The following is a 109,107-nucleotide window of genomic DNA, read 5'->3' on the forward strand; positions in this document are numbered from 1 at the left end:
GACTACTCGCTCCCTGCTCTTGCGTATCCTCAGCCATCACCACTCAGTGGCTGGCGCCGCCTACCTCGACAAGGCGGCCTGCACGCCACGGTTACTTCCCCACGACGGTTCTTGTCGTCGAAGACGAACTTCTCATTCGAATGGATGTCGTCGACCAATTGCAAACTGAGGGTTTTCAGACGCTCGAAGCAGGGACAGGTCGGGAAGCGCTTCATCAAATGGAGGGCGACAGACAGATCGATATAGTCTTCACGGATGTGGACATGCCCGGCAACGTCAACGGGATCGTTCTTGCCCATGAGGTGCGTGAAAAATGGCCATCGGTCGGCATTATCGTGACCTCGGGACAGGCCGTTATCAGTGTAGATACTCTTCCTGCAGGAGCTCACTTCTTCTCGAAGCCTTATGAGATGAAGGCCATTTTCGCGATTATTCAAGAGCTAATTGCATAAGACACCGTGCGCGGAACGCTTAAAATTAAGGGTGGTTTGGTCAGCCGCGGAGTCAATGCTGAGGCAGAATCTTGGGCGTGAGAAGTCGTTGCTGAGATAGCCTTTAAGAGGCCGAACCCTTCATCCGTTGGACATGTCGATCGAACGCGTAGCGGGCGGATTATGAGCACCGTAACCATTAAAACCTACGCAAGTCACCTCGCATCAAAAGAAGCCCCGTCCCTGCAGCGAGTTCGCCTGAGCGTCGTCCGCCTTCTTCAACCGGGCCTTTTCGCGAACAGCTTCGACCTTCCTGGCGTGGTCAGCTAGTTTCGAAAACATCGCCTCGGAGCGCAATGCTCGCAAACGAACGTTTTTCAACGTTGATTCCGCTGCCTCCGCCTTCGCTTCAGCCGCGCGGGCAGAATAGTATTTGTAACCTTGCTGCATTCAGACCTTCCCTTGAAAAATTGATAGCACGCGGCGTGGGGGACGAATTCCTTCACGGCGCGCGCCATCGTCATAGGATCAACTGGCGTTGCTCAGGTTGACGGCGCTGGCCTTGCCGTTGCGCCCGGTCTCGAGTTTGTAGTGGAGCCCCTGATCCTTTTCGAGCGTGGTCATGCCCACCGCCTGGACTGCGGAGATGTGGACGAAGCTGTCGGCAGAGCCGTCATCGGGCTGGATGAAGCCATAGCCCTTGTAGCTATTGAAAAATTTTACGGCACCGATCGTCATTTCGCCTCCTTCCAAGAAATGTTGGAGTCCGGCTCGCCGGGATTGCGAGCAGGGGTCATGCGTCAAGTCGTCAATTGAAAGGGGGTCGCCCCCTTGAAGGCACGAGAAATGGAATGATCTGATTCCCGCGCCTGTCGTTGATACCCCTCGAAATTCAACGAGAGCAGGGTTTGTATCGCAAGTTTCCATGCAATTAGATGGCCTTATCCAATCCTTTCATTGATCCCGAAGGAGCCATGAGGTGCGCATTGCTCCATGCGCAGGCCGCCGCAGCGCCTAGGCCGTGCTGAAAATCGCTTATTCGTCCCGCTATTCGGGAGGCTTTTGCGAGCTTCGCGAGCCGGTCATCGTCGTTGGCAGCCGCATCGGCGCCCATAAGTGCGCGCTGGTGTGCGGCATATTCAAGGTTCAAGTCCATGTCAGTTCTCCTGCGTGGGCGGGAATGCTGATGCATGGCCGCTGGTTGAATTGCGTGTCAGTCGACCATGGTCGCGACGAGGCGTCGCAATTCGAGGGTCGGGATTATTGCGACAATGGGCGGATAACCCTTTCTCGCCAGCGAGTGCGATGCGCCATAGCGCGGCGAAAGTATGGCACGCGACGTGGCGCGTGCAGTGCTGTCGTTCATTTGTCTTGTATCCGGCAGGTCCATCCTGCCGCTTTCATAAAAGTGTCAGCGCCTGTATCCGCGCTTGCGAACACCGCCGGGGCCTTGCCCGGGTGTTCGTTCGCGAAAGACGATCCGGCCTTTGGTCAGATCGTAAGGCGTCAGTTCGACATGTACGCGGTCTCCAACGACCGATCGGATGCGGTAGCGGCGCATCTTGCCTGCAGTGTAGCAGATCAGACGATGCTCATTATCGAGGGTGACGCCGAAGCGGCCATCGGGCAGGATCTCGTTGATCTCACCCTCCATCGTAATGAGCTCTTCCTTCGCCAATCCATCTTCCTAGCGTACGAAAAATCATCCGCGCGGACGGATTCCGCTGCGGAGCCAGGTTGTATGAAATGGATTGGCGCCGATCTCACGCTTAAGCGCTAAGTGCAGCAATCAAAATCCGCCGCAAACGACGCTGGGCAATTTCAATATAGCATGCTGTAAAAAAATTACAAGCCCTCACGCAATGATGGACAGTAATTGTTTAATGGGGGTTTCCGTGAAAGGCGCTTCCTGCGTTGCCATGTCCATCAACCCAACTGCCTCCGATGCTCGGCCATCGCATCTTCAAGGTTGGTGTAGCTGTATTTCCCAACCCGGTAGTGGGTCACGGTAACGGCTTGGATGCCCTCAGGCAGTTTTTCCTCACGGGAACTCAACGAACCGCCTTCGCTTTCCCATTGACGGGTTGCGGGTGTTTCCTTCGAGACGGGCCCAGCATCTTTAGCGTTCATGTTATCGGTCGCTTCCTTCATGACGATCATCTTGAGACCACTCGGTCACATGCCTGCCGGTTCTGCTCTGCGCCGCTCTGATCCGTTTCGCGTAATAGGCGACGAGATCGAAATGGGTTTGGCGCTCTTCCGCCGAGTTTGACCGCGCGGCATTTGTTTTCGCCAGCTCGTGATTGCGGATCAACTGTTCGAGAGTCATTGCTGGGCGGCTCCTCTGGCGCTTGAGGCGAGAAGGCCGGCGTTCATCGACGCCGACCTTCTCAGGTGCTAACCCTGCTGGGCGCGAGCCTGCTCCTGCTGCGGATCACCCTGCTGCTGCTGGAGATTCACCGCGCGCAGGTCCTGGCCGTCGACCTGATTAGTCTCGTAGCCATAGCGATCGCCGATCTTCGGCACCTGGGATTCCTGTTGCAAATCCGCCTTGCCGAACGGGAGCACGTTGCCGCCCTTTTCAGGACTGATCGTGCCGGCTCCCTTGCCACTGTCGTAGCTCTTGATCTTGCCGAAATGTGTCATAAGAAACTTCCTTCAATTTCGCGCAGGCCATCATCAGCGATCGCTTTTGCGCGCGCTAAGAGGCGAAAAAGAAAGAAGGGAGGGCCAAAACTTTCAGCCTTCAAGACCGTCGATCGCGACTGGTAGCTGCTAAAGAGATGGGGAGCTTGCATCGCGAAACAAGGTGTGAAGGACATTCGCTCGATAATACGATCCAAAATTGATAGTCTGCAGCTTCTGTAGGTCTATTCTCCAAAATCAGTCGGACCGAAATCGGCCCATTTCTGACCAATCGATGGCGCTCGGATCCAATCCAGATAGTCCGATTTTAACGCCGCGAGCGATTGAAAAAACACACGGTACCGTCAATGGCTACCCTGGCGTATCATGCCGACAAGCGCTTCGATTTGTCATTAACGTCGCCAAATATATTTCCTAGATCGGCGGCCGGGGTCGGCTTTCCAAAAAGGTATCCTTGGATGTAACGACATCCTTCTCGCCGTAAGACTTCGAGTTGATCCTCTTGCTCGACGCCCTCTGCCAGAGTTTCCATACCAAGTGCTTCGGCGAGAGTTGTTATCGCACGGATGACAGCATGCGCGTTCACTTCTTTTGATATGGCCTGGACGAAACTGCGGTCGATTTTCACCTTGTCGAAAGGAAAGGATCGAAGATAGCTCAGCGAGGAATAGCCAGTTCCGAAATCATCCAGTGCAATCCTCACGCCAAGCGCGCGCAGGCTGTGCAAAGTCGAGAGTGTCTTTTCGACATTTGCAATGAAGATGCTCTCGGTAATTTCAAGTTCGAGCCGCTTGGGCGAGAGTTCGCCATGCGCAAGCGCCTGCATGATTGTCTGGGACAGTCCCGGTGAGGCAAACTGTTTTGGCGAAATGTTGACCGCAACGGACAGTTCGCCCGGCCAGGTCGCAGCCTGCTGGCAGGCTTCTCGCAGCACCCATTCGCCAATCGGAATTATCAGGCCCGTTTCTTCGGCCAGTGGAATGAATTCAGCCGGACTGATGAAGCCAAGCTCAGGGTGGAACCACCGTATGAGTGCTTCGAAGCCCTTAAGCTCTTCCTCAACCGCGCCGTATAGCGGCTGGTAGTAGAGCTCAAACCCGCCGTCGCGCAGGGCCATGCGCATGTCGAGTTCCATTTGTCGCCGCTTGCGCGCTTCCTCGTCGAGCGAAGGCTCGAAAAAGTGATATGCGGCCTTGCCCTCGCTTTTCGCCCGGTAGAGCGCCAGATCGGCGTTCTTCATTAGGACCGTGCCGTCCCGACCGTCACCCGGAGCGACAGCGATACCAAGGCTGGCAGAGGACTCCGCAAGCTGCCCGTCGATCATGAGGGACCGCTGGAAGCAAACGAGAATCTCGGAGGCAATTGCCGCCAAACTGCGGTCACTGCCGAGATTGTCGATCAGCAGCGCGAACTCATCGCCGCCCAGTCGCGCGACAAGCGCGTCGGGCAGGTTTTCGCGAAGATGCGCTGCAACATCACACAGGAGCCTGTCGCCTGCAGGATGGCCAAGCGTGTCGTTGACCACCTTGAAGTCGTCGAGATCGGCGTAAACGACCATCAAGCGCCCGGAATCATCGAGCCGGCGGACAGCCTGGTCGAGCTGTTCCACGAAAAGCTTGCGATTGGGGAGCCCGGTCAAGCCATCGTGCAGTCCGACATGGATGATCTTGCGTTCACGATCCTCGATCGCCGAGGACATCTTGTTGAAGCTGTCTGCAAGCCGCCCGATCTCGTCGTCTGTCTCCGCCTTCAGTTCGAAAACGCGCCCTTCGCTGATGGCGCGTGTCGCCTCGTCCAGTTTCTGCAACGGGCCAGTAACTGTGCGCGCCACGCGCCAGCTAAGGGCGATCACGAACAGGACCGCGGCGATGGCCAGCGCAACAAGCCAGATTTGCAATCGCGTGTACTGCGCGAGTGATGCATCGAGCGAGTGCTGCAGCACCAGTCTTGGCTTTAGGTCATCCTGGAGCGCAGGGAGAGGCGAAACATGGAATAAAGTCGACTGCCCCTCAGCACGCTGGAATACTGAATCATTCGGAGCGGAGAGCATCCAGTCCGGCATGGCTGCCGGGAGCATGACCCGGGCTTCGACGTCGACCGCCGCGAGTTTTGCCAGTCGGTCCAATTCTGCCTTGTCGAGCGGTTGTGCAAGGACCAGCCAGCCGATCGTGTCAGGCACCTCGACCGGGGAAGCTGCGGCAAGCGCCAGTTCTCCACCGACGGCAATGATTCCGCGTTGCTGCCCTTCATCGAGCGGATACCACAATGCATCCGGATTCCCGATCCGGGCGTCGCCCGAGGCAAGCAGCTTTCCGTCCACACCGATGACGAAAGCGGCATTCGCGTCCGACCGGGACTTCAGGCTTTCAAGCGCACTGTCGATAGTGATTGCGTCGTTAGTCGCCACAGCTTCGCGAAAACCAAAATCGCGGGAAAGGACTTCGGATGAGCGGCGTAACTGGCGCGCGCGCAGCTCCAAGATTTCGTCGAACACCCGCGCATTCGATTCCAGATCGCGTGTCGCGCTTGCTTCGCCGAATCGGCTGAGGGCGTTTCCTGCCACGAGCACCACGACGGCAAGCACTAGCGCAAACAGCCCGGCATAAAGCGAAGCTATGCGCAGCTTTAGCGAGCCGAACCGCAATTTATCGAAAGTCCTGAAAGCGCGGGTCATCGCATTCGCAGCTTGTACCTGCGCGATTGGCTTCCACTCGAAATGGTTACGTCACTGGAAGTTTCATTGCCGGGACTGCGCAGCCGGGGATGCCATACGCCCACAGTCGCGCCTCCTGCCGGGACCGAGGTGAGTGTCACAAAACCATTGTGATCGGTCTTGCCCGCGAACGGCGTATCGGTGACACGGATATAGCCGCGCATCTCATCATGGATGTTGCAGCCGAGTGCCACGGTTCCGGCAATTAGAAAGCCCTGTGTGCGGGTTTGGTCCCGACCGTAGAGATCAATGCTGAATTTAGCTGCCTTGGAAAAGCTGTAGATCGAGTGCCGGACGTTATCGAGGTTCGGGAACGCTACAGTGCTGCCGCGCGCCACGATGAGCGTACCGGGGACGAATTCGCGATCCTTCTGCGCCATCGCCTTTCGCCACGGGAATGAAATGCGACCCGATGTCCCGCCAGCAGGCTTCAATTCGACGACTGCATCGCGCACCGGCAATCCGCGTTGGTCGACCAGTTGCACGGTGATCGACGACGAGGGCGCGGCATTTGCAGCAAAACCCGCCGCGCAAGCCAGCCCGCTTGTGATCAGCAAGGTTAGGAGTTTCGCCATCGGGATGGAGTTAGCGCCCTGATATTAATAATCCCTCGCGCCTTGCTTAAGTGGTCATTTACCAAGGCAGGTTAGCAGCGGCTGCATGACCGTAATTTGGAAGACAGCAGCCACATTGGGCGCTCTGACCTTTAGTGCGGCTGCGCAAGCGGAAGACTTCGCCTGGTTCGAAGGCGATAAGCTCGTCCTTACCAACGGCGTGTCGACAATCGAAGGTGCAAGCGGGGGCGGACTTGCCAGCTGGGCAACGATCGCGGGGCGCGAGCTTGAAAACGGTGTTGGCATCTCTGGCCATGCGACAATCGTCGAATTGTCCGACTACGGTTGGCAAAGCCACGGCGTATCGGTCGGCATCGCCAATCGCGTCGAGCTTTCCTACGCACGACAGAATTTCGACACACGCGATGTCGGCGCCGCGCTGCGTATCGGCAAAGGCTATAAGCTCAACCAAGATGTTTACAGCGCAAAGGTGCGCCTGTTCGGCGACCTCGTCTACGGCGACCCGCTGGTGCCGCAGGTAAGCGTAGGAGTGCAGCACAAGCGCAATCTCGACGGGCCTATCGCTGCATTAGTGGGAGCGGGCAGCGACGAGGGTACCGACTACACGCTCAGCGCCACGAAGCTATTCCTGTCTCACAGCGTTCTTGCAAGCGCAACCGTGCGGCTGACAAATGCCAACCAGAATGGTCTGCTCGGGTTCGGCAATGCGTCCGGCAAGGGCAAATCGGTGGAATTCGAAGGATCGCTTGCTTACCAGCTATCGCGCCGCTTTGTCCTTGGCGCCGAATACAGGACCAAACCGGATAACCTGGGGCTGGGCGAGGAAGACTGGTTCGACCTGTTCGCCGCCTATGCCGTAACGGACAACGTCACCGTCACAGGTGCCTATGTCGACCTTGGTTCCATCGCGACATTCGAGAACCAGCGCGGTACATTCCTTTCCGCGCAGATCGCATTCTGAAGGACGACACGATGGTCGTTTCCATAATTGCAGCGCTGCTAATGCAGCAAGTCCCGGAGGAGAATGTCGACTGGGACAAGGAGTTCGGCGTCGAAGAGCGCGTGCGAGACCCGGAAACCGGGGAATTTCCCGTCGATCCCTACACTCAAAGCAATGACAACGCCGGGGCAAAACCTTTCTCCTCCGACAGTCTTGCGCGAGAGTTCGGGGAGCAGGAAGGCATTCGCCGTATTGCGGATCGCCTCGTCGAAGTAAGCAAGGAAGATCCGCGCATTTCCGAGATCTTCGTGTCGCACGACATGGTACGACTGAAACGCACCCTGTTCGAACAGTTCTGCTACATCCTGAACGCCGGCTGCGACTACACCGGCCGCGACATGAAGACCGCGCACACGGACATGGGCCTGCGCAAGGCCGACCTGAACGCGCTCGTCGAAAATTTGCAGTTCGTCATGCGCGAACAAGGCATCGCCTTTGCCGCCCAGAACCGATTACTCTCGAAGCTCGCACCTATGTCTTACGACTTGATTGAGCGTTAAGGCGGCGTGGACAAATTCAGCGAAGCTTTTCGACGATGGCCACTTTGAGGTCGCCGACAAAAGGTTCGAAACCGTACAGGCAGAAGCCGGCCCAGGTTCTGCCAAAAGATGGTTTTACCAAATGAACCCAGAACGCTGCCGGGCGAATGCAACCCTGCTGTCGGGAGGGTGAGGGGCTAAAAAAGCCATCTGCAAATCCCGCGATACCTTCAGTTCGTGGCTGGCGGAGATGAACCGTTTTGCCCTCGCCTATTGCTTCAATTTCTCTGCAGCTCGAACAATTTGGCTGGGCGCCCGCCGGTCAGCTTCTCGCGGCCGGTCGCGCGCAGCCGGGAGCCATCGGGGAAAATGCGTGCAAGCATGCGCTTGCGAAACCGAACCTTGTCGACAGCTTCGCCGAGGATCACCTCGTGCACCTGCTGGAGTTCGAGCAGCGTGAACGCCGGTGGAAGAAACTCGAACGCAATGAGCGAGTTCTCGAGCATTTGTCGGAGGTAGGCGATGGCCTTCGCGATCATCGCCGCATGGTCGTAACCTGCCGCAACCGGGTGTCCCTCAAGGGACAGGTCGCAAATGTCATCATTCGCCTGAATTGCTGTCACGATCCGGAACCTTTTGTCCTGCTCGAGGCGAACTTCCAGATCATCGAGCTCGACTATCGCTGCATAAGTGGCACTGACTCCGCGAGCCTTCGGGTCCCGCCCCGGTTTGCTGCACACGCCGACCAGGCGCGGCTCGCAAGGGTACATTCCGAGCTGGGCCAGAATAACATGTGCCGTAGCGTCGAGATCCCTGTCACCGCGCAAATAGCCTCCCGGCAAGGCAAGCCAGCCTTTGAAGGGCTCCGCTTCGCGCTCCATCATGAGGACGACCAGGCTGCCATTCGCGATGGCGCAGATGGCGAGCTCGGCGCGTAGCGTAATGCCATCGACACGCTGATACTCGTCAAGATCGAAGTCCGAACTCATCTATCTCCTCGAAGTTCAGAATCCATGATCAGATACTGGACAACGCGCTTGCCGGGACGAGGGTCAAAAGCCAATGCCGGCAGACGGTTATCCCCCGGAGCATCCGAGCAGGTCCAAAGGAAACGCAGGAGATTTGCCTGGCGGGCAGGCTGCTGGAACAGTCCGGGACCAGTTCACTTTATCCGACGGGAGCGAACGCTTTCGCCTAAGGGTGGTTAGGCGTGACGTGACAAAGTTGCATTGGCCAGCATCTCATTCCAGCTGCGTGATGACGCAAGTATCGCCGGCTTCAGTCTGGCCAGAACAGCGCGCGTGGCGCCAATGAGCCCCGAGGCGTCAGCATGGCGTCTTGTCCCGACCTCCGGAAAAATCCCGGAAATCCGCGGCGTCTGAGGAGGTGCGTCAGCATTTTACTGACACCAGAGCGCGGGATGTCAGTATGCCCGTCAGCAACATGATTGTCCGGTATATTAGGGCATCCGCAGAACTGCGGCGTTTTTCGGCCTGGTCGGAACGCTCTTTACCATGAGCAATTGTCAGCTTTGTCAGGTCTCCGATACTGACACCTCGAAAAATGCTGACAGTCTCAAACTCGAAACTTTCGCAGAATTCCGGGGCGCACCGGTCAATCAGCGCTCCCAAAAGCTGACAGGAGGTCGAAAAATTCCGGCGATTCTGATGGCACATTTGTCCATGCCATAAGCCAGGCCATTACAGCGCCAGCCTGCTCGACGGAGATTTTAGAATGAGGCGGCCTTGCTCGGACATCGCCTTTCCAGGATCGGAAACGCGCCGGCGGGTGCGTCAATACAGTGCGAGCGATGCAAGTGCGTCCATACGCTTCAGACAACCACCTGGCGTGGTTTCCTGATGCGATTGCCAATGCGCAATGCTCAGGCCGCTATTAGGAAAGGGACGAAACTGAACCAAAAGTGCGCTATCTGGGGACAGACGCAGCGCATTTCACCGCCGCATGCTATCCCTGCCGGTATCTCGCGAGATCGATCATCGAGATATTTGGCAAAGAACCGTGCCGATAGGCGCCCGATCCAGAGAGATTTAGAAGGCGCAGATGGTCAATGGCGGAGCGGGAGGGATTCGAACCCTCGATACGGGGTTGCCGTATACACACTTTCCAGGCGTGCGCCTTCGACCACTCGGCCACCGCTCCGCATGCCCGGGCGGGCAAGGCAAGCCCCCTAGCCGCAGATCGGGCCTTTCGCAAGGCGACAGGTGCTGGCATTGACCGGGCATGAGACGCTTTCCCATCTCCCTCGCCGGCATGGCCGCGATCGCGGCCTGTGCCCCTGCCGTCCTCGCGCAGGATACCCCGCCCTCTCCGAACGAGATCGTCGCGCAGGCGCCTGCCGGCGACTGGCGTCCGATAGCGGCGGAGGACCTCCTGGTGATGCGCCTGGAGCCTGCGGAGGGCGGGGAGGAACGGCAGGTCGTGATACAGCTTATCTCCGGGCCGTTCGCGCAGGACTGGGTGACGAATATCCGGACGCTGGCGCGCGCAGGCTCCTGGGACGACGCGGCGGTCGTCCGGGTGCAGGACAACTACGTCGTGCAATGGGGCATTCCTCCGGCAGCCGAAGGCGAAGAGGCCGCCCCCCTGCCGGATGGTCTTTCCGGTACGGACGAATCCGGTTACGCGAGCAAAGTCGGGGATTCACTTGCGAGCGCGCTAGCGTCCCGGGCGGCCAACCGGACCGACCCCTACGCAAGCGTGACGACGCATTTCAGGGGATGGCCGGTAGCGTCAGACGGCGAGCGGGCATGGCCGGTCCATTGTTACGGCATGGTCGGCGTCGGCAGGGGCATGTCACCCGATGCCGGTTCGGGGGCGGAACTTTACACCGTGATCGGCCATGCCCCGCGCCATCTGGACCGCAACATCGCGGTGGTCGGTCGCGTGGTCGAGGGAATCGAGCACCTGTCCTCTTTGCCGCGCGGTACCGGACCACTGGGCTTCTACGAAAGCGCGGAGGAGCGCACGGCCATCGCCTCGGTCAGGCTGGCCAGCGACCTGACGGAGGAGCAGCGACCGGGCTTCGAATACCTTGCCACCGACAGCGAGGCGTTCGCCCGCTATGCCGATGCCCGTGCGAACAGGCGGGATCCGTTCTTCATCGTGCCCGCCGGCGGAGCCGACATCTGCAACGTTCCGGTTCCGGCACGCCGCCTCCCCTGAGCGGGCCTTCGACCGCAGGTCAGGCGCGTTCGGCCTCGGCGACAGCCTCGCTCGCGCGCAGGGCGGTGACGATGCGAGTGAGGTGAGCGACGTCGGTAACCTCGAGATCGATCTGGTATGTTCCGAACGGATCGTCGCGCTGCATCATCTCGAGGTTGACCACGTTCGCCCGGTTGTCGGCGAAGATCGACGTCACTTCGGCAAGGGTGCCGGGCCGGTTGTAGAGGATGATCCGCAGCCTGCCGACTGCGCCTGCCGAACGCTCCCCCCAAGAAAGGTCTAGCCAGTCGGCGTCGATGCCGCTTGCCAGGGTCATGCAATCGATCGCGTGGACCTCGACCTTGCGGCCCGATGAGCGCAGGCCGACGATCCTGTCGCCCGGCACCGGGTGGCAGCAGTCGGCAAGATGATAAGCCATGCCCGACGCCATGCCCTTGATCGAGATCGCCCGGTCCTGCTTGGGCCACTCGATGTCGTCGGGCAGTTCGGAGGTGCTGCCGGGAACGAGCGCTTCCATGACTTCCCTGTCCGAAAGCTTGGCCGAGCCGATATTGAACATCATTTCCTCGGCGTCCTTGTAACCTAGTCGCTTGATCGCAGCCTGGATCGCCTTCTTGCCGATGCGGGTCGGCAGGCGGGCGGCAATCTCGTCGAACAGTTTCGATCCGATCTCGGCGACTTCCTGCCGCTCGCGCGCGCGGACCGCACGCCGGATGGCGGCGCGCGCCTTGCCGGTCACGACGAACCCCAGCCAGGACAATTGGGGTTCCGAAAGATTTCCCTTGATGATCTCGACGACATCGCCGTTCGAAAGCGGCGTGCGCAGCGGCATGTGGCGGCCGTTTATCTTGCCGCCGACAATCGCGTTGCCGAGGTCGGTGTGGACGGCATACGCAAAGTCCACGGCCGTCGCTCCCTTGGGTAGCTGAAAAAGCGCCCCCTTCGGTGTGAAGGCGAAGATGCGGTCCTGATAGATCGCCAGCTTGGTGTGCTCCAGCAGTTCCTCGGCATCGTGGCTGGCATCGACGATCTCGATCAGGTCGCGCAGCCAGCCGACCTGCCCGTCGGGCCTTCCGCCCTGCTTGTAGGCCCAGTGAGCGGCAAGCCCGAACTCGTTGGTGCGGTGCATCTCGCGCGTGCGGATCTGCACTTCTACACGCATCGAATTTTCATAGATCAGCGCGGTATGGAGCGAGCGGTAGCCATTGTTCTTCGGAGTGGAGATGTAGTCCTTGAAGCGACCCGGGATGAATTGCCAGGTCCGGTGGAGCGTGCCGAGTGCGGCGTAGCAATCCTCCACGTCGTCGGTCAGCACGCGGAAGGCCATGATGTCGGTCACCTGCTCGAACGACACGTGGCGTTCGGCCATCTTTTTCCAGATCGAGTAGGGATGCTTCTCGCGCCCCCAGACCTCGACCGAAAGGCCCGCTTCGGCGAGCGCATGTTTCATGGCGAGCGCGATTGCATCGACCTGTCCGTCCTCGCGTCCGCGGATCTGGGCCAGCCGGCCGGTTATCGTCGCATAGGCCTCGGGCTCAAGCTGTTCGAACGCGAGAAGCTGCATCTCGCGCATGTACTCGTACATGCCCACGCGCTCGGCGAGCGGCGCGTAGATATCCATGGTCTCGCGCGCGATGCGGCGGCGCTTTTCCTCGCTGGAAATGTAGTGCAGCGTGCGCATGTTGTGCAGCCTGTCGGCCAGTTTGACGAGTAGAACGCGCAGGTCCTCGCTCATCGCCAGGAGGAACTTGCGCAGGTTTTCCGCCGCCCTCTCGTTCTCGGTCAGCGTCTCGATCTTGGAAAGCTTTGTGACGCCGTCGACGAGCCGCGCGACATCGCTGCCGAACGAATCCTCGATCTCGCCTATCGTCGCGAGCGTGTCCTCGACGGTATCGTGCAGCAGCGCGGTGACGATGGTTTCCTGGTCGAGCTTGAGCTCGGTCATCAGGCCGGCGACTTCGATGGGATGGCTGAAGTACGGGTCGCCGCTCGCGCGCTTCTGGCTGCCGTGCTTCTGGACGGTGTAGACGTAGGCACGGTTCAGGATCGCCTCGTCGGCGTCCGGATTATACGCTTTGACGCGTTCGACGAGTTCGTACTGGCGGAGCATTACCCGCTAGATGTGCGGATTATTCGGATGCGGGCAAGGGCAATAAGGCCCCTGCCGTCACCCGGCACGAAGTCCGCAGGCCTCTATCGCGGCAAGCGCACAGGCCTCATCGTTGTCGGAGGTGTCGCCGGTAACGCCGATAGCGCCGAGTACGCGGCCATCGGCGTCGGTCACGATCACGCCGCCCGCGGCAGGGACGATGCCGCCGTCGGCCAGCGCATGGAGCGAAGCGACGAAATGAGGCCGGTCGACCGCCATTTCCCCGATCTTGCGGCTCGAAACGCCCAGCGCCAGTGCGCCGCAGGCCTTCCCGCTGGCAAGCTTTTGCCGCAGGCTGGAAGCACCGTCCTGCCGCTGGCAGGCGATCATGTGCCCGCCCGGATCGTGCACGACGACGGTAATGGGCTTTAGGCTGAGACTGACTGCCTTATCGATCGTCTCGCCGATCAGCTTGTTAGCCTGTTCGAGTGTAAGCATGCTCATTCTTTCAGTTCCAGGTCGCTTCGGGCGGCAGGCTCATCAGGATGGCATCGACGTTGCCGCCCGTCTTGAGGCCGAAAAGCGTGCCCCGGTCGTAGACGAGATTGAATTCGGCATAGCGCCCCCGCCATTCCAATTGCCGCGCCTTGTCCGCGTCGTTGAAATCGCTTTTCATCCGGCGTCGAACCAGTTCGGGAAAGATGTCGAGGAACGCGCGCCCGACGTCCTGCGTGAACGCCAGGTTGCGATCGAAACCGGCGTCGTCCGCGCATTCGAGGTGATCGTAGAATATGCCGCCGACGCCGCGATGCACACCCCGGTGCGGAATGAAGAAGTACTCGTCGGCCCACTTGGAAAAGCGCTCGTAATAGGTCGGGTTATGGGCAGAGCAGGCCGCGCGCAGGCGGGCGTGGAAATCCTGCGTGTCCTCCTCGTACGGCAGCGGCGGGTTCAGGTCGGCGCCGCCGCCGAACCAGGCTTTTGTCGTCGTCAGAAAACGCGTGTTCATGTGCACGGCGGGCACGTGCGGATTGGCCATGTGGGCGACAAGGCTGATGCCGGTTGCCGAAAACTCCGGCTGTTCCGGCGAGGCGCCGTTGATCGAGCCGGCGAATTCCTTCGAGAACGCGCCGTGCACGGTCGATACGTTGACGCCGACCTTTTCGAAGACCTTGCCCTTCATCAGGCCCTGCGTTCCGCCGCCGGTGTCGGCCTCGCCATCCTGCCCTTCGCGCAGCCAGGGAGTGTACCGGAACTCGGCCTCGCTCCCGGCCTCCCGCTCGATAGCCTCGAATTCGGCGCAGATAAGGTCGCGCAGGTGTTCGAACCATTCGCGCGCGCGGGCTGTGTGGGGCGTCCAGTTTGTCATCGCGTATCGGCTTGCCAAATCGCCGGGGCTTCGGCAAGGGACGCACATGGTTCCCCTTTCGTTCGCAAACGAGGAAATGGCGCTCGCCGAGCACCGTGCGCTCTACTGGCCGCGCGAGAACGCGCTGCTGGTCGCCGACCTGCATCTCGAGAAAGCGAGCTTCTTTGCCCGATCGGGACAGCTCCTGCCACCCTATGACAGCCGCGAGACTCTCGAAAGGCTGGCGCTGGCCATCCGGCGCACCGGCGCGCGACGCGTTTTCGCACTCGGCGACAACTTCCACGATCGCGAAGGGACGGAAAGGCTGGAGCCTCACGCTGCCGGAATGCTCGCAGCGCTGACGCGGGCCGTCGACTGGGTCTGGATCACCGGCAACCACGATGCCGACGCCGCCGGTGCCTGCGGCGGTACGGTCTGCGAGGAAGCAGAAGTCGGGCCTGTGGTGCTGCGGCACCGGGCGGAGAAGGACGGGGACAGGCCGGAAATTTCGGGCCATTACCACCCGAAACTGGTGGTGTCCGCGCGCGGACGGCGGATCGCGCGCGCCTGTGCGGTCCGCTCGGAAAGCCGGATGATCCTGCCCGCTTTCGGCGCGCTGACCGGCGGAATGGACGCATCGGACCCGGCTATCCTTTCGGCAATGCAGCCGGCCCGCGCGATCGATGCGCTGGTCCCGTCGAGCCGGCGCGTGCTGGAGTATCCCCTCTGGCGCGCGGCGGCCTGATCGCCTATCCTGCAATGTGAAACCGCAACGGCGTTACGAACGTTTGCGGCATGGCGGGTTTTCCCGCTTTTACAGCGCGCGCGAATCGGCTTATGGACGCGCGCGCCCGAATATTTGGATGAACGATACAGGAGAACGCATATAGCACCCCCACCCCGGCGCTCGCTCACGCCACCCGTGAAGAGCGGGCCCCGCTACAACAATTTCATCAACGTCGACAAGGTGCGCGTCATCGACGACGACGGTGAGAACCTCGGCGTCATGTACACGCGCGAAGCAATCGAACGCGCGGCGGATGCCGGCCTCGATCTCGTGGAAGTCTCGCCGAACGCCGATCCGCCGGTCTGCAAGTTCCTCGATGTCGGCAAGTTCCGCTACGAGGCGCAGAAGAAGGCGAACCAGCAGCGCAAGACGCAGAAGACCCAGGACATCAAGGAGGTCAAGATGCGTCCCAACATCGACACGCACGATTACGACGTGAAGATGCGCAACGTGAACAAGTTCATCGAGAACGGCGACAAGGTGAAGGTCACCCTGCGCTTTCGCGGTCGCGAGATGTCGCACCAGGAGCTCGGCATGAACCTGCTGACGCGCGTGCGAGAAGACGTGGCCGAGATCGCCAAGGTCGAATCCTTCCCCCGCATGGAAGGTCGCCAGATGCTGATGGTGCTCGCTCCGAAGTAGGCTTTCCGTCGCCGGCCTGCGTTCATTCGAGCGTCGGCGGCTCCCAGAGTTCTATCGGGTTGCCTTCCGGATCGTGGATTCGGGCGAAGCGCCCGATGTCCGGGTGATCCCACTCGTCCCTGCGCTCGGCTCCGATGCCGGCTGCCGAGAGGCGGGCGACGAGTGCGTCGAGGCCGGACACCCTGAGGTTCAGCATGACCTGCCGGTCGGCCGGGAAATAATCGGTCTTGCGCTCGAACATAGAGAAGACCGTGTCGCCCGCGTCCTGCCGCCATGTCCAATTGCCTTCCGGATCGGGCTGGCCCGCCGCGGTCACCACGATGCCGAGGTTGTCGCGGTACCACGCGGCCATGCCCCCGGGATCGTCGGTGCGCAGGAAAATGCCGCCGATGCCGAGAACCCTGCCTTCGCCGTTTCCTTCGGCCATGATCGACTCCGCTACTTGCCCCGCCGCGCGGCAAGCCTAGACTCCGCGCCGCGAGGAGCAAAGCGGGGGATGCAATCGTCATGAGCGCAAGGCGCATCGGCTTCATCGCCGGAATCGTGCTGTTCGCGCTGACGCTGGTGCTGCCGGCGCCCGCCGGCATGCCCGCACCTGCATGGCCGGTGGCCGGGCTCGTCGCGCTGATGGCCGCCTGGTGGATGACCGAGGCGCTGCCGCTGACCGTCACCGCCCTGATGCCGTTCCTTGTGCTGCCGTTCGCCGGAGTGATGACCGCGACCGAGACGGCCGCTTCGTACTATTCGCCCACGCTGTTCCTGATCCTCGGCGGTGCGTTCATTGCGCTCGCGATCGAGCGGACCGGGCTGCACCGACGGCTAGCGCTCGCGATCCTGGACCATCTCGGCAAGGGGGGCGGCTCCGGCCGCGTGCTGCTCGCCTTCATGCTGACGGCGGCGGTACTTTCGATGGCGATATCGAATACGTCGTCCTCGCTGATCATGATGCCGATGGCGCTCGCGGTACTCGCTGGCGGCGGGATCGATACCGAGGATCGCGAGGGACTGGCCGGCGCCTTGCCGATGGGAATCGCCTTCGGAGCGACCATCGGGGGGCTCGCGACCATCGTCGGTTCGCCGACGAACGCCATTGCCGTCGCGCTGTTCGACCGGCTCATCGGCGTGCGGATCAGCTTCGCCGAATGGACCGCCTACGGCCTGCCTGTCGCGATCCTCGGCGTACCGCTTGCAGCATTCATCATCGCCAGGGTCCAGGGCCTCAAGAGCCGCTCGTTCGACCTGTCCGCCGCCCGCGAGGCAGTGCGCGTGCAGACCCGCTGGACGTTGCCGGAACGACGCCTCGTTCCCCTCGTGGCCGCGACGTTCGCTTTGTGGATGTTGCGCCCCCTCATTGCCCCGTGGTTGCCGGAGGGATCGCTTACCGACGGGACGATCGCCATCGCGGCAGGGGTGCTGCTTTTCGTGCTCCCCGACGGTACCGGGCGACCGCTTCTGGTCTGGGAAGAGGGCGACCGCGCTCCGTGGGGCGTCATCACCATGTTCGGCGGAGGCCTTGCCCTTGCCGCCGGAATGGGAGCATCGGGCCTCGCCGACTGGCTTGGGCAGTCGCTTTTGCCGCTGCGGTCGGTACCGCTTCCCCTCGTCGCCGTCGCTATCGTCGCGATGGTCGTGCTGGTCACGGAATTTGCCAGCAACGTCGCGACGGCCAGCGGTATCGTGCCGGTCGTCGCCAGCCTGACGGTCGCGCTCGGGGTCGATCCGCTGCTGCTGGCGATGCCCGCGGCGCTCGCCGCCAGCTGGGGTTTCATGCTGCCCGCGGGCACCGGCCCCAATGCCATCGCCTGGTCGACCGGTCACATCGCCCTGCCACGTATGGTGAAGGCCGGGATCATCCTCGATATCGCAGGCATCTTTTTGCTGGTCGCAGTCGTTTGGACGGTACGAGCGCTGCTCTGACGGCGCGCATCCATTGAACCGGAGAGAAATCGCCGATGTCCGATCCGATCGACACCCCCACCCCTCGCCGCAAACCGAAGCCCGAAGTCACTACTCTCGGCGGGCGCGAGTTGAAGCCCTCCACGCTGATGATGGGCTACGGCTTCGATCCTGTCCTGTCCGAAGGCGCGCTCAAGCCGCCGATCTTCCTGACCTCGACGTTCGCGTTCGAGAGCGCCGCTGCGGGCAAGCGCCACTTCGAGGGCCTGACCGGCAAGCGCGCAGGGGATGTCGAAGGCCTCGTTTATTCGCGCTTCAACGGTCCCAACCAGGAGATTCTCGAAGACAGGCTCGCCATCTGGGACGAGGCCGAGGACGCCTTGGTCTTCTCCAGCGGCATGTCGGCAATCGCGACGCTGCTGCTGGCATTCTGCAACTCGGGCGACGTGGTCGTTCATTCCGGACCGCTCTACGCCGCCACGGAGGGCTTCATCGCGAAGATCTTGTCGAAGTACGGCGTGACCTACGTCGATTTCCCGGCGAACGCGAGCGCGAACGAGCTCGAAGCCGCCGTGGCCAGGGGCAAGGAACTGGCCGAAAGCCAGGGCGGCAAGCTGGCGATGATCTACCTCGAAAGTCCGGCCAACCCTACCAACGCGCTGGTCGACATCGAGGCGGTCGGCAAGGCCCGTAAGAAGTCCTATGGCGAGGCGGACGACGCCCCGCCCATCGCCATCGACAACACCTTCCTCGGCCCGCTGTGGCAGCATCCGCTCGATCACGGAGCGGATATCGTCGTCTACTCGCTGACCAAGTACATCGGCGGGCACTCGGACCTCGTCGCGGGCGGCCTTTCGGGCGAGAAGCGCTGGATGGACCCGGTGCGGGCATTGCGCAACACGATGGGCACCATATGCGACCCGAACACCGCCTGGATGCTGCTGCGAAGCCTCGAGACCGTCGAACTGCGCATGGCGCGGGCGGGGGAGAATGCGGCCAGGGTTTGCGAATTCCTGCGCGCCCATCCGAAGGTCGATGGCCTCGGCTACCTCGGCTTCATTTCGGACCCGGCGCAGAAGGACATCTTCGAACGCCACTGCCTCGGCGCCGGCAGCACTTTCTCGCTTTTCGTCAAGGGCGGGGAGGCGGAGAGCTTCCGCTTTCTCGATTCGCTGAAGATCGCAAAGCTTGCGGTCAGCCTCGGCGGCACGGAAACGCTCGCCAGCCATCCGGCCTCGATGACGCACCTGTCGGTACCCGAAGAGCGCAAGGCAGCACTCGGAATCACCCAAAATCTCGTGCGAATCTCCATCGGAATCGAGGATGCCGATGATCTGATCGCCGATTTCGACCAGGCTCTCGCCTCGATCTGAAAGTCGCGCCAGACGCCGCTTTGCACGACTAAGCTTGACATACGTTGCCGGGCGGGGAAGCATATCGCCCGAGTTTCCAGTGCCTCAAAGGGGGAAATAAGATGAAGAAATCTCTTGCCGTTTTTGCCGCCGTTGCCCTTGCTCCGCTCGCTGCTTGCGGTGGCGGTGTAGAAGACGCCGAAGGCGAACTCGCCGAACAGCAGATGGAAGCGTCCGAGGACGTGATCGAAGAGCAGGCCGATCTCGCCGACGAGATGGGCATGGAGGCTTCGGAAGAAGCGCTCGACGATACCGCCGATGCGATGGGCGAAGCTGCCGACAACGCGGAAGAAATGGCCGACGACGAAGCCATGTGATCTTTCGGAGGCATCGGCGGGCTGCCCCTTGCACCCGCCGCGCTTCGAAAAAGGGCCTCGACCTGACCGGTCGGGGCCCTTCGCTTTCGGGTCGGCTTTTTTGGCGCCCCGTGTCGCTTAGCCGTGGCCGTGCCATTCCCGGCGTTCCTCGGCCTGCCGCAGCACCTCGTATGCCAGCTGATAGGCCTGGAAAGCCTTGGCAGCTTCCTCGTCGCCCGGTTTCACATCCGGGTGCACCTCCTTGGCCTTCGCGCGCCATGCCTTCCTGACCGCTTCGAAATCGGCATCGGCGTCGAGGCCCAGTACATCGAGTGCGCGCATCTCGTCCCTCGTACGCGAACCGTCGCCCGAACCGGCCCATCCGTAGTGCGCCGCTTCGCTGTAGCCTTTCGATTCGGCCTGTTCGGCCTGCTCGCGCTCGGCGGCTTCCTCGGTATCGAGGCCCGCGAAATAATCCCAGCCGCGATTGTATTCGGCAGCATGCTGCTGGCAGAAATACCAGCGCTCAGGGCTGTTGGGAGATTTCGGCGCAGGGCAGTCTCCCGGCTCGGAGCACCCGTGCCGGTCGCACAGGCGCACTTGGGCGGCCTCGCGCCCGCCTTCGTAGCCACGCCAACGCGGGAAGCCCCAGTCGAGCGAGCGCCGGGGCCTACTCACCTGTCCTCCGGGAGAACGGCGCGGTTGCCGATTGTCGTTCGTCGATGCTCGTCCGCACCTTCTCGAATGCTCCTAGCTTGGCTTGACCACGGCTGCAGGGAAGGAACCAACGGAACCTGCCGCATCGAGCGGCCGCAGAAAGGATCAGCATATCATGAGCGATCGTCTGGCCATAGCCGCGACCGCATCGATTCTGGCGATGTCGCTGTTCGTGCTGTCGGGCAGCGGAAGCGAGGCCGCCGCTGCCGGACACGGCTTCGACCATGCGTCGCCGCAAGCCGCGACGCATGGCTTGCCCGACCTGTCCCTGAACCTGGCGCTGCCCGTCATTCGCTGAAGCGCGACGAGCAGCGCCGGCAGATCAGTTGACGGTGACGGTCACCGCGCGGCGGTTCTGCGCCCAGGCCTGTTCGTCGGAGCCGAGCGCCACCGGACGTTCCTTGCCGTAGCTGATCGTGTTGACGCGCGACGGAGAGATGCCGAGGCTCACGAGATAATTCTTCGCGGCATTGGCGCGACGCTCGCCGAGAGCGAGGTTGTATTCACGCGTTCCGCGCTCGTCCGCATGCCCCTCGACCGTGACGCGCGTGTTCGGATAGCGGTTGAGCCATTGCGCCTGCTTCTGGAGCGAGGCAGCGTCCTCGCTGTCGATGTTGTAGCGGTCAGTATCGAAATAGATCGTGTCCGCGCCCTGCGTGAAGTTCACGAAGTCGGCCTGGCTGCCCTGCTGGAGTCCGAGCTCCGAACTGGACGGCTGCGACGAGGTCGACGTGCCGGTGCCGGACGGCTGCGGCGGCAACTCCTCGGGCGCATTGGTGGCGCAGGCAGACAGGGCAAGCGAGCCGGCAAGGATAAGGCCGGTTCCGATCTTCAGGTTGGCAGGCATTGGCAATCTCCTCGTCCTTCGAAATTCACGTTCCGTGCGATCGTGCACAGAGTCAATCGTTTCAGAAACGGATTCGTTGCGCGCGCCCTGCTCACTCGCGGATCGGCCCCCACGCGGGGTCCGACGCGCCCACCGGCGTCGGCAACTGCCGCTCGTTCCGCCCGGTGAGGTCGACCTGCCAGATCGAGGTCTTGCCCGAGTTGCGTTCGGTCCTGAAGAACTGGATGATTCGGCCGTTGGGGGACCATGTCGGCGCTTCGTCCTGCCAGCTGTCGGTCAGGTGGCGCATGTTGCGGCCATTGGGGTTCATGACCGCCACGCGCAGGTCGCCCGCGATATGCGTGAAGGCGATCTGGTCTCCGCGCGGACTCCACTCGGGCGTCGCGGCCCGTCCGCCGAAAAAGCTGATCCGGCGCTGGTTCGATCCGTCCGCGTCCATGAGGTAGACCTGCTGGGTGCCCGAACGGTCGCTTTCGAACACGATGCGCTGCCCGTCGGGAGAAAAGCTGCCGCCGACGTCGATGCCCGGGCTGTCGGTCAGCCGCTGCGGTTCACCGCCGCTGGCCGAAATGCGGTAGATGTCGGTGTTGCCGGCGATCGCCATCGAATAGAGGATCCAGCGCCCGTCGGGCGACCAGCGCGGGGCGATGGTCGGGTTGTCGCTGCGTGTCACGAGCCGCTGCGTATCGGTCTGCAGGTCGTAGACGTAGATGCTCGGCTGCCCGTTGAGATAGGACAGATAGAGGATCTTCGAATAGTCGGGCGAATAGCGCGGCGTCAGCGCCGTCGCCTGTCCGCTGGTCAGGTAGCGGTGGTTTGCGCCATCCGAATCCATCACCGCCAGGCGCTTCAACCGGCGGTCTTTCGGGCCTGTCTCGGCGATGTAGGCGATGCGGCTGTCGAAGAAGGGGCTTTCGCCCGAAAGCCGCGAGTAGACGAGGTCGGCGCACTTGTGCCCGGCTCGCCGCCAGTCGCCCGCAGATACGACCCAGCCCGCCTTGGCGAGTTCCATGCGCAGCGCAACGTCGTAGAGATAGCAGCCGACAACGAGGTTGCCGCCCGACTGCTGGCGAACGTAGCCCTGCACCAGCATGTCGGCGCTGCGCAGCTGCCAGACGGGATAGTCCGGCGCCTGGACTTCGCTGAATTGCGGCTGCGGAAGTCCCTGCGGACCGGCGGGCTTGAACAGCCCGTTGTTGCGCAGGTCGTTCGCGATGACTTCCGAGATCGCACGGCCCAGCGCCGCGGTCGATCCCGCGTTGGTCTGCGTCGGCACGTCGCGGTCCGTCGCGAAACTGGTGATCGCTATGCCGAGATCCTGCCACTCGCTCTCGTCGGAGACCGTAACCGTAAGACCGCCTTCCTCGGCGGCGGGTGCGGTTTCGGTGGCCACCGGCTCGGCAGCGATCGTCGGCGCTTCCTGTACCTCCTGTGCGGACGCGGGCAGCGCCACGAACATGGTGGTGGCAAGAGCGAGCAGTTTCAGGGCGGACTTCATTTCTACAACCTTCTGTCGAACTGTGACGTGACTGTCTTCCAGCCCTCGTAATATTCCTCGGGCAGGTTGAACGGAGCGGCCAGCCGCACTGCCCGGATCGCCTGCTCTGCGTGGCGTTCCTTCTGCGCTTCGTTCGCGGGCGTCACCCCGCTCTGCCGCACCACGCTCGGCGAGCCGGAAAGACTGCCGTCGCGGTTGAGGCTGAAACGCACGACCGTGACAAGAAGCTCCGCCTCGGCACCCTGCGGCGCCGTCCAGTGCGGCTTGAGCTGGCGCGTGATCGCACTGGCGAGCGAGGACTGCACGCGCGGCCCGATCGTGGCAGCGGGACCGTTGCGCGAAGAACCTTCGGACCCCGATGCGCCATCGAGGAAATTGCTGCCGACGCGGCTGCCTCCCGACTTCTCGGCTGGAGCGGACGTACGCCGGGGAGCGGGCGCGCTGGTCTGGCGCGGCGCAGGTGCCGCCGTCTGCCTCGGTGTGGGCCGCGATGTGGTTCGCGGCGCAGGGCGTGGTTCGGGCCGGGGTGCGGGCGCGGGCCGGGTCACGGTTTCGGGGATCGGCAGCGGCAAGGCATCGACGATCGCAGGCAGCGGCACCGAATCGGCAAGGCGCTCGCCCAGTTCGGGCGCGATGTCCGGCGCGGGATCGGCATAAGGCGTCGGCGAGGTCGAAGTGAGGCCGACATTGTCGCTCAGCGTCACCTGTATCCGCTCGGGCTTCGGAATCGTCTCGACGGCAGGCGGGCGCAGCAGCAGGACGCCCAGGACGGCCGCGTGCAGCACGACCGCGACGGCGAGGCCGACGCGTTCGTCTCCGTTGAGGGAAATCGCTGCCATCGTGCCGGGCTATTCGGACGCGCCTGAACCGTCGCTGACGCCGGGCACGCCGGCCGACGCGCTCGTCACCAGCGAGATCGAGTTGAAGCCCGCCCGGTTGAGTTCGCCCATCACGCCCATCACGCGACCGTAGTCGAGCGCCGTATCGGCCCGCAGCGTGACCAGCGGCGGACGCCCGTCGCCGCCGGTCGGTATGTCGGCCAGCCGCTCGGGCAGTTCGCCGGGTGCAAGCTGTTCGTCGTCGAGGTAGACGGCGCCGTCCCGGCTCATCGAAATGGTGATCTGCCGCGCTTCCTCGGCGAGCGCCTTGGCCCGGCTTTCGGGCAGTTCCACCGGCACCCCGGCGGTCAGCAGCGGGGCGGTCACCATGAAGATGATGAGCAGCACCAGCATGACGTCGACAAACGGGGTGACGTTGATTTCTGCCATCGGCGCCCGCCCGCCGCGTCCCTTGCGCCGCGTACCTCCGCGTCCGCCGGCAAGGCCCATCGCCATGCTACTTGGCCTCCAGCTGGCGGCTGAGCGTCGCAAGGAAGCGGTCGGCAAACCTTTGCAGTCGCGCCTCGAACCCGTTCACGCGGTGGGAAAAGCGATTGTAGGCGATAACCGCCGGGATCGCCGCGAAAAGGCCGAGCGCGGTCGCGAACAGCGCCTCGGAAATGCCGGGCGCGACGACCGCGAGCGAGGAATTCTGCTGCTGTCCGATCTGGAAGAAGCTGTTCATGATGCCCCATACCGTCCCGAAAAGCCCGACAAACGGTGCGACCGATCCCACGGTGGCGAGGAAGTTCAGGCGGTCCGAAAGCTTCTCGGCCTCGAGCGCGACGGCGGAGTCCATTGCAAGCTGCAGGCGCTGGCGGGCGCCTTCGCGATCGACCGACTTGCCGGCGATGGACCGGTCCCATTCGGCAAGTCCGGCATTGACCACATTGGACGGCGGAATCGCCGGCTTGCCGTGTTCGGACTGGAAGGACTCGATGTCGCGCGCCTTCCAGAACGCGCTTTCGTACCGTTCGCTGCGACGGCTGAGGCGCCCCACCCGCATCGAGAACGAGATGATGATCGCCCAGACCCACACAGACGCGAGGATCAGGCCGACCATCACTATCTGCACGACGATGTCGGCCTGCAGGAACAGTTCCAGCGGATCGAGCCGCTCGGGACTGCCGCCAAGCCCGGAGGCAATCTGCGAAAGCGAATTGGTCATTGGCATCCTTCGTTCTCGGGAAAGGCAGTTGCGAAAGCCTTTCGCCATTCATCGGGCTGGCGGCGCGGCTTTCCGTCCGGACTGACGAATCCCACACGCAAACGCGCTTCGCACAGCAATGTTTCTCCGCGCAGCGCCACTTGCGAAAGGCGGCAGCTGGCGGCGCGAATCTCTTCCGGCCGGGTCTCGATCAACACCGTCTCGCCCAGCCGGGCGGGCGCGCGATATCGCATTTCGACCTCGGCGATGGCGTAGTTGCCCTCGCCGCTGGCGAGCGCTTCGGCCTGGTCGATGCCGAGAAGGCGCAGCAGGTCTGTTCGCGCCCGCTCGAACCAGCGCAGGTAGTTGGCGTGATAGACGATCCCGCCCGCGTCGGTGTCCTCAAAGTAAACGCGCACCGCATAGCGATGGACACGGTCCTGCAGGATGCCGCTGGTCGGTTCGGGAAGGATCGTCATGGCGCGCGGCTGTTTAGCGCCGGGGCGACTCGCTGCACAAGCGCTGTTAGCCGGCTCATGCAATTCGTCGCACGGTTCGCGGTGGAAATCCGCCGGCTACAGGCCTCAGTCGGGCACCATCTGGAAGAACTGGCGACCGCCGAAGATGTGGACGTGCAGGTGCGGGACTTCCTGGTGGCCGTCCCCGCCCATGTTGACGAGCAGGCGATATCCCGGCCCGTCGAGTTCGAGCTGCCGCGTGACGTGGCCCACCGCGCGCATGAACCCGGCGATCTCGCCATCGCCCGCCCTGGCGGTGAAGTCGTCCCAGCTGACGTACTCGCCCCTGGGGATGACGAGGACGTGAATCGGCGCCTGCGGCCTGATGTCATGGAAGGCGAGCGCGAAATCGTCCTCGTAGACCTTCTTGCAGGGCAGTTCCCCGCGCAGGATCTTCGCGAAGACGTTGTCGGGATCGTAGGGCTGGCTGGGGTCGATCGGCATGGACAAGTTCCTCAGGATATGCGCGAAGCCTTTTCTTCGATGCCGGAGATGCCCTCCCGGCGGTCGAGCTCCTCGAGCACGCTGGCGAAGGGAACGCCGCGCGCGCCAAGCAAGACCAGCAGGTGGAACAGGAGGTCGGCGGCTTCGCCCACCAGCGCCTCGTTATCCTCCGAAAGGGCTGCAATCACGGTCTCCACCGCTTCCTCGCCCAGTTTCTGCGAGATCTTGCCGATGCCCTTCGCGTTCAACCGCGCAACGTAGCTGGCTTCGGGATCGGCACCGCGCCGCTGCACGATGATCGCTTCGAGGCGGTCGAGGGTTCCGGTGTCACTCATGCCCCGGCAATGCGCGGAGGCACCGCCGCGGTCAAGCGGGGGCGTGTCAGTCGCCCGAGCGCTTCGATGCCCAGCGGCGTCCGATGATGAGACCGGCCAGGCCCAGCGCAAGCAGGGTCATGCCATCGGGATCGGGCAAGGGTGTGCTGCCGGCCGCATAGGCGGGAGCGGCAAGCGCAAGGCTCAGCAGGCTGGCGAATCCGGTCCGGTACATCGTGGAGCCGTGATCGGTTAGATTTTCGCCTAACGACAGGGCCTTGATCGCCGTGTTCCAGCTTGGGACAGGTGTTAGCGGGTATCCTAACCCGTCAGCCCCGCGCGGGGAGTCCCGCGGCCCGCAGCGCGGCGTGCGCCTCTGCAATGGTGTGCGTGCCGAAGTGGAATATGGACGCGGCGAGGACCGCGCTGGCATGACCGTCGCGCACGCCTTCGACAAGGTGGTCGAGCGTCCCCACGCCGCCGCTGGCGATCACCGGGACCGGTACCGAATCGGCGATGGCGCGGGTAAGGGCAAGGTCGTAGCCCGCCCTGGTCCCGTCCCCGTCCATCGAGGTGACGAGCAGTTCGCCCGCGCCGAGTTCGGCCAGCTTCACGGCATGCCCGACAGCGTCGATGCCGGTACCGCGTCGTCCGCCGTGAGTGAAGATTTCCCAGTGGTCGCCCTGCCTGCGCGCATCGACCGACGCCACCACGCACTGGCTGCCGAAGCGGTCGGCGATGTCGGCGACGATCTCCGGTCGGGCGACCGCGGCGGAATTGACCGCGACCTTGTCCGCCCCGGCCAGCAGGAGCGCCCGCGCATCGTCGACCTTGCGCACGCCGCCGCCGACGGTGAACGGCATGAAGCACACTTCGGCGGTGCGTTGCACGATATCAAGCAGCGTGCCGCGTCCCTCGTGGCTGGCGGAAATGTCGAGGAAGCACAGCTCGTCGGCGCCTGCCTCGTCGTAGGCGCGCGCCTGCTCGACAGGATCGCCCGCGTCCTTGAGGTCGACGAAGTTCACACCCTTCACGACGCGCCCGTCGGCCACATCGAGGCAGGGTATGACGCGGACGCGGACGGTCATGCCCGTTCCGCGATCTGGATGGCGGCGGCAAGGTCCAGCCGCCCGTCGTAGAGCGCGCGTCCGGTGATCACGCCCTCGATACCGTCAGCGGCGTGGATCGCCAGCATGCGGATGTCGGACAGTCCCTTCACGCCGCCGCTCGCGATCACCGGCATCTCGGTCTGCCGGGCGAGGTCGACGGTCGCCTCGACGTTGCAGCCGGTCAGCAGGCCGTCGCGTCCGATGTCGGTGAACAGCAGGCTCGCGACGCCGGCATCCTCGAACCGGTGCGCCATGTCGGCTACGGGCACGTCGGAGACATCGGCCCAGCCGCCCGTCGCGATCATGCCGCCGCGCGCATCGACGGCAACGACGATGCCGTTCTCCCATTCGCGCGCCATGTCGCGCACGAACTGCGGGTCCTTCAAAGCCGCCGTACCGATGACGACGCGGCTGACGCCCAGTTCGAACCAGCCCTGCACCGCCTCGGGCGAGCGGATGCCGCCGCCAAGCTGCACATGGCCGGGAAACGCTTCGAGAATGGCTTCCACCGCCTCGCGGTTCTTCGATTCGCCCGCGAATGCGCCGTCGAGGTCGACGACGTGGAGGAACTCCGCGCCCGCCTCTGCAAAGATGCGCGCCTGCGCTGCCGGGTCGTCGCCGTAGACGGTGGCACGGTCCATGTCGCCTTCGGCAAGACGGACGACCTGCCCTTGCTTCAGGTCGATGGCGGGAAATACGATCACGGCTTCCACTCCAGGAACCGGGCGAGGAGCGCCAGCCCGTAGGCCTGGCTCTTCTCGGGATGGAACTGCACGCCGATCATGTTGTCGCGCGCGACCGCCGCGACGATGCCGCCGCCGTGATCGGTCATCGCCTCGACATCGTGCGGGTCCTCGGCAACGAACTGGTAGGAGTGGAGGAAATAGGCCTCGCCCGGCTCGATGACTTCGTGGCCGCGCGCATGCGGCGTGGGTGCGACGTCGTTCCAGCCCATGTGCGGCACCTTGATCGCCGGATCGGTACGCTCGATCGTGCGAACCTCGCCGCCGATCCAGTCGAGCCCCGGCGTGCTACCGTGCTCGAGCCCGCGCGTCGAGAGAAGCTGCATGCCGACGCAGATGCCGAGGAACGGCGCTCCGCCGACATGGACGCGCTCGGTCATCGATTCGACGAGATGCGGTATTGCCTTCAGGCCCTTCGCGCAGGCCCTGAACGAGCCGACGCCGGGCAACACGATGCGATCGGCGGCCCGAACGACGTCGGGATCGGACGTGACCTTCACACCTTGCGCGCCCGCCGCCTTCAGCGCGTTCGCGACCGAATGGAGGTTGCCCGCCCCGTAATCGATCAGCGCGAGGACCTCAGCCACGGCGGCGCTCAGCCACCGAGCTGGCCCTTGGTCGAGGGCACGGCGCCGGCCTTGCGCGGATCGAGCTCGACCGCGGTGCGCATCGCACGCGCGAAACCCTTGTAGATTGCCTCGCACACGTGGTGGTTGTTCTGTCCGTAGAGCAATTCGATGTGGAGCGTGATCCCGGCCGCCTGCGCGATCGAGTGGAACCAGTGCTCGAACAGTTCGGTATCCATCTCGCCGAGCCGTTCCTGCGTGAACTTCGCCTTCCAGACGAGGAACGGCCTTCCCGATATGTCGAGCGCGACACGGGCCAGCGTCTCGTCCATCGGCGAATAGGCGTGGCCGTATCGACCGATCCCGCCCTTGTCGCCCAGCGCCCGGTCGATCGCCTGGCCGATCGCGATGGCGCTGTCCTCGGTCGTGTGGTGCTGGTCGACATGGAGGTCGCCTTCGATACGGCAGGTCACGTCGATCAGCGAATGGCGCGAGAACTGCTCGATCATGTGGTCGAGAAAGCCGATGCCGGTCGCGACGTCGTACCTGCCCGTCCCGTCGAGATTGACCTCGACCTCGATATCGGTCTCGTGAGTCTTTCGGGCTATCCGGGCAGTGCGCATGCGCTGGCCTATAGCCCTGCACGGCCGGGAATCAATCGGCCTGCGCAAGTTTCGTCGTTGCGGCGACCCGCGAAAAACCGAGGAAAAAGAACCGGCGGGCACTCGCTTGTGACACAAACCGCCTTGACCGGTACCGAATCAGTCTACACTTGGGGAGCATGAGCGACACCCCGCCCGACAGCCTGATCCCCTACGACGAGATCGTGCAGGAAGCGCTGCGCGCGGTCGTCGGCCGCGTGCTCGGCCAGATCGAGGCCACGGGCGGCGAGCTTCCCGGCAGCCACCACTTCTACATCACGTTCAAGACCGGCGCGCCCGGCGTGGACATTCCGGCGCACCTGAAGGAACGCTTCCCCGACGAGATGACCATCGTCCTTCAGAACAAGTTCTGGGACCTGACCGTCACCGACATCGGCTTTTCGGTCGGGCTGAGCTTCAACCAGATGCCCGCCAAGCTCGACATTCCCTTCGCCGCGATCACGGCGTTCGTCGATCCGGCTGTCGACTTCGGCCTCCAGTTCCAGGCGATGTCGGGCGAATCGGAGCCTGAAGCGCACGAGGCGGCGGAAAACGACGGATCGGAACAGTCGGACGAGGCGCGCGTTGTCGAAAGCGAGGACGGGTCCAACGTCGTGACGGTGGATTTCGGCAAGAAGAAGTGACCGGGCCGGCACGGCCCCAGGACGGGTGACCGATGGCGAAGACAAAGCTCATAACCAAGGCCGACGACGCCAAGTACGCGGTGAAGCGTCGCGCCAGCAAGGCCAAGGCGAAAGCCAAGGGCGCGATCGAAGCGGTCCACGGCCCCAGCCCCAATCCAAAGACCAACCTAGTGCTTGCCGACATCGCCCTTCGCGGCGGCAGCCTCTTGTTGCGCCAGGGCGTCGAACGCGGCCTGCTCGGCGCGAAGTATTCGCCCGGCAAGGCGAAGGACATACTTAAGGGCCGCTCGATATTCGAGAACCTGACCGGCGTGGCTCTCGCCCGGCTCGCGACAAAGTCGGTGCCCGGCGCAATCCTTGTCGGCGGCGGGATCATCGCCAAGACGCTCTACGACCGGAGCAAGGCGCGAAAAGCCAAGGCGGAAGGCGAAGCCGAGCTCGACGAGATGGCCGCCGAAGGCCGCGATTCCTGACCTTGCGTACTGCCGCTCACCAGCGCACTTGATTCGCACGGCGCCGCCCGCCATCAGCGGGCATGGCCGATCACACCGACAACGCCGATGCGCCGCTTCAGCGACGCGGCCTGATGTTCATCCTGTCCTCGCCCTCGGGTGCGGGCAAGACGACGATCTCGCGCATGCTGCTGGCGCGCGACGAGCATATCCGCATGTCGGTCTCGGTGACCACGCGGCCGCAGCGCCGGGGTGAGATCGAAGGCAAGGACTACTTCTTCACCGACCGCTCCCGCTTCGACCGCATGGTCGAGGAGCGCGAGTTCCTGGAATGGGCCGAAGTTTTCGGACACTGCTACGGAACGCCGAAGTCGCACATCCGCGACGGCCTCGACGAAGGGCAGGACTTTCTCTTCGACATCGACTGGCAGGGTACCCAGCAGCTCTACCAGAAGATGGAGCGCGACGTCGTACGCGTATTCCTGCTTCCCCCGAGCCTGGCAGAACTGCACCGCCGCCTGACCGCGCGCGCCACCGACAGCGTCGACGTGATAGCCGGCAGGATGGCGCGCGCGCAGGCCGAGATCAGTCACTGGGACGGCTACGACTACGTCGTCATCAATGACGATATCGACCGCTGCTTCGACAAGGTCGTGCAGATCCTCGAAGCCGAACGCCAGCGCCGCGCACGGCAGACGGGCCTCATCGGCTTTGTCCGCGACCTGATGCGTCCGGTCTAGCCGCGCGTCCCGAACCGGATCGGCAATTCCTCGAGGTTCCTGCCGAAAAAGCTGGGCGTGTAGCGAAGCTCCTCTTCGGCGCATGCGAGCGAGAATTCGGCCAGCCTTCGCAGCAAAACGGAAAAGCTCACGACCAGTTCCTGCCGGGCCAGCGGCGCGCCGATGCAATGGTGGCGGCCGATACCGAAGGCGAGGTGCCTGCCCGGCGACTTGCGGTCGAGATCGATCCTGTCGGCGTGCGGAAACTCGTCGCCGTCCCGGTTGGCAGCGCCGAAGCGCAGGCTCAGCAGGTCGCCGGTCTTAAGTGCAACGCCGCCCAGCTCGGTCGGCCTCGTGACGCGGCGGAACATGCCCTGCGCCGGCGATTCGAGCCGCAGGACTTCCTCGGCGAAGTTGGCGATCCGGTCGGGCTCGGCAACCAGCGCCCGTGCCAGGTCCGCGTCCCGTGCAAGCATCTGCATGCCCGATGCGATGGCGGCGGTCGTCGTCTCGTTGCCCGATGCGAGCAGGTCGACCGCGATGATCGTCAGCGTGTCCTCGTCGGCGAGGTATTCGCCGTCCTCGCCACGCGCGGTCGCGATGGTTGTAAGCAAATCGTCCTTCGGCTGCGCGCGCCGGTCCTCGACCTTGTCCATGAAGAATTGCTGCATCTCGACCACCAGCCGCGCGCACTCGACCTCGCGCTCCTCCGAGATCATCATGCTGAACGGTTCGACGATCGCATCGGACCAGCGCTTGAAAGTCTCGATCATGCCGGTCGGCACACCGAGCTGCTGCGCGATGACCATCATCGGCAACGGATGCGCGAACGCGCCGACGAATTCGCATTCGCCGCGATCCGCAAAGCCGTCGATCAGGCGACCGGCTGTCTCTTCCATCCACGGCGTCATCTCGCGCACCTTGGCGACGGTGAACAGGCGGGCAAGCAGGGCGCGAACTTCGGTATGGCGCGGCGGATCGGACGTCGAGCACGACATCCGCGGCATCCAGCCTTCCTCGGCATAGACGCGCAGCACTTCGGCGGGCACGCCGCCCGGGCGCAGCTTCGCCGGGCTCACCTCGCTCGCGAACAGGTCGGGCTGGCGGATCACCTCCTCGCACAGCGCGTAGCTGGTCACGAGGTGAAAGCCGGTGGCGGGCATCCGGTAGACCGGCGCCTCGCGCCGCAGCCGGTCGTACAGGGCATAGGGACATGCCTGGACTTCGGGCTTCATCAGGTCGGGAACAGGCTCCACGACATCTCTCCGGGATTTGCCTTTACGGCCCGAGAAGTAGGTCGCGGCCCCTTGCCGGTCAACTGGTCCGGCGGGCGCCGATCAGGCCGCCTCTGCCTTCTCGATTTCGGCGCGGACGTTGGCGTCGAGCGCTTCCGAGGTCGTTTCCTGGATGATGAAACGCGGACGACGCTTCGTTTCGAGGTAAATCTTGCCCACGTATTCGCCGAGCACGCCGATCGACAGGAGCTGGACGCCGCCGAGGAACAGCATCGGCAGCACGGTCGATGCCCAGCCGGGCACGATGTCCGAGCTGTGAGCGAAGTAGACGTAAAGAAAGAACAGGCTCGCCAGGATGGTGCCGAGGAAGATCACCGCCCCCGTCGCTGCGATGATCCGCAACGGCATGACCGTGAACGAGGTGATCCCGTCGAGCGCCAGCCGCAGCATCTTCCGCAGCGTGTACTTGGTCTCCCCGGCGGTGCGCGGCTTGCGCGCATAGGGAACGAGCGTGACCGGAAAGCCGAGCGTGGGGATCAGCCCGCGCAGGAACAGGTTGACCTCGCGGTACTGGAGCAGTGCGGCGAGCGCGGTGCGCGACATCAGGCGGAAATCGGCATGGTTTTCGATGATCCTGATGCCCAGCGCCGACAGCAGCCGGTAATAGGCGTTGGCCGACCCGCTCTTGCCGCGCCCGTCAGAGCTGCGATCGTTGCGCACGCCGAGCGCGAGATGCGCGCCGTCCTCGTAGGCGGAGATCATGCCGCGCACGGCCTCTATATCGTCCTGCAAGTCGGCATCCATGGTCAGGATCACGTCGGCATCGGCGATGGTGAGGCCCGCCAGCATCGCCGACTGGTGGCCGAAATTGCGCGAGAGCATGACGCCCTCGACTTCCGGATTGGCGGCGCAAAGCCGCTCGATCAGCGACCACGTGCCGTCCGAGCTGCCATCGTTGACGAGGATGAGGCGGAACCCGGTCAGCCGGTTCGAACGATCGGCAACAAGCGTGCGAAAGAAATCGAGGATCACCGGCGCGGTTTCGGGCAGCGCCTCTTCCTCGTTGAAGCACGGTACGACCACGTCGGCGTAGTATGGTCCCTTGATCGTCGTCATGACCCTGCTGTCAGCCCCCGGTCCGGCAAACCCTTTCCCGCTTATTGCGCGAAACAGTTAATAGGCCATAACCGGGCGCCGCGCGAACTCGAAAAATCGGCGCAGTCGTGGAAAGCCGCGACGGATGGGCCGGCCGCGCTTGACCGCCCGAATCGCTTCGACCATGCACGGATGCGACAATGCGGGCGAAGTGCATCGCCCGCCGGACAGGGACCGACGCGGGCATGGCAGGCCACGTATACAACGACGATTTCTACGCCTACATCAGCCAGGGTTCGCGCGCGTCGGCGAACGTCGTGATCCCGCTGATGCTTTCCAACATCGATATCGACAGCGTGCTCGACGTGGGCGCGGGCAACGGATCGTGGCTGGCCGCATGGCTCGATGCCGGGGTCGCCGACGCGCTGGCGGTGGACGGCGACTACGTCGACCGCACCAAGCTCGCCATCCCGGCGGACCGTTTCCAGCCGCACGACCTGGCCCGCCCGCTCGATCTCGGCCGCAGGTTCGGCCTCGTCCAGTCGCTCGAAGTTGCGGAACACCTTGCCGAGGACCGCGCCGACAGCTTCGTCGAAACGCTCGCACGCCACGGCGACGTGGTGATGTTCTCGGCCGCAGTGCGCAACCAGGGCGGCGAGTATCACGTGAACGAGCAGCCGCCCGAATACTGGCGGCGCAAGTTCGCCGCGCGCGGCTACACCTGTTTCGACTGGCTTCGTCCGCAGCTTGTTAACCATGGCGAAGTGAAGCCGTGGTACCGCTTCAACACGCTGATCTACGCGAACGAAGCAGGACAGAAGCGCTTGAGCCAATCCATTCTCGAAGCCCGCGTGGCCGAAGGCAGCGAAGTGCCGATGTGCGGCAACCTTGCGTGGAACGCGCGCCGCGCCGCCGTCGCGCTCATCCCGCAGGGTCTCATCCACACCGTTGCCATGGCGAAGGCCGCAATCGAGGCCCGCACGCGCGGGCACCGGGCCTGAGCGCGGGTCGCGATGGCCGATGGTGCGATCACCGCCGCCGATGACCGACCGACGAGGCGCACCTTGCCGATAGCGACGTTCATGATGCTGATGGGCGGTGCCTTCTGCGCCGCGTGCGGCACGCTCCTGCTGAAAGCCGGCGCGACCGGGCGGACCGATATCCTGCAATTCGTCAATCCGTACATCTTCTTCGGTTTCGCGCTCTACGGGCTCGGCAGCGTGCTGTGGATCCTCAGCATGGCGAAGGAGCCGCTGAGCGTCGTCTACCCGTTCACCGCGCTCAGCTTCGTGCTGGTGCTGCTTGGCGCCGTCGTCTTCCAGGGCGAGCGGCCGACGCTGACCAACCTGATCGGCGTGGCGGTGGTCGTCGCCGGGATCGGCCTTGTCGTATGGGGACGCAGATGACCTCGATCATGGAAATCGCCAAGAAGCCGCTGGCCGCGCCCGCGGTCTTCGACCTCTACCAGCGTATGGTGGGCGCGCCGCGCATGCTCGAACGCTTCGTTGCCGAGTGGCTGCGGCCCGAATCCGGCGACCGCCTGCTCGACATCGGCTGCGGCACGGGCGCGATGGTGCCCTACCTGCCGGACGATGTCGAACTGCTCGGGATCGACATCAGCGAGCCCTACATCGCCGCCGCGAAGGCGCGTTACGGCGGCAAGGGTACGTTTCGCGTAGCAGATGCCTCGGATCAGTCGCTGGACCTTGGCGAACCGTACGACATCGCATTCGCCTCGGGCGTGCTCCATCACGTTCCGAGCGTGCCCGCGCGCAGCCTGATCGAGGGCGCGCTCGCCCGCCTCAAGCCCGGCGGTCGCTTCGTCGCGATCGATCCGACGCTGGTCGAGGGACAGGGCTGGTTCTCGCGCACGGTCGTCAAATCGGATCGCGGCGACTTCATCCGCTCACCCGCCGAGATGGCAAGCCTGATGGACGGCCTCGACCCGACGTTCGAAGTCGTCACCAACATGCTCAACATCCCCTACGCACAGGTCGTCACTACCATCCGCCGCTAGGGCCGGTTGCGGGTCGGGGCAGCAGGTCCGCTCCTACCACTCGTCGGGGCCGAGGCAGCAGAACTCGCCGTTCTGCTTTGCCCTGGCGCGCAGGTCCGCCGGCAGCATGTGGCAGCCGACGATTACGCCGTCCGAATTGCGCTCCTTGAGGTAGGCGACGGGATCTTCGAGAGCGCCGGTCCAGATCTGGAACAGGCCAAGCCGGTGCTGCGGCAGGTGGCTTTTCATGTAGGCGAAATAGGTGATCTCGTCGACGCCCACGGCGCGCGCCTTTTCCGGTTCGGGGATACGGCACATCCGCGCGGTCGCCATTATCTGTCCGCGCACCTCGTCGTATCCGAACAGCGGCGTCGAGAACGGCTGGCGGTCGATATAAGCGGTCTGCTGGCGCGCATGGTCGAGCGACGGCCACCAGATGCGCGCGATCAGCACCGGGCTGACAATCGCCGCCAGCGCGACGAGAACGGCGGCGACTTCCGCCAGCGTCCGCAGCCACCCCTTCTCCGGTATGCACGACATCGCGAGCACGATGGCGAGCGCCAGCAACGGCAGCACGAAGCCGGCTTCGTAAACGTTGCGGATGAGCTGGGTGGAACCCCAGCCGAGAACGGCGGCGAGCACAAACAGCGCCAGCACGATGCGAACGTCGACCCGTCGCCGCATCGCGGACCGTCCGGCCGACACCACGAGCGAGACCAGCGCAATCGCCATCGTCGCGCCCCATGCCAGCGTCAGGGCGAGGAACCACTTGTACGACGTGGCTCCGTCAATCTGGTCGTAGGCCAGCCAGCCCGATAGCGGCGCGGCTTCGGGAGTCGCCAGCCGGACGTAGCCGAAGACCGAAATGTTCGAGAAAAGCGCGCCGAGGCTTTCGAGCGCCTCCGAAACGGAACCTGCCTGCACGATGCTAGAACTGATGTTGTTGCCGGCATAGGCGGCGCGCAGCACCGGGTCGTCGGGACAGCGAAACCGCTCGATCCAGTAAAGCGCCGCGCTTGCAGCCATTGCCGCGACCGCCAAGCCCCCGGCGATGCGCGGGACGATCGATTTCCGCCCCCAGCTCGCCAGCAGGACGCACGCAAGGAACAGCGGGACGAGGAAGATCGACTTCAGGTGATAGCTGAGCGCTACGGCGGTCAGCGCGAGGACGATGCCGGTCCGCGCCCACGCGCTTGCCGCGTCCATGGCGGGCGGCAGGCGATCCCAGCCATTTTCGCGCCAGGGCAGGCATGCCACGATCACCGCGCCGATGGCGGTCAGGATCAGCGGCTGTTCGGGCCTGCTCATCACCATGATGAGCGGAAGGTTCGCAAATGCGATCAGTCCGAACCCGGTCATCGCCAGTGCCGAACGCTCGCGCGTCCCCGCTGCAAGCCTGCGGACGAGTAGGAACATCAGGACGCCGAAACCCAGCGCGTAAAGCACGCCCGAAAGCCTCAGATAGAACGGATCGGCGAAGGCGCCGTTGAAGAACGCCGAGTACCAGCGCGCGGGCATCATGAAGAACGGCGGCTGCGCCAGCGTGTTGGGACCGCACAACTCGCTGAACATCTTGTCGACGCCGTCGAACCCGGCGCGCTCGTGGAAGCGCCAGCCGCTCTCGTCGGTGTAAACGGGCAGGAAGATGCCGAACGCGATCGCCGCCGTGAAAGCGGCAATCACCAGCGCCCGCAAGCCGAGCAGCGCCCTCATTCCCATTCGCGACCCCCAAGTCCTGTCCGGCACGCCTCTGTGCTTTCACGCCGACGCGCCTGCCCCATGCACATGCCGGGAGCTTCGTGCCAGAGGATAGTTCGCGCCATCGCGCGCGTTCTCACCATTGATCCGGCCCGAGGCAGCAGAACCGCCCGTTGCGCAGGGCCTTGTCGCGCAAGCTTTCGGGCAGGATGTGGCAGCCCACGACGATACCGTCCGAGTCGCGGCTTTTCAGGTAGCCCACCGGGTCCTGCAGGTCGCCGTTCCAGTGCGAGAAGGCCCCAAGCCGGTGCTGCGGCAGTCGGCTTTCCATGTAGGCGAAGTAGGTCAGTTCGTCGACGAGCACGGCACGCGCGTTCTCCGGTTCGGGAATACCGCACATGCGCCCGGTCTCGAGAATCTTCGGCTCGATCTGGCGATATCCGCGGATCGAGACCGAAAGGGGCTGGTCCTCGATGTAGCCCGCTTGCCCGAATGCGCGCGCCATTCCCGGAGCCCAGACCGTGCCGAGAAGCGCCACGTTGACGAGCGCGAGCAGCCCGACGCCCACCGCCGACACCTCGAAGATCGACCTTGCCCGCCCCGCCTTCGGTGCCGTCGCCAGCGAAAGCAGCACGGCGAGGAGCAGCAGCGGAATCACGAAGGTCGTCTCGTAGATGTTGCTCCAGTTCTGGCTGGCGGTCCAGCCGACGAAGGACACGAGCGCTGCCACCGCGAAGACGAGCGGCGCGGGTATCGCTCGCGCCCGCCACGCCCGCACCGCCGCTGCCACGAAGGCGACCAGCCCGATGAGCAGCACGCCGCTCCAGACGATGACGAGCGAGAGGTACCAGCGCAGCGATTCCGCCTTGGTGACCTGTTCGGCGGGAAGCCATGAGGCAAGCGGATACTGGTCGGGATTGGTCAGCAGGATGTAGCGCAGCACGCCGACGTTGCCGAACACCGTTTCCGCGAGTGCGCGCAGGTCCCCGATGCCCGAAACCGACGAGATCGACGCGCCGATGCTGTGAGCCTCGTAAAGTTCGCGGAGGGCCGCGTTGCCGGGGCAGGACAGGCGATCGAGCCAGTATGAGGCAGAAACCGCCGCTATCCCCAGGATCAGGAGGGCGGCGGCGATGCGCGGCACATGTGCCTCCCGACCCTTCGCGCAGAAGAACAGCGCTGCAAGGAAGATCGGCAGGCCGGCAAGTCCCTTCAGGTGATAGCTCGCCGCCACGACGACGAGCGCGACGATCGCGGCGCAGCGTAGCCACGCGGTCGCGCGGCCCGTTTCGCGACCGGCCACCGCTCCTCCGAGGCCGAGGCAGACAGCGGAGAGCACCGTCAGCGCGATCGGCTGTTCGGGGCGGCTCCACACCAGCAGCAGCGGCGTCATTCCGAGGCACAGCATGCCGATACCGAGCGTGACCAGCACGTCCCGCTCGCGCGCATTGGCGGCAACGCGGCGCAGGATGGCGAAGAGCATCGCGGCAAGCAGCAGCGCGTATAGCACGCCCGAGGCACGTACCCAGAACGGGTCGGCGAAGGCGGTATTGAACAGCGCCGAGTACCAGCGCACCGGCATCATGAAGAACGGCGGCGCGGCAAGCGTGTTGGGGCCGCACAGTTCGGTGAACATCTTGTCCACCCCGTCGAGCGCGGCACGTTCCTGGAACCGCCAGCCGATCTCGTCGGAATAGACGGGCACGAACATGCCGAGACCGATTGCCGCGACGAATGCCGCGAGCACGACGGTACGCAGCCATCGCATTGCCGTTGATTCCATCGGCCCCCCTTGCCGGCAAAGCCCCGATGACCTGCCGCAACCTTGCCACCGCTCCTGCCACAGCATGGTTAACACGGCTTTACGCACCTCCGCACCATCGCAGGTTCGCGATGCCCGGCACTTGCCCAACCCCGCCGCGCGCGATAGGCGGCGCGGGCCGATAACCAGACGAAGGACAAGTGGATGTCAGACCTGCAAGCCGCCATCGACGAGGCCTGGAACGCGCGTGACAGCGTGACGCCGGCGAGCAGCGACGTCCGTACCGTGGTCGAACAGGCGCTCGCACTGCTCGATTCCGGCAAGGCGCGGGTGGCGGAACCCGATGGCAGCGGGGGCTGGCAGGTCAACGAATGGCTCAAGAAGGCGGTGCTCCTGTCCTTCCGCCTCAACGACAACGTCGTCGTACCCGGCGGCGCGGCGGGTGCGCCCGGCTTCGACAAGGTGCCCTCGAAATTCGCCGGGTGGGACGATGCGCGCTTCCGCGAGGCAGGGTTTCGCGTGGTGCCGGGCGCGGTCGCGCGCGCCGGCTCGCACATCGCGAAGGGCGTCGTCCTCATGCCCAGCTTCGTCAACATCGGGGCCTACGTCGACGAAGGGACCATGATCGACACCTGGGCCACGGTGGGAAGTTGCGCCCAGATCGGCCGGAACGTCCACATCTCGGGCGGTGCCGGCATCGGCGGCGTGCTCGAACCGCTGCAGGCCAACCCGGTCGTGATCGAGGACGACTGCTTCGTCGGCGCGCGTTCCGAGGTTGCCGAGGGCGTGATCGTCGGCAAGGGCTCGGTGCTGTCGATGGGCGTCTACATCGGCGCCTCGACCAAGATCGTCGACCGCTCGACCGGCGAGGTCCACATGGGGACGGTGCCGCCGTACTCGGTCGTGGTTCCGGGATCGCTTCCCGGAAAGCCGCTTCCCGACGGGACGCCGGGGCCGTCGCTTTACTGCGCCGTGATCGTCAAGACCGTCGATGCGCAGACCCGTTCCAAGACGGGAATCAACGAACTTCTGCGCGATTGATCGTCGCGCGCCGGTGGAACGGGTGGCACGGTCATGCGTTTTCTGCTGTGATAGACCCTCACGGGGAACGAACTTTTCGAAAGGGATCGGACAATGGAACGCAAGGGGGACGAAGTACACGTATCCGAGGACGAGGCACGCAGCGGTTCGACGCCGCATATCGTCCGGTACGTCCTTATCATCAGCCTGGTGCTCGCGATCCTCGCCCTGTCGGCGATCTGGATCACCGGCGCGCTGACTTCCGCCGACGAAACCGGCGGGTTCAACGATACCGAGCGGGCAGCCCAGGAAGCGGAAATGCAGGAGTGACGGTTTGAGCAACAAGTTCCAGAAGGGCCAGTGGGTCGAATGGAATTGGGGCAACGGCAGCGCCAAGGGCAAGATCTCGGACCGCTTCGAGGAAGAGGTCACCCGCAAGCTCGGCGGTAGCGAGATCACCCGCAAGGGCAGCGAGGACAACCCCGCCTACCTGATCGAACAGGAAGACGGGGACAAGGTGCTCAAACTGGGGTCCGAACTGAAGGACGCCTGAGAATGGCGCTTTCCCGCTTTCACGAAGCGCAGGAAGGCACTTACCAGACTGCGCTCGCCGAACTGCAGGCGGGCGCCAAGCGCACACACTGGATGTGGTTCGTTTTCCCCCAGATCGCGGGTCTGGGATCGAGTTCGACCGCGCGGTTCTATGCCATCGCCGACATGGCTGAGGCGCGAGCCTACCTTGCCGACCCGGTTCTCGGGCCGCGCCTCGATGCCTGTACCGACGCAATGCTTTGCTGGGCCGGGAAGAAGTCGAGCCGCGACATCCTGGGCCCGGTCGATGCGATGAAGTTCAGGAGTTCGATGACGCTGTTCGAGGCTTCAGGCGGGAACGATCGCTTCGCCCGCGCGCTGGAAGCTTTCGAGAACGATCAGAGGGACGAGGCTACGCTTAAGCGACTATGACCGGCGAAGACGTCATCGACGAACAAGTGATCACCGCGACGTTCAACAGCCAACTGGCGGTCGGCGCGCTGATGATCGGCATTTGCGTGCTGCTCCACGGTTTCGGCCTGTTCGGGCTGCAACGCGCGCTCTTCGCCGAAACGATGAAGGAGCGGATCGAGAACCTGCGGCCATTCTCCATCCGCGGTGCAGCCGCGACCACGCTGATCGTGTTCGCGCTGCTGTTCCTCCATTTCGTGGAGATCTGGCTGTTCGCCTTCCTCTACGACTTCCTGCAGGCGCTGCCCAATTTCCAGGAAGCACTCTATTTCTCGACGATCAGTTTCGCGACGATCGGCTATTCGGACGCCTCGATCGCCGACGAATGGCGTATGGTCGCCGCGCTCGAGGGTATCCTCGGCGTCATCCTGCTGGGCTGGTCGACGGCATTCTTCGTCCGCGTGCTCGGCAAGCTCGAGGGAGGCGGTTCGCGGAGCGACGCCTAGTCGTCGTCGAGGTGCCCGACCGGATACTCGACGGGCGCGGTCCCCTTTTCGGAAGCCGCGTGGCGTTCGGCCATGCGCATCACCCGCATCATGTTGCCGCTGCTGATCTTGCGCAGGTCTGCCTGCGAATAGCCGCGCCGCGCCAGCTCGGCAAACAGTGCGGGGTAGCCAGCGACGTCGTCGATCCCCTCGGTAGTCGATGACATGCCGTCGAAATCGGCGCCGAGGCCGACATGGCCGATGCCGGCGACCTCGACGATGTGGTCGATGTGGTCGGCGAGTTGCGCCAGCGTTGCACGGGGAACAGGATTGGCCGCTTCCCACGCTTCCAGCGCCGCCTTCGCGGCGGCTGCATTGCCCGTGTTGAGCGCCTTCAGCCGTGCTTCCTCGGCATCCTTGCGAGCCGACCAGTCGCGTACCTCGTCGCTGACGTAGGCCGGGAGCGTGACCGCCATGACGATGCCGCCGTTGGCGGGCAGCCGCGCGAGCACGCTGTCGGGCACGTTGCGCGGATGCGAGGCGACGGCGCGCGCGCCCGAGTGGCTGAAGATCACCGGCGCCCGCGCGACATCGAGCGCATCGAGCATCGATTCCTCGCTGACGTGGCTGAGATCGACGAGCATGCCGATCCGCTGCATCTCGCGAACGACATCGCGCCCAAAATCGGTAAGGCCGCCGTGGACCGGCTCGTCGGTCGCGGAATCGGCCCAGGCGGTGTTTTTCGAGTGTGTAAGCGTCATGTAGCGCGCGCCAAGATCGTGCATCTGGCGCAGCACCGCGAGCGAGTTGGCGATCGAATGCCCGCCTTCCATGCCGATCAGCGAGGCGACCTTGCCCGCGCGCATCGCTTTCGCGACATCGTCCGACGACGTAGCCAGCTCGAGCTGCGGGTAGCGCGCGACGAGGCGCTTGGTGATGTCGATCTGTTCGAGCACCGCCGTCACCGCTTCGGCCTCCGGAAGGTCGGTAGAGACCCACACCGACCAGAACTGCGCGCCGACCTTGCCCGTCCTCAGCCGTGCGAGGTCGGTGTGCATTGCCCCCCGGTCGTTCTCGGGATCGGCGGTCCCTGTGGTGTCGGCGAAGTCAAAGTCGGCAAGCACGTTCCTGGCGCGCGCCCTGATCTGGATCGGCACGTCGTTGTGACCGTCCCAGACAGGCGCGGCGCGCAGCGCGGCTTCGGCGCTCTGCTCCGCCGTCTGGGCAATGGCAGGAGAGGACGCAAGCGAGAAGGCGAAGACGGTTGCGGCGGCAAGCCGCAGGGTTTTGCTGAGCGCTGTCATGGCCGCATCACAACGGCTTTGCGCGCCGGAACGCAAGACATTTCAGGCCGGCACGTGCTCTCGTTCGAACATCGCCAGCGCCATCGCCCGCTCTTCGGGATAGCGCCCGCGCACGACGTTCTCCAGCGTCCGGCGCACAGCGCCGGCGCTGCGCCCGGCGATCCTCGCGACATAGGCGCAGCGTTCGTCGAAGATCGCATCGACAAGCGCACGGTCGTAGGCGTCGGAGGCGCGCCAGTGCAGGCTATCGGCGCGCGCCACCGCCGCGCGCAGGATACGCCTCGCGCCCCCGTGCTGGACCGCGACCGACCACGTGGCGTCGCGCACCGCGTCGTGCCTGCCGTCGAGGTCGAGCCCGGTATCGGCCAGCACACCCGCCACCGCCGGGTCGTAATGCGTGCGCGCGATGAAGGCGTGCTGCGCATCGTCGAAAGCGTCGCCCTCGGCCGCCGCGATCGCGCGCCAGGCGGTCGTGAAGCGTTCCGTTCCCGGCTTCGCATCCCCGAAGATTTCCGCCCATCGCCTGCCTTCGTTCGCGACGAACGCCTGCACGGTCCCTGCCTTCGACGAGAGCTGGTAGGTGCCGTAGGACACGCCGCCGGGATCGCCCGCGCCGCTCGAGACAGCACCCGGCCCCCTGCCGCCGCTCTCGAACTTCGCCGACAGGCTGCCGAGCCGGTGGGCGCTTGCTTCCTCCGGTGCGGGATCGTCGCGAGTGGCCGCGTCGATCGCACGGTCGAGCATCGCGACTTCGGCCTGCGCGAAGCCGCGGCCCAGGATGACGCGGACGGTATCGAAGATCGGCTTGCGGTCCATCTTGCGGATATCTCCCTCTTTTGCTTTGAGAATCGCCAATGCCATCAATCGGATGCTGTAGGACAGCACGGTCTGCGAACGAGGCACTTCCCGGCGGTGGCGACAAGGGCTATCGCGGACGGGGATGGAGGAATTCGATTTCATCGTGGCCGGCGGCGGCAGCGCCGGATGCGTGCTCGCCAACCGGCTGAGCGCTGACCCGCAACATCGCGTCCTCCTGCTCGAGGCAGGCGGACGCGACAACTACCTGTGGATTCGCGTGCCAGTGGGCTACCTCTACTGCATCGGCAATCCGCGCACCGACTGGTGCATGAACACGGCGAGCGAACCGCGGCTCAACGGCCGCTCGCTCAAGTATCCCCGCGGCCGCGTACTGGGCGGCTGCTCGGCAATTAACGGCATGATCTACATGCGCGGCCAGGCGGCGGACTACGACGGGTGGGCGCAGGCGGGCAACGCTGGCTGGAGCTGGGACGAGGTGCTGCCCTACTTCACCCGCGCGGAAGACCATTATGCGGGGCCGAGCCGCTTCCACGGCGCGGGCGGGGAAATCCGGATCGAGAAGCAGCGGCTGCGCTGGGACATCCTCGACGCGTTCCGCGGCGCTGCCGAGCAATACGGCGTCCCCGCCATTGCGGACTTCAACACCGGCGACAACGAAGGTTCGTCCTTCTTCGACGTCACCCAGCGCCGGGGCTGGCGGTGGAGCGCGGCCGACGCGTTCCTCAAGCCGGTGCGCAGCCGCGCCAACCTCCGCGTGGTGACGGGCGCGCTGGTCGACCGGGTCCTGTTTCGCGAAGGCCGCGCCTGCGGGCTCGCATACCGGACGGGAGAGGACCAGCACATTGCGCATGCCCGGTGCGAAGTCGTGCTGGCGGCGGGCGCTATCGGCTCGCCGGCGATCCTCGAGAGGTCGGGCATCGGCGACGCGCGCAGGCTCTCGCAGCTCGGCATCGAGGCGGTGCGCGACCTGCCGGACGTCGGCGGCAACCTGCAGGATCATCTCCAGCTGCGCTGCGCCTACCGGGTCGAGGGCGTCGACACACTCAACGAGCGCGCGCGGGGCATCGTCGGGCGCGGACTGATCGGGCTGGAGTACGCGTTCAGGCGATCCGGGCCGATGTCGATGGCACCCAGCCAGCTCGGCATGTTCGTGAAAAGCGATCCGCGCTTCGCGACCGCCAACCTGCAATACCACGTGCAGCCGCTCAGCCTCGAGGCGTTCGGGGGCGGGCTCGATCCCTTCCCGGCGTTCACGGCGAGCGTGTGTAATCTCCGCCCCGAAAGCCGGGGCGCCACGCATGTCGAAAGCGCGGACCCGGCGATGCCGCCAACTATACGGCCCAACTACCTCGATACCGAGGAAGACCGGCGCGTCGCGGCAAGAGCCATCCGGGTCACTCGCGACATCGTCTCGCAGCCCGCTCTCTCAGGCTTTGTACCCGAGGAGGTGCGGCCCGGCCCGGCATTCGAAAGCGACGAAGATCTGGTCCGCGCCGCCGGTGACATCGGCACGACCATTTTCCACCCGGTCGGCACCGCGGCAATGGGGCGGGTGGTCGATTCCTCGCTGCGCGTGGCAGGGGTCGACGGTCTGCGCGTGATCGATGCCTCGGTGATGCCCACGATCACGTCGGGCAACACCAACGCACCGACCATGATGATCGCGGAGAAAGGCGCCGAGATGGTAATCGCGCAGTCACGCCAGCCCGCGCGGGCAGCGCTCGCGAGGGCATGACCGGCGTCGCCTTCACCGGCTTTCGCCACTTCCCCGGCGTGCCAGACAATCCGTCGCAGCGCCTGATCGAAGCCCTTCGCAACGAGCGGCTGCCGGCTCTCGCGCAGGCGAGTTTCCATTTGCTCGACACGGCCTACGAGACAGCTCCGCAGGACGTGGCCGCGATCCTTTCTCGACGGCCGACCGCCCTCGTCATGACGGGGTACAGCGCGATCGCGAACGGCCTGAAGATCGAAACTGCGGCCACCAACATGCGCTCGCGCAGGTTCGCCGACGCCAGCGGGTTCCGGCCAGCCGACGCGGAGCACGCACCAGTGCGGATCGACGCCGCGAAGATCGACTTTACGGCCCTCGAAAAAGCGCTGCAACGGAATGCCATCGCGCACCACCTTTCGAACGACGCGGGCGAATACGTTTGCAATCACGCGTATTTCTGCGCCCTGTCACACCCGAACCCGCCGGGCGCCGGGATACCGACCGTATTCGTGCATCTGCCGGCGATTGCCGGAAGCGAGCTTGCAAGGTCGAGCGCAAGCGAGATGGCGCTTCCCGAGATGGTTAGGGCGATGGCCGTACTCGCCGAAACGATCTCGCAACCGGGAGGATCGAGGGGATGACCGACGCACGCCGCATCATCGAAGCGCTTCGGCTTGCACCCCATCCCGAGGGCGGTTGGTATCGCGAGACCTGGCGAGCAGAAGCAGCCGGCGGCGACCGCGCGAGTGCGACGGCGATCCACTTCCTGCTGGAGGAGCACGACCGTTCGCACTGGCATCGCGTCGATGCGGCGGAAGTCTGGCTTTGGCACGCAGGCGCCACGTTGACCCTGTCCATGGCCGCGAGCGATGACTCCCCGTCTGTAGACGTCACGCTCGGCGCTGACGTGCTTTCCGGCCAGTCACCGCAAGCCGTCGTGCCTGCCGGCCACTGGCAGGCGGCAGCGCCAGACGGCGGGTGGACACTCGTCAGTTGTATCGTTTCTCCGGGCTTCGAGTTCGACGGCTTCGAACTCGCTCCCGAAGGCTGGTCGCCTGGCGCGGCCTGAGGCCGCGGCGACGGCGCCTAGTCAGGAAGCTTGCGGATCATGCGGACCGCGCATCTTTGCGGCCCGATCGCGCCCGGCACGATCAGGTCGACATCGATGCCGTTGCAGATCTGCCCTGGGCCATTCTGGTCGAACGCCAGCGATTCGGCGAAAGCCAGATCCGGGCAGGGACCGAAGGTTTCGAAGAGGTAGTCTTCGCCGGGGCCGGTCGAAACGCGTACCTGGTCATTGCCGACGTAGTTGTAGCCGTTGACCTGCGACAAGAAGAAGCACTGCCGCTCACCGCTCGCGGCGTAAGCCGCTTCGGGCTCGTTCTCATAGGCAGCGCATCCGCCCAGCAGCATGGCGGCGACGGCGGCGGGAAGGAATTTCACAGGGTTCATGGCGTCTCTCCGGTGGGGTGTCGCGGGTCCCTCTTTCCGGATCAACGCGGCACCACGCCGCGATGTTCCCCTATTTTCGGGTCAGGCGACGACGGTTCGAGCGTACGCGCGGCGCGTAGAACTGCATCAAACCCGAGAAGATAGACAGCGGTGCGAGGCCGAACGCGCCGCTTGCCAGCCGCCATTGCGCCTCGGCAGCGGCCGAGACTTTCTCACCGACCATGCGCCGCGCCTCGCGCTCGGCAACCGCGCCACCGGCTCCGATCCGGACCGAACGCAGCCAGACCACCGTCAGGGCATCGAAGCCAAGCAGCCAGGCGCGAAACATGAGTTCGGGCAATTGTACCTGTCGTCCGGCCACCGTCGGTCTCCATGTCGATCGAGATCGCATTGGGAAACCCCGGAAACGCCTCCGCGTTCCCGAACCGCGAGTTTCAGGGACTTTCCGGGCCGGTGTAGGGACTTGCTTCGGACCAGGCGCAACCTTGCCGGTTGCCGCCTGCCACTTCCAGCGTGACGGTGAAGGGATAGGTCCTGTCCGACATGCCGTCGCTGCATTCGGCCTGCGTCACCATCATGTCGAAAGGTTCGCCGCCAAGCATGCCGCTGAACGAAAGGCCGCCGCGCCCGGCGAACCGTTCGACCGTTATCGTCTCGCCCTCCATGTCCTCGGGCGTGGTATAGGTCAGCGCGGTGCCCTTGACTTCACCGCCCCAGAAGGGCTCGGTCCCGGTGAACTTCACGATCTCGTTGCGCCCGATGGCGCCGAAGGGCTGCTTGTCGGCGCTGTCGCCCGGCACCCCCGGCTCGCCGCCGCCGGACTGGCAGGCGGCGAGGGCGAGGGCAGCCGCGATCGCGACTTCTGCTCGATGTCTCGGTTGCAAGGGGCGCGTTGGGCTTCAGGCCGCCTGCTTTTCATGCGTGGGAAGACGGCATGCCACGTCGACGCCGAGCACGTGGGTCACCCGGCCGAGCGCCATCCAGGCCGCAACGCTGTAGGTCAGGTCGACGATTTCCTCGTCGGTGAACTGGCTCTTGAACTCGGTCCAGAAATCCTCGTCGGCGGCCAGTGCCTCCGGCTCGGTGCCCATCCGCTGGGAGTAGCGCACCGCAAGCTGCTCGCGCTCGGTCAGCGTGGAGAGATCGCCCGCCAGCACCGCCTCGTACATCGCCTCGTCCGGCGCTTCGCCCAGACGGCTGACGTCGCAGCCGAGGTAGCTGCAGTCCCGTTCGGCGCGCCAGTTCTTGCACACGATGCAGCCGTTGATCACCGCCGTCGCGATGCGGCAGGCCTCGAACATGCGCAGCGGCAGTTTCGAATGCCTGTAGGGCGCAAGGCCGAATGCGCCGCCGGCCCGCGCAAGCTCGGGCATGTACTTTTCGGACAGGTCCGGCATCGGCTGCCCCGGCTTCATCTCCAGATCTACGCGCATGTCTCTCTCCTTCGTGGTCTGTCTTGGCGCGCAGCCTATCGCGAAACCGCGCGCGCGCAAAGCGAACGGAACCGGATGCCGGCCAAGTCGTTGATTTGGCAAGACGGACGAACCTGCCGCGAAGAGGCGAAACGAGATGATACCGAACCGAATCCTGTTCACCGCCGTCGCCGGGGGTGTCGCCCTGGGGCTGCTTACCGCATCGGCCACGCCGACCACGATGAAGATGGGCGAGCGCGAATGGTGGCGCGACCGGATCGAGCCGGCGCAGATCGAAACCGCGACGACCTACGAATTCGTCGATCGCGGCCCCATCGACCTTTCGCCCCCGCCGCTTCCCGAGCGGCACTTCGCGGATCGCATGCCCGAGCCGCAGTACGAGCGCCTCGGCCTCGCCGACCTGCGCGTGGAACCGCCCGCCCCGCTGCCCGAACCTGCCGCCGCTCCCGTAGAGCCCGCAATCGCGCTCGACGAAGCGGCGATCCTCGCCGACGCCGAAGCCGCGCTGGAAGCGGCCGAACCGGTCGAGCTTCCCAGGCCCCGCCTCGCCGCGATCCGCTAGGCGAACGCCAGCAGCAGCGTCGACAGGCCGAGGCCGAACGACAGGGGCACGCGCAGCGCCATCCACCAGTACGGCGCGGACGGCGCGATGCGGCGGTCGACTGCTAGGCTCGCCATGATGGCAAGGCCGAGCACCACCAGCGACGGGCCGGGCCATTCCTCGCCGAAGACCCATGGTATGTAGCTGGCCAGCGCGACCACGCTGGGCACGACCGAGGCGATCCACAGCCACCCCGGCACCCGTTCGCCCTCGTGCATGCGCGATGCGGCGATGCCCCACCACAGTCCGCCGAGGAACGAGAAGATCAGCGCGGCATATCCCCACCCGATCGCCAGTGCCGACCAGCGCCACTCGGGCGGGCCGAACCATGCGGCCAGGAGGCAGGCGAGCTGCGGCAGGAGCCCGGCGAAACCGAGTGCGCGGGGGTACGGTGGGATCGGCGTCATGCCCGCACCCTTAGCGGCCCCGCGCCGCCGGTGCATCCCTTGTCGGACCGGGCGGTCCGGGCAGCGTCAGTTCGCCGCCTGCGCCTCGTCCTCGCGCCGCGCGATGCGTTCGCGCTCGTACTTTTCGCGCTCCTTGGCGACGTAGCGGGCCTGGTCGGCCAGTTCCTGCCACGATTTGGCCGAGCGCAGCGCACGGTCGCGCACGTTGGCGAGCGTGGCGGCTTCGGCTTCGGCGCGCGCTTCGGCGGCGCGCTGGTCGTAGAATTCTATGGTCTGGGCCATGTCGGGCCTCCGGTGTTGCAGGGAAGGAACCCCCCGCGCCGCACCCTGGCGACGCGGAGGGCCTTTGCGAGTCTTCCCGTCAGTCGGCGGCGCTGAGGTTGACGGCGCTTTCCTTGCCGTTGCGGCCCTGCTCGATCTCGTAGTTGAGGCGCTGGTCCTTATCGAGCGTGTGCATGCCGGCGGCCTGCACGGCGGTGATGTGGACGAAGCTGTCGTTCGAGCCGTCGTCGGGCTGGATGAAGCCGTAGCCCTTGTCTGCGTTGAAGAATTTCACGGTGCCGGTCTTGGCCATGTACTGTTCCTTTCGAGAACGGAGAGTTTCCCGCGGGCGACATGCCTGCGAGTCGTGCGTCAAATCGTCATCGAAAGGGAAGTCGTCGTCCGGTTAACGCCGGGGCCCGAGGGCAAACGGCGGAGCGCAAATTTCGAAGTCCGTCGCAAATCCCGACGTCAGCGCGCGGAGCATAGCACAGCACCCGGCGATTGCCTAATCGGGAGGATTTGTTCGATCGACTGACGTCGATGCGGCACCGGAATCATTTCCTTGTCAGGCCAGCTTCGCTGGCGCGGCACCGGCCCTCTCCCCCACCCGGCCACCCATAGAATACTGCCGTTGGGTGGCCGGGTGGGGGAGAGGGCCGGTGCCGTCATCGACGTCAGTCGATCAAAAACCTCTAAAGTTGACAAAGGCGACACCGTGTCACCCTGCCCTGAACCCGCGCAAAGCCCCTGAACGCGCGGGTTTCGGGGGGCCGGGGCGAAGTTGACAGGTCTGCGCTTCGCATCACTCCTCGCAGTCGAGCGAATCCCAGCCCTCCGCCTCGTCCTTCGCGAATTCGTCCTCCCAGGTCGCCGTGCCCTTTTCGACGCGTTCGAGCAGGCCGCGAAAGTCCTCCGGTTCGTAGGCGGCGGATTCGCAGCGGGCAGGGCCGGGCGCGCGCAGGAAGCTTTCGCGCAGGCGGAAGAGCGCGATGGTCAGCCGCTCGTCGTAGCGGCGCGAGGTGCCGACAAGCTCGCCCTTGTGGAAATGCGGAACCTCGACACCGTTGAGCGCGCGGTCCATCGCCGCCTCGGCCAGCCGGTCGAACGCGGACTGGAACGCGGCGTCCCAGGCAAGGTCGAACGGCTGGCCCTTCAGCCGCGCGCGCAGCTTGTAGGCCGACTGCCGGCTCTTGCCCGCCGCCCGTGCGGCGGCGGAGACGCTGTGCGTGCTCGCCAGCGCCCGCAGGAACGCCCCCTGCCGCGCCCGCGTCCACCCGTCCCGCCGCAGGACCTCGCCCGCGACCGTCTCGACTTCCACCAGCGCACCCTCGCGCGCGGGGTCCTTCTCGTCCGTGCTCATCGGCAAGGATAAGTCAGATTTCGGCGGAGTAGGAAAGGGTTTTGGGCACGCCGTCCCCCTGGGCTAGTACCCCGGCATGAGCAAACCCGTCACCATCCTAGTCGATGCCGATGCCTGCCCGGTGAAGGAAGAAGTCTACCGGGTGGCCGACCGGCACGAGGCCCACGTCCGCGTGGTCAGTAACAGTCCCTTCCGCGTGCCGGTGAGCGAGCGGGTCAGGCGCGTGGTGGTGGATGGCTATGCCGAACACATCTCGGGCGACGACCAGTCGCCCGCAAGCGCGACCGCGCCCCGGCCGGTCAGGCCGCAGCCAAGCGGGCCGGGAAGCGAAGCTGAACCGGCAGAGCCGGGACACTCCCAGCGCCCGGCGTCTGAGGGCCCGAAATACGACGCGGCGGACGACTGGATCGCGGAGCACGCCGACGAGCGCAGCGTCGTGGTGACGGGCGACATATTGCTGGCCGAACGCTGCCTGAAAGCAGGCGCGCGCGTGCTGAAACACGACGGGCGCGAATTCGACGCGGCGAGCATCGGCAGCGCGATTGCGACGCGCGCCATCATGGAAGACCTGCGCGCCGGGATGGACGGGGTCGGAGGCGGCCCGCCGCCGTTCGGCAAGGCGGACCGGTCGCGGTTCTTGCAGGCGCTGGACCGGGTGCTGGTGGGGATGGGGAAATAGGTAGCGTGTCGCCTAAACCCCTTAGTGTGAAATGCGGAAATAACGCCTATTCACGTTCCTGTTGGACAACAACTGAGGCAGTCGTGCTCAAATGAAACGTGACCCGAAGGCTTACACCGCCGTCATCTACTTTCACGGGATTGGAAACCCCCGACGTCATGTCTCACTCGCCCAGTTTCTGGACTACTTCGATAGGTTCGGAGAACGCCAAGGTAAGGACCAGATTGGGAAGCCACGCGACTTTACATATGGTAGTGATTTGCTTGGTGATCAGGAACCCACTCATTATGTGAGCTTTAAGAGGGTGATCGAAGTAGCCGGTAAACCTCGGGTTGCCAAAAACATAAGAATCTATGAGGCTTACTGGGCCCCGGAATCAGGCGGGCGAGCCAACGCTCTGTTCCTAGCGTTTTGGCTGATCAAGCGCCTTCTTAACCCTCTCGTTGTGCTTTTCTCACGATGGAGAGCTTTCCCCGGTCTACGACTATCGCATCTTCATAGATTAATTGGACAGGGTATCACTCAGGCTCAAGCTCAAAGGATCGAACGGGCATATCGAGACTTCGAAAACTGGGAAAATAGATCGACTTATCGTAAGGGTTCTTTTACTGAATTTAGGGAATTTTGCTCGAAAAGAATCTCGGGCGACCTCCAAGCGATCGATAGGTGGAAATATAAATTTAGGTCTTATAACTACTCTTTAAGTTTTTACGCGTCCATAGTTACGGCTTGCAGCGTTTTTATAATTTTAATAATAGCTCGCTCATTTTCAAATTTTCTTGCTAATTTTTATGATTTTGGCTTCAGACTAAACCATCTGTACTCATTTGACGCGACTGCCTCTGCCATTGGGCTGATCTTGGGTGGATACCTTTATGCCAAAGGTGACAGCTATGTATTAGATGTCGTTGCATGGACAGCTGACACCGAGCGTGGCGAACGCTTTCAGGCCAAAGACAGGGTCGTGAAATACGGACAGAGTTTGCTCAGAAGGGTTACCTCTGACCCGAGGTGCCAGGAATGTGTAGTGATTGGGCATAGCCTCGGGACATCTATTGCGTCCGAGGCCTTGTTGCGGGAGGGCCGCCTTGCGTTGATAACCGACGATGCTGAGGCGAAAGCTCGTATATCAGCCCTCGCCAAGGTGAAATATGTCTTCACCGTAGGCTCGCCTGTCGACCGCATTTTTTATCTTTTCCAAACGGACAGCTCGTTCTCGCACCGCTATAGTCGCTTAATTGAGGAACAGCGGCTGGCTGTAGATCTCCCTCCATTTGCAATACCACAATCAAAAGCGGAAGCTCGCATTGTGAATTTTTGGTCTCGCTTTGATCCAATTAGTTCGGAAATCTCCAGTCTCCGTAAAAATTCATCCGACCGTCGAGATGCGATAATCAATATCGAGGCACTGCCGCCAGCTGCGCCTTTACCAATTGGATCCCATACCAGTTTCTTTGCAGATGCGGCTGTAATGAAACCAATATATTGGGCGACAATGACCGGTCGCCTTCCTCGAGATTTTCAGTTACGTGATAAAGTCAGGAAATTGCCGCTCTTTTTTGGTCGAGGCAGTGTCGTGGCACTGCTCCTGATATTTACTGGAGCATTCTGGTCGCTCGCCACATGGACCGCCCCCGCCGTCACCGGGATCACTGCAGTGATTGGAATTGCTGTCATCGCATACCAACGCCGAGCAGCGCTCAAAAAACATTCCGATGAATTTGGAGACTTTATCCAGCGGTAATCTTGAAATGCGTGAAGCCAGTGCCTAATGTGATCGGTAGAGCAGGATGCAGGCTCTGCCAAATATGCATCCGTTACAGGGGCCACTCCTTCGTGGGTGGTCCCGACCGATAGGAAGGGAGCCGCCGTCAGGTGGCTCCCTTTTCGATTTGAGGGCAATTACATTTTATCGCCCTTCTCCCGATGCGCCTTACCGATTTGTGATTTGCGCGTCGCCGCGCTCCGGGGGAGCGCTCCAAACTCCCCCAACCCCGAGCGCGCCTTAGTCCACCTCTTCTTCGGGCAGATATAGCCGTTCGCCTTTCTCTTTGTAGCGGCGCGACATCTCTTCCATGCCTTCCTCGGCATTCCCGCGCGCTTCGGGCGGGGTCTCGCGCCTGACGCCCACGCCCGCCAGATAGCTGTCCGAGTTCTGCTCCGCTGCATAATCCCGCACCCCCTGCGTGATCATCATCCTACAGGACTTGGCCTCGGTCCAACCCCCAGCACTGCGTCCGCCAGTTTGCCGTCCATGTACTCGCGCACCTCGACGATCTGGCCGTCCCTCAGGCGGAAGACGAAGCAGTAGTCGTTGGCATAGGTGTCGCCCTCGGTGGTGACGGCGTGCCCCCTTGCCAGCACGACGACGCGGTCGCCGTCGGCCAGCACCAGTTCGGGGATGTTGCAGTAGGGGCCGGAAAACCGCGCGAAGAGCGGGGCGACGAGGTCGCGCTCCACCGCTTCCAGCCCGTGCGCCTCCTTCGACCAGGCGCTGGTGCCCATCACCTTCCACGACACGTCCCCGGCGAACAGCGGCAGGAAGCGCGAGGGGTCTCCGGTGCGCAGCCCCTCGAACGCGTCGGTGAGGAGGCGGCGGTTGCGTTCGGTGTTTCCGCCAGGGTCCCTCGCGGTCTCTCCGGTCATCGCGCGCGCCTCCTCCCGTCCGGTCAGTCGGCCTTGTCGGCGGGGACGTAGAGGTCGCCGCCCTCGCGGTAGCGGCGGCTCATTTCCTCCATGCCCTCGGCCGCGTTCCCGCGCGCTTCGGGCGGAGTCTCGCGCCGGATGTTCTCGCTCGCGAGGTAGCTGTCCGCGTTCTGCTTCGCCGCGAAGTCGCGCACTTCCTGCGTGATCTTCATCGAGCAGAACTTCGGCCCGCACATCGAGCAGAAGTGCGCGGTCTTCGCGCCCTCCGCCGGCAGCGTCTGGTCATGGTACTGCTCGGCGGTGTCGGGATCGAGGCTGAGGTTGAACTGGTCGCGCCAGCGGAACTCGAACCGCGCCTTCGACAGCGCATCGTCGCGCACCTTGGCCGCCGGGTGCCCCTTGGCAAGGTCGGCCGCGTGGGCGGCGAGCTTGTAGGTGACGACGCCGACCTTCACGTCGTCGCGGTCGGGCAGGCCGAGGTGTTCCTTGGGCGTGACGTAGCAGAGCATCGCGGTGCCGTACCACCCGATCTGCGCCGCGCCGATGCCGCTGGTGATGTGGTCGTACCCGGGCGCGATATCGGTGACGAGCGGGCCGAGCGTGTAGAACGGAGCCTCGCCGCACGCCTCCAGCTGCTTGTCCATGTTCTCCTTGATCTTGTGCATCGGCACGTGGCCGGGGCCTTCGATCATGACCTGTACGTCCTGCTCCCAGGCGCGCTTGGTCAGCTCGCCCAGCGTGTAGAGCTCGGCGAACTGCGCCTCGTCGTTGGCGTCGGCGATGGAGCCGGGGCGCAGGCCGTCGCCCAGCGAGTAGGCGATGTCGTAGGCCTTCATGATCTCGGTAATCTCGTCGAAGCGTTCGTAGAGGAAGCTCTCCTTGTGGTGGGCGAGGCACCACTTGGCCATGATCGAGCCGCCGCGGCTGACGATGCCGGTGACGCGCTTTGCCGTCATCGGCACGTAGGGCAGGCGCACGCCGGCGTGGATCGTGAAGTAGTCGACGCCCTGCTCGGCCTGCTCGACGAGGGTGTCGCGGAAGATCTCCCACGTCAGGTCCTCGGCGATGCCGCCGACCTTCTCCAGCGCCTGGTAGATCGGCACGGTGCCGATGGGCACGGGGCTGTTGCGGATGATCCATTCGCGCGTGTCGTGGATGTTGCGGCCGGTCGAAAGGTCCATGACCGTGTCCGCGCCCCAGCGGATCGACCATACCATCTTCTCGACCTCCTGCGCCACGTCGCTGGCGACGGCGGAGTTGCCGATGTTGGCGTTGATCTTGACGAGGAAGTTGCGCCCGATCGCCATCGGCTCGCACTCCGGGTGGTTGACGTTGGACGGGATGATCGCCCGGCCCCGCGCCACCTCGTCGCGCACGAATTCGGGCGTGACGAAGTCGGGGATCGCCGCGCCCCACGAATTGCCGCCGTCGCGGTCGACGTCCTTGAGCGCCGCGCGGCCGAGGTTCTCGCGCTCGGCGACGTATTCCATCTCGGGCGTGACGATGCCCTTCCGCGCGTAGTGCATCTGGGTGATGTTCGCGCCTGCCTTCGCGCGCAGGGGGCGGCGCACGACGTTGGGGAAGGCAGGGACGCCTGCCGAGCGGTCGGGGCCGAGCTGGCCGTTGTCCTCGGGCCGCACCTCGCGCGCGTCGTAGGCCTCGACATCGCCGCGCGCCATCTGCCATTCGCGGCGCAGGCCGGGCAGGCCCGCCTGGATGTCGATCGCCGCCTCGGGATCGGTATAGGGACCGGACGTGTCGTAGACGCGCACCGGCGGCTCGCCCGAGGACGGCTCGAGCGAGATCTCGCGCATGGCGACGCGCCGCTCTCCGACGTAGATCTTCCGCGATCCCCGGATGGGGCCGGTGGTAACGCCGATTTCGAGCTTGGAATTGATGTCGGCCATGGCTTCGCGCTCCTTGCGAGGGTCCGGGGCCGGGTTTCGGGGAGCGGTGGCTTTGGAGAAAGGCCGCCCACTCCCTCCGCCCGTCCTAACGGGTTCAGGTTCGACGGGTCGTGCGGAGCATACCCGCACCTCTCAGCCAGTTTGCTGGCTCCCCGGGGTTCGAATACGCAAGATAGGGCCTGCACGCCCGTCCGTCCAGTGAGTTCGCCGAAGCGCAGCCCCGGTCCGGCGCGGTCAGAAGCGCGGGACGGATACCGCGATCAGCGCGACGCCGATGGCGATGGCAAGGATTACCCAGACCTTCGAAAGCGGCCCGAACCGGCGCAGCCAGAAGGCGGTGTAGACGTCCGAGAAGGCGAGGATAACCAGCGCCTCGATTATCATCAGCCCGCCGACGACGCTCATTGCGCTCGACAGCCAGTCGGGCGAGGCCCACGGATTGGCAAGGTAGATCGCCGCGCCGATGAACAGTTCGAGCAGCCCGGTGATCATCTGCAGCGCAGGCGACCGGCCGATCTCGTCGAGCATCTTCTGCCAGTGGCCCGCCACCCGCAACTCGCCCACCGCCGATGCGACGGCGAAGAGCCCCAGGAACATCGCCGTCCACGCCGGCGCGAGCGAAAATTCAGGCATCCTGCATCGTCCTCCTACCCATCCTCCGGCAGAGAATGGCAAGCCGTCGCGCGCAGGTCCAGAGGGTGCTTCGCAAGGAGGCGGGGTCGCGCGCCCGCTCAGGCCCTGTCGCGGGGGATCACCGCCACGGTCAGGCGGGAGATGCAGACGAGGCGGCCCTGCCCGTCCTCGATGCGGATCGACCAGACCTGCGCCGTGCGGCCGCGCGATTCGGGGCGCGCGGTGGCGTAGACCCAGCCGTCGCGCACGCCGCGCACGTGGTTGGCGTTGATCTCCATGCCGACGGCGGCGAAGTTTTCGGGATCGACGGTGTGCGCGGCCCCGACCGAGCCCACCGTTTCGGCCAGCGCGACCGAGGCGCCGCCGTGCAGCCGCCCGTACGGCTGGTGGGTGCGGGCATCGACCGGCATGCGCGCGCGCACCCAGTCGTCACCCGCCTCGACGAACTCGATGCCGAGGTGGGCGGTCATGGTCCCTTCGCCCAGCGCGTCGAGCGCTTCCGGCGAAGGAGCCCTGCCACCCCACCAGACCGGATCGCTCATGCCTGCTTCGACGCGATCCAGTCGTCGATCTTCTGTTCGAGAACCGGCAGCGGCAGTGCCCCGGTGCCGAGCACCTGCTCGTGGAATTCGCGGATGTCGAAATCGTCGCCGAGCGCTTCCTGCGCCTTGCCGCGCAGTTCCTGGATCTTGAGCGCGCCGACCTTGTAGGCGAGCGCCTGGCTCGGGATCGCGATGTAGCGTTCGACTTCGGCAGTGGCGTCGGTCTCGCCCATGCTCGAATTGTCGAGCATGTACTTGATCGCCTGTTCGCGGGTCCAGCCCTTGGAATGCAGGCCGGTATCGACCACGAGCCGCATGGCGCGCAGCATCTCGTCGTCGAGCGTGCCGAAGCGGCTGTAGGGATCGTCGAACAGGCCCATCGGGTAGCCGAGCGTTTCGGAATAGAGCGCCCAGCCCTCGACGAATGCGGTGTTGCCGCCGAAGCGCATGAACGCCGGCAGCGCCTCGTTTTCCTGCGCCAGGCTGATCTGGAAGTGGTGGCCCGGTGCGCCTTCGTGCAGGTAGAGCGTCACTTCGCCCGGCGTGGTGCGGCTCGGCAGGTCGTAGGCGTTGAAGTAGAACACGCCCGGCCTTTCGCCGTCGGGCGAGCCCCCCTGGTACGATCCACCGGCCTGGTGCTTCTCGCGGAACGGTTCGTAGGGACGGATCTCGAGCGCCGACTTGGGCACGGTCGAGAAGTATTGCGGGATCAGCGCATCCACTTCGCGACCGATTTCGTAATAGCGTTCGGTCAGCGCCTCGCGGCTCTCCGGCTTGAACTGCGGATCGGTGCGGATGTGGTCGAAGAATTCCTGCAGCGTGCCGTCGAAGCCGACTTCGTCCTTCACCTTCTCCATTTCGGCGGTGATGCGCTCGACTTCGGAGAGGCCGAGGTTGTGCAGGTAGTCGGGGCTGAGCGGCAGCGTCGTGGTCTGCTCGATCATCTGGCGGTAGAGCGCCTCGCCGCCCTTCATCTGCGACAGGCCCACGCTGTCGCGCGCCTTCGCGTAGTATTCGTCCTTGAGGAAGGTAAGCAGGCGCTGGTTCACCGCATAGACGTCCGCGATGCTGTCACGGTATTCGGCGGTCAGTCGCGTCTTGTCGGCCTCGGAGAAGTCCTCCGGAAACTCTTTCACCGGACCCCAGTAGGGCGATTCCTCGAGGTCCTGCGCAGCCTGGGTCTCGAGCTGCTCGATGACGTTGCCGATCGTCAGCTTGGTTTCGAGAACGCCGCTGTCCATGCCCTCGCGGAACTTGGCGATCGAACGGTCGATCAGCTTCACGTAGTCTTCGTGGCGGCTGAGATTGTTCTCGTAATCCTCGACCGTCTTGAAGGGCGCCGCGCCCGAACCGCTGGCGAAGCTGGGGTAGTAGGTGTGGAAGCCGAAGAAGTGGTTGATCGGCCGCACTTCGGTGAGGGCGAGTATATCCGGCGTGTAGTTCGAGAGTTCCTCGCGCATGTTATAGGCGAAGACGTCGTAGGCCAGCTTGTCGGTGTAGCTGAGCTTCGCCTTGTCGATCTCCTGCAGCGCGTCGAGGTTTGCCTGCGCCTGCGCGCGGCTGGCGTCGTTGTACTCGTCGGTCAGGTAGTCGCCGAGCCGGTCGGCGTAGCGCATGTCGCCGCGAAAGATGCCCGAGATCGGATTGAGCCTGAGCTGCGCCTCGTCGGCGGCTTCGAAGATCGCGAAAAGCTTGTCGTGCTCGGACTGCTCGGCGGCGGTCGCGGAATGGCCCGCCATGTGGTGGTCGGCATGGGCGACGCCCGGCACAAGCGGGAGCGCTGCCGCGCAAAGGAGCAGGCTGCGAAGACGGGTCATGCGGGAATTTCCTTCTCGTCCGAAATGCGGTGTGAGACGAGATAGGCGCGGTTTACCATAATCGCAAGAAATGCACGGACCGACGACTATCCGTTTGTTGCGCAAATGCAACGCCGCCTCCATCTGTTCGGGATGATCGCGGACCTCCTCGAAGAAATTCGCGCCTGCCGGGCATGCGAGGCGCACCTGCCGCACGGGGTGCGCCCGATAATCCAGGCCGGGCGCGATGCGCGCGTCCTCATCGTCGGGCAGGCTCCCGGAAGCCGCGTCCACGCCAGCGGCATCTCGTGGGACGACGACAGCGGAGACCGCCTGCGCGACTGGACGGGCCTGTCGCGCAGGGATTTCTACGATCCCGAACAGGTCGCGCTGATGCCGATGGGGCTGTGCTACCCGGGCAAGGGCACGGGCGGGGACCTGCCGCCGCGTCGCGAATGCGCGCCGCTGTGGCACGATCGCCTGCTCGCCGCGATGCCCACGGTGCGGCTGACCCTGCTGGTCGGCCAATACGCGCAGAAGGCCTGGCTGCCGCCTGCCCTGCGCCCGTCGATGACTGCAACGGTGCGGCGCTGGCGCGAGATGCCGGAGGGGCTCTTCCCGCTACCGCACCCGGCGTGGCGCAGCCGCCTGTGGATGGCGAAACACCCGTGGTTCGAAGCCGGGGTTCTGCCGGTGCTGCGCGAACGCGTATCGGCCGCGCTGCGGCGCGACTAGAAGGTGTAGCCCAGCCCCGCGCCCGCGACCCACTGGTTCGCGCTGCCCCGGACCGAGGTGTACGGCGTCTCCTTCGCATCGCCGAGCATGCGGCTGTAGCTGCCCAGCACGAAGATCGCGAAGCCGCCGTCGAGGATGTTGCCGTTGAGGTCGTATCCGCCGAACACGTTGACGCCCACGCTCTCGAACCCGCCGTCGGCCCGGTAGAGCGGCAGGCCGCTTGCCGCCGACTGTTCGGGAGAGACGCTGAAATAGTAGTCCGCGTAGTCGTCGTCGACGTACTTCGTGCTCACCCCGATGGTGACGAGCGTCGCGCGGTTGAGCGGCGTGACATATGTGACGCCCGGCGAGACGACCATGCCGCCGTGCGCGCCGTTGACATCCCACTTGGTGTCCACCGCGAAACTCAGGCTGTCGTACTGGTGGAAGAGCCGGTCGATGGTCACGCCCGCGCTGACGCCGAGTTCGATGGCCGCCTTGAGCTTGCCTGCCGAGCGGACCACCGGGTCCTCGATCTGGTTCTTGCGGTTCGCCGAGTAGGACGCCACCGGGCCGAGCGAGAAAGTCACCTTCGCATCGTCGGGATCGGGCACGAAGTCGAGCGCGATGCCGCCCGCGCGCGGGGTGATCTCTATACCCGCCAGCTTGCCCTGGATGAGCGGGATCGGGGTGACCACGTAATCGTCCGACCCGTCGTAGCTCGGGTTGTAGAGCACGCCCGCGCCGATGGTGATGTGATCGCCGTCGAAGATGTTTTCCTCGACCGCGCCGTCGATGGTGCCGCGCGTCTGTGCCTGCGCGGGTGCGGCAGTGACGAGCGCGGAAAACGCGGCGACGGCGGCCGCGGTGGCGAAGGAATGGGCGAAACGCATGGAAATCCCCTGTCTTTCGTATTCCAACGCCGCCGCACGCCGCCGGTTGCAACGATAACGGCCCGGAGCGCCATACCCGCTTGCAAGCGCCTTGCCGAGGTGCGGCGTTGCGGGCCGCGCCGCGAACGCCTAATGCCGGAAACGATGCAGGGGCGCGACATCGATATCGCCATTCTGGGCGGAGGCCTCGCAGGCGGGCTGATCGCGCTCGCGCTGACCGAGCGCCGGCCCGAGCTTTCGGTCGCGCTGATCGAGCGCGACGACCACCTTGGCGGCAACCACGTCTGGTCGTTCTTCCGCTCCGACGTCGGCCCTGAGGACCGCTGGCTGACCGATCCGCTGGTGGCGACGCAGTGGCCCGGCTACCTCGTCCACTTCCCCGCGCATACGCGAATCCTTTCGACGCCCTACCTCAGTATTAACGACGAATCCTTCGACGCCGCGCTGCGCGAACGGCTGCCCGAAGGCACGATCATGTGCGGCGAGACGGTCAGGGAAGCCTGGCGCGACCGCGTGATCCTCGAAGGCGGGAGATCGATCGACGCTGGCGGCGTCATCGACGCGCGCGGCGTCACCGCGATGCCCGGCATGCGCGGCGGCTGGCAGAAGTTCGTCGGCCAGATGCTGCGCCTGTCGCGCCCGCACGGCCTGTCGCGTCCGATCCTGATGGATGCGCGCATCACCCAGCACGGCTGCTTCCGCTTCGTCTACGTGCTGCCCTATTCGGAGCGCGACATCTTCATCGAGGATACCTACTACGCCGACACGCCCGACATCGACATGCCGGTGATCCGCGACCGGATCGATCATTACGCCAAGAGCCGGGGGTGGAGCGTCTACGAGGTGATCCGCGAGGAAAGCGGGGCGCTGCCGGTCATCGCCGACGGCAACTTCGACACCTTCTGGCCCCACGGCGGCGACGCGCCCGCCCGCGCCGGGACCCGCGCCGCGCTGGTCCATCCGCTGACCAGCTACTCGCTTCCCGACGCGGTGCGCTTCGCGCTCAAGGTCGCGGGGATGAAGGACCTGTCGGGCGCGGCGCTTGCCGAAATGAGCTACAGGTGGTCAAAGGCGCACTGGCGGAGGGGAAGGTTCAACCGCATGCTGTCAAGGATGCTCTACGGGGCCGCCGAACCCGAGGAACGATATCGCATGCTGGAAAGGTTCTACACCCTGCCCGAGCCGCTGATCGAGCGGTTCTACGCCGGGCGCTCGACGCGGATGGACCACGCGCGCATCCTGACGGGGCGTCCCCCGGTCTCGGTCTTCTCGGCACTGCTCAGCATCATGGGCGGCGGACGCCCGCTCGCCCGGCTGGACGGTCGGCCATGAAGCGCGCCTGCGTCGTCGGGGCTGGGTTCGGCGGGCTGGCGCTTGCCATCCGCCTGCAATCGTCCGGCATAGAGACGGTCGTCGTCGAGGCGCGCGACAAGCCGGGCGGCCGCGCCTACTTCTGGGAAAAGGACGGCTTCACCTTCGATGCCGGGCCGACCGTCATCACCGATCCCGATTGCCTGCGCGAGCTGTGGCAGCTTTCGGGCCGCGACATGGCCGACGACGTCACGCTGATGCCGGTCAACCCGTTCTACCGGCTCAACTGGCCCGACGGAACGAACTTCGACTATTCGAACGACGAGCCGGCGCTGCGCCGGGAGATCGGCCGCCTCGCGCCCGAGGATCTTGCCGGTTACGACGAGTTCCTGCGCTATTCGGCAGCGGTCTACCAGGAAGGCTACGTGAAGCTGGGGCACGAGCCGTTCCTCAACTTCACCGACATGATCAAGGCCGCGCCCGCGCTCGCCAAGAACCAGGCGTGGCGTTCGGTCTACTCGATGGTCTCGTCCTACGTGAAGAACGAGAAGCTGCGGCAGGCGCTGTCTTTCCACACGCTGCTTGTCGGCGGCAACCCGATGACGACGAGCGCGATCTACGCGCTGATCCACAAGCTTGAAAAGGACGGCGGCGTGTGGTGGGCCAGGGGCGGCACCAACCGCCTGATCGCCGGGATGTGCACCCAGTTCGAGCGGATCGGCGGCACGATCCGGCTGGACGACGCGGTCAGGCAGGTCCACACCGTGGGCGACACGGTCAGCGAGGTCGAGACCGAGAGCGGCTGGCGCGAACGCTTCGACGCGGTCGCCAGCAACGCCGACATCGTCCATTCGTACCGCGACCTGCTGGGCGACAGCGCGCGCGGGCGCGATTACGGCAAGTCGCTGACCGGCAAGCGGTTCTCGCCCAGCCTGTTCGTCGTCCATTTCGGCGTCGAGGGAAGCTGGCCGGGCATCCAGCACCACATGATCCTGTTCGGCCCCCGCTACAAGGAACTGCTCGCCGACATCTACGATCACGGGGTGCTGCCGCAGGACTTCTCGATCTACCTGCACCACCCGACCGTGACCGACCCGTCGATGGCGCCGCCGGGCAAGAGCACGTTCTATGCGCTGATCCCGGTCGCGCACATGGGCAAGCTGCCGATCGACTGGGAGCAGGCCGGACCGATGATCGAGCAGCGCGTGCTCGACGAAGTCGGTCGCCGCCTCATTCCCGACATCCACGACCGCATCGTCACCAAGTTCCACTACGCCCCGAAGGACTTCGCCGCCGACCTAAACGCCTACAAGGGCAGCGCCTTCAGCCTAGAACCGATCCTGACGCAGAGCGCATGGTTCCGCGGGCACAACCGCGACGCGAAACTGCGCAACTTCTACCTCGTCGGCGCGGGCACGCATCCGGGCGCGGGCATTCCGGGCGTCGTCGGCAGCGCCAAGGCCACCGCCAAGCTGATGCTGGAGGATCTTCGGTGAAGCGCCTTGCCGTTTACTGCGGGTCGGCCACGCCCGCGGACCCGCGCTACATCGACCTTGCCGAAGACGTCGGTCGCACGCTTGCCGGCGAGGGCATCGGCATCGTCTACGGCGGCGGCCGGCTCGGGCTGATGGGCGCGGTGGCGCGCGCAGCGCTGGCAGAGGGCGGCGAGGTCATCGGCGTCATCCCCGAGGCGCTCGTCTCCGGCGAGGTCGCCAACACCGATTGCACCGACTTGCAGGTCGTCGCGAACATGCACGAGCGCAAGCGCCGCTTCACCGACCTTTCGGACGGCTTCCTGACGATCCCCGGCGGCGTCGGCACCATGGACGAGTTGTGGGAAGCGGTAAGCTGGGCGCAGCTCGGCTATCACATGAAGCCGGTCGGCGTGCTCAACGCGTTCGGGTATTTCGACCACCTCCTCGCCTTCAACCGGCACATGGCGCAAGTCGGCTTCGTGCGGCCGGTGCACCAGGGCATCATCCTTGCCGAGACCGAGCTTTCGATGCTGCTCGGCCGGATGCGCGCGTTCGAGCCTTCGAAGCCGATCTTCGACATGAAGGCGGAGGACCTGTGACGCCTTTCCCGGAATGACCGGCGCTTTCCCAGACCGCCAGTCGCTCGTCGCCCATGCGTCGCGCTCGATCGCGAGGGGCTCGAAAAGCTTCGCCGCCGCCAGCCGCCTGTTCGACCGCACGACGCGCGAACGGGTCTGGCTGCTCTATGCCTGGTGCCGGGTATGCGACGACCTTGCCGATGCGCAGGACCACGGCCACGCGCTCGGCCCGCAGGTCGATGCCGGCAAGCGGCTGGCCACGATCCGCTCGCTGACCGACCGCGCGCTGTCGGGCCAGCCGACCGGCCGCCCCGCCTTCGACGCGCTCGGCGTCCTGGCGCAGGAGACGGGCATCACCCGGCAGATGGCCGAGGACGTGATCAACGGATTCGCGCTCGATGCCGACGAATGGCGGCCGCGCAGCGAGGCCGACATGCTGCGCTATTGCTACCACGTGGCAGGAGCCGTCGGCGTGATGATGGCGGTGGTGATGGGCGTGCCGCCCGGCGACGAGGATACGCTCGACCGTGCGTGCGACCTGGGTATCGCCTTCCAGCTCGCCAACATTGCGCGCGACGTGTGGGAGGACGACGCGGCGGGCCGCTGCTACCTCCCCGTCGAGTGGCTGGTCGAGGCCGACATTCCGCCGGGCCAGCTCATGAAACCGCCTTTCCGCAAGGTACTGGTCGGGATGGTCGGGCGGCTGTGCGACCTCGAGGCGGTTTACGAGGCATCGGCGCGGGTGGGCGCGGCGCGCCTGACCTTCCGCCAGCGCTGGGCGATCCTGTCGGCCGCCAACATCTACGGCGCGATCGCCCGCGAGGTCGAAGAGCGCGGCGAGCACGCCTGGGACCACCGCGTCTACACCACGAAGGCGCAGAAGCTGCGCTTTGTCGCCAGCGGCTTCGCCGACGCGCTCCGCCGCCCCGGCAGCGCGCCGATTCCCCCGGTGACCCGGCGCGAGCTGATCGAAATGGCGCGGAACTAGCGCGCCGGGTTCTGCACGATCCACCGCGCCAGCCCGTCGCGCTCCGCCTCGCTCATGTGGAGGCCGAGCTTGGTTCGACGCCACAGGATGTCCTCTGCCTCCCGCGCCCATTCCTCGCGGCGCAGGTACTCGACTTCGGCCTCGCTCAATCCCGCGCCGAAATGCTCGCCAAGGTCGCTCCACGCTTGCGCCTCGCCAAGCCAGCCGCGCGCAAGCGAGCCGTAGGCATGCGCGATCCGGTGCGCATCGCGCGGCGAAAGGAAGCGATGGCGCGCGGCAAGCTCGTGCCCGAGCGCATCGGCATCACCCGCCAAATCGCCGCCCGGCAACGGCTGCGAGGCGGTCCAGCCCGGTCCCCCGAGCACGGGCAGCCGCGCCGCGAGCATGCCCACCGCGTCCTCGGCGAGGTGGCGATAGGTCGTGATCTTGCCGCCATAGACCGACAGCAGCGGCGCGCCCTCTGCCGCGTCCGACATCTCCAGCCTGTAACCGCGCGTCGCTGCCTCGGGCTTTCCCGATCCGTCGTCGATCAGCGGACGCACGCCCGAGTAGGTCCACACCACGTCGGCGGGCGAGATGGCTTTCGCGAAGTAGCGATTCGCCCCGTCGCACAGGTAGGCGATTTCCGCGTCGCTCGCGCGGATGTGGTCGAGCGGGCCTTCGTGGTCGGCATCGGTCGTGCCGATCAGGGTGAAGTCGTACTCGTAGGGGATCGCGAAGAAGATGCGCCCGTCGGGAAGCTGGAAGAAGTAGGCGTAGTCGTGGTCGAACAGCTTGCGCACGACGATGTGCGATCCGCGCACCAGCCGCATGCCGTGGCGCGGCGTGCCGCCAGCTTCGCCGACGACTTCGCGCACCGCAGGTCCGGCGGCGTTGACGAGCGCCGAGGCATGGAAGGTGCCGCCCGTCGTCTCGATCCGCCAGCCGCCCCCTTCGCGTCGCGCCGCCGTCATCGCGGTGCGCGTTCTCACTTCGGCCCCGTGGCGGCGCGCGTCGATCGCGTTCAGCACCACGAGCCGCGCATCGTCTACCCAGCCGTCCGAATACTCGAAGCCAATGCGGAAGCCGGGCTTCAGCGGCGCGCCCGCCGGGTGGCGATCGAGCCGCACGGTGTCGGCGGCGGCAAGCCGCTTGCGCCCGCCGATGTGGTCGTAGAGGAACAGGCCGAGGCGCAGCAGCCAGGCGGGCCGCAGTCCCTTGCGATGCGGCAGCACGAAACGCATCGGCCACATGATGTGCGGCGCGATCGCCAGCAGCCGCTCTCGCTCGCCCAGCGCCTCGCGCACCAGCGCGAACTCGTAGTGCTCGAGGTAGCGCAGCCCGCCGTGGATCAGCTTGGTCGAGGCGGACGAGGTTCCGCTCGCCAGGTCGCGCGCTTCGAGCAGCAGCACCTTCGCGCCGCGCCCGGCCGCGTCGCGCGCGATCCCCGCACCGTTGACCCCGCCGCCGATCACCGCAAGGTCGAACATCGCGCTCACCGGTTGTGCCAGTCCGACGGCTGGCGCGGCGGCCGGACCTGGTAGAGCCGCCGGAACAGCTTGCCGCGCTCGGAATAGAGGACGAGCGCGAGCGACCCCACACCCGCCGCGATCAGGGCGAGGGCCAGCGGCTGCGCCGTCCCGTCATACGCCTGCCCGATCAGCGTGCCGAGAACCGCGCCAAGCGTCATGCGCAGGCACGCCTGGATCGAGGATGCCGCCCCGGCGATGTGGCCGAACGGCTGCAGCGCGATCGCCTGGAAGTTGGCGTTGGTGAAGCCCATCAGCACCATCGCGACGGTCATCAGCGGCACGAAGGACCAAAGCGTCGCCAGTCCGGTCTCGACCAGCGCCAGCATCACCGCTCCGTTGGCGATGTAGAACAGCACGGCGGTCTGCGAAACACGGCGCGCGCCGAACCGCTCGACGATGCGGGCATTGGTGAAGTTCGCACCCGCCATCATCAGCGCCATGCCCCCGAAAATAATCGGGAAGAGCGTACCTGCCGCGAAGTGCTCGGCGATGAGCTGCTGCGAACTGTTGATATAGCCGAACAGCGCCCCCTGGATGAGCGAGGCGGCGACGAAATAGCCCGAGGCCTCGCGCCGGGTGACCGCTGCGAACATGTTGACCGCGACGATGCCGGGCCGGATCTTCTGCCGGTGTTCGGGACGCAGCGTCTCGGGCAGGCGGTACCAGGCCCACAGCGCCATCGGCAGCGCGATCAGCGCCATCGAGACGAAGATCATCCGCCAGCCCGCGACGAGATAGACCGCCTGCCCCGCCGTCGGCGCCAGCATCGGCACGACCATGAAGACCATGCCGACGAGCGACTGCGCGCTCGCCATGCGGTCGCCCTCGAACCGGTCGCGGATAATCGCCATCGGCAGCACGAACAGGCCCGAAGTGATGAACCCCATGGCGAAGCGCACCGCCAGCAGCATCTCGAAACTCGTCACCGCCGCGCTTGCCAGCGACAGCACGATGTAGGCGCCGAGCGAGCCGAGCAGCACCGGTCGCCGCCCGAACCTGTCCGCCAGCACGCCGGGAAAGAGCGATCCCGCCCCGGCGGCGACGAGGTACAGCCCGACGACCAGCTGGCGCTCGTTGGGATCGGAGACGCCGAGATCGGACGAGATCGCCGCGAGCGCGGGAAGCATCATGTCGATGGCAAGCGCCAGCAGCGCGATCGTGAAGGCCATGAGGATCACGAATTCGCGTTCGCCCATCGGAAAGGGCTCGTCTGCGGGGACGTCTGTTCTCGTCATCGAAAGGGCTCTTGGAGGAAAGGCGGCGCGGGGGCCAGCAGGGAAATTCCGCAAGTGCGTAACCTGCCCTATAAAGGCGACATGACCGCCCCGGTTCCTGACGACGACGACGATGATGGCGAAGCGCAGGGACTGCGCAAGATCATTCATGTCGACATGGACGCCTTCTTCGCCAGCGTCGAGCAGCGCGACGATCCATCGCTGCGGGGCAAGCCGGTGGCGGTGGGCGGCTCTTCGGGGCGCGGCGTGGTGGCGGCGGCAAGCTACGAGGCGCGCGCGTTCGGCGTGAAGTCGGCGATGCCGTCCTCGCGCGCGGCGCGGCTGTGCCCCGACCTTGTCTTCCGCAAGTCCCGCTTCGACGTCTACCGCGAGGTTTCGCAGCAGATCCGAGCGATATTCCGGGAGTTCACGCCGCTGGTCGAGCCGCTCTCGCTCGACGAGGCGTACCTCGACGTCACCGAGGACGTGAAGGGCATCGGGTCGGCAACGCGCATCGCGCAGCTGATCCGCGCGCAGATCGCCAGGGAAACGCGGCTGACCGCGAGCGCCGGCGTTTCCTACAACAAGTTCCTCGCCAAGCTTGCCAGCGACCAGAACAAGCCCGACGGCCTGTGCGTGATCCGCCCCGGCGAGGGCGCGACTTTCGTCGCGGCGCTGCCGGTGCGGCGCTTTCACGGCGTCGGCCCGCGCGGCGCCGAGAAGATGGCGGCGCTCGGTATCGAGACGGGCGCGGACCTGGCCGCGAAGGACCTGCCGTTCCTGCGCGCCCATTTCGGCAGCTTCGCCGACTACCTTTACAGGGCCGCGCGCGGCATCGACCTGCGGCAGGTGCGTCCCGACCGCCAGCGCAAGTCTGTGGGCGGCGAACGCACGTTCTCGCAGGACATATCGACGGGAGCAGACCTGCGCGAGGCTCTCGACAACATCGTCGACATCGTCTGGGAACGCATCGAGCGGGCAGAGGCGCGCGGGCGCACGGTGACGCTCAAGCTGAAGCTCAACGACTTCACCATCCGCACCCGCGCCAGATCGCTGCCGCGCGCGATATCGGGCAAGGCCGAGTTCGCGAGAACGGGGCATGCGCTGCTCGACGAAGTGCTGCCGCTGCCGCGCCCGATCCGCCTCCTCGGCCTGACCCTGTCGGCGCTCGAACGCGGCGAAAGCGAGCCGCCGCGCGAGGCGAAGGACGGCCAGCTGCGGCTGCTTTGACGCGGTCCTACGCGCCGGCCCGGGCGATCCATGCGGCAAGGTTGTCGCGCATGATCGCGGGCATGGGGCCGGGAAGATCGCCGGTCGCGAAGTAGCGCGCCTCGGTCACTTCTCGGCCGTCGGGCGTCGGCAGGCCCGCGGCGGTTCCGGTCACGATGTGTACCGTGTTGCGCGCGCCGTGGAGGCGGACCTCGTAGGTGTCGACATGGCGTCCGCAAGACAGGGCCACCCCTGTTTCCTCGACCAGTTCGCGCGTTGCGGCGGCGACGATGTCCTCCCCGCGCCCGAGGCCGCCGCCCGGCAGCATCCACGCCGCCGATCCATACGAATGACGGACGAGGAGCACGCGCCCGGCTTCGTCGAGCGCGACCACGCGCGTGCCCTCGATCCGGGGCCGGGCGAGCCGCCACCAGACCTTGCGCAGCTCGTGCGCGGTGCCGAAAAGAAGGCGATATGCCGGAGCGGGAACCGCTTCGCGGATCAGGCGAAGCATGTGACCGGCTGGCGCGCGGCGGCCAGCAGCCGCGCCACCGGCAGGTCGTTCCCGCCCGCAGCGGCCTGTTCGAACAGCGCGCGCTTGTCCTCTCCGCGAATGACGAAGAGCAGCTCGTCGCTGGCGAGCAGGGCCGGAATCGTCATGGTCACACGGTCGAAAGGCGCTTCGGGCGGAAGCGGATCGGGCGTGATGCGCCGGATGCGTTCGGGATCGTCGGCGCGCGGATCGGTGTTCGGGAACAGCGATGCGATGTGCCCGTCGCCCCCCATGCCGAGCCAGGCGAGCGCGAAGTGCGGCACCCGCACCACGTGTTCGAGCGAAACGATCCGCGCACCCGCCGGCGAAAGCACCTGCCGGATGCGTCCGACGTTGCTGGCATCGTGGTCCTCGGGGACGAGCCGGTCGTCGCCGGGCCAGACCGCGATCTTCGGCCAGTCGAGCGGCGCGTCGGCCAGTTTCTCCAGGATGGGAAACGGCGTCGATCCGCCCGGAACGGTAATCGCGATCCCTTCGGGGCTCTTCAGCAGGGCCGTGCCCAGCCTGCCCTCGATCCAGGTCGCGATGGCGGCGGTATCGGCGTCGCGGACGATGACGGGCGTGCTCATTGTCTTCACATAGCATCGGCCGGTCCCGCTGGGGAACCGGCCGATTTTCGCGTGGGCGTTTGGGGGAGGATCAGCGGGTGATCTGGCTGAGGAACCAGACGCGCTCCTCGGCCTCGTCGGTCCAGTCGTCGATCAGGCCGTCGGTGGCGTTGTCGCCCGCTTCGCCGGCGGCGTCCTTGACGCGCTTGAGCGAGGCGACGAGCGCGGCGTTGTCGTCACGCAGTTCCCGGACCATGTCCATCGCGTTGAGCGAGGTGTCGTTCTGGTCCTTGATCGTGCTCTTGCCGCCGATCGCGCCGATCGAGGTGAGCGTGTCTCCGCCAAGCTTGCGCACGCGCTCGGCAATCGTGTCGGTCAGCGCGAACATCTCCTGCGCCTGTTCGTCGAACAGCAGGTGAAGGTCGCGGAACTGCGGCCCGGCGACGTGCCAGTGAAAGCTCTTGGTCTTCATGTAGAGCGCGAAATAATCGGCAAGAAGGCCGTTGAGGCTGTCGACGAGAGCGGCGGTGGCGTTGTCCTTCGGATTGGACATGGGGTAGGTCCCTCCTTGATCCATGATAGTGTCATGAGAGATAACGCCGATAATTAGGGAAAGTTCAATCGGTTTTGCCGATTACAGAAATCCCAGCACGTTCAAGGCGATACCGCTCGCGATCAGCAGGAGAACGACGCCGACGATGCGGCGGAAGACCGTCCGGCTGCCATGCATGGGAACTCCCGGCTCGAACCATGCGATGGCAAGCAGCGCGACGCCGCCCACGGCCCCGGCGATGCCTGCCGGGACCGGCGCGTTGGTCGCGACCGCCACCGCGAAGACCAGGAAGCGCGCGGCATCGGTAAGCTGGTGGGCGAGCACGACGATGGCGAAGGCGCCCAGCGAGCGTGTCGGCTCGCGCGGCGTCTTTCGCGCCGAAACGAGGAAGACGAGCTCCACGCCCGACAGCGCCAGCGCGATCGCCGCCAGCATGCGCCGCGCATCGGGCGGCAGGACCGGCGCCACCAGCGTTGCCGCGAAAGCCGCTGCCGCCGCCGTCGCCACCGCCAGCACGCAGGCAATGGCCAGCGCGGCGGGCCGCCTGCCGCCGGCCGCGGTCATGCCAGCAAGCGCCAGCTGGTCGCGTGCGCCCCACCCCGTCAGCACAACCGCCAGCAGGGTGAGGTAGAACGCGCTCACGCCGCGCCCGTCCCCGTTTCGCCGGTCTCCGCACCGCCCGCGCCCTCGCGCGCGGCGAAGTCGCGCATCGCAAGTGTCAGGTCGTGCCCGCTCGGGTGCTGGAAGATGCGCAGTCCGAACTCGGGCGCAATGGCGATAAGGTGGTCGAAGATGTCCGACTGGATGCGTTCGTACTCGGGCCAGGCGGTGGTGCCGGTGAAGCAGTAGATTTCCAGCGGCAGCCCCTTCTCCCCCGGATCGAGCTGGCGCACGAGCTTGGTGCCCTTCGGGTTGACGTCCGGATGCGCCGACAAATAGGCCAGGATATAGGCGCGGAAGGTTCCGATGTTCGTCGGCCTTCGCTTGTTGACGTTGCAGCCGCCCTGCTCGGCGACCTTGGCGTTCCAGTCGGCAAGCTCGGCTTCCTTGCGCTCCCAGTAGGGGCGCAGGAGGAAGAAGCGGCGCATCTCTTCCCAGTCATCGCCCGAGACGAAGCCGATGGTCGTCTGGTCGATGTAGAGCGCACGCTTGATCCGCCGCCCGCCCCATTCGCGCATCGAGCGCCAGTTGCGGTAGGAATCGGAGATGAGGCGATGCGTCGGGATCGACGTGATCGTCTTGTCGAAGTTCTGCACCTTCACCGTATGCAGCGCGATGTCGACCACGTCGCCGTCGGCGTTGAGCTGCGGCATCTCGATCCAGTCGCCGACGCGCAGCATGTCGTTCGAGCGAAGCTGGACAGACGCGACGAGCGACAGGATCGTGTCGCGGAACACCAGCATCAGCACCGCCGCCAGCGCGCCGAGGCCCGACAGCAGCAGCAGCGGCGACTGCCCGATCAGCGCCGCGATCATCATGATCGTCGCGCCCGCGTAGACAAGGATCTTGCCGACCTGGACATAGCCCTTGATCGGGCGGCTCGCGGCGTCGGGACGCTGCTCGTAGGTGTCGTTGACGAGATCGAGGACGTCGGAAACGGCACGCGCTATCGTGAAAATGATGAACGCGGCCATCACGTTCTGGACGATCGTCACGGCCTTGTCCGGTATCTCCGGAATCACCTCGACGCCCTGCTGGATGATCAGCGCGGGCACCGCGTTCGAAAGGTGGGTGACCATCGCGCCGATATGCAGCGATTCGTCGCGCAGCTTCGACGCGGAAACCGCCTTCTTGATGAGCCTGACGACAATCTTCTTCACCAGCCAGTTCGCAACGAATGCCGCAAGCAGCAGCACCGTGACGGCAGCGACGGGCTGCATGGCCGGATAGTCGGCGAAGAACCGTTCGACCGGTCCGATAAGGGCTTCCATGTCGAGGATGGGCATCTCCCTGGCAATCCCCCGGGCGTGTGGGACGCGCCTGCCTGGCGCGTATACCGGCGCCCCCGTTCTGCGAGCGCACACGTTTCGCGAGCGCACACATGGCGCGCCGGTCCCGAGGTTGCAAGCGGGGCAAGGGCGATTGCACGCGCAGCAACCGAAGGATTTCCGGTTGGCGTGCGGGGCCGCGCTGCTATTACTCTGGACCCGATGACCACCGACACCAACGATTGTCGCCCGGCGGGCCGGAACGCGCTTCCCGCCCCGCCGCCGCTCGATTGCTCGGCCAATTGCGCGCTGTTCCTCGATTTCGACGGCACGCTCGTCGACATCGCGCCGCAGCCCGATGCCATCGCGGTGGACCCGGCGCTGCCCGGCCTGCTCGATGCGCTCTCGACCCGGCTCGACGGACGCCTCGCGATCGTCAGCGGGCGCGCGGTAGCCGATCTCGACCGGCACCTCGGCAAGCTCGACGTCGCCTATGCAGGCTCGCACGGCGGCGAGTTCCGCCCGTCGGGCAGCGACGCGGTCGAACTGCTCGCCCCGCCGCTCCCGCGCGAAGCCGAGGACGAGGTCCGCGATTTCGTCTCGCACAGCGAGGGACTGCTGGCCGAGGCGAAGCCGCTCGGCATCGCGATGCATTACCGCGCGGCTCCCGCCCGCGAGGATGCGGTCCTCGAACTCGCCAGCGAGCTCTCCGCGCGCCTCGGCCTCGAGATGAAGCGTGGCAAGATGGTGGTCGAACTGCTCACGCCCGGATCGGACAAGGGCAGCGCGGTCGCCAGGTTCATGGACATGGAGCAATTCCGCGATGCCACACCCCTTTTCCTGGGAGACGACGTGACCGACGAAGACGCATTCGAGATCGTGCGCGAGCACGGCGGCACCGCCATCCTTGTCGGCGAGGAGCGCGAAAGCGCGGCGGGCTGGCGGCTTTCGGGCGTCGGCGAGGTCCACCGCTGGCTGAAGGCGGCGCTGGCATGAACAACCTCGAACTCTGGCCCGTCGGCAATTGCCAGGTAAGCGGCCTCATCGACACGAAGGGCAGCCTCGTCTGGGGCTGTGTCCCGCGCGTCGACGGCGATCCGGTGTTCTGCTCGCTGCTGCGCAACGGCGGCGACGAGATGCTGGGCGGTTCGTGGGATGTCGAGCTCGAGGATCAGGTCTCGGTCGACCAGCGCTACATGCGCAACACGCCGATCCTGCTGACCCGCCTTGTCGACAAGTCGGGCGGCGAGGTTCTCGTCATCGACTTCTGCCCGCGCTTCGAGCGCACGGGCAGGATGTTCCGCCCGGTGTCCTATATCCGGATCATCCGCCCGGTCTGCGGCTCCCCGCGCCTCAAGATGCGGCTGATGCCGATGAACGGCTACGGTTCCTCGCTCGCGGCGATGACCTACGGGACCAATCACATCCGCTACCTGGTCGACAAGCATCCGCTGCGGCTGACCACCAATGCGTCCGTCGGCTACCTGATCGAGGAGCGGTACTTTCGGATCGAGCGCGACCTGCACTTCTTCCTCGGTCCGGACGAGCCCTTCGTCGGCAACGTCGCGCACGAGGTCAACGGCATGCTCGAGGCTACCGAGGCCTACTGGCGGCTGTGGGTGCGCGGCCTTGCGACCCCGCTGGAATGGCAGGACGCGGTGATCCGCGCCGCGATCACGCTGAAGCTCTGCCAGCACGAGGGCACGGGCGCGATCGTCGCGGCGCTGACCACGTCGATCCCGGAAGCGCCGCATTCGCAGCGCAACTGGGACTATCGCTACTGCTGGATCCGCGATGCGTACTACACCGTGCAGGCTCTGAACCGGCTGGGCGCGCTCGACGTGCTCGAGAAATACCTCGCCTACCTGCGCAACCTCGTCGACGATTCGGAAAGCGGGATGATCCAGCCGCTCTATTCGGTCACCGGCCAGCGCGAGCTGGTCGAATGGGAGGCCGACGGGCTGGAAGGCTATCGCGGCATGGGGCCGGTACGCGTCGGCAATGCGGCCTACCACCAGGTGCAGAACGACTGCTACGGACAGATCATCCTGCCGAACATCCAGGCCTTCTACGACCGGCGACTGCTTCGCATGGCGAACGAGGAGGACTTCGCCAGCCTGGAGAAAGTGGGCGAGATGGCGTGGAAGATGCACGACCAGCCCGACGCCGGCCTGTGGGAACTTCGCACCCGCACCGCGGTTCACACTTACAGCACGGTGATGAGCTGGGCGGCGTGCGACAGGCTCGCCAATGCCGCCGAGGTGCTGGGACTCGCGGACCGCCAGAAATTCTGGACCGACCGCGCGAACGCGATCAGAGGGGCGATCGAGGCAAATGCCTGGAACGAGAAAGCCGGCCACTACGCCGCCAGCTTCGGCGGCGAGGAGCTCGATGCGAGCCTCCTGCAGCTCGTCGAGCTGCGCTTCGTCGATTCGCGCGACGACCGCTTCCAGGCGACACTGGCCGCGGTCGAGAAGGCGCTGCGCCGCGGCGAGCACATGCTCCGCTACGATTCGGAAGACGATTTCGGCAGGCCGGAAACCGCGTTCAACATCTGCACGTTCTGGCTCATCGAGGCGCTGCACCTGGCAGGGCGCGACGCCGAGGCCCGCCAGCTTTTCGAGACGATGCTCAGCCACCGTACCCAGAGCGGCCTCCTGTCGGAGGACATGGACTTCGAGACGGGCGAACTGTGGGGCAACTTCCCGCAGACCTATTCGCTGGTCGGGATAATCAATTGCGCCGGGCTGCTGTCCCGGCTGTGGAGAGACGTCAGATGAGCAGGCTCATCGTCATTTCGAACCGGGTTTCGGCCCCCAAGGCACAAAGCGCGGCGGGCGCGCAGGGCGGCCTCGCGGTCGCCCTCTCGGCCGCGCTGCGCGAGCATCGCGGTATCTGGTTCGGCTGGTCGGGCAAGGAGACCGAGGAGTTCACCGGCCACCTCGACATGCAGCGCAACGAGGGCGTGACCACCGCGACCATCGACCTCGAGCAGCAGGACATTGACGAATACTACAACGGTTACGCCAATCGGACGCTCTGGCCGCTGTTCCACTACCGCATCGACCTGACCGAGTACGAGCGGCACTTCGGCAGCGGGTACGAACGCGTGAACGAGCGGTTCGCGCAGTCGGTCATGCCGCTTGTCGAGCCCGACGACCTCGTCTGGGTTCACGACTACCATCTGCTGCCGCTTGGTGCGATGCTGCGCGAAAAGGGCGTCAAGAACCGCATTGGCCTGTTCCTGCACATTCCCTGGCCGCCGACGCGGCTGTTCGTGTCGCTCCCCTTCCACGAGCGTCTTGTCACGTCGATGCTGCAGTATGACCTGATCGGCTTCCAGACGCAGGAATGGCTCGAATCGTTCCTTCACTACGTGGAAAAGGAACTGGGCGGGAAAACGCACCCCGACGGCACAGTCGAGTACAAGGGCCGGACGGTGCAGGCGAAGGCATTCCCGATCGGCATCGATTTCGACGAATTCACCGAGGGAGCGCGCTCGAAGATGGCGCAGGACGCCTGCGACCGCCTCGTGAAGAGCGCGCGGGACCGCAAGATCATCATCGGCGTCGACCGCCTCGACTATTCGAAGGGTCTGGCGGAACGGTTCGACAGCTACGAACGCTTCCTGTCCGACAATCCCGAGATGGCGGGCGGCGTCATCCTTCTGCAGATCGCCCCGCCCTCGCGCGAACTCGTCGCTTCGTACCAGAACATTCGCGAGAACCTCGAGACCAAGACCGGCCACATCAACGGCGCGCACGCCGATGTCGACTGGGTGCCCATCCGCTACGTCAACCGAGGCTATCCGCGCGCCGAACTGGCGGGATACTACCGCGCGGCGGATATAGGTCTCGTCACTCCGCTGCGCGACGGGATGAACCTCGTCGCCAAGGAATATGTCGCGGCGCAGGACCCGGAGGACCCCGGCGTGCTGATCCTCAGCCGCTTTGCGGGCTCGGCCTCGCAGATGCCCGACGCGCTGATGATCAACCCGCACAGCGCCGAGGAAGTGAGCGAGGCCATCAGCCGAGCCCTCGCCATGCCCAGGACCGAGCGCAAGAAGCGCTACGAAGCGCTGATGAAGTCGGTGCGCGAAGAGGACGTGGTGAAGTGGCGCGAGGATTTCGTCGCCGAGTTGTTCCAGAAGCAGCGGGCGAACTGATCGCCCGTCAGAACGGCCCCAGCTCGGTCCCGACCGCCAGCGTCCCTTCGCCGTAGAGATAGTCCCGCCGGAAGCCGGCGAATTCCTCCAGCGCGGTCCTGTCAGGGATCGTGACCCGTCCCCGGTTGATCTCGACCAGCCCGCGCTCGCGCAGCGACCGGATGACGCGGTTGATATGGACCGCGGTGGTCCCGCAGGCGTCGGCCAGATGCGACTGGAACAGCGGCATGTTGAAGCCGTGGGGATCGGCCAGCCCGACGAATTCCAGCCTGTGCCACAATTCGACGATGATGTGCGCCAGCCTCTGGTCGGCGCGCAGTTCCTGAAGCTTCAGGATCCACTCGCGGTGGATCGCCGCGTCGAGCAGCGTCGAGAACCACAGCAGGCGGGCAAGGTGCGGCTGCTCGCGCATTACGCCCGTCAGCCTCTCGTGGCTGGCGTAGACGACGCTTACCGTCCCGATCGCCGTCACATCGTGATCGAGGCGCTTGAGCGCGAAGGCGTGGAGGTCGACGAAATCGCCCGGTACCTGGAGGCCGACGATATGCCCGTCCGACTTGTCGGTGATCGAGCGCGCGATGAAGCCGTCGATCAGCAAGGTGCTGCGATCGGCGACTTCGCCCCGGCTGACGATGCGGGCGCCGTCGTTCAGGCGAACCGGCTCTCCGAACAGTCCTTCGAGAACCGACTTGTCCTCTTCGGTCATCGCGTGACGCAACCGTCCCCTCAGGAACAGGCCGGAGAGGGGGTAATCGCTATCGGTCAAACAGGATCTTCTTCGAGGCGTGCGCCGCAGGAAAAGCGGTATTGATCTTTGTTAACGGTAGATGGCGGGCGTCGTCACGGCAAGTGCGACGCCTTATCCCCATAAGCTTATCGCCTGATATTCACATATGTTCCCGACAGACGCGGCCGCCGCAAGCGCGCGATCCGCCCGCCGCATCTGGCGAGCGACTGGCCGATAAACGCCTCCAGCATGAAACTCTCCGGCAACAGTCGTCGTTCAACGGCAGGAGCGTCGTCGAGGGCGGATCGGCCCTGGCGCGACGCGCATCAATGGCGAGCGGAGCCGGACAATGGCTATTCACGGCGATTGCGTCAGCGCGACCCAGGCTGCGGGCGTGCTGGTATCGCACCTGGCAGCGGACAGGTGCGACCTCGTGAGCGAGACGGGCACGATGCTGGCTGAAGGCGAAGCCTCGCTATGGATCGGCGCGATCGGCCCGCTAGCCGTCGTGGCCGAGGAACGGCGCGGCAAGCACGTGATCGTCCGCTTTCGCGAGCCGCTCGACCCGCGGATCGTGGATCACTTCAAGGGCGCCTGAGCCCCCGCGTTCGGGAACCTGCACCCCTTTCGGGAGCTTTGTTCCCGGAAAGGGGTCTATCGCGATGGCAGCACGTGCGTATTGGCAAGGCCAGATCCGGCTGGCGCTGGTATCGATTCCCGTCGAGATCTATCCTGCGACCAAGTCGGGCGCGTCGATCAGCTTCCGCCAGATCCACGAGCCGAGCGGCAAGCCGGTGAAGTACGAAAAGGTCGTGCCGGGCGTCGGTCCGGTCAGCACCGACGAGATCATCAAGGGCTACGAGATTTCGAAGGGCAACTACGTCCTGCTCGAGAACGAGGAGATCGAGGCGGTCAGGATCGAAAGCCGCAAGACACTCGAACTCGTGCAGTTCGTCGAGGCGCACGAGATCGACGTGCTCTATTTCGAGAAGCCCTATTACGTGGTTCCCGCCGACGATCTGGCGGAGGAAGCCTATATCGTCTTGCGCGAGGCGCTGCGCGCTTCGAAGAAGGTGGCTCTCGGCCAGCTTTCGGTGCGCGGCCGCGAACAGCTCGTCTCGCTCAAGCCCTGCGGCAAGGGCATCGTTCTCGAAATGCTGCGCTATGCCGACGAGGTGCGCGAGGCGAAAACCTATTTCCGCGACATCCCCGACGACGATCCCGAGGAAGAGCTGCTCGACCTTGCGGCGACGCTGATCGACAAGAAGACCGCGCCGTTCGAACCCGGGGAGTTCGAGAACCGCTACGTCGCCGCGCTGAAGGACCTGATCGACAAGAAGGCGAAGGCAAAGGGCGACGCCGTCATCGAGGACGTCGAGGAAGGACCGGCGTCGTCCGGCGGCAACGTCATCGACCTGATGGCCGCGCTCAGGCAGTCGGTCGAGGGCGACGGCAAGTCGGCATCGAAGGGTTCGGGTTCGTCGAAATCGAAATCCCCGTCCCGCTCGAAATCTCCGGCCCGCTCGAAATCCTCGTCCGGGCGCAGCCGCAAGCGGGCCTGATCCCCGTGGAACTGAACCCCCACGTCCCCCTTGAATTCCTCGACTGGAACGTGCTGCTCCGGCTCGGCGTCGCAGCGATCCTGGGGCTGCTCCTCGGCCTCGACCGCGAGATCAGGGGGCACGCCGCCGGCATGCGCACGCACGGCATCGTGTGCTTCTCCGCCGCCGCGCTGACCGTCTCGATCCTCAATCTCAATTTCCAGCTCGACAGCCAGCGGGTCGATGCGCTGCGCCTGTACGAAGCGACGGGCGCGTTCATCGGCATCGTCGGGGCGGGGCTCGTCGTGTTCAGCCGGGGGCGCCTGCACAACCTGACCACCGCCGCGCACCTGTGGTTGGCGAGCGTGATCGGCATCGCCTGCGGCGCCGGGCAATGGCCGCTGGTCCTGATCGCTTCGCTTATCAGCCTGGTCATGATGACCTTGCTGCGCACCATCGAATCAAAGGTTTTCAGCGAGGATCGCAGGCTCGACGAGAAGGACGCCGAGAATGACGAAGAGGAGGTCGGCAATTGAGCAAGGCCGACCCGCTTGCCGACTACAACGCAAAGCGCGACTTCGCGAAGACCGCCGAACCCGCGGGCGAGGCGAAGGGAAGCGACGACGGCAATCTCTTTATCGTCCAGAAGCACGATGCGACGCGGCTGCACTGGGACTTGCGGCTGGAAACCGATGGCGTGCTCACGAGCTGGGCGGTCACGAAGGGCCCCAGCCCCGACCCCGACGACAAGCGCCTTGCCGTGCGCACCGAGGACCACCCCCTCGCCTACGCCGAATTCGAAGGGACGATCCCCAGGGCCGAGTACGGCGGCGGCTCGGTCATGCTCTGGGACAAGGGCACGTGGGAGCCGATCGCGGGCAAGAGCGCGAAGGACCTCGCGGAAGGCCACCTCCACTTCGTGCTCCACGGCGAGCGGATGAAGGGCGAGTGGCTGCTCGTCCGGATGAAACCGCGCAAGGGCGAGAAGCGCGAAAACTGGCTGCTGCGCAAGATACGCGACGAATACGCCGAAGAGGGCGACCGCCTCGTCGAGCATTGCCTGACGAGCGTGCTGACCGGCCGCTCGATGGCGGAAATCGCCGCGGACAAGGAAGGCCGCTTCGCGCTGGAGGGCAAGGACGGGAAGGACTTCAAGGCGCAGATGAAGGCCGCTGCCGAGCACAACGCTGACGCCGGCAAGCCGGCGCGCAAGCGCCAGAAGACCCCGGACAAGCCTCCGATATTCCGCGCCTTGCAACTGGCGACGCTGGTCGACGAGGTTCCGGCGGGCAATGGCTGGATGCACGAGATAAAGTTCGACGGGTACCGCGCGCTTGTCTCTGCGGCAGGCGAGGTGGTTCGCGTCTACACGCGCAACGGCCATGATTGGACCGACAAGTTCGGCCCGCTCGCACAGCACGTCGCCGCGCTCGGCCTGCCGCCCTGCCTGATCGACGGCGAGATCGTCGCGCGCGGTAACGACGGCAATCCGGACTTCTCGACGCTGCAGGCGGTGCTCAAGCGCGGCCACGGTTCGCAGTCGCAGGCCGACGCACTCGATTTCCATGCCTTCGACCTCCTCGAACTCGACGGTCGGGACCTGACCGGACTTGCGAACATCGAGCGCAAGGAACGCCTCGAAGCGCTGCTGCGCGATGCACGCCCGCCGATCCACGTCGCCGACCATGTCATCGGCGCGGGCGAAAAGCTCCTTAGGGCGATGTGCGACGCGCGGCAGGAGGGAATCATCTCGAAGCGGATCGACGCGCCCTATCGCGGGCGGCGCTCGAAAAGCTGGGTCAAGGTGAAGTGCACCAACCGGCAGGAATTCGTGATTGTGGGCTGGTCGCAAAGCACTTCGAAGGCGCGGCCCTTCGCCTCGCTTCTCCTCGCCCAGCACAAGGGCGGCGAGCTTGCCTACAAGGGCAAGGTCGGAACCGGCTTCGACGCCGATACGCTCGACGACCTGTCCTCGAAACTGGCACGCATCGCACGCAAGACGCCGCCGCTCGACGTGCCGAAATCCGACGCGCGCGGGGCACATTGGGTGACGCCCAGGCTCGTTGCCGAGATCGCCTTTGCCGAATTTACCGCCGAGGGCCGCGTCCGGCACGCCAGCTTCCTCGGCCTGCGAACCGACAAGGATGCCGACGAGGTGACGCCCGAACAGGCGCAGGCAGGGGCAAAGGCCGCGCCCGAGACGAAGGTCGCGATCTCCAGCCGCGACCGCGTCGTGTTTCCCGACAGCGGCCAGACAAAGGGCCAGCTTGCCGACTATTACTACAGCATCGCGCCGCTGATGCTCGCTTTCGCCGCCGACAGGCCGATCAGCCTGGTGCGATGTCCGCAGGGGCGCGCGAAGAAGTGCTTTTTCCAGAAGCACGACAGCGGCGGCTTCGGCGATCACGTGCGAAAGGTTCCGATCACCGAGAAGGACGGGTCGGCGGAAGACTACCTCTACATCGACGATGCCGTGGGCATCCTGCAGTGCGTACAGATGGGCACGATCGAATTCCACGGCTGGGGTTCGCGGGCAAGCGCGGTCGAGAAGCCCGACCGCCTCATCTTCGACCTCGACCCCGACGAGGGGCTGGACTTCCGCGACGTGAAGCAGGCGGCAACCGACATCCGCGACCGGCTGCGCGACATCGGGCTTACCAGTTTCGCCATGCTGTCGGGCGGCAAGGGCGTCCATGTCGTCGCGCCGGTCCTGCCCGGCCACGGCTGGGACGTGCACAAGGATTTCGCCCGCCGCTTTTCGGAAGCTCTCGCGCTGGCCGAGCCCGACCGCTTCACCGCGACGATGAGCAAGGCCAAGCGCAAGGGCAAGATCTTCATCGACTGGCTGCGCAACCAGCGCGGCGCGACGGCGGTCGTGCCCTACTCGGCGCGGGCGCGCAGCGGTGCTCCGGTCGCCGCGCCGATCGCGTGGAACGAGCTTTCGGGCTTCGACGGCGCCGATGCGTTCTCCATCGACGATGCCGACAAGCTGCTGAAACGCGCGCGATCGAAGTCGCTCGCGGGCTGGGGCTTTGCCGACCAGAAGCTGCCCGACGTGTGATGCAACGGCGCCGTCGCTCCCCCACCCGGCAACACAACGGCAGTATTCCATGGGTGGCCCGGTGGGGGAGCGGGCCGGTGCCGCCTCAGACCAACAAGGCCGGCATCGCCTGGTAGACGACCGCGATGGCCGATACGGCGGCGGTGATCCGCGTCACGCCGATCCAGAATTCGCGCACCTTTCCCGCGACCGGGGCGAAGCGCGGAGCCTTCCAGCCAAGCCAGCCGATGACGGCGAGGAAAAGCAGCGTCCCGCCCGCGATGACGAGGCGCGAAAGCAGCGTGGCGCGCTCGGTGAACACCATCTCGAGGCTCGCGCTCGCATAGACGAAGCCGAAATGCACGAACCACAGCGTCGGCGGCCCGAGCATCGCGACCCACGGCGTAAGCTTGTCGTCCTGCGCCCTCATGCCAGCACCTTGAAGCCGCCGACGATCACGAAACCGATGAGCGCCTGCGCGACGAGAAACAGCCACAGGATCTGCAGGCATTCCTGCCCGACACGCCGTTCGCGATCCATCCGGCCCTTCCAGAACGCGGCGATGTTGAACGCGGCGTAGATCGCCAGCATCGCGATCACCTCGCCGTTCAGGAAGCTGTAGAGGTAGACCATCGCGCCGTAGGCGTTGGCGGACGGCGAGATATGCCAGCGGCTTATCAGTTCGACTGCGAACGCAGCGGCCAGCAGCACGAGCGCTCCGCCCTGCCACAGTGCGTATCGCACCGCGCTCTCGCCCTTCGCAGGGAGCGAGGCGGTCGCGCGCCAGACCGCGAAGCCGCTGGCGAGGTAAAGAGCGCCCGATGCCAGCAGGCCGTCGGTGGTGGGCGGCAGCAGGCCGGCGGGCGGCCAGAAGCCGGGCTGGCGTCCCCACAGGAAGAACCATGCGAAGATCGAGCACGCGAAGATCATCCCGAGCACGGTGACGAGCACCCATGCGGCCCACACCCCGTGGTTCATTGGCCCCGAGACGTAGCGCGGGATCTTCATGCCGCCGCCGATTGCGATGTCCGGCCCCGGCTCTCCCTCCAGCTCCCACATCCAGCGCCATACCGAATAGACCGCCAGGATCGCGAAAACGGCCGCCAGCGACAGCAGCTTGACCGTCAGCGCGAGGAAGAAGCCCGCCGTGCCGATCGCGGCGAACAGGTGCCACTCGCTCGGGCCGGGGATCGTCACCATGTATTGCGGCACGGCATAGACAGGGCTGGTCACGATCGTCTCGCGCCGCCCGGTAGGCGAGTCGGGGAGGAACCACTGGCCCTTGTCGGACTCCTCGGCGAGTTCGGGGTGGTCCCAGAGCGGCTCGAGGCTGTCGACGACCGGCATCGAGCGTGCAGCGTAGTCCCCCTGAGGCAGCCATTCGAGCGTGCCGCCGCCGTATACGTTGCCCGCAGGTGGCTCTCCGAAGCGGAACTTCTGGATAAGGTCGAGCATCACGATGGCGATACCGGCGGCGAATACGAACGCGCCCACCGTCGCGATAAGATTCACCGTCCCGAGGCCCTGTTCGGGCAGGTAGGTATAAACCCGGCGCGGCATGCCCATCATGCCCGTCCAGTGCATGATCATGAAAGTCAGGTTCATCCCTGCGAACATCAGCCAGAACGCCCACTTGCCGCGCTTTTCGGACAGCGCGTTAACGCTGACCATCGGCGTCCAGTAGTAGATCGCGGCAAACAGCGGGAATACCATCCCGCCGATCAGCACGTAGTGCAGGTGCGCGACGACGAAGTAGCTGTCGTGCGCCTGCCAGTCGAACGGCACCATCGCCACCATCACGCCGGTCAGACCGCCGATCACGAAGATCACGATGGCCCCGATCGAAAACAGCGCGGGCACGTTGAACTCGATCTTCTTCGCCGCCATGAGCGTGCCGATCCACGCAAAGACCTGCACGCCCGCCGGGATCGAGACCGCCATCGACGCTGCCGAGAAGAAGCTGACCGAAATGTCGGGAATGCCGGTCGCGAACATGTGGTGCGCCCAAACGCCGAACGCGATGAACCCGGTCGCGATCAGCGCGAAGACGACGAGCCGGTACCCGACGAGGGAAGTGCGCGCGACGACCGGGATGATCATCGACATCAGGCCGGCGGCGGGCAGGAAGATGATATAGACTTCGGGGTGGCCGAAGAACCAGAACAGGTGCTGCCACAACAGCGGGTCGCCGCCCTGCCCGGCGATGAAGAACGGCCAGTGAAACGCGCGTTCCAGTTCGAGCAGGATCGTCGAGAGGATGACGGCGGGAAACCCGACTATGATCATCGCGGCGAAGACCAGCATCGCCCAGCCGAACACCGGCAGCTTGTCGAGCGTCATGCCCGGAGAACGCGTCTTCAGCGTGCCGACGACGATTTCGATGGCGCCCGCGATCGCGGAAATCTCGATGAAGCCGATGCCCAGCAGCCACCAGTCCTGGTTGCTGTCGGGCGAGAATACGTAGCTGGTGTGCGGCGGGTACATGAACCAGCCGCCGTCGGGCGCGACTCCCCAGAACAACGAGGTGAAGAACACGAGACCGCCGATCAGGTAGGCCCAGAAGGCGAAGGCCGAGAGGCGCGGAAAGGGCAGGTCGCGGGCGGCGAACATCTGCGGCAACAGCAGCACGCCCGCTGCCTCCACCGCTGGCACGGCGAACAGGAACATCATGATCGTGCCGTGCATGGTGAAGACCTGGTTGTAGGTCTCCTGCCCCATGAATTCGTTGAGCGGCATGGCGAGTTGCAGGCGGATCAGCAGGGCAAGGATGCCCGCCAGCACGAAGAAAAGCAGCGCTGCGCCGACGTACCACGAACCGACGTAGTCGTTGTTGACTACCGTCAGGACGCGCCAGCCGCGGGGCTTAGCCCATACCTTCTCGAGCAGTTCCAGCTCGCCTTCGGGCCGGGGCGCGCGGTCGGGAAGGTTCGCCTTCGCCTTCTCGAATGCCTCGAAGCGTTCCTCCGCGGTCATTCGAGCTCCATCAGGTAGGCCGAGATCGCGTCGATCTCGCGCACCGGCGCATAGGGATATTCGGGCATGAGGTTGTTGGGCTTGATGTCCTGCGCGCGCCGGGTCCAGCGCGTCAGTTCGTCGCGCCCCATCGGCATGATCCCCGAAGCGAGCGTGCTGCGCGAGGCAATGTGCGTGAGGTCGGGCCCCTCGTGGCCGTTGGCCGGCGTGCCGCGCACCGTGTGGCACTTGCCGCAGCCGATGGTCAGGAAAAGCTCGGCGCCTTCGCGTGCTTCCGGCCCGCCCGGAACCGCCGCCCGCCGCCGCTGCCCCGCTTCCCAGCGCGCGTAGTCGGCAGGCGCCAGCGCGTGGACGCGCATCTGCATCAGCGCGTGCGGGCCGCCGCAGTATTCAGCGCAGATGCCGAAGTAGGTGCCGGGCCGGTCCGCCTGGATGTTCAGCCGGTTGTCGTGCCCGGGGATCATGTCGCGCTTGCCTGAAAGCTGCGGCACCCAGAAGCTGTGGATGACGTTGTCGGAGACGAGCTGGAGCTGCACCGGCCGGCCCGTCGGAATGACGATTTCGTTCGCGGTCTCGAAGCCTGGGTAGCTCACCCGCCACCACCACTGCTCCCCCTCGATACGGATCGGTAGCGCGCCCGGCTTCGCCTCGCTCGAAGACAGCGAGGCGGTCATGGCAAGGCCGATAACGAGCAGGCCGGTCAGCACCACAACCGGAAATGCAAGGCCAAGGCCAAGGATCGGCCTTTCGCCCGAAAACCGCTCGCGCCAGCGCTGCGGCCCGAACAGGGCGATGCCTAGCCAGACGAGGACGACGAGAAGGACTAGCCCGCCGCCGACGAACAGCGCGACCGACAGGACGGAAACCGGCGCCGCTTCCGGCCCGGCGGCTTCGAGGACGAGGGCCGCGCCCCTTTTCAACTCGCCGCTTTCGAAGTGGTATGCCCCGCCATCGTTTCCCGCCTTCCCGTCGCGCGCAAACCGACGGGCCGCACTTTCGGTTCCGGGTTCGAACCAGCGTCCGTCGCGAAAGGAACACATGCGGACGCGATGGGTTTCCAGTGCCGATGGCGCAGCTTTTCACCGCGAAGGAAGTCAGGCGGCTCCGGCGACTGGCGTGGCTGCCGCTGCTGCTCATCGGGGCCGTCGTCGTGATCCTCATCGTGCGGTCGGCAACGGGCGCGGCGCACGGCGTCGGCAGCAAGGCCGAGCAGCCGATCCCATTCAGCCACAAGCAGCATATCGAGGAAGTCGGCCTGACCTGCGAGCGATGCCACGCGGGTGCGGAAACGAAGGCAAGCGCGGGCATTCCCGCCAACGCGGTCTGCCTCGAATGCCATGAAGGGCTGTTTCGCGGCACGCCGGACCTGCGCCCGCTGCACGAAGCGCAGGCGGGCGACCGGCAGGTCGCATGGAAGGCGGTGAGCTTCCTGCCGGACCATGCCCGCTTCCACCACGGCGCTCACGCCAGGGCTGGCGTCACCTGCGCCACCTGCCACGGCAAGGTCGAGGAGATGGAGCAAGTAGAGAAGGCGAAGAGCCTGACCATGGATTTCTGCGTCGATTGCCACCGCGCGGCCCAGTCCGCTGACGGCAAGTTCGTCGAGGGCAGGCGCATAGCGATCCATTCCGACTGGCGCCGCGACCTCACCGACTGCTCGGTGTGCCACTACTGATGGCGGAGCCGGGCGACATGGACGGTGGGGCCTTGTGGCGCGAGATCGGCGGCGAGGCCCATGCGATCGACCAAGCCCGCCTGCATTTCCCACACCTTGCCGAAGCGGCGCTGGTCGACCGGCGCATGGCGATGCGGCTGATGGGCGCGTCGGCCGCGCTGGCGCTTGCTTCGGGTTGCGAGGGCGGCAACCCGGCACGGAAGGCAAGCCCCGGTTCGCGCGACTGGGACACGACCGACCGGCGCACGACACTTGCGATGAATGGCCTCGGCTTCGGAGTGATCGTCAAGACCGCGAACGGGATGCCGGTGAAAATCGAGGGCGATCCCGACCATCCGGCGAGTTTGGGGCGAAGCAACATCTTCGCGCAGGCCGCGATCCTTTCGTATTACGACCCCGCCCGCCCGGACCGCGCGCTGCTTCGCGGCGGTGCAGGAGCAGCGGAAAAGCTTCACGCCGCAATCGATGCGCTGGCTCGGTCGGCCCGGCAAGGCGGCGGCGCGGGCCTGCACATCCTGATCGAGCCCGTGGCATCGCCTACGCTCGAGCGCATGGTAGAGGAGGCGCGCGCGGCCTTGCCGCAGGCGCGCTTTTATGCGCATCGCCCAATCGCACTCGCCGCGAACGCCGTAGCCGGCCTCGACACGGCGCACGCAATCGTCAGCCTCGGCGCCGACTTCCTCGGCCCCGGACCGATGCAGGTGCGCCACGCCGCCGACTTCATGGCGGGGCGCAGGGCGGCGCTGGACGCGGGCGAGGCACACACGATGCTCGTCGCCGAAAGCGTGCCGAGCCTGACCGGCGCGCGCGCGGACAGGCGGATCGTCGCCGGTCCCGCCCGGATCGAGCGGATCGCCCGCGCGCTCGCCGAGGACCCCGTCGCCGATCCCGAGGCCGGCCGGATCGCGGCTGCGCTCGATGCCGCCGGGGACCGCGGCGTCCTTGCGGTTGGCGAGCAGGTGCCGCGGGACCTGCGCGCCGCGCTCGCCGCGCGCTATGGCGGGCCCATACCGGAACGATGGCAGAGCACGCTCGAGGGCCTGCCGGGCATAGCCGACGTTACAGCCGCGCTCGAGGCGGGCGAGGTGGAGCGGCTGCTCATCCTCTCGGGCAATCCCGCGTACAACGCCCCCGCCCAGGTTCCCTTTTTGCAGGCGATGGCGGGGGCCAAGGCGAGCCTTTATCTCGGCGAGGAGGACAACGAAACCGCGCGGCTTTGCGGAACGCACCTCGCGGCGCGTCCGCACCTTGCAAGCTGGGGCGACCTGCGCGCGTTCGACGGTTCGGTATCGCCGGTTCGACCGGTCGCTCCCGGCGCGGGGATCAGCGCGATCGAGTTCCTCGCCCGGCTCGCAGGAGTGACGGGCAGCGAGCGCGAACTCGTCGCGCAGACTCACGGTGCTTCGCCGCAGGACCTGGGCCAGGAAAGCTGGAGTCCCGTCCCTGCGCCGCTTCCCGCCGCGCCGGCGACGGCGATCGAGGCCCTGCCTCCGTCGCTCGCCGCGCCGCAGGGCCTTGCACTCGCCTTCCTGCCCGATGCGACCGTCTGGGACGGGGCGCTGGCCGCCAACGGCTGGGCGCAGGAGCTGCCCGACCCGTTGACCGGTCTTGCCTGGGGCAACGCCGTCACCATCGCGCCCGCCCTGGCCGACCGCTACGACCTGAAGGACGGCGACGAGATCGAGCTGCGCCACGGCGCGCGGCGGCTGACCGCTCCCGCCAGGATCCTGCCCGGACAGGCGGAAGAGGTGCTCGGCATCTCGCTCGGCTACGGGCGACAGTTCGCAGGCGTCGGATCGGGCATCGGAGCGAACGCCTATGCCCTGCGCGGCGACGGGCCGCTGCTGTACGGCGTCACCCTGCGTGCGACGGGCCGGCATGTCGCGCTCGTCCGGGCAAGCCCCTACCAGACCCCCGACGATATCGATGCCGTTCGCTGGACCCGGCCAGGCGCACCGGCGATCCGCGACGAGCCGTTCGGCCCCTCGTTCGTCGATCCGCAGCGGCGTGCCGACAGGCAATGGGGCATGGCGATCGACCTCGACGCCTGCATCGGCTGCAACGCCTGCACCATCGCCTGTCAGGCGGAGAACAACATCCCGGTCGTCGGGCCGGAGGAAACCCGGATGGGCCGCGCGATGCACTGGCTGCGCATCGACAAGTACCATCGCGGGCGGCGCGACAATCCCGAAACCGCGTTTCAGCCGGTGCCGTGCATGCATTGCGAGACCGCGCCGTGCGAGCCGGTGTGCCCAGTCGGCGCCACCACGCATTCGAGCGAGGGGCTGAACCAGATGACTTACAACCGCTGCATCGGCACGCGGTCCTGCTCGAACAACTGCCCGTACAAGGTGCGCAAGTACAACTGGTACGACTATCGCGAGGATCCCGCGAACCGGCCCGACGAGGGCACCAACCCCCGCGTCACCGTGCGCGACCGCGGGGTCATGGAAAAGTGCACCTACTGCGTGCAGCGGATAGAGGCGGCGCGCGTCGAAGAGGGCGGCGGCGTGCCGATGACCGCCTGCCAGCAGGCCTGCCCGACGCAGGCAATCACGTTCGGCGACATCTCCGACCCGGCCAGCGAAGTTTCGCAGGCGCGGCGCAGCCCGCGCAACTACGAATTGCTCGACGGGCTCAACCTGAGGCCGCGCACGACCTATCTCGCGCGGCTGAACGCGGACGGCGGCGGCGATGGCTGAGCGCGAAGCCAGTCTCGAGGCGATCGCCGGCAAGCCGCTGTCGCACGATTTCGGGCGGCGCTGGTGGATCGCGCTCGGCATCGCGGCGCTGTTCGTCGCGCTTCTGGTGGCGGGCCTTGCAATCACCGCGATTGCCGGAATCGGGCGCTGGGGCAACGACATGCCTTTCGTCTGGGGCTTCGACCTCGCGAACTACTCCTGGTGGATCGGCATCGCAGACGGCACCGCGCTGCTCACCTGCCTGCTCGTGCTGTGGCGCGCGCCGCTCCGGCTTGCCGTCAACCGCTGCGCCGAGGCGCTTGCGCTGGCTGCGGCGATCTGCGCGGGCGTGTTCCCGGTCATCCACCTCGGCCGGCCCGCGCTGGCATGGTGGACCGCGCCGATCCCGCAATCGACCGGGCTGTTTCCCAACCCGCTGAGCGCGCTCACCTGGGACTTCTGGGCAATCATCGCGCACCTCATCACCGTCGCCACGCTCGTCTTCATCGGCGCGCTGCCCGACATGGCGCTGATGCGTGACCGCGCGAAGCCGGGGCGGCGCAAGAAAATCTACGGCCTGCTCGCGCTTGGGTGGACAGGTTCGAGCGCGCAATGGGCCTACCATGCCCGCGCACACCGCCTCGTCGCGCTGGCGATGATACCCTTCATCTTCGCGATGCAGAGTGTCGTCGCGCTCGAGCTTGCCTCGACCATCGTGCCCGACTGGCATGACAGCGGACTGCCCATCCGCCTCGTCTTCAGCCACCTGGCGTCGGGCCTCGCCGTCGCATTCGGCTTCATCGCGATCCTCAAGATGACGTTCGGACTCCACGATCCGGGCGACCGGGACATCCTGGACAGGCTGGGGCACATCGTGCTCGCCGCCGTCCTCATATCGACGTTTCTCGTAGGAGTGACGGGCCTCGTCGAATTCCTCGGCCCGCCGTCCAGGTTCGACGCGTTCGGTGCCTGGACGACGAGCGAAGTCGCCTGGATCAGCTGGCTGAGCGTTCTCCTGAGCAAGGCGATCCCGCAGCTGCTGTGGTTCCGGCGCATCCGCATGAGCCCGCCGTGGGCGCTGTTCATCGCGCTGTGCATCGCGGTCGGCACTTGGGCTGATTCGCTCGCCGTCCTCGTCATCGGCATCGTCCACGACCGGCTGGTGCGACCGATCGGTTCATACGTCCCGACGATCACCGAATGGATGATCCTGCTCGGCAGCCTGGGCCTCTTCGCGCTGATCGCGATCCTGTTCGTGCGGTTCGTCCCGGTCGTCTCGATCTACGAAACCCGCGCCGACGATGCGGAGCTGGTGGCATGAGCGTGCTGATCGTCGCCTGCCTCGCCGACGAGGACGCGGCGTGCGATCTCTACGCGGACCTGCGCGAGGGCCATCGCGCCGAAATCCATTCGCAAGTGCCGCTGCGAAATGCGAAGCCGCCGGCCGAGACGCGGCCCGTCCGGCTTGGGCACATCGCGGCAGTCGTCGCCGTGATCGCGGTCGCGGCGGGACTGGCGATCCAGTACTACACCGGGCGACTGGCCTACCCGCAGGACATCGGCGGCCGCCCGGTCAACTGGTTCACGTACCTGTTCGTCTCGATCGCGCTGGCGATGATGTGGACGGCGATCGCGTCGACGGTCGCATTCCTGCGCTATTCCGGCCTGCCCGACCTGCGCGCCCGGCTGTTCTCCTCGGAAATGTCGGACGTGCTGGGCAACAGCGGCATCCTCGTGACGGTCGAGACGGAGGTGGACGAGGCAGACCGGCTGCAGCGCGAACTTGCCGCTCGCGACGGCGTCCTGCGGGTGGAGGTCCTGCGCGGTGAGGATTGAGCCGCTCTCTGCACGCCCCTGGCTGGTGCTGGCCGCGATCACCCTCGCCGTCGTCGCGGCTGGCCTTGCCGGGCTGGTCGATGCGGACGGCTGGCGGATGGGCGTCACTGCGATCACCGGCCTTGCGCTTGCCAGCCTGATGCTCGCGATGATCGGCAGCCTCCTGCGCCGCGAGTGGCTCGACCTCGTCGAGGACGAGCTGCTGCCGGCGGGTGCGACGTTGCCCGTGTGCCTGGTGCTGGCGCTGCCGCTCGTCGGACAGACCGAGATGGCAAGCGCGCTCGTCACCCGCGGCATCGAGGAGACGGCCCGGCGCGAGGCGTGGTTCGCGGACTGGTTCGTGCTGCTGCGGCTCGCCGGGAGTTTCGCGCTGGCGCTGGGTTTCGTCGCCGCGATGATCCGCCTGCGCCCGCTGCGCCGCGAGGTCGCCATGATCGGACTGCCCTTGGTCGCCACTGCCTTCGCCGTGCTGCTGATCGACTGGGACCTCGTGCGCGCGCCGCGCTGGTGGACGCCGATCGTCCCGTTCATCGCGATCACGGGGCACCTTGCCGGCGCGCTGGCGATCACCTTCATCTACCACCTCGCCCAGCGCGAAAAGGGCGACCGCATCGAGTTCCGGAGCCTGGCGGCGACGCTGCTGTCGCTGGCGCTGCTGTCGATCTGGGCCAGCGTCGTCCAGTACCTCATCGCCTGGTACGGCAACCTGCCCGACGCGGCGGGCTGGTACCTCGCCCGCTTCGAAGGCGCGCCCGGTCTCCTGCCCTTATCCGCCCTAGTCGCGGGCGCGGCGGTCTTCCTCCTGCTGTGGTCGCGGCGGCAGAAGGTAATGCTGATCGCCTCGATCCTGATGCTTGCCGCCTACCTCATGCATACCGTCTGGTGGTTCGCGGGCGCCGACCTGCCGGACCTTGCCAGCTTCGCCGCCGTCTTCGCTGTCTGGGCGGCGTGGCTCTGGCTGCTGGGTGCCTGGTACGATGCGCGCATCGGGCCGGCGCAAGGTGCCTAGGCGATCAGCAGGGCGCGCTGCGCAGCAACGGTCAGCGCCTGCTCGGTCTCCTCGGCCGGGACACCGAGTTCCATGGCGGCAATTTCCGGAATCGTGCGGGAGCCGTCCGCGGCTGCCAGGAACGCCCGGAGCGGAGGTTGCGCGATCCGGATCTTGTCCTGCGCCAGGTTGAAGACTTCCTCGTCCCCCGCCCCGAACTTGGCGCGCACCATCGGGCTCAGTTTCGGGTGCTCACCGGGCTTGCGGACCCACGGTTCCGGGCCCGGATGGAGCGTCAGGAAACGATGCGCGAACATGGCGAGCAGCGGGCGCAGCTGGTCCGGCCCGCGCGCGATGTCGGAGACCTTCACGCGCAGCGGATAGACCGACCCGGCCTGCTCCAGCGCGTCGGACAAGTCTCCGTCGGGTATCTCGAAATTGTCCTTGCCGACGTGGAAGCGCCCGTCCTCGCCGCGCGACATCGGCGTTGCGAGCCACATGTCCGAGAGGCGCTCGAAATCGATCGTCCTGTCGATCCGGCGTTCGGGCCGGACGAACAGCGACTGGCGGAAAAAGCGGATATCCCGGAAGTCGCCGCGCATCTGCCTGCGCAGGATAAGCTCGTCCGCCTTCGCGGAATTGAAGGGCGCATCTTCCCCGATCTCGAAAAAGCCCTGCAGCTTCAGGTGCCGGCCCGAATCGGTCAGGTAGCGCAAGTTGTGCCGGGCGCCGGCGCGGACGACATCGACGAGCTTCTGCGGATAGTAGACTTCTCCCAGTTCGTCGTGGAACAGCGCGCCCCAGGGCCGGTCCAGCATCGAATCGACATGCTCCTTGAGGCAGGCGATCATCGGGTGGTCTTCGGTCCGGTCGCGGTATTCGTGCAGGACGCGCATCGTGATCTGCTTGACCTCGTCGGGATCGTCCACGCCTTCGAGCTCGAACTTGATCGTGTCGCGCAGCATCTTGCGGAAATGCCCGCCGGGGATCGCATTGTAGCTGACGAAAGCCACGCCGTTGTCCGACAACACGTGGTCGAGCAGCTCGAGGATGCCTTCGCGCACCTGCGGCGGCACCCAGGCATAAAGGCCGTGGACGACGACGTAGTCAAAGCTGCGCGCCGGATAGCGCTTGTGTGCCTCCATCACGTCGTCGACCGCAAGCGTGACGTTGTCGAACCGCCCCGCCTTCACGAGGTCCTGCCCGCGCCCGATCGCTGCCTCGGACAGGTCGAAGCCGTGTGCATCGCACTTCGGCCAGGCGGCGGCGAGGCTCAACAGGTTGACGCAGTCGCCACCGCCGACTTCGAGCAGGCGCGCCGTCGAGGGATCGGGCATGTCGAGCCCGGCAAGCCGACCGAGAGCCCAGTGGACATCGGGATGCGCCGTTTCCAGCAGCATCGACGGGTATTCGACGATGTCGTAAGTCGTCTTCACGCAAGCACTCCCGGTCGCTTCGCCATGTTCCGCATTCGCCTCAGGCGAATTCGTAGGCGAAGTCGTCGTCCTTAACCTTGACCTCGATCCGGTTGATCACCTCGCCGCCCATCTGGCGGTTGAGCAGCTCGACCGAGACTTCGGGCAGCATCGTGTTGGTCAGGATCGCGTCGATCATGCGCCCGCCGCTGGCCATTTCGGTGCAGCGCGACACGATCATGTCCATGACCTCGTCGCCGTAGACGAACTCGATGTCGTGGTTCTCGCCGATGCGGCGGACGATGCGCTCGAGCTGGATCTTGACGATGCCCTTCAGCATCTCGGGCGAAAGCGGGTAGTAGGGCAGCACGATCAGGCGGCCGAGCAGCGCGGGCGGAAAGACCTTGAGCAGGTCGGGACGCAGTGCCTGCGCCAGCCCTTCGGGATCGGGCTTCATCTCGTCGTCCTCGCTCATCGAGGTGATGAGTTCGGTGCCGACATTGCTGGTGAGCAGGATCAGCGTGTTCTTGAAATCGATGTGCCGTCCCTCGGCATCGTCCATGTAGCCCTTGTCGAAGACCTGGAAGAACATCTCGTGGACGTCGGGGTGCGCCTTCTCGACCTCGTCGAGCAGCACGACCGAGTAGGGCCGCCTCCGCACCGCCTCGGTCAGGACACCGCCCTGCCCGTATCCGACGTAACCCGCCGGCGCGCCCTTCAGCGTCGAGACGGTGTGCGCTTCCTGGAATTCGCTCATGTTGATGACGATGCAGCTGTCCTCGCCCGAGAACAGCAGTTCGGACAGGACCATCGCGGTCTCGGTCTTGCCGACGCCCGACGGTCCGCAGAGCATGAACACGCCCACCGGCTTGTTCGGATTGTCGAGCTTGGCGCGGCTGGTCTGGATGCGCTTGGCAATCGCGTCCATCGCGTGATCCTGCCCGATGACGCGCTTCTTGAGCTGGTCGGCAATGGTCAGCACGCTCTCGATCTCGTTCTTGACCATGCGGCCCATCGGGATGCCGGTCCAGTCGCCGACAACGGCCGCGACCGCGTCCTGATCGACCACCGCAAAGACCATCGGCTGGTCGCCGTGCGCCTCTTCCAGAGCCTTGAGCGCATCCTGCAGGTCGGTCTTGAGCTGTTCCTCGTTCTCGACCTCGCCGCCCTCGCCGGCGGCCTCGCGCGCTTCGGACAGCGCGTTGCGGGTGGTGGTCACCTGCTCCAGCGCCTGCTTCTCGCGCTCCCACTTCGCGTTGATCTCGTCGAGATCGGCCTTCGCCTCCGCGATGGCCTCGTCGAGCTTGGGAATGCGACCGCCATCGGTGTACTGGCCCGACGCCTCGCGCGCTGCGATCTCGCGCTCGACCTCGAGCAGTTCGAGCCGGCGCGCGCGGTCCTCGACCGGCGCCGGCGTCGCGTGCTGCGACACCGCGACACGCGCGCAGGCGGTGTCGAGCAGGCTGACCGCCTTGTCGGGCAGCTGGCGCGCCGGCACGTAGCGTTGCGACAGCTTGACCGCCGCCTCGGTCGCCTCGTCGAGGACGACGACATTGTGGTGCGATTCCATCATCGGCGCGACCGAGCGGATCATCGCGACCGCCTTGTCGGTCTCGGGCTCGCCGACATTGACCGTCTGGAAGCGACGGGTCAGCGCCGGGTCCTTCTCGAAGTACTGGCGATACTCGGCCCAGGTCGTCGCAGCGACGGTGCGCAGCTTGCCGCGCGCGAGCGCCGGCTTCAGAAGGTTCGCGGCATCGCCGGTGCCCGCCTGGCCGCCCGCGCCGATCAGCGTGTGCGCCTCGTCGATGAACAGGATGATCGGGGAATCGCTCTGCTCGACCTCGTCGATGACCTGCCGCAGGCGCTTCTCGAACTCGCCCTTCATGCTCGCGCCTGCCTGCATCAGCCCGATGTCGAGCGAACGCAGCGTCACCTCGCGGAGCGCGGGCGGAACATCGCCGTCGACGATGCGCTTGGCGAAGCCTTCGGCCACCGCGGTCTTGCCGACGCCCGCCTCGCCGACGAGGATCGGGTTGTTCTGGCGGCGGCGCAGGAGGATGTCGATCGTCTGCCGGATCTCGGCGTCGCGGCCCACGATCTTGTCGATCTTGCCGTCGCGCGCCTGCTGGGTGAGATCGACCGAGAACTTCTCGAGTGCCTCGCCGTCGCCCACGGGACCGGCGGGCGATGCCTCGGTGCCGTCGGTGGCGAGCGAGACCGGCGCGCCGTCTTTCTGCGTCTTCTCGTGGCTGGTGCCGCAAATGCTCTCGAATTCGCTCGACAGCTTCTCGACCTGGATTTTGCGGAATTCCTTGCTGATGTTGAACAGCGCGTTTTTCAGCGTCGGCGTCTTGAGCATGCCGTAAAGCAGGTGCCCGGTGCGCACGCGCGCGGCGCCGAACTGCAGCGAGGCATAGAGCCAGCCCTTCTCGATCGACTCCTCGACCTGCGGCGAGAAGTCGGAGATCGACGTCGCCCCGCGCGGCAGCCCGTCGAGCGTTGCGACAACCTCGCGCGCCAGTGTCTCGTCGTGCAGGCCGAAGGCCTTGCGGATCGATGCCACGTCGTTCTGCTCGTCCTGCAGCATCACGTGAATCCAGTGGACCAGCTCCACGTACGGGTTTCCGCGCATCTTGCAGAAGCCGGTGGCGGTCTCGATGGCCTTGAGCGCGGTCGAATTGAGGCGACCGAACAGGGCGCTGCGGCTGATCTCTGTCATTGCACGGGCTTCCTTCTCTTCATGCTGGTCTTGCGCAGGTGCGCGTCGGCGCGAATTCGGCCGCTGGGCGGCCCCACGACTTTCCCGCGACGCACGGCGCGCGGCGGGGTCGGTTTCTTTATCCATCCCGTCCAGCCGAGGCGGGCCTTGCCATCGAGCCGCGCGGCGGGCGCGTCGGCATCGTCGAGCTCGACGGTGAGGTCCCATTCGAGATGGGTGGGCTTGAACGCCTCGATCGCTTCGGCCGCGACCTGGAAGCGTTGCCCCCCGGGCATCAGCGAAAGATAGTCGCGGTGGCTTTCGGCGCGCACGATCACGCGGAACGCATCGGATGCGGTGAACATGCGGCTGCCGGTGACCGCGTCGAAGCCAAGCGTCGCGAAGGACCTGCCGAGGCGGCTGCGGTCCTCGGGCTCGAGACTGCGCCAGCGCGGAACGTACTCGATGACGCGCACCGGCTGCCTGAGCAGGTGGGTCAGCGCATCCTCGATCGCGATGGCGCTGCGCAGGCCGCCGAACAGCGCCGCATAGTGCGTGCGCGAATCGGGGAGAAAGGCGTCGCCTTCGCGCGCGCCTTCCTTGCAGCCGGTCAGCGCCGCGATCCAGTCGGCGAAGTTGTCGTCGCCGGGCCGGTCTGCATGGGCCACCGGCTGCGAATCCGCCCAGGCGCGGTAGAACAGCTGCAGCATCCGACCCGCCAGCACGTCGAGCCAGTCGCCGAAGGGCCGCTTCTTCGAATAACGCCTTTCGAAGAAGGCGAACTCGCTCATGTGCGTGGGCAGCGGCCCCATCGGGCCGGTCAGCCCCAGCCAGTATCCGCGCAGCCGTGCCCGCCCCTTCATCTGCTCGAGCCGGGCGAGCGTGCTCGCGGCGAATTGCAGGTGCGGTTCCTGCGCCAGGTCGATCACGCTGTTTTCCGGACGCTTCGCCCTGCCGACGCGCGGCTTACCCTGCACGCGCGCCTCCATCTGGCGCACGATGGGGAACAGCCCCGTACGGCTCAGGTCCTGCTCCTGCAGGAACCGGGCCGTCAGATCGTGTGTTTCCGTCCGATCCTGGCCGGCCATCTGGCGATTACCCCTTCCCCCGGTGACTGCGCGATAGTTTCCGTAAAGCTGTTGATCGTTGCGAATTCGGCAAGGAACCTTTCGACGACCGCGGCGAAAAGGAACATCCGCCCCTTCTCGAACGAGGCGTCGTCGAACGTTATCGTGATGCAGCTCCCTCGGGCGACCGCCATCTGGCCGCCGCCCGGAATGCGCCGGATGATCGAGCGCGAGCGGACATCGGTTATGCCGTCGATCTGCCGCCGCATCGCCGGATCGTCGCGCTGGCCGTAGAGCGCGAGATGGTCGCGCAGGATCGAGGGATCGCCGCCGTCCTCGGGCGCGAGCGTCGCGTAATTCGGCGTGAGGTGGGCGATGACGCGCCATGCCGCGTCGGTGAGGCCGAGCGGCGGGCGCGGCTTGCTGGGACTGCGCAGCACCGAGACCGCACGCACCGGCCCGCTGGGCGGGGTGAAATGCTGCGTGCCGCGAAAGGTCAGGTCGCCGGCGAGCTCGCGATTGGTCACGAGCGCGCGGACCGAAAGCTCCTTGATGTCGGCCAGGCGTTCCGGATTTCCCGGCGCGCTGAGCGAAATCCAGGTCTCGGTGCCGATGTAGTCGCTTCGCTTCTTGAGCTTGCGCTGCCGCGACGACAGCTTTCGCATCGTCAGTCGCGGCAGGTAGAACATCGCATCGCGCCAGTCGTAGAGCAGCGCACCGAGCGCGTAGAGCGGCGCGACCGGCCGGGGCTCCTGGTCGTCGCGCATGTGCGCCGACACATCGATCATGCGGAACACTTCGAAATCGAGCGGTCGTGTACGGTCGGGCACGACGTGGAACTCGTGATCGAATGCCGTCACCTGCACGCGCCCCAGCTGCTTTTCGAACAGGTTGATCGCGGGCGCCGCGAACAGCCGGAAATTCGCGGGAGAAAGCGCGCCGGTCAGCGTGTCGGAAGAGCGGTTGAACAGCAGCACGATGTCGCACGCGCCGCCCTGCGCCTCGGCAAATGCCTTGTCGAGGCCGGTCAGCCGCGCGAAGAGGAAGCGTTCGGGGCAGGCGAAATATTCGCTGAGCAGGCGGTACCCGCGGAAGGAACGCTCCTCTGCGGGAAGCAGCGCCTCGTCGTCGTCGAAGCCGACCTGCTCGGGCTGTCCGATCATCACGGGTTTCGCCGACGCAGACTTGGCGGGCTTGCCCATGACCGCGATCGTCTCGCCGATGATCTGGCGGTAAAGTTCGCCCGGCACCGTCTCGGACCCGTCGAGATAGAGCGGCAGGCTGTCGAGCTTGATCTTCTCGAGCGGGATGCCGCCCGTCGATTCGAAGCGGAGCCGCAGGCCGGCTTCCGCGCGCACGTCGGCAGCGGCGGCGAAAGCGGCGACCGCCGAACGCGAGGACAGGTATTCGACCTCGGAAATCCTCAAGGGGTAGAGTTTTACGTTGTGCCCCATGCGAAACGACACCGGAGTGCCCGCGTTTTCGGTCGATGCCGCGGTCAGGAGCGTGCCGCGCGGGACGGTGTAACCTTCGGCCAGCAGCGGGTCGCTCGCCTTGGGCTCGAACCCGGCGACGCAGATCGACGGCATCGGGGCGAGGTAGTGCGGCTGGATCGCCGCGAGCAGGTGCTGCGTGAATTCCGGGTACTGGTCCGCCAGCTTGAGCTGGACGCGCGCACCCAGGAACGCGACGCCCTCGAGCAGGCGCTCGACATAGGGGTCCGGATCGTTCGGCGTCTTCAGGCCGAGACGCGCCGCGACGGTCTCGTGTTCCTCGCCGAACTCGCGCGCGGCCTCGCGCAGGTAGGCGAGCTCGTCGTTGTAGTATTGCAGCAGGCGCGGATCCATCAGCTGGCTCCGCTCCCGGCCGCCCCGGCGTCTGTTCGTCCGATGATACCCATGCCCCCGCTGCCCCCCGCGTTACTCGCGCACGGTCATCGAGGCAGTATCGACCTCGAGGTCGGTGCGGATCTTGACCGGGATCGCCCTGACGGCGGAGCGCACGTCGGCCTGGATGACGAAGGTAATCGAATTCTCGCGCTCGACCTCGGCCAGCGGTTCGACCTCGAGCGAGGACTTCTCCACCCGCTGTTCGAACGCAAGGATCGCCTGCCGGATATCGCGCGCACGCTTGAGCACGAGCCGGTTGCTGATCGCCTTTCCGGCCATGTCCGGCACGCCGTAGTTGAGGACGCTGGTCTTCACTTGCGGGTAGGGATCGAGGTCGATCGAGGATTCGAGGTTGGTGGTGTTGAGCAGCCAGCCAAGTTCGCGCCGCACGGTCGAGCGCAGCGCCGATTCATTGAAGTTCTCGATCTGGGGGACGGAGAAATAGCGCATCGTGTCGCGCTTTTCCTCGAGGTCCTGGATTTCGTCGCCCCGCATGCCGCGAACGTTCTGGTCCGCGACGAGCTTGTCGAAGATCGTCGGATCGAGATGGCCCCGGCGTGATCCCTCCGCGGCCATCAGTCGAATTCGAGATTGCGTAGCTCGAAAATGCCCTTGTCGGTCCCGTCGGACAGGGTCCAGAGGCGCTGGCCGATGCCTGCGTCGCCCCATTCGCGTTCCTGCCAGTCGGTGACGCGGGCGAGCTTCTGGTCGTTGGTGCCGTCGGTATCGGTACCGGGATAGCGGGCGGGCAGGAAGGCCGCACCGGACTGACCGTTGCGGAAGCCGATCTGCACCGGATACCAGATCATGTCGCGCAGGTCGCGCGGCCCCTCTGAGCGGATCCATTCCACTTCGTCGAAGGGCATCAGGCCGTAACGGCCGCCGATGATCGCCTCGAACGTCGGGCCGAAACGACTGTCGGCATCGGCGATCCATTCGATCGCGGTGCCGTCGAAAGTGCCGGGCATGTCGGGCGCGTTGTCGAAAGCTTCGTCGCGAGCGGCGATTCCGCCTTCGACGTCGCCGCGCGCGATGAGCGAAATGCCCTTCGCCACGCCTTCGGCCCAGCCGCCTTCGCCGGCATGGAGCGGCAGGTCCGCCTTGCCCGCGAAAACGTCGGCGCGCTGCTTTTCGCCGCCGATCGCCTGGTTGTAGGTGACGCCCAGCATCTGCGCCTCGGGGCTCAGATGCACGAGCGATTCAAGCTGTTTCAGCGCCTTGTCGTACTCTCCCGAGACGGCAAGGAGCTGAAACAGGAACATGCGGGCGGTCTGGTCGCCCGGCTTCGTGCGAACGATGTCGACCAGCGCGGAGCGCGCTGCGTCGACATCGCCATCGCGAAGGAGGGTATCCGCGTCCGCCACGGTCGCTTACTTCGGCGTACGCGTCTTGAGGTCGTACTCGAACTGGGCGTTGCCGGAAGCCTTGCCGGTCGCTTCGTCCTGCGCGACGTACTTGAACTTGATCGCCGCGAAGTTGAGCGAGACCGATTCCATCGGAGAGTCCGCGCCACCGACGTTCGAGACGTTGGTGATGAGAACGTGCTTCATCTCCATCAGGTAGTAGTCGAGCTGCTCGCCACCGGCCTTGCGACCGACGAGGCGGGCCTTGTCGATGTGCGTGCCCTTGGCGCAGTTTTCCATCAGCGCCGGCGACGCGAGGTCGACGGACTTGTTGAAGGACAGGTCGGTGAACTGGGCGCGGCCTTCGCCACCGCCCTGGCCGTACTGCATCGTGCCGCCGTTAACGACGGACCACGAGAAATCCATGATTTCGGTCCAGCCGTCTTCGCCAAGGACCTTGACCTTGGATTCGCCCTTGATGTCGCCGATCTTTACAAAATTGTCTGAAGCCATGGCAGCTTCTCCTTTTGGTTAACAGTGTAACGTCAGTTCGAAGAGCGACCCATCGCTTACCCCATCGTTGCGTGACGATGGTTTGAATACGAAACTTATGCCGCCGGCTTGGGCAGGCGGGAAACCATGCTGAGCGCCACGTCCATGCCTTCCAGCTGGTAGTGCGGCACCATGTGGAACTTGCCCTTGTAGTAGCCGGGATTTTCCTCGTCCGGGATGACCTGGACGCGGGCTTCCTTGAGCGGCAGCCGCGCCTTGGTCTCTTCCGACGAGGCGTCGGGCTGGCCGTCGATGTACTGCGCGATCCAGCCCTGCAGGTCGTCCTGGATCTGCTTGGGCGTGCGCGTGCCGCCCACCCAGTCGCGCACCATGCACTTCAGGTAGTGCGCGAAGCGACAGCTGGCGAAAAGGTACGGCAGTCGCGCCGAGAGATTGGCTGACGCGGTCGCGGCGGGATCCTCGTAAACAGCGGGTTTGTGGACGGTCTGCGCGCCAATGAACGTCGCCTGGTCGGTGTTCTTGCGATGCACCAACGCGAGCATGCCCGCCTTGGACAGTTCCGCCTCGCGCCGGTCCGAAATCGCGATCTCGGTCGGGCACTTGAGGTCGACGCCGCCTTCGTCGGTCGGGAACATCGAAGTCGGCAGGCCCTCGACCGTGCCGCCGCTTTCCACGCCGCGAATGCGGGTGCACCAGCCCCAGGTGCTGAACGCCTCGGTGATGCGCACGCCCATCGCGTAGGCCGAATTGACCCACAGGTGCTTGTCGTGATCGCCGGCGGTATCCTCCTCGAAGTCGAACTCGTCGACGGGTTCGGTCTTCGGCCCGTAGATCGGGCGGCCGAGGAAACGCGGCATCGTCAGCGCAAGGTAGCGGCTGTCGGTCGATTCGCGGAAGGTGCGCCACGCGACGTAGTCGGTCGCGTCGAACTGCTTGGCGAGGTCGCGCGGATTGGAAAGCTCGGTCCAGCTTTCCATGCCGAGCAGGCCCGGAGCCGCGGCGGCGATGAACGGAGCGTGCGCCGCGGCGCCGATCTTCGACAGGCCCTTCTGGATTTCGAGGTCGGGCGCGGAATGATCGAAGTCGTAGTCGCAGACAAAGGCGCCGTAGGGCTGGCCGCCGAGCTGGCCGAATTCGGCCTCGTAGATCTTCTTGAACAGCGGGCTCTGGTCCCACGCGGCGTCGCGATACTGGCGGAACATCTTGCGGACCTCGTCCTTCGAGATGTTCATGACGCGGATCTTGAGGTCGGACCCGGTCGCGGTGTTCATCACCATGTAGTGCAGTCCGCGCCAGGCGCTTTCCAGCTTCTGGTAGTCGGGATGGTGGATGATCTCGTTGATCTGGTCGGACAGCTTCTTGTCGATCGCCGCACGCAGCGAGTCCATCGTCTTGAAGACATCGTCGGAGACGAGGCTCTCGTCCTGCAGGACCTGTTCGGCCAGCGTCGATACGGCCTGTTCGATCCGCGAAGCGCGCTCCTCGCTCGCCGGCTTGAATTCCTTGCGCAGCAGCGCCGAGAAATCGTCGGGCGCGCTCTCGGTCTCGGTTGCCGGCGCGGCAGTTGCGGATTGGACGTTTTCAGTCGACATTTGCTGTTCCCCAAAACAACTTGGTTATCCGAAGCAACCGGGCCGCCGGATCGGTATCCGGCGGCCCGCGCTCTCCCTTACTCCTTGGTCTCGTCTTCCGGCGCGGCATCGGCACCGGAGTCCGCTTCCTGCGATTGCGCCTTGGCGGCGGTCATCGACTTGAGCAGATCGGGATCCTTCATCAGCTTCTCGAGAAGGTCCTGCGCGCCGTCCTTGCCGTCCATGAACAGCATCAGGTCGTTGAGTTCCTGCCGCGCGTCGAGAAGCTTCTTGAGCGCGGGCACGTTCTTCGCGACGGCGCCGGGGTTGAAGTCCTCCATCGAGCGAAAGTTCAGGTCCACGGCCATCTTGCCGCCGTCTCCCGCGAGCGTGTTCTCTACGTTGAAGGCGGCGCGCGGCGCGATCGCGGCCATGCGTTCCTCGAAATTGTCCATGTCGAATTCGAGCAGGTTGCGCTCGGCAAGCACCTTCTTCTCGACGTGGCTCTTGCCGGAAAGGTCCGACATCACGCCCATGACAAAGGGCAGTTCCACTTTCTGGCGGGAACCGAAGGTCTCGACTTCGTATTCGATATGGACACGGGGTGCCCGGTTCTCCTTGATGAACCGCTGGCCACTCTTCGCCATGTAATCCCTCCGATGCTCGCGTTACCAATTCTCCGGCTGCGAAGTAATCGCACCCGATGGAACCACGTCCGACAACATCGCGTCGGCAGACGCGTAAATCTCTTACCAGCCGTCCGAACTTGAACTGTCGCTGTCCGAACTGCTGCCCGAATCGTAGCTGTTATTTTCGCGAACCCGTTGGCTTTTGAGAACACTCCCGGCCTCCGAAAGGCTGCCCGGGGCGATGTCCTCAAGTACCGCCATGAAGTCGAGGCTAATCCAGTCTCTCGCCCGACGCAAGACCAATGGCACCGGACTACCTGGTTCATACTTCTCGTAATAGGCGCAAATCGCGTCGATTGCCCTCGCGACATCGTTGCGATTGTTGATTCCGCCGGAGAAACCCGCGCCCTTGGGCGCGGTCGCCGCTCCGTCGCCGCTTTCGACCGGCCCGTCGCTCTCCACCGGGTCGTCCGGCTCCTCGCCGGTTGCCTCGGGGGGCAGATTGGCCTTCACCGCGCGGCGAATCTTGTCGAGCGCCTGGTACGTCGGCTCGAAATTGGTGGCCGAGTCGCCCTCGGCATTCTCGGTAAATATCTGATCGGTACGCTGGATCGCGTCGACAAGGCGATCTACCTGCACGAGGATGTTCTGCAGTTCCTCGACCGGCGTCGCCTCGACCAGCGCGCGGAACTGGCCGAACCCGTCCGCGCCCGCGCCTTCGTCGACGAAGCGCTCGAAATCGCTGCCAGAGAAACTGCCGAGCCGCTCGTGCGCGATCAGCGGGACCTCACGCAAAGGGCCGAGAAACTCTCCGATGCGGGTCAGCGACTCGCAGGGCGCCTTGCGCCCGATGAAGCCGACCTCGTCCAGCTGCGGGTGAACGTCGGCCCAGCGTTCGCTCGACAGCGCGGCGAGCCAGTCGGCTGCGTCGCAAAGGGTCTCGAACTTCTGCTGCTGCGCGGCCGCGCGCATGAGGTAGGTGGCCAGCCACAGGTCGCGCGTCTGTTCTGCCTGGGCAAGGATCAGCTTGACCGTCTCGCCCCAGTCGATGTCGTCGCCGCCGACCGAATCGGCACTGATCGAGCGCTCGAACGCGGCCTCGATCTGCTGCCGCACCGGATCGGCGTAGAGATCGGGCCCCGACGGCTCCTCCTCGGAAAGAGGCGCAACCAGAGCCCCGATATCAATCGCCATATTTTCTACCCCCCTGGCGCCGCGATCAATCGAGTTTGATTACCTCGACGCGGCGATTGGCGGGGGAAGTGGCTTCCATTCCGACTCGCGGACGCTCGTCTCCGTAGCCCCTGGCGCGGAAACGCGACCGGGGGATGCCCTTCTCGACGAGATAGGCGACGAGCGCCTCTGCCTGCTGCCGCGAAAGGTCGAGGCTGGCACCAGGATTGCCCGTCGACTCGACGTAGCCGGCGATCAGATAGCGCTCTCCGATGAGCTCGGGCGATGAAATCGCGCGAAAAAGTTCTTCGGCCTGCTCGGTCCCGTCGGACTGCAAAGCGGAGGAACCCGGCTCGAACTGCACGGTGATACTGCTGCGTCCCTGCGCCAGCGCGGTCTTCAGCAGGCCGCTCGGAACCAGCTTCGGTTCGAAGGGTTCGGGCTTCGGCTCGGGCGCCGCGCGCGTCGTGCGCCGGCGCTGCTGCGGCGCGGGCGTCGGCGTAACGCGTTGCTTTTTTTCTTCTTTTTTCGCCTTGTTGGTGCCGAACGTCCACCCGCGGGTGGGCGCTTCCTCGGCAGAAGCCGGCGCGATGGCTGCTGCAGGCAGCAAGAGCGCGGCGGTCGTGATCAGGAAACGTGTCGGCATCACAAATCTCCGATGGAACACGGGCAGATACGCATCTACCCTCGATACATTGTTCTTTCTATCACACTTCATATGCGCAAGCCAATCTGATAGCGTGCATTCACTGCGGGTCGCCATAACAGCAAGAGCGTATTTCGAAGGACTTAATCCGGACGGCGATTATCCGCGTTCCGGCCATTAAAGGAAGGAAACGCCATTGGCTGACGGCTATGATCGGCAGACAACCGTTACCCTTACACTGGGTGACGGCGGCGGTGAGCAACTCAAGATGTTCCAGCTTCGGGCCAGCGAAGGCCTGAGCCGGCATTTCCACATCGAAGTCGAGGTCATCACCCAGGTCGAAATCGAACTGCTTCCCAACATCGGGCTTCCGGCGGCACTGGAGGCCCAGACCGAGGGCGAGCACAACCGCTACTTCCACGGCACCGTGGTCGATGCGAAGTTCCTCAGGTACGAAGAGGGCCTGGGCGGAGACGACTCCCCGGGCTTCTTCTACATGTTCACGCTGAAGCCCGACGCCTACCTTCACCAGAAGGGCAAGTATTTTCGCATCTTCCAGAACAAGTCGGTCATGTCGATCATCACCGAAACTTTTGAAAGATGCGGCATCCTTTTCGAAGCGAAGGCCAACAGCGCGCAGCGCCAGCTAACCTATTGCGTGCAGTACGGGGAAAGCGACTTCGACTTCGCATCGCGCCTGATGGAGGAATACGGCCTCTATTACTACTACCTGCACGAGGCCGCTTCCCACAAACTGATCATCTGCGACAAGCCGAGCTCGCATCCCGCGCTTCCGAATTCGAAACTGACCTACAATCCGGTGTCGGCAAGCCTGTCGACTCCCGAGGCGATCAAGCGCCACCTGCGCCAGCGCAATACCTTCGTCCAGGAATGGACGGAGATCGCCCAGTCGGGTGGCGAACAGACGTTCACGATGCGCGATTTCGACTTCATGGCGCCGGGAAGTTCTGTCGAATCGGTAAAGACCGAGGAAAGCGCGCACGAGAACGACAAGATCGAGGTCTACGACTGGCCGGGCCGCTACTGGGAAACGGGCGACGGCGACACGCTGGCCATGATCGCGCTGGAGGCGCGCCGGGCAATGCGTGTGCGGTTCCTCGCCAAGAGCTCGTACATGAGCGCGCAGACCGGCCACACCTTCAAGCTGGCCGAGCATCATCACGACCGGTTCAACCGCGGGTACATGATCGTCGAGCTCAAGACGACGATTGCCGCCGAGCAGTACAGGTCGGGCATCGAAGCCACGCCGAATACCGTGGCGTTCACGTGCATTCCCGACGACACCCAGTACCGGGCGCCGCAGACGACGCCGCGGCCCGTCGCCCGCGGACCGGAAACCGCGGTGGTCACCGGGCCCGAGGGCGAGGAGATCTGGGTCGACGAATACGGCCGGATCAAGGTCCAGTTCCACTGGGACCGCGACGGGAAGAAGGACGACAAGTCGAGCTGCTGGATCCGCGTGACGCAGCACAGTCACCTCGGCACGATAACCCACCCGCGCATCGGGCACGAAGTCCTCGTCGAATTCATCGGCGGCAATCCCGACCGGCCGATCGTGGTGGGAAGCGTCTACAACGCCGGCCACAAGCCGGTCTACGAGCTGCCCAAGCACAAGACCAAGTCGCTCTGGCGCACGAAGACGTACAAGGAAGACAAGAGCGTCGCCATGGGCGTCAAGAAGCTCGACACCAAGGATCCGGGTGCCAACGAGCTTCGCTTCGAGGATGCTACCGGCGAGGAAGAGCTGTTCATCCACGCCGAAAAGGACATGAACATCCGCGTCCGCGACAACGAGACGCACCATATCGGCACCGACCAGGCAATCGAGATCGGCCAGGACCGCACCGAGACCGTCGACCGCGACGAGAAGGTCCACATCAAGGGCGATCGCGAAAAGGAAGTCGGCGACAAGAATAAGAACGGCAACGAGAAGATCAAGCTTCACGGCAACCAGGAGCAGGAAATCCTCGGCAACCGCGAGGTCGATATCAAGGGCAGCGACGAACTCAAGATCGGCCAGTCGCTTGAAATCGACGTGGGAACGACGATCCACATTAAGGCGAACCAGAAGATCACGATCGAGGTCGGCGGCACCTCGATCACGATGGATCCCACATCACTGAAGGCCATGACCACCCTGCTGACCGCGCAGGGAACCGGCACCGCGACCCTCAAGAGCGGAGGGCAGACCACTGTCGAGGCCAGCGGCCTCGTCACGGTCAAGGGCGGCATGGTGATGATCAACTAGGGGTGCGCGAACATGGCTGAAACCAAGACATGGAAACGCTCCGCCTGGACCGACGCGGGGCAGCTGGTCGAACTGATCGATCCCGATTCGCCGACCCGGGAGGCGGTCGGGAAGACCTTGCCCGCATGGTACTCGGGCCTCGTCGACAGCGGCGACTTGACCGGTGCGTGCAATTTCCTCGCACACGCGCTGCCGCGCTACGAGTGCATTGCCTGGGCGGCGCAGGCCCTGCTCGAGATCGGCGCTGTCGATCGTAAGGACCCGCTGATGGTCGCCTCGCTGCGCTGGCTCGACGATCCGGACGACGCCCGGCGGCGAGCGGCGAACGACGCGGCGCAACAGGTCCGCCCCGATACGCCGGCAAAGCTGCTGGCGATGGCGATCTTCTTCTCGGGCGGTTCCATCGCGCCTGCCGACCTCGCACCGGTGCAACCCGCGCCGGACGTCTGTGCCAAGCTGGCGGGGGCGGCGGTCCTGGTGGGCGGCTATGCCCAGCCCGATCCCGACACCGCGCTGCGTAAGGTCCTTGCGCTCGGCGAGATGATGGCCAAGGAATAGTTGCGGGATTTTCTGTACTTGCGCATGACAAAACTCCACCGCAACGCTAGGCCTTAGACCGTGCCGCTGACCCTGACGATCCGCAACGCCTCGCAGCTCGACAATGGCTCGCCGCTCTCGCTGGTTCTCGACCGGCGCGGGGCGATGATCGGTCGCGCAGCGACGTGCGACTGGTGCCTTCCCGATCCCGCGCTTCACATTTCGTCGCGTCACGCGGAAATCCGCTTCGCGAACGAGACCTACGAGCTGATCGACATCAGCACCAACGGCACGTTCCTTGCCGGCCAGTCCGCCCGCCTCGACGGACCGCACCAGATCAGGCAGGGCGACATCTTCCTGGTCGGCCAGTTCGAAGTCGCGGCCAGCCTCGACGAGGCTTCGGCAGCGGCCGCGGCAGAGGCCAATGCGGGCCCTCCCCCTCCGCCCGAATGGCAAGGCTGGAAGGCCGCGGGCGGCGGCGGAAACGCACCTCCCGCCGATCCCGACGAGGGCGCAGGCGGGGGCGGCGGCTGGGGCTCTGCCCCGGTCAACCAGCCCGCACCGTCGGGCGGTGGAGGAGGCGGCGGAGGCGGCTCTTCCGGATGGAGCAGCGCGCCGTCGCGCGCCGCCACGCCGACGCCAAGCGGCTGGTCTTCCTCAAGCGAATGGGGCGGTTCCTCGCAACCGGGTCCCTCCGCGCCGCCGTCGGTTCCGCCCGCTCCGGGACAGGACAAGGCATGGCCACCGCCACCGCCGACACAAGAACAGGCGCCCAAGGCCTCACCGTGGAACTCGGCCGCTCCGCCGCCATCGGCTCCCGCCTCGGCGTGGTCGAGCCCGCAATCCGCGCCGCTTCCGCCGTCGGGCGACGATGTCTGGGGCAAGTTCGCCGCCAGCAACGTGGTAGACTGGGCACGCGGCGGCTTCGGGCAGGCGAAAGTCGACCTGACGCCGACGCCCAACGCTCCGGGCGCCGACCACGTGCCATCGGCGACGTCCGATCCGCTCGGCCTCGGCAGCCCTGCGCCCTCACCCTCCGCGCCGCCTGCCGCGCCGCAATCCGGATCCGCCCCGAACGCCACCGCGCATCCGGGCGGTCCGCAGGGCCAGCCGCCGTCGGCGCAGCCGTCCCCTGCAGCGCCACCTGCCCCCGGTCCCGCGCCCGCCGCTCCTTCGGGCGGCGGCGGCATCGCCGCGCTGGCGAGTGCAGCGCAACTGGACCCGGCCCGCCTCGGACAGGGCGAGCAGGAAACCCTGCAATCGGCAGGCAGCCTGCTTTATCGCCTCATCTCCGGTCTCGTCGTCCTGCTCGAGGCTCGGGCGCGCGCCAAGGACCAGATGGGTGCGCAAGGCACCAGCCTCGAATTCGACGGCAACAACCCGCTGAAGTTCGCACGCACGCCCGAACAGGCGCTGGTGCAACTGCTCAACGCGCCCGAACGCGGCTTCATGTCCACCGAGCAGGCGGTCGAGGATGCGTTCAAGGACCTGCAGGCGCACCAGATGGCGACGCTGATGGCGATGCAGGGAGCGCTGCGCGCCACGCTCGACCGGTTCTCCCCCGACGCCATCCGCAAGCGGGCCGAGAATACCGGCGTGATCTCGAAAATCCTGCCCGGAGCCCGCGATGCCGCGCTCTGGAAAGCCTACGAGAAGGAATTCGGCGGCGTCGCGCAAGGCTCCGACGAGGCGTTCATGGACATGTTCGCCAAGGAATTCCGCCGCGCCTACG

At 65.4% G+C, this 109,107-nt stretch carries 120 protein-coding genes, 1 tRNA gene and 1 riboswitch (1 of these 122 only partly in view); of the genes, 48 read left to right on the forward strand and 73 right to left on the reverse strand.

Annotation, left to right across the window (positions count from 1 at the left end; translation table 11 throughout):
- A partial coding sequence (locus tag FHS75_RS11350) for a response regulator (protein WP_218845235.1) occupies positions 1-452 on the forward strand: 452 nt, incomplete at its 5' end.
- A 204-nt stretch (positions 453-656) separates the two neighbouring features.
- Here the strand turns inward: FHS75_RS11350 and FHS75_RS11355 are convergent.
- From FHS75_RS11355 to FHS75_RS11400, 10 genes are all read right to left on the reverse strand, one after another.
- Positions 657-881, reverse strand: coding sequence for a hypothetical protein (locus FHS75_RS11355; protein WP_179407817.1), 225 nt, complete (start codon positions 879-881; stop codon positions 657-659).
- Between the two features lie 78 nt (positions 882-959).
- Entirely contained in the window at positions 960-1,169 is a 210-nt protein-coding gene (locus FHS75_RS11360; RefSeq protein WP_179407818.1) for a cold-shock protein, read from the reverse strand.
- Between the two features lie 193 nt (positions 1,170-1,362).
- Positions 1,363-1,587, reverse strand: coding sequence for a hypothetical protein (locus FHS75_RS11365; RefSeq protein ID WP_179407819.1), 225 nt, complete (start codon positions 1,585-1,587; stop codon positions 1,363-1,365).
- 57 nt (positions 1,588-1,644) lie between these two features.
- The gene (locus tag FHS75_RS11370; protein WP_179407820.1) at positions 1,645-1,797 is read right to left on the reverse strand and encodes a hypothetical protein; all 153 of its coding nucleotides are present in this window, start codon (positions 1,795-1,797) and stop codon (positions 1,645-1,647) included.
- Between the two features lie 45 nt (positions 1,798-1,842).
- Complete coding sequence (infA, locus tag FHS75_RS11375; RefSeq protein ID WP_179407821.1) at positions 1,843-2,109, reverse strand: translation initiation factor IF-1; 267 nt, start codon at positions 2,107-2,109, stop codon at positions 1,843-1,845.
- Between the two features lie 248 nt (positions 2,110-2,357).
- Positions 2,358-2,582 carry a hypothetical protein gene (locus FHS75_RS11380; protein ID WP_179407822.1) on the reverse strand — a complete coding sequence of 75 codons (225 nt, stop codon included), beginning with the start codon at positions 2,580-2,582 and terminating at the stop codon, positions 2,358-2,360.
- A complete protein-coding gene (locus tag FHS75_RS11385; protein WP_179407823.1) occupies positions 2,563-2,760 on the reverse strand; it encodes a hypothetical protein in 198 nt (65 codons plus the stop codon). Before FHS75_RS11385 ends, FHS75_RS11380 begins: the two co-directional genes overlap by 20 nt.
- A gap of 68 nt (positions 2,761-2,828) precedes the next feature.
- Entirely contained in the window at positions 2,829-3,077 is a 249-nt protein-coding gene (locus tag FHS75_RS11390; RefSeq protein ID WP_179407824.1) for a cold-shock protein, read from the reverse strand.
- A gap of 364 nt (positions 3,078-3,441) precedes the next feature.
- A complete protein-coding gene (locus FHS75_RS11395; RefSeq protein WP_179407825.1) occupies positions 3,442-5,751 on the reverse strand; it encodes a putative bifunctional diguanylate cyclase/phosphodiesterase in 2,310 nt (769 codons plus the stop codon).
- Positions 5,748-6,365 (reverse strand): cupredoxin domain-containing protein, encoded by a 618-nt coding sequence (locus tag FHS75_RS11400; protein ID WP_179407826.1) that lies wholly within the window; start codon positions 6,363-6,365, stop codon positions 5,748-5,750. The genes FHS75_RS11395 and FHS75_RS11400 overlap by 4 nt, the downstream gene beginning before the upstream one ends.
- A gap of 85 nt (positions 6,366-6,450) precedes the next feature.
- Here FHS75_RS11400 and FHS75_RS11405 point away from each other — a divergent pair, with 85 nt between their 5' ends.
- Positions 6,451-7,326, forward strand: coding sequence for a DUF3034 family protein (locus tag FHS75_RS11405; RefSeq protein WP_179407827.1), 876 nt, complete (start codon positions 6,451-6,453; stop codon positions 7,324-7,326).
- Between the two features lie 11 nt (positions 7,327-7,337).
- Entirely contained in the window at positions 7,338-7,865 is a 528-nt protein-coding gene (locus tag FHS75_RS11410) for a group I truncated hemoglobin (RefSeq protein ID WP_179407828.1), read from the forward strand.
- 257 nt (positions 7,866-8,122) lie between these two features.
- On the opposite strand, the gene FHS75_RS11415 is transcribed toward FHS75_RS11410, so the two are convergent.
- Positions 8,123-8,833, reverse strand: coding sequence for an NUDIX hydrolase (locus FHS75_RS11415; protein ID WP_179407829.1), 711 nt, complete (start codon positions 8,831-8,833; stop codon positions 8,123-8,125).
- Positions 8,834-9,913: 1,080 nt separating this feature from the next.
- Positions 9,914-10,004: transfer RNA gene (locus FHS75_RS11420), tRNA-Ser, on the reverse strand.
- Positions 10,005-10,085: 81 nt separating this feature from the next.
- Between FHS75_RS11420 and FHS75_RS11425 the strand changes: the two genes are divergently transcribed.
- Complete coding sequence (locus FHS75_RS11425; protein ID WP_179407830.1) at positions 10,086-11,027, forward strand: peptidylprolyl isomerase; 942 nt, start codon at positions 10,086-10,088, stop codon at positions 11,025-11,027.
- A gap of 19 nt (positions 11,028-11,046) precedes the next feature.
- Here FHS75_RS11425 and FHS75_RS11430 read toward each other — a convergent pair whose 3' ends face one another.
- Genes FHS75_RS11430 through hemF form a run of 3 tightly spaced genes read right to left on the reverse strand, consistent with a single transcriptional unit; the run spans position 11,047 to position 14,485 of the window.
- Positions 11,047-13,137 carry a RelA/SpoT family protein gene (locus tag FHS75_RS11430; protein WP_179407831.1) on the reverse strand — a complete coding sequence of 697 codons (2,091 nt, stop codon included), beginning with the start codon at positions 13,135-13,137 and terminating at the stop codon, positions 11,047-11,049.
- 57 nt (positions 13,138-13,194) lie between these two features.
- Entirely contained in the window at positions 13,195-13,620 is a 426-nt protein-coding gene (locus FHS75_RS11435) for a GlcG/HbpS family heme-binding protein (RefSeq protein WP_179407832.1), read from the reverse strand.
- A 4-nt stretch (positions 13,621-13,624) separates the two neighbouring features.
- Positions 13,625-14,485 carry an oxygen-dependent coproporphyrinogen oxidase gene (gene hemF, locus FHS75_RS11440; RefSeq protein ID WP_179407833.1) on the reverse strand — a complete coding sequence of 287 codons (861 nt, stop codon included), beginning with the start codon at positions 14,483-14,485 and terminating at the stop codon, positions 13,625-13,627.
- Between the two features lie 46 nt (positions 14,486-14,531).
- Between hemF and pdeM the strand changes: the two genes are divergently transcribed.
- Together pdeM and infC are read left to right on the forward strand one after the other, a co-directional pair.
- On the forward strand, positions 14,532-15,209 hold the full coding sequence (gene pdeM, locus FHS75_RS11445; protein WP_179407834.1) for a ligase-associated DNA damage response endonuclease PdeM: 678 nt from the start codon (positions 14,532-14,534) through the stop codon (positions 15,207-15,209).
- A 141-nt stretch (positions 15,210-15,350) separates the two neighbouring features.
- Entirely contained in the window at positions 15,351-15,893 is a 543-nt protein-coding gene (gene infC, locus FHS75_RS11450) for a translation initiation factor IF-3 (protein ID WP_179408115.1), read from the forward strand.
- Positions 15,894-15,915: 22 nt separating this feature from the next.
- Here the strand turns inward: infC and FHS75_RS11455 are convergent, their stop codons facing one another.
- Positions 15,916-16,320 (reverse strand): VOC family protein, encoded by a 405-nt coding sequence (locus FHS75_RS11455; protein WP_179407835.1) that lies wholly within the window; start codon positions 16,318-16,320, stop codon positions 15,916-15,918.
- 80 nt (positions 16,321-16,400) lie between these two features.
- Here FHS75_RS11455 and FHS75_RS11460 point away from each other — a divergent pair, with 80 nt between their 5' ends.
- The 3 genes from FHS75_RS11460 (at position 16,401) to FHS75_RS11470 (ending at position 19,518) form a co-directional block, all read left to right on the forward strand.
- On the forward strand, positions 16,401-17,810 hold the full coding sequence (locus FHS75_RS11460) for an SLC13 family permease (protein WP_179407836.1): 1,410 nt from the start codon (positions 16,401-16,403) through the stop codon (positions 17,808-17,810).
- Positions 17,811-17,845: 35 nt separating this feature from the next.
- Positions 17,846-19,162: a cystathionine gamma-synthase family protein gene (locus tag FHS75_RS11465; protein WP_179407837.1), complete on the forward strand. Its 1,317-nt coding sequence runs from the start codon at positions 17,846-17,848 to the stop codon at positions 19,160-19,162.
- Between the two features lie 101 nt (positions 19,163-19,263).
- Positions 19,264-19,518 carry a hypothetical protein gene (locus tag FHS75_RS11470; RefSeq protein WP_179407838.1) on the forward strand — a complete coding sequence of 85 codons (255 nt, stop codon included), beginning with the start codon at positions 19,264-19,266 and terminating at the stop codon, positions 19,516-19,518.
- Between the two features lie 117 nt (positions 19,519-19,635).
- Here the strand turns inward: FHS75_RS11470 and FHS75_RS11475 are convergent, their stop codons facing one another.
- Positions 19,636-20,175 (reverse strand): J domain-containing protein, encoded by a 540-nt coding sequence (locus FHS75_RS11475; protein ID WP_179407839.1) that lies wholly within the window; start codon positions 20,173-20,175, stop codon positions 19,636-19,638.
- A 154-nt stretch (positions 20,176-20,329) separates the two neighbouring features.
- Here FHS75_RS11475 and FHS75_RS11480 point away from each other — a divergent pair, with 154 nt between their 5' ends.
- Complete coding sequence (locus tag FHS75_RS11480; RefSeq protein WP_179407840.1) at positions 20,330-20,512, forward strand: hypothetical protein; 183 nt, start codon at positions 20,330-20,332, stop codon at positions 20,510-20,512.
- A 24-nt stretch (positions 20,513-20,536) separates the two neighbouring features.
- Here the strand turns inward: FHS75_RS11480 and pal are convergent, their stop codons facing one another.
- From pal to hisB, 13 genes are all read right to left on the reverse strand, one after another.
- A complete protein-coding gene (gene pal / locus FHS75_RS11485; RefSeq protein ID WP_179407841.1) occupies positions 20,537-21,061 on the reverse strand; it encodes a peptidoglycan-associated lipoprotein Pal in 525 nt (174 codons plus the stop codon).
- Positions 21,062-21,152: 91 nt separating this feature from the next.
- Positions 21,153-22,559 carry a Tol-Pal system beta propeller repeat protein TolB gene (gene tolB, locus FHS75_RS11490; protein WP_179407842.1) on the reverse strand — a complete coding sequence of 469 codons (1,407 nt, stop codon included), beginning with the start codon at positions 22,557-22,559 and terminating at the stop codon, positions 21,153-21,155.
- Between the two features lie 2 nt (positions 22,560-22,561).
- Positions 22,562-23,398, reverse strand: a complete 837-nt coding sequence (locus FHS75_RS11495; RefSeq protein WP_179407843.1) for a cell envelope integrity TolA family protein — start codon at positions 23,396-23,398, stop codon at positions 22,562-22,564.
- A 9-nt stretch (positions 23,399-23,407) separates the two neighbouring features.
- Positions 23,408-23,893: an ExbD/TolR family protein gene (locus FHS75_RS11500; protein ID WP_179407844.1), complete on the reverse strand. Its 486-nt coding sequence runs from the start codon at positions 23,891-23,893 to the stop codon at positions 23,408-23,410.
- Position 23,894: 1 nt separating this feature from the next.
- Positions 23,895-24,605: a protein TolQ gene (gene tolQ / locus FHS75_RS11505; RefSeq protein ID WP_179407845.1), complete on the reverse strand. Its 711-nt coding sequence runs from the start codon at positions 24,603-24,605 to the stop codon at positions 23,895-23,897.
- Positions 24,602-25,063 carry a YbgC/FadM family acyl-CoA thioesterase gene (locus tag FHS75_RS11510; RefSeq protein WP_179407846.1) on the reverse strand — a complete coding sequence of 154 codons (462 nt, stop codon included), beginning with the start codon at positions 25,061-25,063 and terminating at the stop codon, positions 24,602-24,604. The genes tolQ and FHS75_RS11510 overlap by 4 nt, the downstream gene beginning before the upstream one ends.
- Positions 25,064-25,168: 105 nt before the next feature.
- Positions 25,169-25,546 (reverse strand): histidine triad nucleotide-binding protein, encoded by a 378-nt coding sequence (locus FHS75_RS11515; protein ID WP_179407847.1) that lies wholly within the window; start codon positions 25,544-25,546, stop codon positions 25,169-25,171.
- Between the two features lie 11 nt (positions 25,547-25,557).
- The gene (locus FHS75_RS11520; RefSeq protein ID WP_179407848.1) at positions 25,558-25,881 is read right to left on the reverse strand and encodes a phosphoribosyl-ATP diphosphatase; all 324 of its coding nucleotides are present in this window, start codon (positions 25,879-25,881) and stop codon (positions 25,558-25,560) included.
- Between the two features lie 46 nt (positions 25,882-25,927).
- Entirely contained in the window at positions 25,928-26,095 is a 168-nt protein-coding gene (locus FHS75_RS11525) for a PEP-CTERM sorting domain-containing protein (protein ID WP_179407849.1), read from the reverse strand.
- 94 nt (positions 26,096-26,189) lie between these two features.
- Positions 26,190-26,948: an imidazole glycerol phosphate synthase subunit HisF gene (hisF, locus tag FHS75_RS11530; RefSeq protein ID WP_179407850.1), complete on the reverse strand. Its 759-nt coding sequence runs from the start codon at positions 26,946-26,948 to the stop codon at positions 26,190-26,192.
- Complete coding sequence (hisA, locus tag FHS75_RS11535; RefSeq protein WP_179407851.1) at positions 26,945-27,673, reverse strand: 1-(5-phosphoribosyl)-5-[(5-phosphoribosylamino)methylideneamino]imidazole-4-carboxamide isomerase; 729 nt, start codon at positions 27,671-27,673, stop codon at positions 26,945-26,947. Before hisA ends, hisF begins: the two co-directional genes overlap by 4 nt.
- Positions 27,670-28,299: an imidazole glycerol phosphate synthase subunit HisH gene (gene hisH, locus FHS75_RS11540; protein WP_179407852.1), complete on the reverse strand. Its 630-nt coding sequence runs from the start codon at positions 28,297-28,299 to the stop codon at positions 27,670-27,672. The genes hisA and hisH overlap by 4 nt, the downstream gene beginning before the upstream one ends.
- Positions 28,300-28,307: 8 nt before the next feature.
- Complete coding sequence (gene hisB / locus FHS75_RS11545; RefSeq protein WP_179407853.1) at positions 28,308-28,901, reverse strand: imidazoleglycerol-phosphate dehydratase HisB; 594 nt, start codon at positions 28,899-28,901, stop codon at positions 28,308-28,310.
- 158 nt (positions 28,902-29,059) lie between these two features.
- Between hisB and FHS75_RS11550 the strand changes: the two genes are divergently transcribed.
- The 3 genes from FHS75_RS11550 (at position 29,060) to gmk (ending at position 30,755) form a co-directional block, all read left to right on the forward strand.
- A complete protein-coding gene (locus FHS75_RS11550; RefSeq protein WP_179407854.1) occupies positions 29,060-29,563 on the forward strand; it encodes an SspB family protein in 504 nt (167 codons plus the stop codon).
- 32 nt (positions 29,564-29,595) lie between these two features.
- Complete coding sequence (locus FHS75_RS11555; protein ID WP_179407855.1) at positions 29,596-30,036, forward strand: hypothetical protein; 441 nt, start codon at positions 29,596-29,598, stop codon at positions 30,034-30,036.
- A gap of 62 nt (positions 30,037-30,098) precedes the next feature.
- On the forward strand, positions 30,099-30,755 hold the full coding sequence (gmk, locus tag FHS75_RS11560; RefSeq protein ID WP_229735571.1) for a guanylate kinase: 657 nt from the start codon (positions 30,099-30,101) through the stop codon (positions 30,753-30,755).
- Here the strand turns inward: gmk and FHS75_RS18185 are convergent.
- Together FHS75_RS18185 and FHS75_RS11570 are read right to left on the reverse strand one after the other, a co-directional pair.
- Positions 30,752-31,990, reverse strand: coding sequence for a cytochrome P450 (locus FHS75_RS18185; protein WP_179407856.1), 1,239 nt, complete (start codon positions 31,988-31,990; stop codon positions 30,752-30,754). The genes gmk and FHS75_RS18185 overlap by 4 nt on opposite strands.
- An 81-nt stretch (positions 31,991-32,071) precedes the next feature.
- On the reverse strand, positions 32,072-33,085 hold the full coding sequence (locus FHS75_RS11570) for a glycosyltransferase family 2 protein (protein WP_179407857.1): 1,014 nt from the start codon (positions 33,083-33,085) through the stop codon (positions 32,072-32,074).
- Positions 33,086-33,309: 224 nt separating this feature from the next.
- Here FHS75_RS11570 and FHS75_RS11575 point away from each other — a divergent pair, with 224 nt between their 5' ends.
- From FHS75_RS11575 to FHS75_RS11585, 3 genes are read left to right on the forward strand one after another with little or no spacing between them, the layout of a single operon-like run.
- Complete coding sequence (locus tag FHS75_RS11575) at positions 33,310-34,065, forward strand: methyltransferase domain-containing protein (protein ID WP_179407858.1); 756 nt, start codon at positions 33,310-33,312, stop codon at positions 34,063-34,065.
- A 12-nt stretch (positions 34,066-34,077) separates the two neighbouring features.
- A complete protein-coding gene (locus tag FHS75_RS11580) occupies positions 34,078-34,470 on the forward strand; it encodes an EamA family transporter (protein WP_179407859.1) in 393 nt (130 codons plus the stop codon).
- Positions 34,467-35,081 (forward strand): SAM-dependent methyltransferase, encoded by a 615-nt coding sequence (locus FHS75_RS11585; RefSeq protein WP_179407860.1) that lies wholly within the window; start codon positions 34,467-34,469, stop codon positions 35,079-35,081. Before FHS75_RS11580 ends, FHS75_RS11585 begins: the two co-directional genes overlap by 4 nt.
- Positions 35,082-35,114: 33 nt before the next feature.
- Here the strand turns inward: FHS75_RS11585 and FHS75_RS11590 are convergent, their stop codons facing one another.
- Positions 35,115-36,779: a hypothetical protein gene (locus FHS75_RS11590; protein ID WP_179407861.1), complete on the reverse strand. Its 1,665-nt coding sequence runs from the start codon at positions 36,777-36,779 to the stop codon at positions 35,115-35,117.
- A gap of 115 nt (positions 36,780-36,894) precedes the next feature.
- Positions 36,895-38,541, reverse strand: a complete 1,647-nt coding sequence (locus tag FHS75_RS11595; protein WP_179407862.1) for a hypothetical protein — start codon at positions 38,539-38,541, stop codon at positions 36,895-36,897.
- 183 nt (positions 38,542-38,724) lie between these two features.
- On the opposite strand from FHS75_RS11595, the gene dapD reads away from it, so the two are divergent.
- From dapD to FHS75_RS11620, 5 genes are all read left to right on the forward strand, one after another.
- Positions 38,725-39,561 carry a 2,3,4,5-tetrahydropyridine-2,6-dicarboxylate N-succinyltransferase gene (gene dapD / locus FHS75_RS11600; protein ID WP_179407863.1) on the forward strand — a complete coding sequence of 279 codons (837 nt, stop codon included), beginning with the start codon at positions 38,725-38,727 and terminating at the stop codon, positions 39,559-39,561.
- 93 nt (positions 39,562-39,654) lie between these two features.
- Positions 39,655-39,870 (forward strand): hypothetical protein, encoded by a 216-nt coding sequence (locus FHS75_RS11605; RefSeq protein WP_179407864.1) that lies wholly within the window; start codon positions 39,655-39,657, stop codon positions 39,868-39,870.
- A gap of 4 nt (positions 39,871-39,874) precedes the next feature.
- Positions 39,875-40,093 (forward strand): hypervirulence associated TUDOR domain-containing protein, encoded by a 219-nt coding sequence (locus FHS75_RS11610; RefSeq protein WP_179407865.1) that lies wholly within the window; start codon positions 39,875-39,877, stop codon positions 40,091-40,093.
- Positions 40,094-40,095: 2 nt separating this feature from the next.
- Positions 40,096-40,503 (forward strand): DUF1810 domain-containing protein, encoded by a 408-nt coding sequence (locus FHS75_RS11615; RefSeq protein ID WP_179407866.1) that lies wholly within the window; start codon positions 40,096-40,098, stop codon positions 40,501-40,503.
- Complete coding sequence (locus FHS75_RS11620; RefSeq protein WP_179407867.1) at positions 40,500-40,988, forward strand: potassium channel family protein; 489 nt, start codon at positions 40,500-40,502, stop codon at positions 40,986-40,988. The genes FHS75_RS11615 and FHS75_RS11620 overlap by 4 nt, the downstream gene beginning before the upstream one ends.
- Here FHS75_RS11620 and FHS75_RS11625 read toward each other — a convergent pair.
- Entirely contained in the window at positions 40,985-42,271 is a 1,287-nt protein-coding gene (locus FHS75_RS11625) for a dipeptidase (protein ID WP_179407868.1), read from the reverse strand. The genes FHS75_RS11620 and FHS75_RS11625 overlap by 4 nt on opposite strands.
- A gap of 42 nt (positions 42,272-42,313) precedes the next feature.
- On the reverse strand, positions 42,314-43,087 hold the full coding sequence (locus FHS75_RS11630; protein ID WP_179407869.1) for a VgrG-related protein: 774 nt from the start codon (positions 43,085-43,087) through the stop codon (positions 42,314-42,316).
- Positions 43,088-43,211: 124 nt separating this feature from the next.
- On the opposite strand from FHS75_RS11630, the gene FHS75_RS11635 reads away from it, so the two are divergent.
- The 3 genes from FHS75_RS11635 to FHS75_RS11645 are packed head-to-tail and all read left to right on the forward strand — an operon-like array spanning position 43,212 to position 45,870.
- Positions 43,212-44,825 carry a GMC family oxidoreductase gene (locus FHS75_RS11635; protein WP_179407870.1) on the forward strand — a complete coding sequence of 538 codons (1,614 nt, stop codon included), beginning with the start codon at positions 43,212-43,214 and terminating at the stop codon, positions 44,823-44,825.
- A complete protein-coding gene (locus tag FHS75_RS11640) occupies positions 44,822-45,442 on the forward strand; it encodes a pyroglutamyl-peptidase I family protein (protein ID WP_179407871.1) in 621 nt (206 codons plus the stop codon). Before FHS75_RS11635 ends, FHS75_RS11640 begins: the two co-directional genes overlap by 4 nt.
- Positions 45,439-45,870, forward strand: coding sequence for a cupin domain-containing protein (locus FHS75_RS11645; protein WP_179407872.1), 432 nt, complete (start codon positions 45,439-45,441; stop codon positions 45,868-45,870). Before FHS75_RS11640 ends, FHS75_RS11645 begins: the two co-directional genes overlap by 4 nt.
- A 17-nt stretch (positions 45,871-45,887) precedes the next feature.
- Here FHS75_RS11645 and FHS75_RS11650 read toward each other — a convergent pair whose 3' ends face one another.
- The 4 genes from FHS75_RS11650 to FHS75_RS11665 form a co-directional block, all read right to left on the reverse strand.
- Positions 45,888-46,253 (reverse strand): DUF6491 family protein, encoded by a 366-nt coding sequence (locus tag FHS75_RS11650; protein WP_179407873.1) that lies wholly within the window; start codon positions 46,251-46,253, stop codon positions 45,888-45,890.
- Positions 46,254-46,323: 70 nt separating this feature from the next.
- Positions 46,324-46,614 (reverse strand): hypothetical protein, encoded by a 291-nt coding sequence (locus FHS75_RS11655; protein WP_179407874.1) that lies wholly within the window; start codon positions 46,612-46,614, stop codon positions 46,324-46,326.
- 73 nt (positions 46,615-46,687) lie between these two features.
- On the reverse strand, positions 46,688-47,137 hold the full coding sequence (locus FHS75_RS11660; RefSeq protein WP_179407875.1) for a COG3650 family protein: 450 nt from the start codon (positions 47,135-47,137) through the stop codon (positions 46,688-46,690).
- A gap of 15 nt (positions 47,138-47,152) precedes the next feature.
- A complete protein-coding gene (locus FHS75_RS11665; protein ID WP_179407876.1) occupies positions 47,153-47,686 on the reverse strand; it encodes a carboxymuconolactone decarboxylase family protein in 534 nt (177 codons plus the stop codon).
- A gap of 136 nt (positions 47,687-47,822) precedes the next feature.
- Between FHS75_RS11665 and FHS75_RS11670 the strand changes: the two genes are divergently transcribed.
- Positions 47,823-48,248 (forward strand): hypothetical protein, encoded by a 426-nt coding sequence (locus FHS75_RS11670; protein WP_179407877.1) that lies wholly within the window; start codon positions 47,823-47,825, stop codon positions 48,246-48,248.
- On the opposite strand, the gene FHS75_RS11675 is transcribed toward FHS75_RS11670, so the two are convergent.
- The 4 genes from FHS75_RS11675 to FHS75_RS11690 all read right to left on the reverse strand — a co-directional run bounded on the left by FHS75_RS11675 (position 48,245) and on the right by FHS75_RS11690 (position 50,318).
- Positions 48,245-48,694 carry a DUF3429 domain-containing protein gene (locus FHS75_RS11675; protein WP_179407878.1) on the reverse strand — a complete coding sequence of 150 codons (450 nt, stop codon included), beginning with the start codon at positions 48,692-48,694 and terminating at the stop codon, positions 48,245-48,247. The two genes, FHS75_RS11670 and FHS75_RS11675, sit on opposite strands and share 4 nt — an antisense overlap.
- Before the next feature lie 66 nt (positions 48,695-48,760).
- Positions 48,761-48,976 carry a hypothetical protein gene (locus tag FHS75_RS11680; RefSeq protein ID WP_179407879.1) on the reverse strand — a complete coding sequence of 72 codons (216 nt, stop codon included), beginning with the start codon at positions 48,974-48,976 and terminating at the stop codon, positions 48,761-48,763.
- Between the two features lie 79 nt (positions 48,977-49,055).
- Positions 49,056-49,268, reverse strand: coding sequence for a cold-shock protein (locus FHS75_RS11685; protein ID WP_179407880.1), 213 nt, complete (start codon positions 49,266-49,268; stop codon positions 49,056-49,058).
- A 492-nt stretch (positions 49,269-49,760) separates the two neighbouring features.
- On the reverse strand, positions 49,761-50,318 hold the full coding sequence (locus tag FHS75_RS11690) for a hypothetical protein (protein WP_179407881.1): 558 nt from the start codon (positions 50,316-50,318) through the stop codon (positions 49,761-49,763).
- Positions 50,319-50,394: 76 nt separating this feature from the next.
- Between FHS75_RS11690 and FHS75_RS17890 the strand changes: the two genes are divergently transcribed.
- Positions 50,395-50,997, forward strand: a complete 603-nt coding sequence (locus tag FHS75_RS17890) for a DUF188 domain-containing protein (RefSeq protein ID WP_229735572.1) — start codon at positions 50,395-50,397, stop codon at positions 50,995-50,997.
- Positions 50,998-51,088: 91 nt separating this feature from the next.
- Positions 51,089-52,741, forward strand: coding sequence for a hypothetical protein (locus FHS75_RS11705; RefSeq protein ID WP_179407882.1), 1,653 nt, complete (start codon positions 51,089-51,091; stop codon positions 52,739-52,741).
- 261 nt (positions 52,742-53,002) lie between these two features.
- Here the strand turns inward: FHS75_RS11705 and FHS75_RS11710 are convergent, their stop codons facing one another.
- From FHS75_RS11710 to FHS75_RS11735, 6 genes are all read right to left on the reverse strand, one after another.
- Positions 53,003-53,194 carry a hypothetical protein gene (locus FHS75_RS11710; protein ID WP_179407883.1) on the reverse strand — a complete coding sequence of 64 codons (192 nt, stop codon included), beginning with the start codon at positions 53,192-53,194 and terminating at the stop codon, positions 53,003-53,005.
- Positions 53,191-53,643 carry a nuclear transport factor 2 family protein gene (locus FHS75_RS11715; protein ID WP_179407884.1) on the reverse strand — a complete coding sequence of 151 codons (453 nt, stop codon included), beginning with the start codon at positions 53,641-53,643 and terminating at the stop codon, positions 53,191-53,193. Before FHS75_RS11715 ends, FHS75_RS11710 begins: the two co-directional genes overlap by 4 nt.
- A gap of 23 nt (positions 53,644-53,666) precedes the next feature.
- Positions 53,667-55,550 carry a phosphomethylpyrimidine synthase ThiC gene (gene thiC, locus FHS75_RS11720; protein ID WP_179407885.1) on the reverse strand — a complete coding sequence of 628 codons (1,884 nt, stop codon included), beginning with the start codon at positions 55,548-55,550 and terminating at the stop codon, positions 53,667-53,669.
- Between the two features lie 54 nt (positions 55,551-55,604).
- A riboswitch (TPP riboswitch) is annotated at positions 55,605-55,715 on the reverse strand.
- A gap of 69 nt (positions 55,716-55,784) precedes the next feature.
- On the reverse strand, positions 55,785-56,183 hold the full coding sequence (locus FHS75_RS11725; protein ID WP_179407886.1) for a hypothetical protein: 399 nt from the start codon (positions 56,181-56,183) through the stop codon (positions 55,785-55,787).
- A 98-nt stretch (positions 56,184-56,281) separates the two neighbouring features.
- A complete protein-coding gene (locus tag FHS75_RS11730) occupies positions 56,282-56,725 on the reverse strand; it encodes a hotdog fold thioesterase (protein WP_179407887.1) in 444 nt (147 codons plus the stop codon).
- Positions 56,722-58,542, reverse strand: coding sequence for a DUF885 domain-containing protein (locus FHS75_RS11735; protein WP_179407888.1), 1,821 nt, complete (start codon positions 58,540-58,542; stop codon positions 56,722-56,724). Before FHS75_RS11735 ends, FHS75_RS11730 begins: the two co-directional genes overlap by 4 nt.
- A gap of 105 nt (positions 58,543-58,647) precedes the next feature.
- Between FHS75_RS11735 and FHS75_RS11740 the strand changes: the two genes are divergently transcribed.
- Positions 58,648-59,256 (forward strand): uracil-DNA glycosylase family protein, encoded by a 609-nt coding sequence (locus FHS75_RS11740; protein WP_179407889.1) that lies wholly within the window; start codon positions 58,648-58,650, stop codon positions 59,254-59,256.
- On the opposite strand, the gene FHS75_RS11745 is transcribed toward FHS75_RS11740, so the two are convergent.
- A complete protein-coding gene (locus tag FHS75_RS11745; RefSeq protein ID WP_179407890.1) occupies positions 59,253-60,128 on the reverse strand; it encodes a MipA/OmpV family protein in 876 nt (291 codons plus the stop codon). The genes FHS75_RS11740 and FHS75_RS11745 overlap by 4 nt on opposite strands.
- A gap of 132 nt (positions 60,129-60,260) precedes the next feature.
- Here FHS75_RS11745 and crtY point away from each other — a divergent pair, with 132 nt between their 5' ends.
- Genes crtY through FHS75_RS11765 form a run of 4 tightly spaced genes read left to right on the forward strand, consistent with a single transcriptional unit; the run spans position 60,261 to position 64,480 of the window.
- Positions 60,261-61,460, forward strand: a complete 1,200-nt coding sequence (crtY, locus tag FHS75_RS11750; RefSeq protein ID WP_229735573.1) for a lycopene beta-cyclase CrtY — start codon at positions 60,261-60,263, stop codon at positions 61,458-61,460.
- The gene (locus tag FHS75_RS17895; protein WP_179407891.1) at positions 61,457-62,935 is read left to right on the forward strand and encodes a phytoene desaturase; all 1,479 of its coding nucleotides are present in this window, start codon (positions 61,457-61,459) and stop codon (positions 62,933-62,935) included. The genes crtY and FHS75_RS17895 overlap by 4 nt, the downstream gene beginning before the upstream one ends.
- Positions 62,932-63,513, forward strand: coding sequence for an LOG family protein (locus FHS75_RS11760; protein ID WP_179407892.1), 582 nt, complete (start codon positions 62,932-62,934; stop codon positions 63,511-63,513). Before FHS75_RS17895 ends, FHS75_RS11760 begins: the two co-directional genes overlap by 4 nt.
- Positions 63,514-63,526: 13 nt before the next feature.
- Entirely contained in the window at positions 63,527-64,480 is a 954-nt protein-coding gene (locus tag FHS75_RS11765) for a phytoene/squalene synthase family protein (protein ID WP_179407893.1), read from the forward strand.
- Here FHS75_RS11765 and FHS75_RS11770 read toward each other — a convergent pair.
- Positions 64,477-65,949, reverse strand: coding sequence for a glycerol-3-phosphate dehydrogenase (locus FHS75_RS11770; RefSeq protein ID WP_179408118.1), 1,473 nt, complete (start codon positions 65,947-65,949; stop codon positions 64,477-64,479). The two genes, FHS75_RS11765 and FHS75_RS11770, sit on opposite strands and share 4 nt — an antisense overlap.
- A gap of 5 nt (positions 65,950-65,954) precedes the next feature.
- Positions 65,955-67,226: a multidrug effflux MFS transporter gene (locus FHS75_RS11775; RefSeq protein WP_179407894.1), complete on the reverse strand. Its 1,272-nt coding sequence runs from the start codon at positions 67,224-67,226 to the stop codon at positions 65,955-65,957.
- A gap of 81 nt (positions 67,227-67,307) precedes the next feature.
- Between FHS75_RS11775 and dinB the strand changes: the two genes are divergently transcribed.
- Positions 67,308-68,435: a DNA polymerase IV gene (dinB, locus tag FHS75_RS11780; RefSeq protein WP_179408119.1), complete on the forward strand. Its 1,128-nt coding sequence runs from the start codon at positions 67,308-67,310 to the stop codon at positions 68,433-68,435.
- Positions 68,436-68,442: 7 nt separating this feature from the next.
- Here the strand turns inward: dinB and FHS75_RS11785 are convergent, their stop codons facing one another.
- From FHS75_RS11785 to FHS75_RS11805, 5 genes are all read right to left on the reverse strand, one after another.
- Positions 68,443-68,928, reverse strand: a complete 486-nt coding sequence (locus tag FHS75_RS11785) for an NUDIX domain-containing protein (RefSeq protein ID WP_179407895.1) — start codon at positions 68,926-68,928, stop codon at positions 68,443-68,445.
- A complete protein-coding gene (locus FHS75_RS11790) occupies positions 68,916-69,536 on the reverse strand; it encodes a 6-phosphogluconolactonase (protein WP_179407896.1) in 621 nt (206 codons plus the stop codon). The genes FHS75_RS11785 and FHS75_RS11790 overlap by 13 nt, the downstream gene beginning before the upstream one ends.
- 70 nt (positions 69,537-69,606) lie before the next feature.
- The gene (locus FHS75_RS11795) at positions 69,607-70,068 is read right to left on the reverse strand and encodes a Dps family protein (RefSeq protein WP_179407897.1); all 462 of its coding nucleotides are present in this window, start codon (positions 70,066-70,068) and stop codon (positions 69,607-69,609) included.
- A gap of 81 nt (positions 70,069-70,149) precedes the next feature.
- Positions 70,150-70,710, reverse strand: coding sequence for a hypothetical protein (locus FHS75_RS11800; protein WP_179407898.1), 561 nt, complete (start codon positions 70,708-70,710; stop codon positions 70,150-70,152).
- Positions 70,707-72,014 carry a mechanosensitive ion channel family protein gene (locus FHS75_RS11805; protein ID WP_229735574.1) on the reverse strand — a complete coding sequence of 436 codons (1,308 nt, stop codon included), beginning with the start codon at positions 72,012-72,014 and terminating at the stop codon, positions 70,707-70,709. The genes FHS75_RS11800 and FHS75_RS11805 overlap by 4 nt, the downstream gene beginning before the upstream one ends.
- Positions 72,015-72,218: 204 nt before the next feature.
- Here FHS75_RS11805 and otsB point away from each other — a divergent pair, with 204 nt between their 5' ends.
- The 3 genes from otsB to otsA are packed head-to-tail and all read left to right on the forward strand — an operon-like array spanning position 72,219 to position 76,161.
- Positions 72,219-72,992, forward strand: coding sequence for a trehalose-phosphatase (otsB, locus tag FHS75_RS11810; protein WP_179407899.1), 774 nt, complete (start codon positions 72,219-72,221; stop codon positions 72,990-72,992).
- Positions 72,989-74,776: a glycoside hydrolase family 15 protein gene (locus FHS75_RS11815; RefSeq protein ID WP_179407900.1), complete on the forward strand. Its 1,788-nt coding sequence runs from the start codon at positions 72,989-72,991 to the stop codon at positions 74,774-74,776. The genes otsB and FHS75_RS11815 overlap by 4 nt, the downstream gene beginning before the upstream one ends.
- Positions 74,773-76,161, forward strand: coding sequence for an alpha,alpha-trehalose-phosphate synthase (UDP-forming) (otsA, locus tag FHS75_RS11820; RefSeq protein WP_179407901.1), 1,389 nt, complete (start codon positions 74,773-74,775; stop codon positions 76,159-76,161). The genes FHS75_RS11815 and otsA overlap by 4 nt, the downstream gene beginning before the upstream one ends.
- 7 nt (positions 76,162-76,168) lie before the next feature.
- Here the strand turns inward: otsA and FHS75_RS11825 are convergent, their stop codons facing one another.
- Positions 76,169-76,927, reverse strand: coding sequence for a Crp/Fnr family transcriptional regulator (locus FHS75_RS11825; RefSeq protein ID WP_229735575.1), 759 nt, complete (start codon positions 76,925-76,927; stop codon positions 76,169-76,171).
- 310 nt (positions 76,928-77,237) lie between these two features.
- Between FHS75_RS11825 and FHS75_RS11830 the strand changes: the two genes are divergently transcribed.
- From FHS75_RS11830 to ligD, 4 genes are all read left to right on the forward strand, one after another.
- Positions 77,238-77,486: a hypothetical protein gene (locus FHS75_RS11830; protein ID WP_179407814.1), complete on the forward strand. Its 249-nt coding sequence runs from the start codon at positions 77,238-77,240 to the stop codon at positions 77,484-77,486.
- 64 nt (positions 77,487-77,550) lie between these two features.
- Complete coding sequence (gene ku / locus FHS75_RS11835; RefSeq protein WP_179407902.1) at positions 77,551-78,450, forward strand: non-homologous end joining protein Ku; 900 nt, start codon at positions 77,551-77,553, stop codon at positions 78,448-78,450.
- 5 nt (positions 78,451-78,455) lie between these two features.
- The gene (locus FHS75_RS11840; protein WP_179407903.1) at positions 78,456-78,965 is read left to right on the forward strand and encodes an MgtC/SapB family protein; all 510 of its coding nucleotides are present in this window, start codon (positions 78,456-78,458) and stop codon (positions 78,963-78,965) included.
- Entirely contained in the window at positions 78,962-81,490 is a 2,529-nt protein-coding gene (gene ligD / locus FHS75_RS11845; protein ID WP_179407904.1) for a DNA ligase D, read from the forward strand. Before FHS75_RS11840 ends, ligD begins: the two co-directional genes overlap by 4 nt.
- Positions 81,491-81,575: 85 nt before the next feature.
- Here the strand turns inward: ligD and FHS75_RS11850 are convergent, their stop codons facing one another.
- Genes FHS75_RS11850 through FHS75_RS11860 form a run of 3 tightly spaced genes read right to left on the reverse strand, consistent with a single transcriptional unit; the run spans position 81,576 to position 85,482 of the window.
- On the reverse strand, positions 81,576-81,899 hold the full coding sequence (locus tag FHS75_RS11850; RefSeq protein ID WP_179407905.1) for a hypothetical protein: 324 nt from the start codon (positions 81,897-81,899) through the stop codon (positions 81,576-81,578).
- Positions 81,896-84,442: a cbb3-type cytochrome c oxidase subunit I gene (locus FHS75_RS11855; protein ID WP_179407906.1), complete on the reverse strand. Its 2,547-nt coding sequence runs from the start codon at positions 84,440-84,442 to the stop codon at positions 81,896-81,898. Before FHS75_RS11855 ends, FHS75_RS11850 begins: the two co-directional genes overlap by 4 nt.
- On the reverse strand, positions 84,439-85,482 hold the full coding sequence (locus FHS75_RS11860; RefSeq protein WP_179407907.1) for a cytochrome c oxidase subunit II: 1,044 nt from the start codon (positions 85,480-85,482) through the stop codon (positions 84,439-84,441). The genes FHS75_RS11855 and FHS75_RS11860 overlap by 4 nt, the downstream gene beginning before the upstream one ends.
- 26 nt (positions 85,483-85,508) lie before the next feature.
- Here FHS75_RS11860 and FHS75_RS11865 point away from each other — a divergent pair, with 26 nt between their 5' ends.
- From FHS75_RS11865 to FHS75_RS11885, 5 genes are read left to right on the forward strand one after another with little or no spacing between them, the layout of a single operon-like run.
- A complete protein-coding gene (locus tag FHS75_RS11865; RefSeq protein WP_179407908.1) occupies positions 85,509-86,117 on the forward strand; it encodes a cytochrome c3 family protein in 609 nt (202 codons plus the stop codon).
- A 17-nt stretch (positions 86,118-86,134) separates the two neighbouring features.
- Complete coding sequence (locus tag FHS75_RS11870) at positions 86,135-88,819, forward strand: 4Fe-4S dicluster domain-containing protein (protein WP_179407909.1); 2,685 nt, start codon at positions 86,135-86,137, stop codon at positions 88,817-88,819.
- Positions 88,812-90,119 (forward strand): NrfD/PsrC family molybdoenzyme membrane anchor subunit, encoded by a 1,308-nt coding sequence (nrfD, locus tag FHS75_RS11875; protein ID WP_179407910.1) that lies wholly within the window; start codon positions 88,812-88,814, stop codon positions 90,117-90,119. Before FHS75_RS11870 ends, nrfD begins: the two co-directional genes overlap by 8 nt.
- Complete coding sequence (locus FHS75_RS11880; protein WP_179407911.1) at positions 90,116-90,634, forward strand: quinol:electron acceptor oxidoreductase subunit ActD; 519 nt, start codon at positions 90,116-90,118, stop codon at positions 90,632-90,634. Before nrfD ends, FHS75_RS11880 begins: the two co-directional genes overlap by 4 nt.
- On the forward strand, positions 90,624-91,643 hold the full coding sequence (locus tag FHS75_RS11885; protein ID WP_179407912.1) for a hypothetical protein: 1,020 nt from the start codon (positions 90,624-90,626) through the stop codon (positions 91,641-91,643). Before FHS75_RS11880 ends, FHS75_RS11885 begins: the two co-directional genes overlap by 11 nt.
- Here the strand turns inward: FHS75_RS11885 and FHS75_RS11890 are convergent.
- The 11 genes from FHS75_RS11890 to FHS75_RS11940 form a co-directional block, all read right to left on the reverse strand.
- Positions 91,640-93,058, reverse strand: coding sequence for a class I SAM-dependent methyltransferase (locus FHS75_RS11890; protein WP_179407913.1), 1,419 nt, complete (start codon positions 93,056-93,058; stop codon positions 91,640-91,642). The two genes, FHS75_RS11885 and FHS75_RS11890, sit on opposite strands and share 4 nt — an antisense overlap.
- A gap of 40 nt (positions 93,059-93,098) precedes the next feature.
- Positions 93,099-95,759: a type VI secretion system ATPase TssH gene (tssH, locus tag FHS75_RS11895; protein ID WP_179407914.1), complete on the reverse strand. Its 2,661-nt coding sequence runs from the start codon at positions 95,757-95,759 to the stop codon at positions 93,099-93,101.
- Positions 95,756-96,826 carry a type VI secretion system baseplate subunit TssG gene (tssG, locus tag FHS75_RS11900; RefSeq protein ID WP_179407915.1) on the reverse strand — a complete coding sequence of 357 codons (1,071 nt, stop codon included), beginning with the start codon at positions 96,824-96,826 and terminating at the stop codon, positions 95,756-95,758. The genes tssH and tssG overlap by 4 nt, the downstream gene beginning before the upstream one ends.
- Positions 96,790-98,652 (reverse strand): type VI secretion system baseplate subunit TssF, encoded by a 1,863-nt coding sequence (gene tssF, locus FHS75_RS11905; RefSeq protein ID WP_179407916.1) that lies wholly within the window; start codon positions 98,650-98,652, stop codon positions 96,790-96,792. The genes tssG and tssF overlap by 37 nt, the downstream gene beginning before the upstream one ends.
- A gap of 72 nt (positions 98,653-98,724) precedes the next feature.
- Positions 98,725-99,270 (reverse strand): type VI secretion system baseplate subunit TssE, encoded by a 546-nt coding sequence (gene tssE, locus FHS75_RS11910; protein WP_179407917.1) that lies wholly within the window; start codon positions 99,268-99,270, stop codon positions 98,725-98,727.
- Positions 99,270-100,058 (reverse strand): type VI secretion system accessory protein TagJ, encoded by a 789-nt coding sequence (locus tag FHS75_RS18190; RefSeq protein ID WP_179407918.1) that lies wholly within the window; start codon positions 100,056-100,058, stop codon positions 99,270-99,272. The genes tssE and FHS75_RS18190 overlap by 1 nt, the downstream gene beginning before the upstream one ends.
- 6 nt (positions 100,059-100,064) lie before the next feature.
- On the reverse strand, positions 100,065-100,550 hold the full coding sequence (locus FHS75_RS11920) for an Hcp family type VI secretion system effector (RefSeq protein WP_179407919.1): 486 nt from the start codon (positions 100,548-100,550) through the stop codon (positions 100,065-100,067).
- A gap of 95 nt (positions 100,551-100,645) precedes the next feature.
- The gene (tssC, locus tag FHS75_RS11925; RefSeq protein WP_179407920.1) at positions 100,646-102,142 is read right to left on the reverse strand and encodes a type VI secretion system contractile sheath large subunit; all 1,497 of its coding nucleotides are present in this window, start codon (positions 102,140-102,142) and stop codon (positions 100,646-100,648) included.
- A gap of 77 nt (positions 102,143-102,219) precedes the next feature.
- On the reverse strand, positions 102,220-102,768 hold the full coding sequence (gene tssB, locus FHS75_RS11930; protein WP_179407921.1) for a type VI secretion system contractile sheath small subunit: 549 nt from the start codon (positions 102,766-102,768) through the stop codon (positions 102,220-102,222).
- Between the two features lie 102 nt (positions 102,769-102,870).
- Positions 102,871-103,944, reverse strand: coding sequence for a type VI secretion system protein TssA (locus FHS75_RS11935; RefSeq protein ID WP_179407922.1), 1,074 nt, complete (start codon positions 103,942-103,944; stop codon positions 102,871-102,873).
- A 25-nt stretch (positions 103,945-103,969) separates the two neighbouring features.
- Positions 103,970-104,569 carry an OmpA family protein gene (locus tag FHS75_RS11940; RefSeq protein WP_179407923.1) on the reverse strand — a complete coding sequence of 200 codons (600 nt, stop codon included), beginning with the start codon at positions 104,567-104,569 and terminating at the stop codon, positions 103,970-103,972.
- A gap of 196 nt (positions 104,570-104,765) precedes the next feature.
- On the opposite strand from FHS75_RS11940, the gene FHS75_RS11945 reads away from it, so the two are divergent.
- The 3 genes in view from FHS75_RS11945 to tagH are tightly spaced (at most 60 nt apart) and all read left to right on the forward strand, a layout consistent with a single transcriptional unit that may run on beyond the window.
- Complete coding sequence (locus tag FHS75_RS11945) at positions 104,766-106,838, forward strand: type VI secretion system Vgr family protein (RefSeq protein WP_179407924.1); 2,073 nt, start codon at positions 104,766-104,768, stop codon at positions 106,836-106,838.
- Between the two features lie 12 nt (positions 106,839-106,850).
- A complete protein-coding gene (locus FHS75_RS11950) occupies positions 106,851-107,396 on the forward strand; it encodes a DUF6931 family protein (RefSeq protein ID WP_179407925.1) in 546 nt (181 codons plus the stop codon).
- Positions 107,397-107,456: 60 nt separating this feature from the next.
- Positions 107,457-109,107 carry the 5' portion of a type VI secretion system-associated FHA domain protein TagH gene (tagH, locus tag FHS75_RS11955; RefSeq protein ID WP_179407926.1) on the forward strand. 26 nt of this gene lie beyond the right edge of the window, so 1,651 of the gene's 1,677 nt are visible here — the first part of the coding sequence; it begins with the start codon at positions 107,457-107,459; its stop codon lies off the right edge, out of view.

Source organism: Novosphingobium marinum, from assembly GCF_013408095.1.
Classification (GTDB): Bacteria; Pseudomonadota; Alphaproteobacteria; order Sphingomonadales; family Sphingomonadaceae; genus Novosphingobium; species Novosphingobium marinum.

Coding starts and splice junctions, on each gene's coding strand:
- FHS75_RS11355 (WP_179407817.1), bottom strand. CDS start 881: ATGCAGCAAGGTTACAAATACTATTCTGCCCGCGCGGCTGAAGCGAAG.
- FHS75_RS11360 (WP_179407818.1), bottom strand. CDS start 1,169: ATGACGATCGGTGCCGTAAAATTTTTCAATAGCTACAAGGGCTATGGC.
- FHS75_RS11365 (WP_179407819.1), bottom strand. CDS start 1,587: ATGGACTTGAACCTTGAATATGCCGCACACCAGCGCGCACTTATGGGC.
- FHS75_RS11370 (WP_179407820.1), bottom strand. CDS start 1,797: ATGAACGACAGCACTGCACGCGCCACGTCGCGTGCCATACTTTCGCCG.
- FHS75_RS11380 (WP_179407822.1), bottom strand. CDS start 2,582: ATGAAGGAAGCGACCGATAACATGAACGCTAAAGATGCTGGGCCCGTC.
- FHS75_RS11385 (WP_179407823.1), bottom strand. CDS start 2,760: ATGACTCTCGAACAGTTGATCCGCAATCACGAGCTGGCGAAAACAAAT.
- FHS75_RS11390 (WP_179407824.1), bottom strand. CDS start 3,077: ATGACACATTTCGGCAAGATCAAGAGCTACGACAGTGGCAAGGGAGCC.
- FHS75_RS11395 (WP_179407825.1), bottom strand. CDS start 5,751: ATGACCCGCGCTTTCAGGACTTTCGATAAATTGCGGTTCGGCTCGCTA.
- FHS75_RS11400 (WP_179407826.1), bottom strand. CDS start 6,365: ATGGCGAAACTCCTAACCTTGCTGATCACAAGCGGGCTGGCTTGCGCG.
- FHS75_RS11405 (WP_179407827.1), top strand. CDS start 6,451: ATGACCGTAATTTGGAAGACAGCAGCCACATTGGGCGCTCTGACCTTT.
- FHS75_RS11410 (WP_179407828.1), top strand. CDS start 7,338: ATGGTCGTTTCCATAATTGCAGCGCTGCTAATGCAGCAAGTCCCGGAG.
- FHS75_RS11415 (WP_179407829.1), bottom strand. CDS start 8,833: ATGAGTTCGGACTTCGATCTTGACGAGTATCAGCGTGTCGATGGCATT.
- FHS75_RS11425 (WP_179407830.1), top strand. CDS start 10,086: ATGAGACGCTTTCCCATCTCCCTCGCCGGCATGGCCGCGATCGCGGCC.
- FHS75_RS11430 (WP_179407831.1), bottom strand. CDS start 13,137: ATGCTCCGCCAGTACGAACTCGTCGAACGCGTCAAAGCGTATAATCCG.
- FHS75_RS11435 (WP_179407832.1), bottom strand. CDS start 13,620: ATGAGCATGCTTACACTCGAACAGGCTAACAAGCTGATCGGCGAGACG.
- hemF (WP_179407833.1), bottom strand. CDS start 14,485: ATGACAAACTGGACGCCCCACACAGCCCGCGCGCGCGAATGGTTCGAA.
- pdeM (WP_179407834.1), top strand. CDS start 14,532: ATGGTTCCCCTTTCGTTCGCAAACGAGGAAATGGCGCTCGCCGAGCAC.
- FHS75_RS11455 (WP_179407835.1), bottom strand. CDS start 16,320: ATGGCCGAAGGAAACGGCGAAGGCAGGGTTCTCGGCATCGGCGGCATT.
- FHS75_RS11460 (WP_179407836.1), top strand. CDS start 16,401: ATGAGCGCAAGGCGCATCGGCTTCATCGCCGGAATCGTGCTGTTCGCG.
- FHS75_RS11465 (WP_179407837.1), top strand. CDS start 17,846: ATGTCCGATCCGATCGACACCCCCACCCCTCGCCGCAAACCGAAGCCC.
- FHS75_RS11470 (WP_179407838.1), top strand. CDS start 19,264: ATGAAGAAATCTCTTGCCGTTTTTGCCGCCGTTGCCCTTGCTCCGCTC.
- FHS75_RS11480 (WP_179407840.1), top strand. CDS start 20,330: ATGAGCGATCGTCTGGCCATAGCCGCGACCGCATCGATTCTGGCGATG.
- pal (WP_179407841.1), bottom strand. CDS start 21,061: ATGCCTGCCAACCTGAAGATCGGAACCGGCCTTATCCTTGCCGGCTCG.
- tolB (WP_179407842.1), bottom strand. CDS start 22,559: ATGAAGTCCGCCCTGAAACTGCTCGCTCTTGCCACCACCATGTTCGTG.
- FHS75_RS11495 (WP_179407843.1), bottom strand. CDS start 23,398: ATGGCAGCGATTTCCCTCAACGGAGACGAACGCGTCGGCCTCGCCGTC.
- FHS75_RS11500 (WP_179407844.1), bottom strand. CDS start 23,893: ATGGCGATGGGCCTTGCCGGCGGACGCGGAGGTACGCGGCGCAAGGGA.
- tolQ (WP_179407845.1), bottom strand. CDS start 24,605: ATGACCAATTCGCTTTCGCAGATTGCCTCCGGGCTTGGCGGCAGTCCC.
- FHS75_RS11510 (WP_179407846.1), bottom strand. CDS start 25,063: ATGACGATCCTTCCCGAACCGACCAGCGGCATCCTGCAGGACCGTGTC.
- FHS75_RS11515 (WP_179407847.1), bottom strand. CDS start 25,546: ATGCCGATCGACCCCAGCCAGCCCTACGATCCCGACAACGTCTTCGCG.
- FHS75_RS11520 (WP_179407848.1), bottom strand. CDS start 25,881: ATGAGTGACACCGGAACCCTCGACCGCCTCGAAGCGATCATCGTGCAG.
- FHS75_RS11525 (WP_179407849.1), bottom strand. CDS start 26,095: ATGTACCGGACCGGATTCGCCAGCCTGCTGAGCCTTGCGCTTGCCGCT.
- hisF (WP_179407850.1), bottom strand. CDS start 26,948: ATGACCGTCCGCGTCCGCGTCATACCCTGCCTCGATGTGGCCGACGGG.
- hisB (WP_179407853.1), bottom strand. CDS start 28,901: ATGCGCACTGCCCGGATAGCCCGAAAGACTCACGAGACCGATATCGAG.
- FHS75_RS11550 (WP_179407854.1), top strand. CDS start 29,060: ATGAGCGACACCCCGCCCGACAGCCTGATCCCCTACGACGAGATCGTG.
- FHS75_RS11555 (WP_179407855.1), top strand. CDS start 29,596: ATGGCGAAGACAAAGCTCATAACCAAGGCCGACGACGCCAAGTACGCG.
- gmk (WP_229735571.1), top strand. CDS start 30,099: ATGGCCGATCACACCGACAACGCCGATGCGCCGCTTCAGCGACGCGGC.
- FHS75_RS11570 (WP_179407857.1), bottom strand. CDS start 33,085: ATGACGACGATCAAGGGACCATACTACGCCGACGTGGTCGTACCGTGC.
- FHS75_RS11575 (WP_179407858.1), top strand. CDS start 33,310: ATGGCAGGCCACGTATACAACGACGATTTCTACGCCTACATCAGCCAG.
- FHS75_RS11580 (WP_179407859.1), top strand. CDS start 34,078: ATGGCCGATGGTGCGATCACCGCCGCCGATGACCGACCGACGAGGCGC.
- FHS75_RS11585 (WP_179407860.1), top strand. CDS start 34,467: ATGACCTCGATCATGGAAATCGCCAAGAAGCCGCTGGCCGCGCCCGCG.
- FHS75_RS11590 (WP_179407861.1), bottom strand. CDS start 36,779: ATGGGAATGAGGGCGCTGCTCGGCTTGCGGGCGCTGGTGATTGCCGCT.
- FHS75_RS11595 (WP_179407862.1), bottom strand. CDS start 38,541: ATGGAATCAACGGCAATGCGATGGCTGCGTACCGTCGTGCTCGCGGCA.
- dapD (WP_179407863.1), top strand. CDS start 38,725: ATGTCAGACCTGCAAGCCGCCATCGACGAGGCCTGGAACGCGCGTGAC.
- FHS75_RS11605 (WP_179407864.1), top strand. CDS start 39,655: ATGGAACGCAAGGGGGACGAAGTACACGTATCCGAGGACGAGGCACGC.
- FHS75_RS11615 (WP_179407866.1), top strand. CDS start 40,096: ATGGCGCTTTCCCGCTTTCACGAAGCGCAGGAAGGCACTTACCAGACT.
- FHS75_RS11620 (WP_179407867.1), top strand. CDS start 40,500: ATGACCGGCGAAGACGTCATCGACGAACAAGTGATCACCGCGACGTTC.
- FHS75_RS11625 (WP_179407868.1), bottom strand. CDS start 42,271: ATGACAGCGCTCAGCAAAACCCTGCGGCTTGCCGCCGCAACCGTCTTC.
- FHS75_RS11630 (WP_179407869.1), bottom strand. CDS start 43,087: ATGGACCGCAAGCCGATCTTCGATACCGTCCGCGTCATCCTGGGCCGC.
- FHS75_RS11635 (WP_179407870.1), top strand. CDS start 43,212: ATGGAGGAATTCGATTTCATCGTGGCCGGCGGCGGCAGCGCCGGATGC.
- FHS75_RS11640 (WP_179407871.1), top strand. CDS start 44,822: ATGACCGGCGTCGCCTTCACCGGCTTTCGCCACTTCCCCGGCGTGCCA.
- FHS75_RS11645 (WP_179407872.1), top strand. CDS start 45,439: ATGACCGACGCACGCCGCATCATCGAAGCGCTTCGGCTTGCACCCCAT.
- FHS75_RS11650 (WP_179407873.1), bottom strand. CDS start 46,253: ATGAACCCTGTGAAATTCCTTCCCGCCGCCGTCGCCGCCATGCTGCTG.
- FHS75_RS11665 (WP_179407876.1), bottom strand. CDS start 47,686: ATGCGCGTAGATCTGGAGATGAAGCCGGGGCAGCCGATGCCGGACCTG.
- FHS75_RS11670 (WP_179407877.1), top strand. CDS start 47,823: ATGATACCGAACCGAATCCTGTTCACCGCCGTCGCCGGGGGTGTCGCC.
- FHS75_RS11675 (WP_179407878.1), bottom strand. CDS start 48,694: ATGACGCCGATCCCACCGTACCCCCGCGCACTCGGTTTCGCCGGGCTC.
- FHS75_RS11680 (WP_179407879.1), bottom strand. CDS start 48,976: ATGGCCCAGACCATAGAATTCTACGACCAGCGCGCCGCCGAAGCGCGC.
- FHS75_RS11685 (WP_179407880.1), bottom strand. CDS start 49,268: ATGGCCAAGACCGGCACCGTGAAATTCTTCAACGCAGACAAGGGCTAC.
- FHS75_RS11690 (WP_179407881.1), bottom strand. CDS start 50,318: ATGAGCACGGACGAGAAGGACCCCGCGCGCGAGGGTGCGCTGGTGGAA.
- FHS75_RS17890 (WP_229735572.1), top strand. CDS start 50,395: ATGAGCAAACCCGTCACCATCCTAGTCGATGCCGATGCCTGCCCGGTG.
- FHS75_RS11705 (WP_179407882.1), top strand. CDS start 51,089: ATGAAACGTGACCCGAAGGCTTACACCGCCGTCATCTACTTTCACGGG.
- FHS75_RS11710 (WP_179407883.1), bottom strand. CDS start 53,194: ATGATGATCACGCAGGGGGTGCGGGATTATGCAGCGGAGCAGAACTCG.
- FHS75_RS11715 (WP_179407884.1), bottom strand. CDS start 53,643: ATGACCGGAGAGACCGCGAGGGACCCTGGCGGAAACACCGAACGCAAC.
- thiC (WP_179407885.1), bottom strand. CDS start 55,550: ATGGCCGACATCAATTCCAAGCTCGAAATCGGCGTTACCACCGGCCCC.
- FHS75_RS11725 (WP_179407886.1), bottom strand. CDS start 56,183: ATGCCTGAATTTTCGCTCGCGCCGGCGTGGACGGCGATGTTCCTGGGG.
- FHS75_RS11730 (WP_179407887.1), bottom strand. CDS start 56,725: ATGAGCGATCCGGTCTGGTGGGGTGGCAGGGCTCCTTCGCCGGAAGCG.
- FHS75_RS11735 (WP_179407888.1), bottom strand. CDS start 58,542: ATGACCCGTCTTCGCAGCCTGCTCCTTTGCGCGGCAGCGCTCCCGCTT.
- FHS75_RS11740 (WP_179407889.1), top strand. CDS start 58,648: ATGCAACGCCGCCTCCATCTGTTCGGGATGATCGCGGACCTCCTCGAA.
- FHS75_RS11745 (WP_179407890.1), bottom strand. CDS start 60,128: ATGCGTTTCGCCCATTCCTTCGCCACCGCGGCCGCCGTCGCCGCGTTT.
- crtY (WP_229735573.1), top strand. CDS start 60,261: ATGCCGGAAACGATGCAGGGGCGCGACATCGATATCGCCATTCTGGGC.
- FHS75_RS17895 (WP_179407891.1), top strand. CDS start 61,457: ATGAAGCGCGCCTGCGTCGTCGGGGCTGGGTTCGGCGGGCTGGCGCTT.
- FHS75_RS11765 (WP_179407893.1), top strand. CDS start 63,527: ATGACCGGCGCTTTCCCAGACCGCCAGTCGCTCGTCGCCCATGCGTCG.
- FHS75_RS11770 (WP_179408118.1), bottom strand. CDS start 65,949: ATGTTCGACCTTGCGGTGATCGGCGGCGGGGTCAACGGTGCGGGGATC.
- FHS75_RS11775 (WP_179407894.1), bottom strand. CDS start 67,226: ATGACGAGAACAGACGTCCCCGCAGACGAGCCCTTTCCGATGGGCGAA.
- dinB (WP_179408119.1), top strand. CDS start 67,308: ATGACCGCCCCGGTTCCTGACGACGACGACGATGATGGCGAAGCGCAG.
- FHS75_RS11785 (WP_179407895.1), bottom strand. CDS start 68,928: ATGCTTCGCCTGATCCGCGAAGCGGTTCCCGCTCCGGCATATCGCCTT.
- FHS75_RS11790 (WP_179407896.1), bottom strand. CDS start 69,536: ATGAGCACGCCCGTCATCGTCCGCGACGCCGATACCGCCGCCATCGCG.
- FHS75_RS11795 (WP_179407897.1), bottom strand. CDS start 70,068: ATGTCCAATCCGAAGGACAACGCCACCGCCGCTCTCGTCGACAGCCTC.
- FHS75_RS11805 (WP_229735574.1), bottom strand. CDS start 72,014: ATGCCCATCCTCGACATGGAAGCCCTTATCGGACCGGTCGAACGGTTC.
- otsB (WP_179407899.1), top strand. CDS start 72,219: ATGACCACCGACACCAACGATTGTCGCCCGGCGGGCCGGAACGCGCTT.
- FHS75_RS11815 (WP_179407900.1), top strand. CDS start 72,989: ATGAACAACCTCGAACTCTGGCCCGTCGGCAATTGCCAGGTAAGCGGC.
- otsA (WP_179407901.1), top strand. CDS start 74,773: ATGAGCAGGCTCATCGTCATTTCGAACCGGGTTTCGGCCCCCAAGGCA.
- FHS75_RS11830 (WP_179407814.1), top strand. CDS start 77,238: ATGGCTATTCACGGCGATTGCGTCAGCGCGACCCAGGCTGCGGGCGTG.
- ku (WP_179407902.1), top strand. CDS start 77,551: ATGGCAGCACGTGCGTATTGGCAAGGCCAGATCCGGCTGGCGCTGGTA.
- FHS75_RS11850 (WP_179407905.1), bottom strand. CDS start 81,899: ATGAGGGCGCAGGACGACAAGCTTACGCCGTGGGTCGCGATGCTCGGG.
- FHS75_RS11855 (WP_179407906.1), bottom strand. CDS start 84,442: ATGACCGCGGAGGAACGCTTCGAGGCATTCGAGAAGGCGAAGGCGAAC.
- FHS75_RS11860 (WP_179407907.1), bottom strand. CDS start 85,482: ATGTGTTCCTTTCGCGACGGACGCTGGTTCGAACCCGGAACCGAAAGT.
- FHS75_RS11865 (WP_179407908.1), top strand. CDS start 85,509: ATGGCGCAGCTTTTCACCGCGAAGGAAGTCAGGCGGCTCCGGCGACTG.
- FHS75_RS11870 (WP_179407909.1), top strand. CDS start 86,135: ATGGACGGTGGGGCCTTGTGGCGCGAGATCGGCGGCGAGGCCCATGCG.
- nrfD (WP_179407910.1), top strand. CDS start 88,812: ATGGCTGAGCGCGAAGCCAGTCTCGAGGCGATCGCCGGCAAGCCGCTG.
- FHS75_RS11880 (WP_179407911.1), top strand. CDS start 90,116: ATGAGCGTGCTGATCGTCGCCTGCCTCGCCGACGAGGACGCGGCGTGC.
- tssH (WP_179407914.1), bottom strand. CDS start 95,759: ATGACAGAGATCAGCCGCAGCGCCCTGTTCGGTCGCCTCAATTCGACC.
- tssG (WP_179407915.1), bottom strand. CDS start 96,826: ATGGCCGGCCAGGATCGGACGGAAACACACGATCTGACGGCCCGGTTC.
- tssF (WP_179407916.1), bottom strand. CDS start 98,652: ATGGATCCGCGCCTGCTGCAATACTACAACGACGAGCTCGCCTACCTG.
- tssE (WP_179407917.1), bottom strand. CDS start 99,270: ATGGCCGCGGAGGGATCACGCCGGGGCCATCTCGATCCGACGATCTTC.
- FHS75_RS11920 (WP_179407919.1), bottom strand. CDS start 100,550: ATGGCTTCAGACAATTTTGTAAAGATCGGCGACATCAAGGGCGAATCC.
- tssC (WP_179407920.1), bottom strand. CDS start 102,142: ATGTCGACTGAAAACGTCCAATCCGCAACTGCCGCGCCGGCAACCGAG.
- tssB (WP_179407921.1), bottom strand. CDS start 102,768: ATGGCGAAGAGTGGCCAGCGGTTCATCAAGGAGAACCGGGCACCCCGT.
- FHS75_RS11935 (WP_179407922.1), bottom strand. CDS start 103,944: ATGGCGATTGATATCGGGGCTCTGGTTGCGCCTCTTTCCGAGGAGGAG.
- FHS75_RS11940 (WP_179407923.1), bottom strand. CDS start 104,569: ATGCCGACACGTTTCCTGATCACGACCGCCGCGCTCTTGCTGCCTGCA.
- FHS75_RS11950 (WP_179407925.1), top strand. CDS start 106,851: ATGGCTGAAACCAAGACATGGAAACGCTCCGCCTGGACCGACGCGGGG.